The sequence below is a fragment of the Coprococcus sp. AF16-22 genome (assembly GCF_003461545.1).
In the GTDB taxonomy this organism is placed as follows: Bacteria; Bacillota; Clostridia; order Lachnospirales; family Lachnospiraceae; genus Coprococcus; species Coprococcus aceti.
The window spans coordinates 115344-230686 of sequence record NZ_QTXH01000001.1 but is presented as its reverse complement, the minus strand read 5'-3'; the positions used below and the strand labels follow the sequence as shown (position 1 = coordinate 230686).

89 protein-coding genes, 2 tRNA genes and 1 other RNA gene (2 of these 92 cut by a window edge) are annotated in these 115343 nt (G+C 42.8%); 8 read left to right on the top strand and 84 right to left on the bottom strand.

Annotated features, from left to right (window positions below):
• The 30 genes from DWW60_RS00970 to DWW60_RS00825 form a co-directional block, all read right to left on the bottom strand.
• Positions 1-602 carry the 5' portion of a dipicolinate synthase subunit DpsA gene (locus DWW60_RS00970; protein ID WP_055144393.1) on the bottom strand. Its footprint begins 316 nt before the window's first position, so only the first 602 of its 918 coding nucleotides appear in the window; the start codon lies at positions 600-602; the stop codon falls past the left edge of the window.
• Positions 603-662: 60 nt separating this feature from the next.
• A complete protein-coding gene (locus tag DWW60_RS00965; RefSeq protein WP_055144391.1) occupies positions 663-1850 on the bottom strand; it encodes a D-alanyl-D-alanine carboxypeptidase family protein in 1188 nt (395 codons plus the stop codon).
• Between the two features lie 101 nt (positions 1851-1951).
• Positions 1952-2626 (bottom strand): SMC-Scp complex subunit ScpB, encoded by a 675-nt coding sequence (gene scpB, locus DWW60_RS00960; protein ID WP_015534975.1) that lies wholly within the window; start codon positions 2624-2626, stop codon positions 1952-1954.
• Between the two features lie 13 nt (positions 2627-2639).
• Complete coding sequence (locus DWW60_RS00955) at positions 2640-3398, bottom strand: segregation and condensation protein A (protein WP_022216424.1); 759 nt, start codon at positions 3396-3398, stop codon at positions 2640-2642.
• A 122-nt stretch (positions 3399-3520) separates the two neighbouring features.
• The gene (gene spoIVA, locus DWW60_RS00950; RefSeq protein WP_117874207.1) at positions 3521-4987 is read right to left on the bottom strand and encodes a stage IV sporulation protein A; all 1467 of its coding nucleotides are present in this window, start codon (positions 4985-4987) and stop codon (positions 3521-3523) included.
• 174 nt (positions 4988-5161) lie between these two features.
• Entirely contained in the window at positions 5162-15817 is a 10656-nt protein-coding gene (locus tag DWW60_RS13810; protein ID WP_117874206.1) for a Cna B-type domain-containing protein, read from the bottom strand.
• Positions 15818-16034: 217 nt separating this feature from the next.
• Positions 16035-17024: an NAD(P)H-dependent glycerol-3-phosphate dehydrogenase gene (locus DWW60_RS00940; protein ID WP_022216421.1), complete on the bottom strand. Its 990-nt coding sequence runs from the start codon at positions 17022-17024 to the stop codon at positions 16035-16037.
• A 376-nt stretch (positions 17025-17400) separates the two neighbouring features.
• Complete coding sequence (plsY, locus tag DWW60_RS00935) at positions 17401-18060, bottom strand: glycerol-3-phosphate 1-O-acyltransferase PlsY (protein ID WP_015534979.1); 660 nt, start codon at positions 18058-18060, stop codon at positions 17401-17403.
• Between the two features lie 2 nt (positions 18061-18062).
• Entirely contained in the window at positions 18063-19385 is a 1323-nt protein-coding gene (gene der, locus DWW60_RS00930; RefSeq protein ID WP_117874205.1) for a ribosome biogenesis GTPase Der, read from the bottom strand.
• Between the two features lie 25 nt (positions 19386-19410).
• Complete coding sequence (locus DWW60_RS00925; protein ID WP_015534981.1) at positions 19411-20721, bottom strand: DUF512 domain-containing protein; 1311 nt, start codon at positions 20719-20721, stop codon at positions 19411-19413.
• Between the two features lie 62 nt (positions 20722-20783).
• Complete coding sequence (gene pgeF, locus DWW60_RS00920) at positions 20784-21629, bottom strand: peptidoglycan editing factor PgeF (RefSeq protein WP_243002889.1); 846 nt, start codon at positions 21627-21629, stop codon at positions 20784-20786.
• Positions 21630-21642: 13 nt separating this feature from the next.
• Complete coding sequence (locus tag DWW60_RS00915; RefSeq protein ID WP_015534983.1) at positions 21643-22002, bottom strand: YraN family protein; 360 nt, start codon at positions 22000-22002, stop codon at positions 21643-21645.
• Between the two features lie 40 nt (positions 22003-22042).
• Positions 22043-22798 (bottom strand): ribonuclease HII, encoded by a 756-nt coding sequence (locus DWW60_RS00910; RefSeq protein WP_117874203.1) that lies wholly within the window; start codon positions 22796-22798, stop codon positions 22043-22045.
• Positions 22799-22862: 64 nt separating this feature from the next.
• Positions 22863-23888 (bottom strand): signal peptidase I, encoded by a 1026-nt coding sequence (gene lepB / locus DWW60_RS13840; RefSeq protein WP_117874202.1) that lies wholly within the window; start codon positions 23886-23888, stop codon positions 22863-22865.
• On the bottom strand, positions 23889-24737 hold the full coding sequence (gene ylqF, locus DWW60_RS00900) for a ribosome biogenesis GTPase YlqF (protein WP_015534986.1): 849 nt from the start codon (positions 24735-24737) through the stop codon (positions 23889-23891).
• A 10-nt stretch (positions 24738-24747) separates the two neighbouring features.
• A complete protein-coding gene (gene lepB / locus DWW60_RS00895; protein WP_015534987.1) occupies positions 24748-25320 on the bottom strand; it encodes a signal peptidase I in 573 nt (190 codons plus the stop codon).
• A gap of 110 nt (positions 25321-25430) precedes the next feature.
• Positions 25431-25778, bottom strand: a complete 348-nt coding sequence (rplS, locus tag DWW60_RS00890; RefSeq protein ID WP_022216416.1) for a 50S ribosomal protein L19 — start codon at positions 25776-25778, stop codon at positions 25431-25433.
• A 319-nt stretch (positions 25779-26097) separates the two neighbouring features.
• Positions 26098-26439, bottom strand: a transfer-messenger RNA (tmRNA) gene (gene ssrA, locus DWW60_RS00885).
• A gap of 94 nt (positions 26440-26533) precedes the next feature.
• On the bottom strand, positions 26534-26881 hold the full coding sequence (locus tag DWW60_RS00880) for a hypothetical protein (RefSeq protein ID WP_015534988.1): 348 nt from the start codon (positions 26879-26881) through the stop codon (positions 26534-26536).
• Positions 26882-27035: 154 nt separating this feature from the next.
• Positions 27036-27509 (bottom strand): SsrA-binding protein SmpB, encoded by a 474-nt coding sequence (smpB, locus tag DWW60_RS00875; RefSeq protein WP_022216414.1) that lies wholly within the window; start codon positions 27507-27509, stop codon positions 27036-27038.
• Positions 27472-29655 (bottom strand): ribonuclease R, encoded by a 2184-nt coding sequence (gene rnr / locus DWW60_RS00870; protein WP_055144369.1) that lies wholly within the window; start codon positions 29653-29655, stop codon positions 27472-27474. Before rnr ends, smpB begins: the two co-directional genes overlap by 38 nt.
• Before the next feature lie 116 nt (positions 29656-29771).
• The gene (secG, locus tag DWW60_RS00865; RefSeq protein ID WP_015534991.1) at positions 29772-30023 is read right to left on the bottom strand and encodes a preprotein translocase subunit SecG; all 252 of its coding nucleotides are present in this window, start codon (positions 30021-30023) and stop codon (positions 29772-29774) included.
• Positions 30024-30114: 91 nt separating this feature from the next.
• Positions 30115-32775: a YfhO family protein gene (locus DWW60_RS00860; protein ID WP_117874201.1), complete on the bottom strand. Its 2661-nt coding sequence runs from the start codon at positions 32773-32775 to the stop codon at positions 30115-30117.
• A gap of 110 nt (positions 32776-32885) precedes the next feature.
• On the bottom strand, positions 32886-34367 hold the full coding sequence (gene thiD / locus DWW60_RS13835) for a bifunctional hydroxymethylpyrimidine kinase/phosphomethylpyrimidine kinase (protein ID WP_117874200.1): 1482 nt from the start codon (positions 34365-34367) through the stop codon (positions 32886-32888).
• Between the two features lie 25 nt (positions 34368-34392).
• Complete coding sequence (gene thiE / locus DWW60_RS00850; RefSeq protein WP_330417728.1) at positions 34393-35037, bottom strand: thiamine phosphate synthase; 645 nt, start codon at positions 35035-35037, stop codon at positions 34393-34395.
• A gap of 71 nt (positions 35038-35108) precedes the next feature.
• The gene (gene thiM, locus DWW60_RS00845; protein ID WP_117874199.1) at positions 35109-35930 is read right to left on the bottom strand and encodes a hydroxyethylthiazole kinase; all 822 of its coding nucleotides are present in this window, start codon (positions 35928-35930) and stop codon (positions 35109-35111) included.
• Positions 35931-36070: 140 nt separating this feature from the next.
• Complete coding sequence (mscL, locus tag DWW60_RS00840) at positions 36071-36490, bottom strand: large conductance mechanosensitive channel protein MscL (RefSeq protein WP_015534993.1); 420 nt, start codon at positions 36488-36490, stop codon at positions 36071-36073.
• Between the two features lie 144 nt (positions 36491-36634).
• Positions 36635-38179, bottom strand: a complete 1545-nt coding sequence (gene gpmI / locus DWW60_RS00835; protein ID WP_015534994.1) for a 2,3-bisphosphoglycerate-independent phosphoglycerate mutase — start codon at positions 38177-38179, stop codon at positions 36635-36637.
• 109 nt (positions 38180-38288) lie between these two features.
• Positions 38289-39047, bottom strand: coding sequence for an exodeoxyribonuclease III (locus DWW60_RS00830; RefSeq protein WP_055144946.1), 759 nt, complete (start codon positions 39045-39047; stop codon positions 38289-38291).
• 269 nt (positions 39048-39316) lie between these two features.
• Complete coding sequence (locus DWW60_RS00825) at positions 39317-42952, bottom strand: carbohydrate binding domain-containing protein (protein ID WP_158565866.1); 3636 nt, start codon at positions 42950-42952, stop codon at positions 39317-39319.
• 224 nt (positions 42953-43176) lie between these two features.
• Between DWW60_RS00825 and DWW60_RS00820 the strand changes: the two genes are divergently transcribed.
• Positions 43177-43935 (top strand): helix-turn-helix domain-containing protein, encoded by a 759-nt coding sequence (locus tag DWW60_RS00820; protein WP_022216405.1) that lies wholly within the window; start codon positions 43177-43179, stop codon positions 43933-43935.
• Between the two features lie 133 nt (positions 43936-44068).
• On the opposite strand, the gene tpiA is transcribed toward DWW60_RS00820, so the two are convergent.
• The 3 genes from tpiA to gap form a co-directional block, all read right to left on the bottom strand.
• Positions 44069-44821 (bottom strand): triose-phosphate isomerase, encoded by a 753-nt coding sequence (tpiA, locus tag DWW60_RS00815; protein ID WP_004852916.1) that lies wholly within the window; start codon positions 44819-44821, stop codon positions 44069-44071.
• 92 nt (positions 44822-44913) lie between these two features.
• Positions 44914-46128, bottom strand: coding sequence for a phosphoglycerate kinase (locus tag DWW60_RS00810; protein ID WP_022216404.1), 1215 nt, complete (start codon positions 46126-46128; stop codon positions 44914-44916).
• Between the two features lie 214 nt (positions 46129-46342).
• Positions 46343-47380, bottom strand: coding sequence for a type I glyceraldehyde-3-phosphate dehydrogenase (gene gap / locus DWW60_RS00805; RefSeq protein ID WP_004852921.1), 1038 nt, complete (start codon positions 47378-47380; stop codon positions 46343-46345).
• A 334-nt stretch (positions 47381-47714) separates the two neighbouring features.
• On the opposite strand from gap, the gene DWW60_RS00800 reads away from it, so the two are divergent.
• Positions 47715-48536: a histidinol-phosphatase HisJ family protein gene (locus tag DWW60_RS00800; RefSeq protein WP_243002888.1), complete on the top strand. Its 822-nt coding sequence runs from the start codon at positions 47715-47717 to the stop codon at positions 48534-48536.
• Between the two features lie 149 nt (positions 48537-48685).
• Here DWW60_RS00800 and DWW60_RS00795 read toward each other — a convergent pair whose 3' ends face one another.
• The 18 genes from DWW60_RS00795 to thyA all read right to left on the bottom strand — a co-directional run bounded on the left by DWW60_RS00795 (position 48686) and on the right by thyA (position 72895).
• Positions 48686-49141 (bottom strand): hypothetical protein, encoded by a 456-nt coding sequence (locus DWW60_RS00795; RefSeq protein WP_147341840.1) that lies wholly within the window; start codon positions 49139-49141, stop codon positions 48686-48688.
• 251 nt (positions 49142-49392) lie between these two features.
• Positions 49393-50499 carry a tRNA 2-thiouridine(34) synthase MnmA gene (mnmA, locus tag DWW60_RS00790; protein WP_055144347.1) on the bottom strand — a complete coding sequence of 369 codons (1107 nt, stop codon included), beginning with the start codon at positions 50497-50499 and terminating at the stop codon, positions 49393-49395.
• Positions 50500-50517: 18 nt separating this feature from the next.
• Complete coding sequence (gene nifS, locus DWW60_RS00785; protein WP_117874196.1) at positions 50518-51699, bottom strand: cysteine desulfurase NifS; 1182 nt, start codon at positions 51697-51699, stop codon at positions 50518-50520.
• Positions 51700-51872: 173 nt separating this feature from the next.
• On the bottom strand, positions 51873-53351 hold the full coding sequence (locus DWW60_RS00780) for an MATE family efflux transporter (RefSeq protein WP_117874195.1): 1479 nt from the start codon (positions 53349-53351) through the stop codon (positions 51873-51875).
• A 600-nt stretch (positions 53352-53951) separates the two neighbouring features.
• On the bottom strand, positions 53952-55013 hold the full coding sequence (locus tag DWW60_RS00775) for an electron transfer flavoprotein subunit alpha/FixB family protein (protein ID WP_015535002.1): 1062 nt from the start codon (positions 55011-55013) through the stop codon (positions 53952-53954).
• Positions 55014-55040: 27 nt separating this feature from the next.
• Positions 55041-55826, bottom strand: a complete 786-nt coding sequence (locus tag DWW60_RS00770) for an electron transfer flavoprotein subunit beta/FixA family protein (protein WP_022058361.1) — start codon at positions 55824-55826, stop codon at positions 55041-55043.
• Positions 55827-55843: 17 nt separating this feature from the next.
• On the bottom strand, positions 55844-57010 hold the full coding sequence (locus DWW60_RS00765) for an acyl-CoA dehydrogenase (RefSeq protein ID WP_004852934.1): 1167 nt from the start codon (positions 57008-57010) through the stop codon (positions 55844-55846).
• 42 nt (positions 57011-57052) lie between these two features.
• Positions 57053-57925, bottom strand: a complete 873-nt coding sequence (locus DWW60_RS00760) for a 3-hydroxyacyl-CoA dehydrogenase family protein (RefSeq protein WP_117874194.1) — start codon at positions 57923-57925, stop codon at positions 57053-57055.
• A 154-nt stretch (positions 57926-58079) separates the two neighbouring features.
• Positions 58080-58871, bottom strand: coding sequence for an enoyl-CoA hydratase-related protein (locus DWW60_RS00755; protein WP_004852940.1), 792 nt, complete (start codon positions 58869-58871; stop codon positions 58080-58082).
• 25 nt (positions 58872-58896) lie between these two features.
• Entirely contained in the window at positions 58897-60081 is a 1185-nt protein-coding gene (locus DWW60_RS00750) for an acetyl-CoA C-acetyltransferase (RefSeq protein ID WP_022058363.1), read from the bottom strand.
• A gap of 140 nt (positions 60082-60221) precedes the next feature.
• Complete coding sequence (locus DWW60_RS00745) at positions 60222-62201, bottom strand: YgiQ family radical SAM protein (protein WP_117874193.1); 1980 nt, start codon at positions 62199-62201, stop codon at positions 60222-60224.
• A 4-nt stretch (positions 62202-62205) separates the two neighbouring features.
• A complete protein-coding gene (locus DWW60_RS00740; RefSeq protein WP_015535004.1) occupies positions 62206-63198 on the bottom strand; it encodes a rod shape-determining protein in 993 nt (330 codons plus the stop codon).
• 112 nt (positions 63199-63310) lie between these two features.
• Entirely contained in the window at positions 63311-66820 is a 3510-nt protein-coding gene (locus DWW60_RS00735; RefSeq protein WP_243002887.1) for a hypothetical protein, read from the bottom strand.
• Positions 66821-66899: 79 nt separating this feature from the next.
• Positions 66900-69236 (bottom strand): tetratricopeptide repeat protein, encoded by a 2337-nt coding sequence (locus DWW60_RS00730; RefSeq protein ID WP_117874191.1) that lies wholly within the window; start codon positions 69234-69236, stop codon positions 66900-66902.
• A gap of 37 nt (positions 69237-69273) precedes the next feature.
• Positions 69274-70263 (bottom strand): rhomboid family intramembrane serine protease, encoded by a 990-nt coding sequence (locus tag DWW60_RS00725; RefSeq protein WP_243002886.1) that lies wholly within the window; start codon positions 70261-70263, stop codon positions 69274-69276.
• Positions 70264-70290: 27 nt separating this feature from the next.
• Complete coding sequence (locus DWW60_RS00720) at positions 70291-71400, bottom strand: heavy metal-binding domain-containing protein (RefSeq protein WP_022216390.1); 1110 nt, start codon at positions 71398-71400, stop codon at positions 70291-70293.
• Between the two features lie 121 nt (positions 71401-71521).
• Positions 71522-72022, bottom strand: a complete 501-nt coding sequence (locus DWW60_RS00715) for a dihydrofolate reductase (protein WP_015535005.1) — start codon at positions 72020-72022, stop codon at positions 71522-71524.
• Between the two features lie 42 nt (positions 72023-72064).
• On the bottom strand, positions 72065-72895 hold the full coding sequence (gene thyA / locus DWW60_RS00710; RefSeq protein ID WP_022216389.1) for a thymidylate synthase: 831 nt from the start codon (positions 72893-72895) through the stop codon (positions 72065-72067).
• A gap of 156 nt (positions 72896-73051) precedes the next feature.
• Between thyA and DWW60_RS00705 the strand changes: the two genes are divergently transcribed.
• The gene (locus DWW60_RS00705; protein ID WP_117874189.1) at positions 73052-73453 is read left to right on the top strand and encodes a helix-turn-helix domain-containing protein; all 402 of its coding nucleotides are present in this window, start codon (positions 73052-73054) and stop codon (positions 73451-73453) included.
• 60 nt (positions 73454-73513) lie between these two features.
• Positions 73514-73957, top strand: coding sequence for a helix-turn-helix domain-containing protein (locus DWW60_RS00700; protein ID WP_117874188.1), 444 nt, complete (start codon positions 73514-73516; stop codon positions 73955-73957).
• A gap of 5 nt (positions 73958-73962) precedes the next feature.
• Here the strand turns inward: DWW60_RS00700 and DWW60_RS00695 are convergent, their stop codons facing one another.
• The 5 genes from DWW60_RS00695 to DWW60_RS00675 form a co-directional block, all read right to left on the bottom strand.
• The gene (locus tag DWW60_RS00695) at positions 73963-74841 is read right to left on the bottom strand and encodes a TIGR01212 family radical SAM protein (protein WP_117874187.1); all 879 of its coding nucleotides are present in this window, start codon (positions 74839-74841) and stop codon (positions 73963-73965) included.
• Between the two features lie 27 nt (positions 74842-74868).
• Complete coding sequence (locus tag DWW60_RS00690; protein WP_015535010.1) at positions 74869-76515, bottom strand: putative manganese-dependent inorganic diphosphatase; 1647 nt, start codon at positions 76513-76515, stop codon at positions 74869-74871.
• Between the two features lie 170 nt (positions 76516-76685).
• The gene (gene carB, locus DWW60_RS00685; RefSeq protein ID WP_055144327.1) at positions 76686-79892 is read right to left on the bottom strand and encodes a carbamoyl-phosphate synthase large subunit; all 3207 of its coding nucleotides are present in this window, start codon (positions 79890-79892) and stop codon (positions 76686-76688) included.
• Positions 79892-80965, bottom strand: a complete 1074-nt coding sequence (locus DWW60_RS00680; RefSeq protein WP_022216387.1) for a carbamoyl phosphate synthase small subunit — start codon at positions 80963-80965, stop codon at positions 79892-79894. The genes carB and DWW60_RS00680 overlap by 1 nt, the downstream gene beginning before the upstream one ends.
• 192 nt (positions 80966-81157) lie before the next feature.
• The gene (locus tag DWW60_RS00675; RefSeq protein WP_082418038.1) at positions 81158-81817 is read right to left on the bottom strand and encodes an epoxyqueuosine reductase QueH; all 660 of its coding nucleotides are present in this window, start codon (positions 81815-81817) and stop codon (positions 81158-81160) included.
• 163 nt (positions 81818-81980) lie between these two features.
• On the opposite strand from DWW60_RS00675, the gene DWW60_RS00670 reads away from it, so the two are divergent.
• Complete coding sequence (locus DWW60_RS00670; RefSeq protein ID WP_022216385.1) at positions 81981-82211, top strand: hypothetical protein; 231 nt, start codon at positions 81981-81983, stop codon at positions 82209-82211.
• A 98-nt stretch (positions 82212-82309) separates the two neighbouring features.
• Here DWW60_RS00670 and DWW60_RS00665 read toward each other — a convergent pair whose 3' ends face one another.
• The 7 genes from DWW60_RS00665 to DWW60_RS00635 all read right to left on the bottom strand — a co-directional run bounded on the left by DWW60_RS00665 (position 82310) and on the right by DWW60_RS00635 (position 85874).
• On the bottom strand, positions 82310-82726 hold the full coding sequence (locus tag DWW60_RS00665) for a putative ABC transporter permease (protein WP_243002885.1): 417 nt from the start codon (positions 82724-82726) through the stop codon (positions 82310-82312).
• 55 nt (positions 82727-82781) lie between these two features.
• Positions 82782-83303, bottom strand: coding sequence for a DUF6106 family protein (locus DWW60_RS00660; RefSeq protein WP_117874186.1), 522 nt, complete (start codon positions 83301-83303; stop codon positions 82782-82784).
• A 70-nt stretch (positions 83304-83373) separates the two neighbouring features.
• Positions 83374-83925, bottom strand: coding sequence for a 2-C-methyl-D-erythritol 2,4-cyclodiphosphate synthase (gene ispF / locus DWW60_RS00655; RefSeq protein ID WP_117874185.1), 552 nt, complete (start codon positions 83923-83925; stop codon positions 83374-83376).
• 59 nt (positions 83926-83984) lie between these two features.
• A tRNA-Met gene (locus DWW60_RS00650) sits at positions 83985-84058 on the bottom strand.
• Positions 84059-84070: 12 nt separating this feature from the next.
• Positions 84071-84143: transfer RNA gene (locus DWW60_RS00645), tRNA-Val, on the bottom strand.
• 92 nt (positions 84144-84235) lie between these two features.
• Positions 84236-84769: a DUF1700 domain-containing protein gene (locus DWW60_RS00640; RefSeq protein WP_117874184.1), complete on the bottom strand. Its 534-nt coding sequence runs from the start codon at positions 84767-84769 to the stop codon at positions 84236-84238.
• A gap of 37 nt (positions 84770-84806) precedes the next feature.
• Complete coding sequence (locus DWW60_RS00635) at positions 84807-85874, bottom strand: transglutaminase domain-containing protein (protein WP_238050299.1); 1068 nt, start codon at positions 85872-85874, stop codon at positions 84807-84809.
• 233 nt (positions 85875-86107) lie between these two features.
• On the opposite strand from DWW60_RS00635, the gene argH reads away from it, so the two are divergent.
• Positions 86108-87517, top strand: a complete 1410-nt coding sequence (gene argH / locus DWW60_RS00630) for an argininosuccinate lyase (RefSeq protein WP_117874183.1) — start codon at positions 86108-86110, stop codon at positions 87515-87517.
• A 5-nt stretch (positions 87518-87522) separates the two neighbouring features.
• Positions 87523-87720 carry a hypothetical protein gene (locus tag DWW60_RS00625; RefSeq protein WP_015535016.1) on the top strand — a complete coding sequence of 66 codons (198 nt, stop codon included), beginning with the start codon at positions 87523-87525 and terminating at the stop codon, positions 87718-87720.
• Between the two features lie 86 nt (positions 87721-87806).
• Here DWW60_RS00625 and sigG read toward each other — a convergent pair whose 3' ends face one another.
• The 21 genes from sigG to DWW60_RS00515 form a co-directional block, all read right to left on the bottom strand.
• Entirely contained in the window at positions 87807-88589 is a 783-nt protein-coding gene (sigG, locus tag DWW60_RS00620; RefSeq protein ID WP_022216377.1) for an RNA polymerase sporulation sigma factor SigG, read from the bottom strand.
• Between the two features lie 168 nt (positions 88590-88757).
• Positions 88758-90353, bottom strand: a complete 1596-nt coding sequence (locus DWW60_RS00615; RefSeq protein WP_015535017.1) for a peptide chain release factor 3 — start codon at positions 90351-90353, stop codon at positions 88758-88760.
• 21 nt (positions 90354-90374) lie between these two features.
• On the bottom strand, positions 90375-90875 hold the full coding sequence (locus tag DWW60_RS00610) for a helix-turn-helix transcriptional regulator (RefSeq protein WP_015535018.1): 501 nt from the start codon (positions 90873-90875) through the stop codon (positions 90375-90377).
• Positions 90876-90912: 37 nt separating this feature from the next.
• Positions 90913-91659 (bottom strand): 4'-phosphopantetheinyl transferase family protein, encoded by a 747-nt coding sequence (locus DWW60_RS00605; protein ID WP_158547572.1) that lies wholly within the window; start codon positions 91657-91659, stop codon positions 90913-90915.
• 93 nt (positions 91660-91752) lie between these two features.
• Positions 91753-94323: a tubulin-like doman-containing protein gene (locus tag DWW60_RS00600; protein ID WP_117874182.1), complete on the bottom strand. Its 2571-nt coding sequence runs from the start codon at positions 94321-94323 to the stop codon at positions 91753-91755.
• A gap of 171 nt (positions 94324-94494) precedes the next feature.
• Positions 94495-95457 carry an NYN domain-containing protein gene (locus DWW60_RS00595; RefSeq protein ID WP_022216373.1) on the bottom strand — a complete coding sequence of 321 codons (963 nt, stop codon included), beginning with the start codon at positions 95455-95457 and terminating at the stop codon, positions 94495-94497.
• A gap of 20 nt (positions 95458-95477) precedes the next feature.
• Positions 95478-96908: an alanine/glycine:cation symporter family protein gene (locus DWW60_RS00590; RefSeq protein WP_117874181.1), complete on the bottom strand. Its 1431-nt coding sequence runs from the start codon at positions 96906-96908 to the stop codon at positions 95478-95480.
• 235 nt (positions 96909-97143) lie between these two features.
• On the bottom strand, positions 97144-99867 hold the full coding sequence (locus DWW60_RS00585) for an FtsX-like permease family protein (RefSeq protein ID WP_117874180.1): 2724 nt from the start codon (positions 99865-99867) through the stop codon (positions 97144-97146).
• A 1-nt stretch (position 99868) separates the two neighbouring features.
• Entirely contained in the window at positions 99869-100570 is a 702-nt protein-coding gene (locus DWW60_RS00580; protein ID WP_117874179.1) for an ABC transporter ATP-binding protein, read from the bottom strand.
• 245 nt (positions 100571-100815) lie between these two features.
• Positions 100816-101457 (bottom strand): TetR/AcrR family transcriptional regulator, encoded by a 642-nt coding sequence (locus tag DWW60_RS00575; RefSeq protein ID WP_158565864.1) that lies wholly within the window; start codon positions 101455-101457, stop codon positions 100816-100818.
• A 97-nt stretch (positions 101458-101554) separates the two neighbouring features.
• Positions 101555-102826, bottom strand: a complete 1272-nt coding sequence (locus DWW60_RS00570; RefSeq protein WP_117874177.1) for an ABC transporter substrate-binding protein — start codon at positions 102824-102826, stop codon at positions 101555-101557.
• A 15-nt stretch (positions 102827-102841) separates the two neighbouring features.
• Positions 102842-104335: a GGDEF domain-containing protein gene (locus tag DWW60_RS00565; protein WP_022216363.1), complete on the bottom strand. Its 1494-nt coding sequence runs from the start codon at positions 104333-104335 to the stop codon at positions 102842-102844.
• Positions 104336-104395: 60 nt separating this feature from the next.
• Positions 104396-106867: a 6-pyruvoyl-tetrahydropterin synthase-related protein gene (locus DWW60_RS00560; protein ID WP_022216362.1), complete on the bottom strand. Its 2472-nt coding sequence runs from the start codon at positions 106865-106867 to the stop codon at positions 104396-104398.
• Positions 106864-107313 (bottom strand): 6-carboxytetrahydropterin synthase, encoded by a 450-nt coding sequence (locus DWW60_RS00550; RefSeq protein ID WP_015535025.1) that lies wholly within the window; start codon positions 107311-107313, stop codon positions 106864-106866. Before DWW60_RS00550 ends, DWW60_RS00560 begins: the two co-directional genes overlap by 4 nt.
• Before the next feature lie 64 nt (positions 107314-107377).
• Entirely contained in the window at positions 107378-108484 is a 1107-nt protein-coding gene (locus DWW60_RS00545; RefSeq protein WP_055222731.1) for a hypothetical protein, read from the bottom strand.
• Positions 108484-109890 carry a TIGR03111 family XrtG-associated glycosyltransferase gene (locus DWW60_RS00540; protein ID WP_022216359.1) on the bottom strand — a complete coding sequence of 469 codons (1407 nt, stop codon included), beginning with the start codon at positions 109888-109890 and terminating at the stop codon, positions 108484-108486. Before DWW60_RS00540 ends, DWW60_RS00545 begins: the two co-directional genes overlap by 1 nt.
• Positions 109862-110467, bottom strand: a complete 606-nt coding sequence (gene xrtG / locus DWW60_RS00535) for an exosortase family protein XrtG (protein ID WP_015535028.1) — start codon at positions 110465-110467, stop codon at positions 109862-109864. The genes DWW60_RS00540 and xrtG overlap by 29 nt, the downstream gene beginning before the upstream one ends.
• A 47-nt stretch (positions 110468-110514) precedes the next feature.
• Entirely contained in the window at positions 110515-111288 is a 774-nt protein-coding gene (locus DWW60_RS00530) for a Firmicu-CTERM sorting domain-containing protein (protein ID WP_158565862.1), read from the bottom strand.
• 69 nt (positions 111289-111357) lie between these two features.
• Entirely contained in the window at positions 111358-111810 is a 453-nt protein-coding gene (locus tag DWW60_RS00525; protein WP_055272840.1) for a 6-carboxytetrahydropterin synthase, read from the bottom strand.
• Positions 111811-112154: 344 nt separating this feature from the next.
• Entirely contained in the window at positions 112155-113438 is a 1284-nt protein-coding gene (locus DWW60_RS00520) for an aminotransferase class I/II-fold pyridoxal phosphate-dependent enzyme (RefSeq protein ID WP_055272838.1), read from the bottom strand.
• A gap of 311 nt (positions 113439-113749) precedes the next feature.
• The gene (locus DWW60_RS00515) at positions 113750-114427 is read right to left on the bottom strand and encodes a TIGR00266 family protein (RefSeq protein ID WP_022216357.1); all 678 of its coding nucleotides are present in this window, start codon (positions 114425-114427) and stop codon (positions 113750-113752) included.
• Positions 114428-114673: 246 nt separating this feature from the next.
• On the opposite strand from DWW60_RS00515, the gene DWW60_RS00510 reads away from it, so the two are divergent.
• Positions 114674-115343, top strand: the 5' portion of a protein-coding gene (locus DWW60_RS00510) for a transporter substrate-binding domain-containing protein (RefSeq protein WP_055144298.1). The gene runs 218 nt beyond the window's last position; only the first 670 of its 888 coding nucleotides appear in the window; it begins with the start codon at positions 114674-114676; its stop codon lies off the right edge, out of view.

Sequence of the window (115343 nt, the reverse complement as noted above, 5' to 3'; positions counted from 1 at the left end):
CTCCTCTGCTTTGGACGTCTTGCCATAACTATTACATCTGCTCCCCAGGATGCAAGCCTTTCGGCAAGAACCCTGGCACATTTGCCAAATCCCGTCACCAGACATACGCTTCCGTCTATATTAATATCAGACAGCTCCTCCGCATCGCAGACTGCCCCCTCCGCGGTTGCAACTGCATTTCTCTCGGCCACAACATCATCTGCAAGAAAATCAAATACATAAGGACTATTTTCGTTTGTATCAGACATATATTTGCCTATCCCGCCTCCAAACACAATGTCAAATTCCTTGCTGCATTCCAGAATGCTGTTCACGGTGAGAAGGGTTCTGCCGTTGACAAATTCACCATCCCTCGTAACAGGCACAGGAAGAATGATAGCTTTCAGCATTTCTACAGATGGAGACGCACATTCGCCCTCTATCAGTCTGCGAAAGCCCACTCCTGAAGCCCCCGAAATAATGGTGACCGGCGAATGTCTCAGCAGATCGGCATCATATGGATCGAAATGAAACACATTACTGCCTTTCTCCGCCAGACTGAGAGACATATAGCAGCTTCTCCTGTCACCGCCTACCACGTAGTATACACAATCCATATCCATACCTCAGTGCACCGCCCTTATATTATTGATAATTTAGGATATGCCTGTGCCAGGCAAATGTTACATTGCAGCACGATATAAAACTTTTATTATCTCATCCTTAAATGTCACATCTGCTATCTCCTCGGACACAATAACATTCTCAACATCTATAAGTTCATCGTCCAGGTACACTTCAAGCGAACCGGCCACAGCGCCTTTATGCACAGGTGCCTTTAATGTATCCGCAACTTTGTATACATACTGTATACTACCTTCAGATGCTGTCACAGTCCTGTTCAGCCTGCATTTTGTCGCTGTGCTTCCATCTGCCGACGAGCCCGATGAATATGTTATCCTGATGTCAGGCGAAGCAGGCGCCTTAAGCTCCGTGTATATGGTGTGTTCCTGTGCAAATGCCACAAGTGCCCTGGAATCTTTCCATTTATAAGTCTTATTATTCGGCCATCCGCAGCCAAGGAGAGCCCATATATATGTATGTCCCTCAACCTCCGCAGCTCCTATATAGCAATATCCAGCATCGCAGGTAAAGCCGGTCTTTCCTGACAATGCGCATGGCATCATATCGAGAAATGCATTGTGATTAATGCATGCAAATGTTCTATTTCCGGTATTATCAGTGAATGTGTATGATTTTGTTCGGGTAATCTTCAGAAATTCATCCTTTTGGGGTGAAATAAGAATACAATACCTCATGATCCTGACAAGATCCTCCGCAGAGGTGCCATGGACGCCATTTTCGTCCTGGGCATCCAGACCATTTGGCGTGATAAAATATGTAGAATGGCAGCCTATCTCCTCAGCCTTTGCGTTCATCATCTCCGCAAAGTGCTGTACACTGCCACCGATATGTTCCGCTATGACTACAGCGGCGTCGTTGTAGCTCTCGAGCATCATGGCGTACAACATGTCTTCAAGTGTGTACTTCTCGCCGTCACGAACCCCAAGTCTGACCTCAGGCATCTTGGATGCATAGGATGAAGCTGTCACATCATCCGCCAGATTCCCGCACTCGATTGCAAGTATACATGTAAGTATCTTGGTCGTGCTGGCGTTGGGTCTGTGCTCATCACTACATTTGTCATATAGTATATCTCCAGTCTCCCCATCCAGCAGAATCGCATTTCTGGCAAATAGCTGTACATCCGCTGTATTGTCTTCCTCAGCATACGCTTTTATAAATATATTGTTACCAACGAGAAACTGTATTACCAGACTTGCTGCAGTCCAGGCTGCAACAAGCAACATAAACCGCCTTATGCGTGATCTTTTTCCTGTAGAAAACATATGCATATACCGTCATATCCTCATAATATTGGTCATGATATTATATTACAGGAACATGTCTGTTATTCTTCGGATGTCGTATCTACACTGAGCGTGAAATCTGCTTCCTCCAGCGCTTCTTTCTTGAAGTCCTCTATCTTATCAGGGCTTATCATCGGAAGATCATTTGTCGATGACACTCCAAAGCATCTGAGGAATTCCTCTGTTGTTCCAAACATGATAGGTCGTCCAGGAGCATCAAGTCTTCCAACCTCCTGCACGAGATTGTACTCTATGAGCTTGTTTATGGCATGTACACATGAAACTCCTCTTATAGCCTCGATCTCGGGCCTTGTTATCGGCTGTTTGTATGCAATTATAGACAAAGTCTCAAGAACAACATCCGTGAGGGAAAGCTTCTTCGGTGTATTGACAACCTTGGCGAGAATTCCATAGTATTCGTTGCGCGTACAGAGCTGAAGCGAACCGTCAAGATCTATGATCCTGATACCCCTGTCGCTGTTGTTGTAATTATATATGATACCCTCAAGCTGCTTTGTAAGCTTCCTCTTGTCCATCTCAAGAGCTGATGCAAGTCTGTCGATCGATACAGACTCACCCACTGAGAAAAGTATAGCCTCGATGGCGGATGTGAGATAATCGTCACTGTACTCCTTGTCCGTCCTGGCCTCCTCATTCTCTTCTGAAGGGGTATTTACTTCATCTATTTCCTCATTCTGTAAATCTTCGTTATTCATCGTTACCTCATCTCTATATAGTATCCAGAGAATCAATGATTATCTCTCCGAATATATCTTCCTGTCTGATCGCTATTGCGCCTATCTTCATAAGCTCAAGTATGGCAAGGAATGTGACTATGATATTCATCTTTGATGCCTGCATCTCAAGCAGTGTCCTGAAGTTTATGCCCTCCAGTCCTCTGACTTCTTCTCTTACCTCCGCCATCTTCTCCTCAAGGGAAATCTCCTCCCTCTCGATCTCTTTGAATTTGCTTCGTATCGGATCTACCTTGTCGACCTGCTTACGCATAACCGATTTGAATATCTCATTGAGCTTCTGGAGATCCACATCAGCCTTGGAGATCAACTCATAAGGATCGACCTCCTGCTTGACATTCTTCACCTCAGCCGGTATGGTCGCCTTCTTGAAAAATGCCTTGTTTCCCTCAATCTCCAGATCCTTCAGTTCACCGGCAGCATACTTGTACATCTTGTACTCAAGCAGTCGTCTGACGAGCTCTTCTCTAGGATCCTCTTCATCCTCAGGATCCTCCTCATCCTTCGGCAGGAGCATCTTGGACTTGATCTTGATCAGAGTCGCCGCCATGACCAGAAATTCGCTCATGACGTCAAGATCTTCTTCCTCCATATTGTTCACATATTCCAGATACTGCTCTGTGATAGTGACGATCGGAATATCGTATATATTGACTTTGTTTTTCTCTATCAAATGCAAAAGAAGATCCAGTGGGCCCTCAAATACATTAAGCTTTACATCTATCGCAGACATATGTACGTCTCCATCCTGAATTGATAACCACCATAATGTTCCATGCCCGGACAATCAAATGTCTAAGGCATCCACCAGAACACCTTAGACATTTTAACATAGCCTGCCATAAATATGCAATCTTATATTATTATGCACACCATTCCGCCATTTCCGTCATTTACGATCTTCTCCATGGTATTCTGAAGCTTCTGCTGACTCTCCGCACCTATCTTGCTGACTTTGTTGTTAAGTCCATCGTCAACGAGTTGTTCTATGGTCTTGCCAAATATATTAACTCCCCACATATCTCCATCATCGCTGTTGTCAGATATGTATGTGACAAGATCATCCGCCTGCTCCTTGCTTCCCACAAGAGGCATGATCTCGGTGGTGATATTCGCCTTGATCATATGTACCGATGGCGCGCTTGCCGATATCTTCACTCCAAATTTTCCTCCGGTCTTTATAACCTCAGGACTTCCGAGCTGGACATTCGACTTATCCGGCATAACGAGGCCATAACCTCCATTGTTCACCTGCTCAAGCGCTCCCATGACACTCACACAATACTTACGATTATCTGCCATGGATTTGAGCTCAGTGATAAAATCGTACTCGTTTGTTATATCTGCGCCCATCATATCTGACAGCATTGCGTAATAATAATTATCGTAGATATCGACGTCTATATTCACACATCCATCCGCCATATTTATGCTGGAACACTTATATCTCTTGACATATTCATTCTCAGGGTAGTCCATATGATCGATATCCCTCAGGCTGTCTGCAGCCGCCATTATCTGGGCTGCATCACATATAACGCTGCTCTTGATCTCATTGTCATCATCGACAACCTCAAGCCATTTCGGTATCTCAAAATATATAGATGTGACAGGGAAGCTCATAAGAAGTTCTGTAAAAATATATGTAATATCCGATTCTCTGAGCTGCTCCACGTTTACCGGAATAACACTTGCACCATATGTATCGCTCATTTCTGCCGAGAGCGCGGCCGTCTGACTGCTGGATGGTTTGTCGGTGTTGAGAAGAATGACAAATGGCTTCCCAATGGTCTTCAACTCATCAACAGTCTTCTGCTCAGCTTCAAGATAGCTCTCCCTCGGAAGCTCACCAAAGCTGCCATCCGTGGTCACAACAATCCCAACAGTTGAATGGTTATTTATAACCTTGTTTGTGCCTATCTCCGCCGCCTTGGAAAACGGAATGTCATAGTCAAACCACGGCGTTCTCACCATTCTCTCCTTGCCATCCTCAAACTGACCCTCGGCATCCTTGACGACATATCCCACGCAATCGATCATCTTTACCTTCATATCCAGATTGTCAGCAACATTGATTGATACAGCTTCCTTTGGTATAAATTTCGGCTCAGTCGTCATTATGGTCTTTCCTGATGCCGACTGCGGCAGTTCATCCTGTGCAAGCTGCCTGTCATTTTCCCCTGAAATGTTAGGAATAACCATCTGGTTCATAAATCTTTTTATAAATGTGGATTTTCCTGTTCTCACCGGTCCAACTACGCCGATGTATATTTCTCCGTTTGTTCTCGCCTTGATATCCTGATATACCTGATACTCCTCCATACATCCTCCTGACATGCTATTTATTTACATAATTATATTACTGTAAACACAATAGATCTACGGTCATTTTCTATATATAGCATATGAATGTAACTGCTGTTTTATGAACAAAAAAATCCCCCAGAATACCACCATATAAGGTGATATTCCCGGGGGACATGTCACAGCTTTGTATTACTTGCTGCTCTGATTATCTTTTCTCTTTTTAGATGCCACAATAACACCGCATCCGGCAAGACTTATTAAGAGCACAACTGCTATTGGTACAACAGGAGCTCTGTCACCAGTATCCGGCTTGTTCTTGTCCTCTGTTGTTATTTCAGTAGTCTCAGTTGTCTGTGTTGTCTCGGTTGTCTCTGTGGTTTCCGTAGTCTCGGTCGTTGTTGTCTTCTTATCAACCATTGTGATAGTAACAACAATATCCTCGCCAGCTGCAACCTTATCATCAGAAACTGTGAACAGTATATCATCAGCCTTGTCATAGCCCGAAGGAGCCTTAACCTCTATGAGTGCATAGATCTTGCCAATTACAAGTACATTGTTGACTTCATGCGCACTACCATCTGTTACCCACTCATCAATGAGTTTTCCATCAGCATCCTCGAGTCGAAGTGTTGCGCCCTTTACAGGAACACCATCCTCATCTACTTTCTCAAAGCTGTATTTTACTGAAGGTTCAAGCCATGTAATGTTTCCATTCTCATCAACTCTGGCTGTGACTTTACCTGTGTCAGTATTAAAACCACCGTCAAATGATTCAACTGTAATCTTTCCGTTCTCATCTTTCTTGAACTTGATTGATATTGGCTGTTCAGATACATAGTATCCATCCGGCGCCTGTATCTCTCTGATCGTATACTCTGTGCCGATCAAAATACCGTCAAACTTGAGAACTCCGTTGCTGTCTGTTGTAGCCTTAGCGACAAGCTCTTCCTCACCATTCTCGTTCTCCTTGTAGAGTCCGTATACTGAATTTGGAAGCTTTATGCCATTGTTCTCCTCTGCAACCTTCTCTATCTTGAGATCTGTTCTAGGAAGATCATTTATCAGTGTGTTATCCTGAACACCATTTAACACTGCATAAGTGTCAATGTTTGCCTCTGTTACCTCTGCTGTGTAGACTGTGTTATCGATAATATAATCTCCGATAGTCTTACTCTCTTTTACAAGATACGTACCAATCTTAAGATCCTTGAATGTCACAACACCATTTACACTTGTTGCTGTCATTACAGGATTCTCACACTCTGTATCTGTACCCTCATAGAGCGCAAACTCTACACCATCAAGCATTTTTACATCATCAGGGTCTTCAGCACATGACTCCTTATAAAGTCCAGCCTTAGTGAACTTGACAGTGCCAAGCTTGTAGGTATCAACGAACTCTACATCGGCTGTATTTCCACCAATAAGTGTTATTCCGGATGCCTCTGTTCCTTCACCGTCTATTCCATCCACAGTATAGCTGACTGTTACCGCTGCTCCATCATATGCATATGATGTTTCCTCAACTGTATATGTACCATCCGGCACATTTACAAGAGTTATCTCATACTTGCCATTTCCAAGCTTTGCCACCTCAGAGTCTGTAAGCTTTATGATCTTACTGTAGCCTGCATTGTTTGTAACATTGAACGTTACATTTGCCGCTGCATCATCTGCTGTAATATCTCCATTTATGGTCTTGGTAAGTTTTATAACATTTGGCTTGTATGTGTTTGTTATGTCATATCCAGTAACAGATGCCTTGTATCCCGAAACAGCATTCTCTGATACAGAATACTTGATCAGGGTTCCATTATCTTTGTACTTTGGTAAATCTGTAAAGCTGTAATTCCAATCAGTATCTGCTGTAACCACGAGGCTCTTTATAACAGTACCATCTGCAAGAAGCTTAACTGTTATTGAATCTGGTCTCTGACCATCGTGATCATCGTCATCAACCCACGTCTTAGTGCCTGATACATTGATCGTCTCAGGTGTGTGCTGATTGTCAACCACATATCCATCAGCTGCATTTCCTGTTATGACTGTTGTGTAACCATCTATAGTTGTAGTCTCCTCAACTGTGTAGTCGATGGTCTGTCCATTTTTCTTCTCGTCAAGAGCATTCCATGTATGTGTCCAGTTATTTGCCTTGCTGAGTGTTACCCCAGAGCCAGCTACAACCTGTCCATCAGCCAGAAGACGAACCATTACGCTAGGTGTTCTCTTGCCGTCCTGGTTATCATTATCACTCCACTTCTTTGTAACTGATACACTTGTCTTTCCCGGTGTGTAACTGTTCGTGATATTATAACCTATAACCTCACCTGTATATTCTGGTACATCAACCTCAGATACAGAATACTTGATCTGAATTCCACCATCTCTATACTTTGGAAGATTTGTAAAACTATACTCCCAGTTTTCTGCCTCGGTTACCGTCTTTGTAGCATATACGCTGCCATCTGCAAGAAGGTTTACCTTGATATTTCCAGGTCTCTTGCCATCCTGATCGTCCGCATCATCCCATGTCTTGCTGCCGCTCACTGATGTCGTCTCTGGTGTATAGCTGTTCTTTATTGTGAATCCTGTCTCAGCATCGCCTGTGACTGTGGTTGTATATCCATCAATTGCGGTTATCTCTCTTACACTGTAGACGATATTCACACCGCTCTTCTTGACATCAAGTCCTGCCCATGTATATGTCCAGTTGTTGTCAGCACTGAGAGTTGTTTCTGATCCAGCGACAGGAGTTCCATCAGCAAGAAGTTCAACCTTTACTGAACTCTCTCTCTTGCCGTCCTGATTGTCGGCATCATCCCAAGCCTTTGTAACTGATACACTTGTCTTTCCTGGTGTGTAACTGTTCGTGATATCATATCCATTTACAAGTGTCTGATAATCCTCAACAGCATTTTCTGTGATACCGTATGTGATCTCGTTGCCACCTGCGTACTTTGGAAGATCTGTAAAGCTGTACTTCCAGCCGTTCGCAGCTGTAACTTCCTTATCAGCCACCTTCACTCCGTTTGCAAGAAGATTTACTGTGATCTTTCCTGGTCTCTTACCATCCTGATCATTTGCATCATTCCATATCTTCTTACCACTTATTGAAGTTGTCTCTGGTGTGTAACTGTTCTTGATGATATAACCGGTCTTCGCAGATCCTGTGATAACTGTTGCATATCCTTCAACCGATGTAATCTCTTCAACAGTATATTCAATAGGTGATCCATTCTTGTTGATATCAAGATCACTCCATGTATGACTCCAGTTGTTGGCATCACTGAGATCCACCTCAGAATCTGCAACTACGTTTCCGTCGGCAAGAAGTCTTACTTTTATATTTCTAGCTCTCTTGCCATCCTGGTTATCAGCATCATCCCAGGTCTTTGTAACTGATACACTTGTCTTTCCTGGCGTATAACTGTTCGTGATATCATATCCGTTGACAAGTGTCTGATAGTCCTCAACAGTATCCTCTGTGATGGTGTACGTGATTTTATTGCCATTTTTGTACTTTGGAAGATCCGTGAAATTGTACTTCCAACCATCTGCCTCAGTTACTTCCTTCGTAGCATATATGTCTCCATCTGCAAGAAGATTTACCGTAATCTTTCCTGGTCTCTTGCCATCCTGATCGTTTGCATCGTTCCAGGTCTTTGTTCCTTCTATATTGATCGTTTCAGGCGTGTGACTATTGGTAAATGTATATCCGTTTTCTGCGTCTCCTGTCACAGCTGTAGTGTATTCGGAAACAGCATCCTCAGTTACTTCGTATGTTATCTCTGATCCATCTGCATATTTAGGAAGGTCTGTAAAACTAAACTTCCAGTCATTTGCTGCTGTGACTTCAAGACTCTTGATCTTTGTTCCGTTTGCAATCAGGTTGACTGTGATACTTGGAGGTCTGATACCATCCTGATTCTCACCGTCGTCCCAGATCTTAACGCCCTTTACTGATGTCGTCTCTGGTGTGTAGCTGTTCGTAACTGTGTATCCTGTTGTCATATCTCCGGTTATCACTGGAGTATATCCTTCAGTAATATCTGTTTCTTCTACAGTGTAAGCTATCGCAGCTCCATCCTTGTTCACGTCAAGATCTGTCCATGTATGTGTCCAGTTGTTATCTGCTTTTAATATAGTCTCTGAGCCATCTACTGCTATTCCGTTCGCAAGCAGCTGAACCTTTACACTCGTAGGTCTCTTTCTGTCCTGATTGTTTGCATCATCCCAGCTCTTTGTGACTGACACACTTGTCTTTGCCGGTGTATATGTGTTTGTAATGTTATATCCGTCTATTACAGTAGCATAATCACCGACCGCATCCTCTGTAATGGTATAAACTATCTTGTTGCCACTGCTATACTTTGGAAGATCTTTGAAACTATACTTCCAGTCTTCCTCAGCTGTAACAGTCTTTGTCTTGTATAACTGACCATCCGCAAGAAGATTTACAGTTATGCTCTCAGGTCTCTTTCTATCCTGATTGTTTGCATCATCCCATGTCTTTGTACCAGCTATATTGATGGTCTCTGGTGTGTAACTGTTTGTTATGACAAATCCTGTCTTGGCATCACCCGTGACCTTCTTCGTATATCCGGTTACTGTGGTGGACTCATCTACTGTATAAGCTATAGCCGTACCGTTCTTATAAACTGCAAGATCTTTCCATGTATACGTCCAGTTGTTATCTGCTTTAAGAGTTACCTCTGAGCCAGCGACCTCCGAACCATCAGCATACAGTTTAACCTTGATTTCTGTTGCTCTCTTACCATCCTGATTTCCGGCATCGTTCCAGATCTTTGTAACCTTAACATCTGTAACCTCCGGAACATGTGTGTTTGTAATATCATAACCATTTGGAGCTGCTGTATATCCCTCCACACTGTCCTCTGTGATGGTATACTTTATCTCCTGACCATTGCTGTACTTTGGAAGATCTGTAAAACTGTACTTCCAACCTTCTGCCTTTGTAACAGACTTTGTCTTGTAAGTCTGACCATTTGCAAGGAGATTTACTGTGATGCTCTTAGGTCTCTTACCATCCTGATCATTTGCATCATTCCAGGTCTTTATTCCATCGATATCTATCGTCTCAGGTGTATGACTATTGGTAACAGTGAAACCTGTCTTGACATCTCCTGTAACTTCAGCCTTATATCCTGGCACATTGCTTGTCTCTTCAACAGTATATGTTATATCCTTACCGCCGGACTTAAGTGGAATATCGTTCCATGTGTTTGTCCAGTTGTTATCGGCATTCAGTGTTACTTCTGAATCTGCAACATCTGATCCATCAGCAAGGAGCTTGACCTTAACACTGGTTTCTCTCTTGCCATCCTGATTATTGTTATCATCCCAAACCTTTGTCACTGAAATGCTTGTCTTACCAGGTGTGTAGCTGTTGGTGATGTTATATCCATCTATCAAAGTTGTATAATCTTTAACAGCATCCTCTGTTATTGTATACACGATCTCTGATCCGTTGTCATACTTAGGAAGCTCTGTGAAACTGTACTTCCAGTTATCATTCTTTGAAACCTTCTTTGAAGCAACCTCATTGCCATTTGCAAGAAGTCTTACTGTAATCTCAGGAGCTCTCTTTCCGTCCTGGTTATCTGCATCATTCCATGTCTTTGTTCCGCTGATATCAATTGTCTCAGGTGTATGACTGTTGGTGATGACAAATCCAGTCTTTACGTCGCCGGTTATCTTGGTATCATAACCCGCAACCGCATCCTCTTTAACGGTATAAGCTATCTCATTGCCGTTATCATCGTACTTTGGAAGATCAGCAAAGCTGAAATCCCAGTTACCTGACGCATCAGGGGTAACCGTCTTACTTGCGACCTCAGTCGTTCCATTCATAAGACGGACTTTAATATCCTCAGCTCTCTTGCCATCCTGATTATTATTGTCATCCCAAACCTTGGTTCCACTTACCGTGATAAATGCCTTGTATTCATTCGCCACAGTCACAAGTGATGATGACGATGATGAAATAACAACATCCGCAGCCGTATTGCCTGTTGATGAACCTACAGTATATGTAACTTTATGTGTATATCCATCAAACGCTGCACCTGTCTCTGTTACAGTGTATTTTCCATATGGAGCATTATTGATAACGTAGCTTCCTAAGTAAAACTGATCATATGTTACGATTGTAGGTCCCTTGTATCCCTCAGGGCCTGATATTGTAAATGTGATCTGCTTCTTCTGTGCATCTGTGAGCTTTGTATCATCGAGGTCTCCGCTGAAGAACTTCGTGATAACAAGGCTTCCAACATTCAGCTTGTTTGTGATCGTTGCAGCGGTAACTACATCGTTCTCATCCTTTGTGAGCTGAACATCGCTTGTATATCCTTCTACGTCATCCTCATCTACAGTGTAGTTGATAAGATTGCCATCGGCATCCTTCTTATCAAGATCTGTAAATGTTCCACTCCAGTTATTTGAATCATTGAGTGTAAGTGTCTTGTCATCGATCTTTGTTATATTGCCCGCCGCATCCTCTGTGGCAAGTGTAACTTTGATGTTCTTTGGTCTTGCTGACAGAATGTTGTCGCTGTCATCCCACTTCTTGGTTACAGGAATATCGATCGTCTCATTTGTCACCTTTATGTTGGTGTTCGTGATAGTGATCGTTCCGGTTGCTGTTCCATTATTACTTATTGTGACCTGGTAATCAGCATTATCGAAATCCTCTTCTGCAAAGTAGTAGAGGTAGTTGCCATTTGCATCAGCTACTTTAAGCTCTATCTCATCGCTTGTCCACTTATTTGCACTATTTAAGGTAATTGTCTTTACAACAGGATCTGTGTTCTTGTCGTAACTTGATGGATTAGTTGATGCATAGATCTTAACTGTTATACTATCAACCGGAATATCCTTCAGTGTTCCACCTGCGGCATCCTTCCATACCTTTTTAACAGTTATCTTTCTGTTCTCAGGAGTGTTATCTACTGGCAGTGTATAATCCTGTGAACCTTTGCTGTCAAGGACTATGTCTGAGATAGAATCAGTTGTCACCTCAGCAGGTTTCGGTCCTGTCAGGCTGGATGAGATATTGTTCTCATATATGTATATAGGATCTGTGAGCTTCTCATAACCCTCAGGTGCTTCCACCTCTATAAGCTTGTAATAGTAATTATAATACAAACTTGATAATGTAAGTCTTCCCTGTTCGTTAGTTACTCTTTCCTCATCGCTTTCAGGTACCATGAGATTCCAGTTAGTGTCTGCACTGTTGTTTGGATCACCATATCTGTAAAGCTCAAACTTCGCACCAGCAAGCTTGATTCCTGTCATTATAGAGTCAGTTTTTATTATCGAAAGATTAAACTGCTCTGTATCAGTTCCCATTGATGAATCCTGATCATTGATGTTCGTGTCCGTCGATGACGAATCTGCCGAACTTGTAGATCCAAGAATACCAACGCTGTTCTTAACATCCGCTGTAAGCTTACCTGTATATACAAGAGTATATGTATACTTCAGGATAAACTTTGTCTCATCCGGCATGGTGAGTGTCAGTGTAGACATCTTAGCTGTCGTATCATCTGCATATGTATAGCTGTATTTGTCCGCCGGAACTTCAGCGCCTGTATCTGCGTACAGAAGCTTAAACGAACCATCCTTGATAAATACTCTCTTTACTGCAGCCGCATTGCTGTAGTCATACTTGTCAACTACAGTTATGGATCCTGTATTGCCTAGAGCCTCACCCTTCTCATTGATATACACAGTATATTCAATACTGTTGGTGTCATTATCATAGTTTCCTGCAGTTTTGGTAATATTCGGTCCAGTCACAGTAACTTTTGCGCTGTCATCCTTGGTCTTAGTTGAACCGTCGGTTCTGACAACTGTTGCCGAACAATTGTTGGTGAATTCCACGTCACTGCCACCGACAACGGATGATATATCCTTTGTGACCTTGACTGCATAGTAGACAACAACCTTGACATTTTTGCCATAAAACTGAAGTGACTTTATGTCAAAACTGATACTGTTGCTTGCCACATTAAAGTTTTCTACAAAACTAGATGCGCCTGTCTGAGGTCTAGTCTTATTGTCTGAGTAATAAGACACAAAATATATTCCGTCCTGACCAACAGTCTCTCCAACCCCCTCTGGGAGCATATCTTTCTTGAGGTATGTGGTATCAAGCTCAGTTCCTGCAGGAAGTGTATCTGTAAAGGAAAGTCTGTCTCCATCTCCATACGCAAAGTCACCGTTGAGAACTACCTTATATACGAACACATTGTTAGCCTTGTCATATACTACAATGCTTTCTTTCTCATCAGTACCATTAGTGTAGCTGTACTTCTCTACAACAGACCCCTTCGTTATTCCAGATACAGGATGTGAATCCTGTGATGTCTTGGATGAACCATCAATAGTAAGAGTACCCTTGTTGACTGCCGTATACTTGCTGTCAGACTTTACTGTCGTATTATATGTGATAACATAATCTATCGGGGTCTCCTCCGTGCCTGTTATATCTCTGAGGAATTCTATTGTATATCCTATTATGTAGTTATCAGATGATGCCGGAACATCTGCAACGCTGTCAATAGTTGAAAGCGTTGGTGCCCATACATTTGAGAAGTCAGCGTATGTTACCTTTACCTTGTAGTCAACTCCCTCTGTGAGGCCAGCTATTGTAAGTCCGTTTATCTGATCTGCCGTAAAGTAATGCTTTGGAAGTGCTCCATTATCATATGTTACAGAGTCAGTATATGTATCATTCGCATTGAGCTTGTCAACGCCAGATATTGTAGACTTCCATGCAAGGGTATATGTATCATCGTTCTCCGTCTCTGATACGAATTCCTTCTTTACTGAATCACCGGCCACCTCTACAGTCGCCTCGGCGCTGTCCGTAACTCCGTTCTTCTCTATTGTCGCTACATTCTTATAAACATCAGTCAGCTTATCAAGCTTGGATGAATCTGTTGTGTAGGTGAACACGATCTTGGATTTGTTCTCTGTCACATCAACCCTTGAAGTTCCATCCGTCAAATAAAGTTTACCATTCTCTTCCACAAAGCTTGCAGGAAGATTGATAGTGGTTGAAACATCTGTGTCATTTATGGATACGCTGCACGTCTTTTCGTCTGTGAGCTCTGTCCCATTCTTTGTGAGTATATCCGATACTGACATTCCTGTCAGATTCTTCTTCTTATCCGCATTCACGGTTACTGTCCATGTTATGGTTGACTTGTCACCTGACAGTGAACCGGTCTTACTTATGGATGCTGTAGACTTGCCGGCATTGTACCATGTACTGCTGTCGTTATCAGTATGCTCGTCATGTGAATCATCTGACACGTCTACACAATTCTTATTGTGTACATTTATGCTTCCGATGTCATCGGCAATATCTGAGACAATAACCTCGTATGTGATCTCATACTGTGAATTAGCGTCAAGCTTCGGAAGCTTTCCATTTATAACTGTTTCACCATTTCCTATGGTTCCTGTTGCAGGAGTCACATATCCATTTGCTGTGACATCCGTGTACTGTCCGTTGCTGTCCTTGAGCTTGCATGTAACATTCTGTACTGTTCTCTTGGCATCAGATCCAAGTTTTGAGTCAAGTTCATTTGCAAGAATATCATCAAGTGTAATATCACCATCGCTTCCATACTCAGAACTTACTATAACCTTGTATTTGTAAACTATCTTGTGATCGTCAGGATCAATGCTCACACCATCTGAGGATTTTGTAACCTTGAGATCTGTGGCACCATCCTTCACATATTTGTAGCCCTTGTTGGTCTGATCCTTATCATCAACCTTTGAATTCTTAGCCTCTGCAATATTGCTCTGGTTCAGATTGATCACGTCCTGAGAAAGATCATCGACTTTACTCTTTACTGTATAGGTTATCTTATATGACTCCTTTGCTCCGAGTGCAGGAAGAGTTCCTTCTATACTAGAGGTACTACTGTTATATGTGAGTGATGAGCTGCAGTCTGTGTTGTCAGACTTGATCACCTTTATATCTGTAACTTCAGGTATGACACCTGCTATGTCGTTGGCTATAACATCACTAAAGTTCAGATCCTCACTGGCACTTCCATGATTGGATGAAACTTCTACGGTATAGTCAAAGTATACATATCCATCCTTAGGATCTGTAACTCTACCCTCGGATGCGGTCTTCTTCACATCCACATCAGGCTTGAAATCCACATCCACAGTCACAATCACAGTGCTTGTGAATTTGTTCTCGACCTGGTTTTTCTCATTGTACTTTGTGAGATCCATATCGATCCACGCCTTGAAGAAAGCCTTGAGCTGGGCTCCCCCCTCGAGTGCTGTATGATCGATCGTCGCAGTAAGGACTCCGTTCACAACTGAATACGAACCGATCCTGTTACCACTTCCATCAGTTATATTCTCATTCAGAATATCGGAATTAAACTTTATGGTATCCGGCATCGTATAAGTAAATGTTGCATCTTCACCAGACTCCACTATGCTATTAACAACATTTTCCGGAAACACTATATCCATAGACATCTGGATATCTACACCGGCTTTTGTAGGATCATTTGGATCTACAGGAAGCGGCGTTGTGGACGGTCTGGAACTGCTACCATATATATTACCTGCTTTATCAGCAATCGTAGCTCCAGTAATATAATCTTCAAGATTTCCGGTTACTGCTGCACTCGACAGCATTGCTATCGAATCAGTAGCCGTGGCGTATGCGTCTCCCCCTCTCGTCTCGGCCGCATTGGACCAACTATAATTAGAAGGCGAAATCAACGTAGTTATCATAACTACCGCCAGCAGCAGTGCTATAAGCTTTTTCGTAGTTTTTGCCATTGTAATACCTCTTTTCTAATTATTTTTCGACTTACACACTTGCTTTAAATTTATCATAACACATGGTAATTGTAAACAGTTTGTGAACAAAAAGAACAGTTTTCTGTTGCTTTTTTGTTCACATTTACTTTATCGTTTAATTATTAGTTGATTTTGTACTACTATTCTTCGGCAGCATAATCTATCGAAATATATCAAACATATAAAATATAATCGATTACAATTCACTCTTTCTGTCTCTGTTGAGAAGCTCTGTGAGAGCCTCTTTTGCCGTCATGCCATTAAATAATACGTTATTGACTGCTTCAACGATAGGCATCTCAACCCCATGCTCCCTGGCAAGTGCCAGTGTTGCCTTGGCAGAATAAACACCCTCAACAACCATCTTGACCTCCGCCATAGCTTCCTCATAGGTCTTACCCTGACCGATGAGATATCCGGCATTCCTGTTACGGCTGTGCTTGGATGTACATGTAACTATAAGATCTCCCATTCCTGAAAGTCCTGACAGCGTCTTGACATCTGCGCCCATGGCAAGTCCAAGTCTCATGATCTCCGCCATTCCTCTGGTCATAAGAGCAGCCTTCGTGTTGTCGCCAAGTCCAAGTCCATCTGATATTCCGGCTGCCAGAGCTATTACATTCTTCACTGAACCACCCAGCTCAATACCAGTCACATCAGTGCTTGTATATACCCTGAAATAATCGTTCATAAATGCGTTCTGGATCGTCTTTGCAATCTCTATATCACGGGCACCGGCAACTACCGTTGTAGGTATTCCGCGGCCTACTTCCTCTGCATGTGACGGACCCGAAAGGACAGCCACCTTAGCCTGTGGGATTTCTTCCTCAATGATCTCCACGAGAGCCTTGAGTGTGGACTCTTCTATTCCCTTACTGACATTCACGATAAGCTGTCCGTTGCTCACCTTGTCAGCGATGTTCTTTGCTGTGCTTCTGACAAACGGAGAAGGCACTGCGCACACTATCATCTTCTGACCAATAACAGCCTTTGACGCATCTGTTGTATATTCAATACTGCTGTTAAGTATAACGCCCGGAAGTCTGTCTCTCTGCTCATGAAATTCCTTGAGCATGGCAACCTCTCTCTCATCTATAGACCACACTATAACCTCGTGTCCATTTCCTGCCAGCAGATTAGCAAGTGCAGAACCCCATCCACCTGCTCCGAGAACACCTATTTTCATCGTAAAATACCTCCAAAATATTTATATTTCTTTTTTCAATCCTTGAATCATTTTTTTCTATTTTAACTTTTTTTCATCATTTAATCCAGTCTATAGTGACAATACATGGATGTTTTTGCAAATTTTTACTGTATTTTTAGATTTTGGGCTAGTTATGTAAACTCACATTATTCTAATCAACAGTTTTTAATACACATTTCACTGCGTATAAATATCACATAACCATAATCTCGGTTTTATGTATACTCATTATGTTATCTGATTTTGTTTTATCCAGACATCTATAAAACGTTGCTCACTACAAAAAAATCCCCTCCTTCCTGTTTTATCCAGTAAGGAGGAGATTCAATAACTCTCTATTCGCTTCCGCTTTCCATCAAGCCTTCTTAGAACCAAACGACAACTTATTCTCCGTTCCCGCTATCAGTCTCTTGATATTCTGCCAATGTCTTATCACGGCCATTCCGGCTATGATTCCCGCCATGATTATTCCTTCGATCATTTTTGCATTCGATGTGAAATTATAATCTCCATGAATTGCAAATACTGTGTATAATATGAAGAATCCGATCATGATCGTAAGTGATCCAACCGATACATATCTTGTTATCACAACACTTATAACGAACGCTGCAAGGAGTATCACTACCAATCTCCAGTCCCACAGACCTACTATCATTCCGCCGCTGGCAGCAATTCCCTTGCCACCCTTGAACTGCATATAGAATGGGAAGTTATGACCAAGCACAACTCCAAGCCCTGTATACAGTACGAACATGTATGCATTACCTATACCTAGCTGGCCAAGTATGATATGTGTCAGTGAGCAGGCGATTATTCCTTTGAGGAAATCCCCCAGGAAAACTATCAGTCCAGCTTTCTTTCCAAGAACTCTCAGTGCATTTGTCGTTCCCGCATTTCCACTTCCATACTTTCTTATATCAACACCTTTTATCCTGCCGTAAATATACGCTGTCTGAATGAGTCCTACTCCATAGCCCCCAACCAGACATATAGCCCTAATCAACATCTCCATGACTACTTCTCTTTCCTCTCCCTGATTATGAATTTTAGAGGTGTACCTCTGAATCCAAAGGATTCTCTTATCTTGTTCTCTATATAACGTGTATATGAGAAATGCATAAGCTCCTTGTCATTTACAAATATGACAAATGTAGGAGGTTTAACTGACACCTGGGTAATATAATAGAGCTTAAGTCTCTTACCCTTATCTGATGGTGGCTGCTGCATAGCAACCGCCTCACTCATAATCTCATTCAGAACACCAGTAGCTATGCGGAGTGAATGATTCTCTATAACAGCATCTATGGTCTCGAACAGCTTTGGAAGTCTCTGTCCGGTCTGGGCTGATATGAAGAGCAGCTCCGCATACGGCATGTATGAAAGCTTGTTTCTGATCTCCTCTGTAAACTTATATATGGTCTTGTCATTCTTCTCGATGGCATCCCATTTGTTCACAGCTATTATCATTCCCTTGCCACGATCATGTGCGATTCCCGCGATCTTGGCATCCTGATCGGTTATTCCCTCCGTTGCGTCTATTACGAGGACTGCAACATTACATCTCTCAACCGCTGATACTGTTCTTATGATACTGTATCTCTCTATATCCTCTTTAATCTTGCTCTTTCGTCTGAGTCCCGCTGTGTCTATGAATACATATTCTCTGCCATTTCTGACGATCTCTGTATCCACGGCATCTCTTGTGGTTCCGGCTATATCTGATACAATAACCCTGTCCTCACCGAGAAGCTTATTAATTATAGAAGATTTTCCTACGTTTGGCTTTCCTATGATGGCGATTCTAGGTCTCTCATCCTCCGTGTCATCCTTTGCAGACTCATTGAAGTGTGATACCACCTCATCGAGCATATCTCCTATTCCAAGTCTGGATGAACCTGATATAGGATGTGGATCTCCAAGTCCAAGATTATAGAACTCATACACATCCGGCATGAACTTTTCAAAGCTGTCTACCTTGTTGACAACGAGAACTATAGGTTTCTTGGATCTTCTGAGCATATCGGCAACCTTGGCATCATCATCAACCATTCCCTGTCTGACATCCGTCATGAACAGGATGACGTCCGCTGTCTCTATGGCTATCTCTGCCTGTTCTCTCATGCTCTTAAGTATAATATTGTCTGACTCCGGCTCAATTCCTCCTGTGTCTATCAGAGTGAAATTGTAATCCAGCCAGTTGATATCAGCATAAATTCTGTCTCGCGTAACTCCCGGTGTATCCTGAACTATGGATATCTTTTCTCCGGCAAGCACATTGAACAGAGTTGATTTACCTACATTGGGTCTGCCCACTATGGCAACTATAGGTTTACTCATTCTATCTTCCTCCATATATAATTAATTACATATCATCGCCAATTACTGCATGAATAAAATCAGCACCACTTGATTCTACAATACAAACATCGACTTGTAAAGCATCTGTGAGCTCTGCAAGCGTCACATCATCAAGGAATTTTGGCTCATCCGCCATAAGAGTATTGGAAGGCAGTATAAGCCGCTGCCCAAGAGGCTTTCCTGTGAGCTGCTTTCTTATATCTCCACCCGTAAGCAATCCTGTCACGGTTATTCTATGTCCAAAAAAATCATTAATGATCTTATACAGATGCACCTTCACATTAGGGAACTTCTCAGGGATCCTGTTAGCAAGGAGCTTTATGGAATCATATACGAGCACTCCAGTAACCATGGACACCTCATACTCTCTGTCATCGCCCTCTACGCAGCTCCACTCTTCATCAAACTCATCTATGAGCAGTCTCACCATGCCCACACCATTTTCAAGCTGGATAAAGCCATCATACCTATCAGCCTCAGGGAAATCCCTGCCAGCATTTATATACCATTCATCACTTGCCTGGACAAAATGTGTGCCATGCTTTTCAAATGCCTTTTTCTGAAAATGTTCTATTATATCAATAACCTCGCAGGCGTCCTCTCTGTTGAACGGTTCAAGATGGAACAAGCCATCTCTGTAATCTGACAAACCGACAGGGACCACGGATAAGCTCTCCATAACAGGAACAAACTCCATAAGATCAGAGATCGTACGCCACAATTCCTCCCCATCATTTATCCCCTTGCACAGAACTATCTGTCCATTCATAGGAATACCAGCTTCATAAAATTTCCTTATATAGTCAAGTATGGCACCGGCAAATCTGTTGTTCAGCATACTGCAGCGCAGCTTGGGATTGGTAGTGTGCACCGATATATTTATCGGAGCAAGGTGATAATTGATTATTCTGTCAATATCCTTTTCCTTCATATTAGTAAGGGTAATATAATTTCCCTGAAGAAATGACAGTCTGGAATCATCGTCCTTGAAATATATAGTGTCTCTCATACCTTTCGGGTTCTGATCAATAAAGCAGAATATGCACTTGTTATAGCAAGACTTGTAATTATCCATCAAGGAATTTTCAAAAACAATCCCTAGATCCTCGTCATAATCCTTATCTATCTCCAGAAGCCACTCCTCGCCGTCAGACTTCCTCACGAGAAGTTCTATATATTCGTCATTTATGAGATACTGATAGTCAAATATATCCTCTATAGGATGGTCATTGACCGCCAGAATATTATCTCCCGGTTCGATCTCCATCTCCTGGGCTATACTTCCCTCAAGTATTTCCTTTACAATATGTTCCATAATTTCCTCTTTTATATTAATTGTCTACGGATCAAAAGCTGCAGCAAATGAATAACGCCCTATCATTCAGGGAGCATGATCACCGCCGCAAGATTACCCCGCAGGCCTTTGCTCGCCCTGTGTGAAAAAAGCCATTCGCTGTTACAGCATGTACATATATTTGTCACGTCAATATTCTCAGGTTTTACACCTGAATCAACAAGATTGTAATAGTTGGCCTTGTGGAGATCAAGCAGATATTTGCCATTACCCTTGCTAAATACGATCTGAGCCGCCTCTGCTTCCGTATATGCCGCCATAAAGCGTTCAGCTACATCTTCACTCACCTCATAGCAATTCTTGCATATAGAAGGTCCTATGGCGCAAATGAGATTCTCTGGAGATGTTCCATATTCAGACTTCAATCTGTTTATCATATGTCCGCTTATCTTGCTGACGGTTCCCTTCCACCCGGAGTGATTCGCCGCAACAACCTTTTTCACCGGATCATAGAACAATACAGGGACACAGTCCGCATAAAATGTCATAAGTGGTATCCCCGGAACATCCGTCATAAGTCCATCGATCTCCAGAATATCCGACTCTCTGATTATTCCCTTTCCGGCATCCTTCTCTGTAACTTTATATATGTCTGTCTTATGCACCTGATCTGAGAACACAAGCTTTTCGTGATCATACCCCACTGCAGCGGCAAATCTGCGGTGATTCTCCATTACCAGATCCGCATCATCGCCTCTGTGGAAGCTCAGGTTCATGGAACCCAGATATCCCTCACTCACTCCGCCGATCCTGGTGGAGAATGCATTTACAACTCCGGCTCTGTCCAATTTGTCAAATGATATATAATCCACGCCATCCACCGTGTGGACATGTGTTGAATTGTCTTTCCTAATATACTTTATATCCATATCCGCCATCCTATCAATATCCCGAATACTCAAATGCATTTTCTATATGATGTATATCCTCACCAAGTATGGTTATCACATCAAATCTAACCGGGGTGTCCATTCCATATCCATATTTGTTCAGGAAGAATAATGCAGTCCTACATATCTGTCTCTGCTTGCGCACATCGACAGCCTCCTCCGGCAAGCCCTTATGTACTCCGGACCTATACTTCACCTCGATAAACACTATATATCCATCGTGTTTTGCCACTATATCTATCTCACCGCTGGCCACCCTGAAATTCCTGCACAGGATCTCATAGCCCCTGCCAGCCAGATGATCAGCAGCTAAAGCTTCCTTTTCATTACCGGTTGCTCTGCTGTTATACATCATTTCACCTTTCCATGAATATATGTGTGATGAACAATTGTTATACAAAGTTCTTGATAAACGTCCTTCTGTGTATTGCGCACGGACCGATCTTCTTGAGCGCATCAATGTGCTCTGCCGTACCATATCCCATGTTTTTTGCAAATCCATAACCCGGATACAGACTGTCATACTCAACCATAAGCCTGTCCCTTGTAACCTTTGCAATTATACTTGCTGCCGCAATCGACGCAGACAGCGTATCACCTTTTATTATGCCTACCTGCTCGATATCAACACCCGGAATATTAACCGCATCGTTTAACAGGATCTGTGGTTTAACCTGAAGCTTCGATATAGCCTGCTTCATCGCCTCGTAATCTGCATTGAGAACATTTATCTCGTCAATTACTTTCTCGTTTGCCATACCCACGCCTACAGCTACAGCCTTCGCCATGATCTCATCGTATAGAGCCTCCCTCTTCTTCGGTGTGAGCTGCTTGGAGTCGTTGAGGTATAAAATATCACAGTCCTTTGGAAGAATGACTGCAGCAGCCACTACAGGGCCTGCAAGCGGGCCTCTTCCGACCTCATCTATACCGCATATATATCCCTTATCAGCGTATTTTCTCTCAAATTCAAACATTTTATAGCTGCGGGCTTTTTCCTTTTCAAGAGCATTGATCTTTTTCTGAGCGGACGCTATGATCTTCTTTACCCCATCTCTCTCATCGTCGCCATACTTCTCGATAAGCCCCGAATATTCACTTATATCAGCATTAGCAAATACTTTTTTTATCTCCGCTATACTTTCCATATGTCCTCCACCTAAAAACAAGGACCATTGCCACTTTTTAGGCAACAGCCCCTGATATCTTATCCTATTCTATCTTGCCAAAACCGCCTGTAAATCTGAATACAGCCCTGCCAATGATATCTTTCTTGTGTATATTGCCAACATCCTCCACACGGCTGTCACGGCTGTTGTTTCTGTTATCTCCCAGAACAAAGTACTCGTCATCACCCAGTGTGATCTCCTCGGCTGCAACTCCGCGCTTGTCGCTGGCTATAGCCTCTCTGCCATACACATCGCCCTCCAGAGGCTCGTCATTTATATAGATAACACCATCTTCGTCTATATACACTGTCTCACCCGGAAGTCCGATTATACGCTTGATGAAGAAGGTCTCATCATCGTCTCCATACGGGAATACAACCACATCAAATCTCTTCGGCGAGCCAAATTCATACTCAAGCTTGTCAATCCATAATGTATCTCCGCTGTGAAGAGTATTGCTCATGGACTCTCCACTGACCTCTGTTCGCTGTCCGACAAATGTGAGCACAGCCCAGCATATGCCAATTACTATTATTATATAAATACACAGGAATATGAGATCCTTGACAATATTGACTTCCTTTTCGGCCTTTTCTTTCTTTTTTGCCTCTTTCTTCTTTTTCCTGAGCTGCTTCTTTAAAGCCTTCTCGTCGAGTTCTCCATCCTCATTGTACACTTCTTCAGAAGAGTCTGTATTAACCGCTTCTGCAGTTTTATCTAAGCTCTCAGATTTAGCTGCTCCTGCAGCTTCTTCCGATGTCTCCTTCTGAGATGCTTCTTCCGATTTATCTGCTGTCTCCGCCTTTGCATCAGCCGAACTCTCAGCGACTGCTTTGTCCCATGACCAGGAGGACTTCTCCTTATTTTCCTGCTCATCGTCGGCAGTTTTCTTTTCAGCTTCCTTTGCTTCCTTCGCAGCCTTTTTTGCAACCTTCTTCTGTTCTTTATCTATCGCTTTCTGACGCTTCTTCTCATATTTGGCGATCTCTTTGTCCCTTTCCTTCTTCGCAGGGTCATCCTCAAATATATCGTTTAACGCATCAGCAACATTCTTGTTTTCTTCACTCATCTAGTCTTCCTTCGGGGTCTCCAATGTAATACGCCCCAGCTTTCCCGATCTGAAATCATCGATCAGCAGAGCCGCAGCCTTGTCATAATCGAGCTCCCCGCCCTTCTTAATGCATTGTCTCTTCTCTGCGATACCTGTCAGCATCTGTACAGGATCATCAACACTTTCAATATTATACCTTTGAACAAGGGTATTACAATAGTTTGCCTGTAAAAATTTAATTAATTCAACCGCTATATCCGTTATGCTGAGTATCTCATCATTGATCGAACCTATGAACGCAAGTCTGAGACCAACGGCCTCATCATCGAATTTCGGCCATAAAATACCGGGAGTGTCCAAAAGCTCAATATTCTTTCCAAGTCTTATCCACTGCTTGCCTTTTGTGACACCAGGCTTATTTCCAACCTTGGTGCAGGCCTTTCTCGCATAGGAATTGATAAACGTGGATTTGCCGACATTCGGGATGCCGACTATCATCGCCCTTATCGGACGGTTTATGATTCCCCTTTTTCTATCCCTCTCTATCTTCTCTTTGCAGGCCTCCTGCACGATATTGTTGATACTCTTCATCCCCATACCGTCACGGGCATTTATCTTTGCAACGGCAAAGTCTTTATTCTTATAATAGTTTTCCCACTTTGTTGTGACTGCATCATCCGCAAGATCTGATTTGTTGAGGAGTATGAGTCTGTATTTGTTCTTTGCAAGCTCGTCTATATCAGGATTCTTACTACTGAATGGGATTCTTGAATCCACCAGCTCTATGACGATATCTATAAGTTTTATATCCTCCTGCATCATTCGTCTTGCTTTTGTCATATGTCCGGGATACCACTGTATATTCATATCTCTACCTCTATTTTATCTTTACTCTGCCCAGCATCTCGCTCTTTTGCACATTGCCAGCCGCCTGAAATCTTGAATCCTGGCTGTTGTCCGGATTGTCTCCGAGCAGGAAGTATTCATTCTCTCCAAGTGTGATCGCAGATTCCGCTATTCCGGCTGTTTTTATCTCACAGTCGACGGGATAATCTGCAAGCGGATTGCCATTTATATATACCTGACCATTCTGGATAAGCACAGTCTCACCCGGCAGGCCTACCACTCTCTTGATGGAATAGTATTCGTCCTGATTCTCAACTATACGATACGCTACCACATCGTATCTTTCCGGGGATGTCACCAGATAAACAGCCTTATTGACCAGATACGATTCTCCATCCGTCAGTGTTGGCTCCATGGATGGTCCTACCATATATACCGTCTGGAATCCAAATGCAACAAAACCATAACCAAGTATAGCCGCTGTCAGTATCGATATGAACCAGCCAAGTGCGCTCTTCATAGTCTTTTTCAATGATCTCTGTTGTCTTCTCTGACGCCTTTTTTCTCTCCTTATCCTTCGGAGTCTGTCATATCTCTCACTCATGAATTCTATCCTTCAATCATCAATATATTTGTTCAGTTCATTTCATCCATTCTAAAAATGGCTGGAGTAGAAATACTCCAGCCACTTTTACTTTCATGTTACAAGCTTTATTATTTAACAAGCTCCTTAACCTTTGCTGCCTTACCAACTCTTGAACGTAAGTAGTAAATCTTAGCTCTTCTAACTTTACCTTTTCTTACAACTTCAATCTTCTCAACGAAAGGTGAGTGTACAGGCCATGTCTTCTCAACACCGCATCCGCTAGAGATCTTTCTAACTGTGAATGTCTCTCTGTTGCTTCCGCCCTGTCTCTTTACTACAGTACCCTCGAAGATCTGGATTCTCTCCTTGTTACCCTCTTTGATTCTGTTGTGTACCTTAACAGTGTCTCCTACGTTGAACTCATCAACGCTCTCCTTCATCTGTGAAGCTTCAAGATTCTTAATGTAATCGTTCATTGTGTTCCTCCTTAATATTCTGATGTTCTTACTACCATATCCACCGGATATATGGGCACAGAGGACCATCACTCTTTTCACAACTCATTTAATATAACATACTGAAATTGTAGATGCAAGAAGAATTTTCGGATTTTATCCGTTTTTTAGCAAACAGGGCATATAGATTGATTTCTATATGCCCTGTTGCATTAAATATCTTGTTCGACTTAATTCAGTCAAGTGAAGCAGACGCATTAGAAGGCGAGCTTCGTTCGCAGGCGTCTGCGTGCTTCACAAGGATTCCTCCCACCTACGGCGGGCCCCTCCTTATGAAAAATAGTGGAGCTGGCGGGAGTCGAACCCGCGTCCAAAAGCTCATTCACTACAGTTTCTTCCATCACAGTCAGTGCTTTAACATTCCCTCAGCCTATCGCCCACTAACATGCTATAGACCTTAGTAGCTTCATGGATTTTCCTACATCGCAAAGCTTAGATGCAGGAGTTTGCCGAAAATCGACGCCATTCCTAAAGGCTCGGCGTTCCTAAAGGATGACGACTGCCCTTAGGCAGCGTATGCTAAATTATCGTTAGCGTTTATTTTTTTTCCAGCTTTTAGCGTGGCTCTGGTCCACGGATGGCTTCCATAGCTTCAAAACCCCTGTCGAAACCAGTCAACCCCTGATCATAGATCAGTGATAACCAATCATTTATAATATATGCAGCAAATATCAAAATAATACCTGCGCCTATATATCTTAATTTATCAGATGCTCTTACTCAGCGTCAGCAGTTGTATCTTCCTCTGCATCTGTCGCCTCTGCTGTATCTTCTGCATTTTCAGTTGTGTCTGCTGTGTCCTCAGCATCGGAAGCTGTAGCAGAAAACAGAGTGTCATAACCGCTGTCCTTCCAAGTCTTGTCTACATATTCTGACAAGCCTGAAGCATCAACATACTTAGGTATCGCCTTATATATCTTCACACCCGCAACGCTTCCAACTATAGCAGCGATAACAACAATCGTAACTGTTATAGCAATAATCTTCTTGATCTTCTGCTTCCTAAGTATCTCCTTGCGGTGCTTTTTCTCATATTTCTTCTTATCTACTTTACTCTGACTCATAACGCCCTTCTCCAGACTATCGTTTATTTGATTCCGATACACACATTATATCTGAACCAGCTTATCTTATTCAACACCTTGCTAGTATAACACAAGCTGCATTATAATTCCAATAATAAGTTTGATTTCACAGAAATTCCACAAACGCTCACGATCAGAAGTCCTTGCTCCTGCTCTTAAGATCTCTCTCCATCTCGCGCTTCATATCCTTCTTGGCGATATCCTCACGTTTGTCGTAGAGCTTCTTACCTCTTGCCAGACCTATCTCCATCTTGACAAGTCCATCTCTGATATATACCTTGAGCGGCATAATGGTATAACCCTTCACCTTCTGCTGTCCGATGAGCTTGTTGATCTCGTACCTGTGGAGCAGCAACTTTCTCGTCCTGAGCGGATCTTTATTGAATATATTCCCCCTCTCATATGGGTTGATATTCATTCTGTACACATACACCTCGCCGTGGTCTATTCCGACAAATGCTTCCTTGATACTGCAGTGTCCCTGTCTTATGGACTTTACCTCGGTTCCCACAAGCTCTATTCCGGCCTCAAACTTCTCTTCTATAAAATACTCGTGATATGCCTTTTTGTTATTTGCGATGAGAGTGTTTCCTCTTTCCTTTGACAAATGTATCCTCTCCTTTATATACAATACTGAAATCTATCGACTTCGTCATCTTGTCTGTATTCTTCACCTTTATCTGTATAGGATCACCGATGGCATATTGTTTGCCCGTGTCCTCACCTATCATAGCATAATCTTCCTGAGAAAAATAGTAATAATCGTCGCGCATATCTGCCACGTTCACAAAGCCTTCCACCGTATTCGGCAGTTCCACGAACATTCCCCGGTTTGTAACTCCCGAGACAAATCCGTCATAGACCTCGCCAATGTGAGCTGACATATATTCCACCTTCTTGAGCTTCTCCACATCACGCTCAGCTTCCTCAGCTCTTCTCTCCTTGCGCGAATTGTCATCAGCCACCCTGTCAAGTATCATGCTGTAATGTTCTATTCTCCTCGAGTCAAGTCTGCCATGTATGTTCTCCTTTATTATACGATGGATCTGCAGATCTGGATATCTCCTTATAGGAGAAGTAAAATGACAGTAATACTTACACGAAAGTCCAAAATGTCCTGTGCACTCCGTTGAATACTTCGCCTGTTTCATGGTCCTCAGCGCCATCCTGCTCACAAGATTCTCATAAGGCTCACCCTTTATCCTGTCAAGCAGCTTCTGGAATTCTTTCGGATGTATATTCTCCTTTGATGCCTTAAAGTACATTCCAAAATTACTTATAAGGAGCGCCAGCTGCTCAACCCTGTCTGCATCAGGTGTCTCATGGACTCTGTACTCAAATGGTATATCCTGCCAGAAATAATCCTCAGCAATCGTCTCATTTGCAGCAAGCATAAAATCTTCAATGATCTCATTGGATCTGCGTCTCTCATATACACCTATTGATACAACTTTGCCGTCGGAGTCTATCTTGATCTTCGATTCGTCAAAATCAAAATCTATTGAGCCTCGCTTTCTTCTGTTAGCTCTGAGAAGATCCGACACATGAAGCATCATCTCGAACATAGGCACAAGCTCCTCATATTTTCTGGTCTCCCCTGGATCGTGATCCTCGACAATTGCAGACACACTTGTATATGACATTCTACGGTCCACATTGATTACAGTCTCACATATCTTATGTCCTACTATGTGGCCCTTCTGATCTATGTCCATAAGGCAGCTCAGCGCCAATCTGTCCTGCCCTTCATTCAGCGAACAGATACCATTTGACAGCTTGTGCGGAAGCATAGGTATTACCCTGTCCACGAGATAACAGCTTGTACCTCTGTTAAGTGCCTCTTTATCCAGAGGGGAATTCTCCTTTACATAGTGGGTCACGTCAGCTATGTGCACACCAAGCTTGTACATTCCGTCCGCCTCATAGAGTGTTATGGCATCGTCCAGGTCTTTTGCATCCTCGCCATCTATCGTCACTGTCTGAAGATGTCGGAGATCCGTTCTGCCTGCCATCTCCGATGCGCTGACAAAATCAGGGATCTGTGAGAGGCTGTCCATGACCTCGTCAGGAAAATCGACTGGAATGTCCAGAGCTCTGACCACAGACAGCACGTCACTCTCCGGATCATTTATATGTCCAAGTATCTCTATAATCTTTCCCTCCGGAGACTTCACTTTGTCTCCATAACTGATGATCTCCGCCACAACCTTATGTCCAGCCATGGCGCCCATGGAATTTGCCTTGGATATAAATATGTCTCCATCTATTTTCAGATTGTCAGGTATGACAAATCCAAAGTTCTTATTCTTCTGATAGACTCCGACAACCTTCTTTAGTCCACGCTCAAGTACCTTTATAACCGATGCTTCCTGCTTCATTCCCTTCGGTCTGTCCTCCGCACGTATGAGGACTGTATCACCGTGGAACGCTCCCATGGTATTCTTCTCAGGGACAAAGAAATCCTCCTTCATGCCCTCAACGCGGACAAATCCAAAACCTCTCTGATTGCCGATAAATGTTCCCTTGTATGTCCCTTCTCCGACCTTCTGATATCGTCCTTTTGCCGATCTGATGATCAGTCCCTCCTCTGTGAGGTCATTCAGTATATCGAGAAATGTCTGTCTCTCATCTCCCGGAACCTGAAGGAATGTACACATCTCCTTGAACTTCATAGGCGGATAATCATCATCGCATATAAATTCATATACCGTCTGTTTTCTTCTGTTGTATAACTCCAAATCCTTATTATCCATAACAAACCCTTTCTATATACATTATGCCCGCATCCCTACCGCACAAATACATTGCATAATGAGCAAAAAAATGCTTACATATATCAGTTAATATATGTAAGCATCAGAAATCATTATTAGTTGAAAAGCTTTGAGTCAAGCAGTAATGCAAGTACAAAGAAGAGAACTGTGAGAACTGCTGTTATCTTCTTAAGTATCTCCTGCTTTGAGCTTCCCTTATTCTTGCTCCAGTAGGAATTGTCAAATCCGCCGCCTGCTCCTGATATGGAACTTGTAAGGCTCGCATCCTTTCCTTCCTGTGAAAGAACCACTATTGCTAATACTATACATACTATAACATAAATTACCATTAATATTGTCTTCAGCATCTTAACACCTCCGTTTCCGAAAAAATGGTGTGTGTATAATTTTAACACCAACTTGAAACATAATAACACAACAAAATAATATATTCAATAACTATTTTCTTCGTTTTCTGTAAAACTCCGCAAATACCAGCATTGCGATACCTATTATCGAACAGGCAATACCTGCGCCTGCATATTTCACATGGAATTTCATCTCAACAACATTCTCACCCTCAACAAGACTTATAGAATACAGGCTGTCTACCACCTTATCCGGCTGTACCTTCTGGCCGTTAACTTTGACTGTCCAACCATCACAGTAAGGAATAGATGTGAATAAACTCTGTCCTTCCTTGGCATTTACAACAAATTCTGCGCTGCCATTTTCTATATCCATCACATCAGGGGTATATTTCTCAAGCTCCTCTGCTATGCTTTTCAGCAAATCCAGATCAAGAACATAAAACTGCTCTGCTCCATCATCCAGATCTAGCTTCATCTTTGAGTGAAGCACAACCTTGTAGTAATCACGATCCTCATTTACAGGAATATTGAACACTGACGGCGAAAGCCATCTGGCATATCTGATCCTGTATATTCCATTGACATTCAGCTTTGCGTTAAACAGACTGTTCCATGGGATATTGCCATAAGCGATGTAATTGCCTTCCAGGATCTCCATCTTGTATACACGCTTCTTCGCTTTACTTACAACCGTCTCGTACTTTAAAGGCTTATAGATCTCAACCTTTCTGCCGAGCAGCTCGCTGTAGAGCTCATTTTGATATTCAAACGGATTGCCGTTATATTTTGCCGCTGTATATTTGCCTGAATCATATACAAATGCCATAGGCAGGCTGTATGGGTTCTCGTATACACCGGCTCCATTTGCATTGTCTGCAATATCCTCTACTTTATTCATGCCCTCCAGAGCATAATCAGATACGATGTATCTGACTCCCAGCAGTGAATCAGTTCCAAGCACCGGCATGTTGACAACACTTAGGTTATCGCCTTCGCTCCTGTATCCCGTGTCCACAAGGAAGTTCAGCACTGTGCTGTCAGCGGTTGACACATACGATCCTATCGCCCAATACCCATAACCAAACGACTCGTCATAATTTGCTCTGACATTGTTCTTATATTTAAAATTATCATCCGTATCTTTGCCATTATTGTTTTTCTTTTTTTCGAGTGATCTTGTCGCCCTTGATCTGGTCTGGCTGATCCTGTATGTATCGGAATCATATTCTTTCAGATCATTTATAAGGCCTTCCATAGCCGTCTCATACTCAACAAAACTCTCACCGTTGTCGATATGGATATTGTCCATTTGCAACATCACGCTGTATCCTGTCTCAACAGTCAGCACTGCACACAGAATGACCGTAAATATAATTCCGAACACTCTTCCGGCTCCTACGTTTTTCGAAAGCCTGCTTACGAGTGCTATCAAAACGGCTACCCCTACAATAAGCGCATCGGTCAGCCATACAAGTTTGTTATCCTGGACTCCATGCAGATAGTTTACACCAAGCATAGACGCACTGAATATCGCACTTGCAATGATAACCCGCCATTTCACAGCATTCAGATCCTCCGAGAGGAAAAATTCAGCGGCAAAGAATAATATGCAGAATATTCCAACATGTGAATATCTGTACCAATATGATCCAACCTCTTTGAACAGAGAAAATGCCATGCACAATGGATTCCAGTAAAACATGAGCAGCATTACCACAAGCGTGACAAATGCTAATATCTTCTGCTTTACATTGTGTTTCTTACCGATGAAGATTCCAATAAATCCTATCAGCGCCAGACATCCGCAGTACAGAGACACGCTTCCCTTCTGACTCTGTGCGCCAAGCGAATATCCGTCTATCACAGATGAAACATCACCGATAAATGACATGTCGAGCAGAGAGCCGAAATCAAGACTTCCTCTTACACTGTAACGCATCGCACCTATCGTCGGAAGGAACAACACCCCACTGATCAGAACTCCCGCCAGCATTGAATATATAAACCGTCCAAGTTTTCCGGCAAAATCCTTTATGACAGTCTTCTCAGCCTTAGTATCCCCACTGTACAATCTTGAATATGCAAATTCAAACAAAAACCAGAAACAGGCAAATACACAGTTGATTCCGCCCATATACCAGTTGAACAGAACTGCCAATGCAACTGATACGGAAAGCATAACAGGCCTGCCACCGTTAACCACTCTGTACACGCCCAGCATTATGAGCGGTAACATATAGAAGCCGTCAAGCCACATTATATTACATGCCTGGGCGATTCCATACTGACTCACTGCATAGCTCACCGCCAGAAAAATGATAAGTGCCTGCTTTTTCACAGAACCATCATTCCACTCTTCAAATCTCCTGTTGAGATAAAATGTAAATGTCGCCGCCGCACAGGCAAGCTTTAACGTTATGATCACATGTACGAACAATACAAGCTGGGATTTGTCGAATAACAACAGCAATAAATTGAACGGGCTGGAAAGATAATAACTGAATACTCCTATGCAGGCCCCTCCTATAGATTTGCTGAAAGAATAATCTATATTATTTTTGCCGTCAAATACATCCTTCAGATATGCCAGAAAATCAAGATACTGAAAATCAGCATCCTTGGATGCGAGTGAGTGTACTCCGAACGGCACATACTTTTTTATATAAAACAGAAGCCACAGCAGGCAGAATGTGATAATGCCCGCTGTAAGCATCTGAATAACGAGCTGTTTTCTCTGTTCTTTCTCCATCGTATTCTTCTCCAGATTATTTAGTTTTAATATAATACTACACAATCTGTGAAAATACTATATAGATTAAAAATTTTTAATGAAAGAATTTCTAACTTTTACATACTGATTTATAACATATACCTACTTCGTATATCGAAACCATGATTCAGCGGTCCACTGCCCGATCCCAGATCCAGCATGGCCGCCAGGGCACCGGATATATATTGTTTGGCCATTCTGACTGAATCACTTACATCATATTCCTTTGCGAGATTTGAAGCGATCGCACTTGAAAGCGTACATCCTGTGCCATGTGTATTCGGATTATCAATACGCTCACCCGAAAACCAGGTGATGTTCTCTCCGTCAAAAAGCATATCATTTGCATCATTTATGCTGTGTCCACCCTTTACAAGGACAGCGCAGCCATACTTTCCGTATATACATCTGGCGGCATTCTCCATATCAGCTACGCTCTTCACCGATATACCAGTGAGCGCCTCAGTCTCAGGTATGTTTGGCGTTATGAGCTTTGCAAGTGGGAACAGTTTACCGGTCATGACCTCCACCGCATCATCGCTTATAAGCTTAGCACCACTGGTCGCCACCATCACAGGGTCAAGCACGACATTCTCCGCATTGTATCTGGCAAGTCTGTCAGCTATCACATCAATAAGTTCAGGAACAGATACCATTCCTATCTTGACCGCTTTCGGCCGTATATCGGTAAACACCGCATCTATCTGGGCGCCAAGTACATCAGGGATAACGTTCATGATAGCAGTCACTCCTGTGGTATTCTGAGCCGTGAGGGCTGTGATCGCACTCATACCAAATACGCCATTTGCCTGCATGGTCTTGAGATCCGCCTGCACACCTGCGCCACCTGAAGAATCACTTCCGGCTATGGTGAGGACAGGCACAAGACGGCTTCTGTCAGAATTTATACTGCACAGCATGTCATCCATACTCTTAAAATAATGATCACAATGTGCTATAAGATCTCCCTGTCTGTCCCTGCTGGATTCGTCATAGAGACCGACCACAACAAATCCTCCGTTCTGTGCTGTCTCCGCCGCATGATATGCGTCCTCGAATACAAATGTATCCGAAGCCGGAGTTCCCATAAACTCAGCCGCCATCTCATATATCTTAGGTGAGGCTGCCTTGCCCACGCCCACCTCAGAACATGTAAATATCCTGTCAACATACTTCATAAGTCCCGTCCGCACAAGTGCTGCCTCAACATGGCATCTGTCTGTGGATGTTGCAACAGTGACCGGGATATCATATCTCTTTAAGAACCTCAGCAGTTCAGGCACACCTGACTTCGGCTCAACTTTATTTGCATAGAAATCGCGCACAGTCTCATTGATACCGTCTATAATCTCCTTCGCGCTGAGTTCAAGTCCATAGTGTTTCTGCATATATTCTGCGCCCTTCATCATGGTCATGGTGAAAAGCACCTTCTCAAGATCAGGTTCTGCCTGTATCCCCTGTCCCGCCAGATACATCTCTCCGGCATGATCCCACATAGGCATAGAGTCAAGCAGAACCCCATCCATATCAAATATCGCACCTTTTATATCACTGATAACTATTTTTTTCATGTACACCTCTATATCATATATTTAGTCAGGCATCAAGCATATTCTCTACAGAAACCTTGAGCTCCTCTGTGGCCTTCTGTATGTCCTTTTGTCCGAATATGGCACTTATAACTGCCACACCGCATATTCCGGAGCCCGCAAGCTCGGCCACATTATCCTTTGTTATGCCGCCTATGGCAATGACCGGTATGGACACCGCCTCACAAATGGCCTTGAGAGTTTCATGGCTCACATCGTCTGCGTCATCCTTTGAACCTGTTGTAAACACTGCTCCTACACCAAGATAATCTGCGCCGTGCTTTTCCGCTATAATCGCCTGTTCGACAGTCTGTGCAGACACTCCAAGTATCTTGTCAGGGCCGAGTATCTTTCTGACGTCCATGGCCTCCATATCACTCTGTCCCACGTGTACACCGTCAGCATCTATATCTTTTGCTATGCTGACCTCGTCATTGATGACAAATGGAACTCCATATTTCTTACAAAGCTTCTGTATCTCCTTCGCCTCAACGAGGAAGTCTTCTCTGTCGAGCTTCTTCTCCCTGAGCTGTACAAATGTTGCACCGCCGTCAAGTGCCTTCTTTACCTGGTCATACAGAGCCTCTTCCCCAAGCCAGTGTCTGTCAGTTACTGCGTAGAGCAAGAGCTCTTTCTCACTGCAATTTATCATACTATCCGTCCTTCCTATATGTTTCGATCCCGATCTGATGCAGATCCAGGCAATTATTAGACTTCCGTCAATTATCTTATTTCGAATTTTGCGCCCTGTTCAAGTGTCTCACCATCCATATTGTATATTGCGTCGATTATCCTGTTCCTGTATGTTGAGTTACCCTCAAACTCATGCAGGTGGGAATATCCTATTTCTCCTGCAAGTCCCATGACCATGACAGCCGCGGCAGCAGCCTCAAGCTTGTTGTCCTGATTTGCCACAACATATGCTGTCATCATTCCTGAGAGCTGGCAGCCTGTTCCAGTGATCTTACCCATCTCAGAACGGCCGTTTCTGATTACATAACATTTCTCGCCGTCCGCAACAAGGTCTATTGCGCCTGTTACAGCTATGATAGATCCCGTTTCAGCAGATAGCTTCTTGACAAATGTCACTGCATTATCAAGCGTATCCTCCGTAACCGCATCTGCCACATCGGCATCAACACCCTTTGTGCTGCCGGAACCATATGCCAGAGTTTTGATCTCAGAGATATTTCCTCTTATAACATCAAATCTAATCTCCTTCATAAGTCCAACAGCCGTATCAGTTCTGAGCTTACTTGCTCCTGCTCCAACAGGATCGAGAAGTACAACATGTCCAAGTTCATTTGCCTTCTTCCCTGCCAGGTACATTGATGGAATAGTGTTCTTGTTAAGTGTTCCTATGTTGATATTCAGACCACCACATATGCTTGTGATATCCTCCACGTCACCCTCATCATCCGACATGATAGGACTTCCACCGCACGCCAGAATGACATTTGCCACATCATTTACAGTTACATAGTTTGTTATATTGTGTACCAGAGGTACATTCTTTCTCACATTTTCAAGGCACTCTTTTATCATGTTTTTCTGTCTCCTTTATATATACTCTGTTGTTTATCTGCTAATCTTTTTTGACGAAAAGCGGCCATACCATAAGGCACAGCCGCTTTTCTTATGCTGTATGTATCCCTACGCCGGCGCTGATCCAGGTCAGACCTGATCTACTCCTGGGCAGGAGGTACATCAGATGTACAATGCATACACTTTGTTGCTTTGATATCTATCTCACCCATACAGTATGGGCACTTTCTTGTGAGAGGCGCTGCCTCCTCTTTCTTCTTACCAAGATCCATGATCGCATTGATCCCCTTCATGATGACAAATATAACAAATGCCATGATTATGAAGTTGATAACTGCTGAAATAAACGCTCCATACTCGATATACTGTCCTGTATGGAATATCTGAAAATGTCCACCAATCTCTGCTCCACCGATGCTGTTGATTATTGGTGTGATGAAACAGTCTGTAAAAGATGTAACCAATGACTGGAACGCTCCACCAATGATAACACCGATTGCAAGACTCATCACATTTCCCTTAAGGGCAAACTCCTTAAACTCTTCCAAAAACTTCTTCATATGTATCCTTCCAACTGAATACAGCACCGATCATAACAATCTTATATTATAATTCGGTGCCGTATCTTTTATTTGTTGTTTCTCGCGCGATTGATATGACATATATCTACATTTGCTGTCATCGCTCATCGCACATCATCTTTTTTACTTTCTTACAATAAGTGACTTGCCTGTCATCTCCTTAGGCTGAGGAAGTCCCATAACCTCAAGAAGTGTAGGTGCGATATCTGCAAGACATCCGCCCTCACGAAGCTCTACATCTTCACCATAGTTGTAAAGGATAAATGGTACAGGGTTAGTTGTATGAGCTGTATGTGGAGCACCGGTCTCATAGTTGATCATCTGCTCTGCGTTACCATGATCAGCACAGATAAAGAGAACACCATCAACCTTATCAATTGCCTCTACAGCAGCGCCAACGCACTTGTCAACTGTCTCTACAGCCTGGATAGCTGCTGGGATAATACCTGTATGACCAACCATATCAGGGTTTGCAAAGTTGATGATGATCACATCATACTCGCCACCAAGGATAGCTGCATTGAGCTTCTCGCTTACCTCTGGAGCACTCATCTCAGGCTGAAGATCATATGTTGCTACAGCAGGTGACTTTACAAGGATTCTGTCCTCATTCTTGTTAGGCTCCTCAACACCGCCGTTAAAGAAGAAGGTTACATGAGCATACTTCTCTGTCTCAGCAAGTCTGAGCTGCTTGAGACCCTTAGCTGCAAGGTACTCACCGAATGTGTTGTCAATCTCTTCCTTCTTGAATGCTACAAGCTTGTTAGGTATTGACTCGTCGTAGTCCTTGAAACATACATATGTGAGTGGCATGCGGCCATTTGCTCTCTCAAATCCATCAAAATCATCACAGCAGAATGCTCTGGTGATCTCGCGGGCTCTGTCTGGTCTGAAGTTAAAGAATATAACTGAATCATTTGGCTTAACAAGTGATACAGGCTTACCATTCTCTGTGATTACTGTAGGAAGAACGAACTCATCATATACTTCCTTGTCATATGACTCCTGCATAGCTGCAACCGGGTCCTCAGCCTGAACGCCCTCACCTGTCACAAGTGACTTGTATGCAAGCTCTACTCTGTCCCATCTGTTATCTCTGTCCATTGCGTAGTAACGGCCTGACATAGATGCAACCTTACCTACACCAATCTCCTTCATCTTTGCGATAAGCTCCTCAAGGTATCCCTTACCTGATGCAGGCGGTGTATCTCTTCCATCGAAGAATGGATGAACGTATACGTTCTCAAAGTTCTGCTTCTTGCAGAGCTCAAGGATCGCATAAAGGTGTGTATTGTGGCTGTGAACACCACCATCTGAGAGAAGTCCCCAGAGATGAAGATCTGAATTGTTCTTCTTGCAGTTTTCTATTGCAGCAAGCATCTCCTCGTTCTCAAAAAAATCTCCATCAGCGATTGCCTTTGTGATTCTTGTAAGCTCCTGATATATGATACGGCCTGCGCCGATATTCATATGACCTACCTCTGAATTGCCCATCTGACCGTCTGGAAGTCCTACAGGAAGTCCTGAAGCTGCGCCCTGCACAAATGGTGCTGTAGCCATAAGTTTGTCCATAACAGGTGTCTTTGCAAGTGCTACTGCATTACCCTCTGTCTTGTCACTGAGACCATATCCGTCGAGGACCATTAAAACTACTGGTTTCTTACTCATAATTTTTCTCCTTTTTATTTATTCCGGCTAAATGCCTCTTAATCATAATTCACTCATTTGAGATTATACTTATATAATGCCTATTTTTCAAGTTCAAATCCAACTCAAGTCACAGGTCAATATCCAGTTCAACCGGGCAGTGATCAGATCCCATGATATCAGTGTGTATCTTGGCATCGACAAGCTTGTCCTTCAAACTCTCAGATGTGAGAAAATAGTCGATACGCCAACCTGCATTCTTCTCCCTTGCCTTAAATCTGTACGACCACCATGAATATATATTTTCCTGATCCGGATAGAAATATCTGAATGTGTCGATGAAGCCATCATCTAGAAGCACCGTCATCTTCTCTCTTTCCTCATCAGTAAATCCCGCATTCTTCCTGTTTGTCTTTGGATTTTTCAGATCTATCTCATTGTGAGCCACGTTCATATCGCCGCACACTATAACAGGCTTATTCTCCTCAAGCTTTTTCAGATATGCTCTGAAATCATCCTCCCACTTCATCCGGTAATCAAGCCTTGCAAGCTCGTTCTGTGAATTTGGTGTATATACAGTCACCATGTAGAAGTTCTCATATTCAAGTGTTATGACACGACCCTCATGGTCGTGTTCATCTATGCCTATACCTTTTGTTTCACTCAAAGGTTTCTCTTTTGTGAAAATAGCCGTACCTGAATATCCCTTCTTATCCGCATAGTTCCAATACTGATAATATCCTGGCATATCAAGTGTGAGCTGTCCCTCCTGCATCTTGGACTCCTGTATACAGAATATGTCTGCATCTATGCTGTTAAAAAAGTCCATGAAGCCTTTACCGGCGCATGCCCTTATTCCATTTACGTTCCATGAGATAAGTTTTTTCATAAATTTATATACCATTTTATCCTTTCATTATTATTTGGGGAAAATCATGTTTTATTTTAACATGTCGCCTACTGGCTCCATGCAGGCATTCGCATTATGACGGCTTGCGCAAGCGCATCCGTCGCAATGCTCATTATATCATACAAACACCCATTCTAACTGTCAAATCATTAAAAAAATTCACCAAAATCCTGCTATGGCCACAACGAAAAAAGGCAGCGACGATTCGCCGCTGCCTAAGGGTATATATTATTTTTTAGGGGTCAAATTTAATTTTTTACAAATGATACATTTGATATAGAAACTGTATGTGCTCCAAGTGTGTATCCTTCAACATATCCCATTGAGAAGAATAATCCGGCACCTGTATCAACAGTGATACCATCTGTGAAAACTTCTTCCTTAGGTGTAATTGTGAGTGTTATATCTTTAGCCTCACCAGCTGTAAGAACTACATCTTCACCGCCATGCCATGCATATCCGGCTGAAGGAGTCATAACAGCAACCTTCACAACTCTATCAACATCAGAAACCAATGTACATTTAAGAGTATATGACTCGCCCTGCTCAAGAGATAATCCCATCTGCTTAAGCTGGATGTTCCAGTCTGCCTCACCCACGTTTTCAACACTGTATGTGATCTTTCCATCTCCAGCCTCAAATGTGGCATCTCCAGGAGCAGTTACTGCATTTTCCCAACCGGCAAGGCTACCATCCTCACTCATCTCAAATTCTGAATTTGTGATAAGATTCTTGCCTACAGGCACATCTATCTCTGGAGCTGAAGTCTTTTCAAGAACAATATTGTCAATACAGATTCTATGCTGATCAGTAATTGCCGAACCATTTTCTCCGCCTGCGCCAAGTGCAATATTGAAAATACTCTCTTCGTCTGTGTCACAGGCCATCTGGAATGTGTTTGAAACAGTCATATATTTCTGATCAGCCTGATCGTATGCATCAAGCTTTACTGTTTCCTGAACATATGGTGTCCAGTCCTCTGCACCTGTACTATCCTTATGTGTACTTCCATCCCTCTGTATCGCATACTGAACAGTTCTCGACACAGAACTCTTTATATCAAATGAAAGCTTGTACCACTGACCTTTCTCAAGCTTGATATTATTCTGCTTGAGCTGTATCTTCCAGTTTTGGTCACCTGAATTCTTTATTGTGAAGTCAGCAGCATTGTCCTCCTTCTGGCTGTCCACAACAGACTCTGCATCCGCACTGCTGTCTATATACACATCATATCCAGCAAAATCTGCTGAAAAGTTCCCATTGAGAAGAAGTGAATCCTGCATTATCTTCACATTGTCTAACAGAACTTCTCCACTGTTACCAAAATCAATGCTGATTGAACTGTCAGTCACTTCTTCTCCGGTCTCAAACTTGTAAACATAATTCTTAATTCCTTTATCCAGAGTTACAGCAAACTTTGAATCTCCTGTAGTGATAATTATATTCTTTCCCTCAGTTGCAGTCTCAGCATCAAATTTAAGTACATACTTTGTATTTGGGGCATACGCAAGCTCATCCTGTGATAATACGAAGTTGCCATCTATACTCTCATCCAATGACTTGTATGAAAATCTTCTTCCGTCAGACAGACCTGTCACCTTATACTCAGCACCGCAATTGTTGCTGACTGTCCAATATCCAAGTCTTCCTGTTCCTTCCTGAAATTCTCCATTGTAAACTAGGTTTCCATCAGCGAGGATCGTCTTCTTGTCAACTATCTCAGTCTGATTTGTCTTTACCAGCTTTACATTTGCAATATGTACACCAGCCACGCTTCCCTGATTGCCGAAGTTGAATTCTATTCTTCCCTTGTCATCAGATGAATCAGTCATCGTATACTCATACTCAAATGTCTGTTTCTCTGTTGTCATATCAAATTTTGTATCCTTAAGATATCTTCCCCATGATCTGGTTGGCGCTGAGACATCAATTATGCCTGTTCTCGCCTCATCCGCCCACGCATCAAATGAAAGCTTGTATGTGGCACCTTTTTCTACAGGAATATCAGGCTGTACCAACTGTATGCTGTAATCAACCGTTCCTGCATCAATTGTATTTATGTTGATTGTATTGTTCTCGATGACCGCTGTTCCTTCGCCGCCATTCTGCGCCATAAAAATCCAGTTTTCTGCATCTCCCAGATCCTCGGTCTCACTAAAATCACCATTTATTACATAATTGCCATTTTCATCCGGATCACGAATTATAACTTCACGCTCTGGCTTTGTCACATTTTCGTCATAAGACTCCTTCTGGTATACTCTCACATAATCAACATATAAGCTCTCACTGTTAATATAATCTGCATCTGCATCCGGATTTCCTGGCCAATTGCCGCCAACTGCAAGATTGAGTATTACATAGAATGGCTGATCAAACGGTGCCGGATAAGTAACTGTACCTTTTCCGGCAGTTGTAGAATACCAGTCATTTTCCTCATGCATCTTAACTCCATCTACATACCACGTAATTTTTCCAGGCTCCCAGTCGCATGTAAATACATGATAGCTGTCCGCAAATGACTTTCCATTTGAAAGTGTATATTTTCCCTGTGACTCTGAATGCGGATTGCCATAGTGAATCGTTCCATAGGTTGTATATGTATTGTCTCCAAGAACCTCCATCACATCTATCTCACCACATCTAGGCCACTGTCCATACAGACTCTCATTTGTAGGCATCATCCATGCTGCAGGAAGATAGCCCTTACCTGTAGGTACCTTTGCTCTGAACTGTACTCTGCCATACTTGAAATCCTGCTTATTCTGTGTGTTTACTCTTCCCGATGTATATGATATAGAACCATCCTCATTCACTTTTTTCTTTGAGCTTATAATAAGTGTGCCACTCTTGACTTTTATATTATCTTCAGAATCAACATATGACTGAAGCTCATTATTGACCCAGCCAGGCTCATGGAGTTCAACATTCCAAATATCACGGTTGAGCTCTGTTCCGTCAAATTCATCATGCCATAAAAGTTTATACCCCTGCGACTCGTATTTATTTTCTACAGTCACCTTCTTATTTACAGTCACTTTACATGTTGCTTTCTTTCCTGAACCGTCAGCAGCTTTTGCTGTGATTGTAGCTGTACCTGGTGCTATAGCCTTCACAACGCCTTTTGCTGAAACCGTTGCAATCTTTTTATTGCTCGATGTCCAACTTAACGTCTTGTTGGTTGCCGATGCAGGAGCAACAGTAGCTGTAAGAGTTTTACTGCTTCCCTCTGTGATAGTGAGTGTTGCCGCTGAAAGCTTGATAGAAGTAACTGGCTGTTTTACTGTAATCTTACATCTTGCATATTTGCCACTTCCATCCATAGCCTTCGCAGTTATATATACTCTTCCAACCTTAACTGCTTTTACAACACCTTTCGAGGAAACTGTTGCTATTCTTTTATCTGATGATGACCACTGAATTCTCTTATATGTGGCATTCTTTGGAGCAATTGAAGCTTTTAACGTCCTGCTGGTTCCTTTAAACATGTTCACAGCCTTTGCAGACAATTTAACAGTCTTCGTAGGAACCCCAACATAAACATTAAACCTATACATTACCTTTGGGTTTGCAGCACTCTTCACTGCTACAACCGCTTTTCCTGATTTTACCGCTTTGACAACACCCTTGTTATCTACTGTAACTATCTTCTTATTTGATGATACATATGTTACCTTTTTGCTGATCTTACCTGTAACTACAACTCTAGGTTTCACCCGAAACTTTGTACCCTTTTTTAGTACAAGTTTATTTGTGACAAGATTTGTCACAGTTACAGACTTTACCGCAGCTTTTGATGTTCTAGCACTAACGTCTGATGGACACAGAGTGATCAACATACAAACTACAAGTATCATAGCCACAAGCTGTTTTAACCTTCTCATAAAATACTCCTCTCCAAAAATAAAATAATAATATTTACGACGTCGCATCTTTATAAAGTATTTTGATAATAACATCTTATACATTTGCCATATATCGTTTTATTGCTTTTTATATAGTTTACATGATATATTATAGAGGAGTTGTAAAGTAAGACTTTTATAAACTTTTGATAACATATAAATTTTTACCCTGACACAATTTACTGGAAAGGATTTATACACATATGAAATACTCAAAGGAAATATTCTACCAGGAATTTATAAGACGCGAAGATTCAACCAATAGAGCGCCCTATAACCCTGAACTTGAATTTTACTCAATAATACAAAATGGAGATATAGAACAGGTTAAAGAATTGTGTAAAGCCTCACCACTTAAGGATAAAAAAGGACTCGGCTTACTATCTGAAAAGCCGGTCAACAACATAAGATATCATTTTGTCATAACAACAGCCCTTGTTGCAAGATACTGTATTGAAGGTGGTCTCGATGTGGCAACTGCTTACAATCTCAGTGATTTTTATATAAAAAAGTCAGATACAATGAAGTCTGTGGAGGATATATCTGAATTACATGCGTTCATGTGCATCGACTATGCAAAAAAAATGCGAAACCTTAAGAAAAATTCCATATGCTCCAAACCGGTCGCAGAGTGCATAGACTACATATACGATCATCTGCATACTAGGATCACTGTTGAACTTCTGGCAAAACGTGTCAATCTCACCCCGTCATACCTGTCAAGGCTGTTCAAAAAAGAGACCGGAGATAATATCGGACATTATATAAAAATGCTAAAACTTGATACTGCAAGGAACATGCTCATATACTCTGATTATAGCCCTGCCCAGATAGCACAGACTCTCGCATTTCCAAGTCAGAGTTATTTTACCGAACAGTTCAGATTACATACTGGTCTAACACCTGCGAACTATAGAAATATAAATTTAAGGCAAACCCCATTTCATAAAAACAATACTTAGTTCCTGAAATATACCTCCTTGTTTTTCTAAGCGTAAACAAAAGGGATTACCTTGTGATAAAGCACTTGATAATCCCTTTCAATATTCTATATCAGATTTAATCTAAAACTAATATATTTTGGCCTGTTTAAAATTACTTTCCGGCATTTACAACCTGACCGAAATCAGCCTTGAGTGAAGCACCGCCGATAAGACCACCGTCGATGTCTGGCTTTGCAAGGAGCTCAGCAGCGTTGCCAGCGTTCATAGAACCGCCGTACTGAATTCTTACCGCCTCAGCTGTATCTGTATCGTAGATCTCAGCGATGAGATCACGGATTCCCTTACATACTTCCTGTGCCTGATCTGATGTAGCTGTCTTACCTGTTCCGATAGCCCAGATTGGCTCGTAAGCGATAACCATTGACTTAACCTGATCTGCTGTTACGCCAGCGAGATCTGACTTGATCTGAAGACGGATCCAGTCCATAGTAACACCGAGCTCTCTCTGCTCAAGTGACTCACCACAGCAAAGAATAGGTGTGATACCAGCCTCAAATGCCTTCTTAACCTTCTTGTTGAGAAGAACATCATCCTCCTTAAAGTAATCACGACGCTCTGAATGTCCGATGATAACGTACTTAACACCAGCATCAACAAGCATTGCTGCTGAGATCTCGCCTGTGTAAGCTCCGCTCTCCTCGAAGTACATGTTCTCTGCACCTACAGCTACGTTTGTTCCCTTTGTTGCCTCAACAACTGGTACGATATCGATAGCTGGTACACAGTATACTACATCTACGTCATCATTCTTTACTAAGTCCTTTAACAGGTTAACAAGCTCAACAGCCTCGCTAGGAGTCTTGTTCATCTTCCAGTTACCTGCAATAATCTTCTTTCTTGCCATTGTAATCTACCTCTTATATTTGTATTTTTTGATGAGTACCGGCCTGAACCGGCACCCACCAGTATAATCTTTATATCTCAGCGATATACAAATTACTTGTCGTTAGCTGCTGCTACGCCCGGAAGCTCCTTACCCTCAAGGAACTCAAGTGAAGCTCCACCACCTGTTGAGATGTGGCTCATCTTTGAACCGTAACCAAGCTGGTTAACTGCTGCTGCTGAATCTCCACCACCGATGATTGTTGTAGCATCTGTATCAGCAAGTGCTGCTGCAACTGCCTTTGTACCGGCTGCAAGTACAGGGTTCTCGAATACACCCATAGGTCCATTCCAAACAACTGTCTTAGCTGTCTTAACTGCGTCTGAGTAAAGCTCGATAGTCTTAGGTCCGATATCGCAGCCTTCCTTGTCTGCAGGCATCTTGTCAGCGTCAAATACCTCTGTCTTGATGCTTGGATCGTCGATAGGGTTAGGGAAATCCTCGATCATAACTGTATCAACTGGAAGAAGAAGCTTCTTGCCAAGGCTCTCTGCCTTTGCCATCATCTCCTTGCAGTAATCGATCTTAGAATCGTCTACAAGTGACTTACCGATCTCATATCCCTTAGCCTTAAGGAATGTGTAAGCCATACCACCACCGATGATAAGTGTATCGCACTTCTCAAGAAGGTTTGAAATAACGTTCAGCTTGTCAGCAACCTTAGCACCACCGAGGATAGCTACAAATGGTCTAACTGGGTTCTCTACTGCATTGCCAAGGAAGTCGATCTCCTTCTGCATTAAGTAACCAACTACTGCTGTGTCAACAAGTCCAGCAACACCAACGTTTGAGCAGTGAGCTCTGTGAGCTGTTCCGAATGCATCATTTACAAATACATCACAGATGCTTGCAAGATCCTTAGAGAAAGCCTCTCCGTTCTTTGTCTCTTCAGCTCTGAAACGTGTATTCTCAAGAAGGATTACATCTCCGTCCTTCATAGCGTCAACTGCAGCCTTAACTGTGTCGTCAACAACCTCAAGGCTTGGTACAAACTTAACCTCCTGTCCAAGGAGCTCTGTAAGTCTCTTAGCAACTGGTGCAAGGGTCTTAGTCTGCTTGTCTTCCTCAGTCTTAACCTTTCCAAGGTGTGAGCAAAGAATAACCTTTCCACCATCAGCAATAAGCTTCTTGATTGTTGGAAGAGCTGCAACAAGTCTGTTCTCGTCTGTAATCTCTCCGTTCTTTAATGGTACATTGAAGTCGCATCTGCAAAGCACGCGCTTGCCCTTAACATTGATATCATCTACTGATTTCTTGTTTAATGACATTTCTAATTCCTCCTAAATAATGTTATAGAACAGAAAACTATAAGTTGTCCTCTGCCCAGCTACCTACCCGCTCTTATGCGGGAACATAGAAACGCATAATTGCTTCCTACGAAGAAAAAAGGGCCCGGTCCTTGGAGACCGGACCCTCTATTAGGTCTAATAAATACTTTTAAATGAGCTTACATTATAAAAGCTAATTATAGCTTGAAATAACTTATGCTAACTCTGCGAAGTACTTGATTGTTCTAACCATCTGGCTTGTGTATGAGTTCTCATTGTCATACCATGAAACAACCTGAACCTCATATAAATCATCAGCGATCTTTGATACCATTGTCTGAGTTGAATCAAATAATGAACCATATCTCATACCGATAACATCTGATGAAACGATTGGATCTGTGTTGTAACCGAATGACTCTGAAGCAGCAGCCTTCATTGCAGCGTTGATTCCATCAACTGTTACATCAGCACCCTTAACAACTGCTGTAAGGATTGTTGTTGAACCTGTTGGAACTGGAACTCTCTGAGCTGATCCGATAAGCTTGCCATTTAACTCTGGGATAACAAGACCGATAGCCTTAGCAGCACCTGTTGAGTTAGGAACGATATTAGCAGCACCTGCTCTAGCTCTTCTTAAATCGCCCTTTCTGTGTGGTCCGTCAAGTATCATCTGATCGCCTGTGTAAGCGTGGATTGTTGACATGATACCAGACTGGATTGGAGCATAGTCATTAAGAGCCTTAGCCATTGGTGCAAGACAGTTAGTTGTACATGAAGCTGCTGAGATGATCTGATCATCAGCTGTTAATGTATCCTGGTTAACTGAGAATACGATAGTCTTAAGATCATTACCAGCTGGAGCTGAGATAACAACCTTCTTAGCACCTGCGTTGATATGAGCCATTGACTTCTCCTTTGAGCAGTAGAAACCAGTACACTCAAGAACTACATCAACACCGATCTTACCCCAAGGAAGGTTGTTTGCATCTGCCTCCTTGTAGATTGTAAGAGTCTTACCATCAACTGTGATTGTGTTAGCCTCATCATCAGCTGAAACTGTGTGAAGGTTCTCACCGATCTTGCCACAGTATCCACCCTGTGCTGTATCGTACTTGAGAAGATCTGCAAGCATTGAAGGCTTTGTTAAATCGTTGATTGCAACAACTTCATAACCCTCTGCACCGAACATCTGTCTGAATGCAAGACGACCAATACGTCCAAAACCGTTAATTGCTACTTTTACTGCCATTTTTTATTCCTCCTAGGTTTTTGAAATATAATAAAAGTATTTATCAATCTGCTACGCGGGAACGTAGCAAATAAATCGTGTTAAATACACAAGCTAATCATACATTCTTTAGGTATAAATTTCAAGCCTTAATCTCATTTTTTTAGTTATCATCTATCCAAAATAGACAAATTTGTTTTAACAAATTATACTAATGGGCTGAGACTATAGAAAAAATGTTTCTTCTACAATTTGATAATAATAAGATTACTCAACAGCTTTACTTTATATATTTTTTTCAGTGTTTTATGTTATAATATGAAACGCAATGATTATAAACGGAGGTATACAGAAAATGATCATCTGTGATTCGCATATACATTCGGAGTTCTCAAGCGACTCTTCCGCTCCACTGGACAGTATAATCCAGAAGGCAATACAACTTGGAATTCCAAAGATCTGTCTGACAGATCACCACGATATAGACTTTCCTATCAATCCGGAGGACGGTTTTGACTTCCAACTTGATTTCGATTCGTACTTTGCTGCGATAGACGAAATACGACACAGATACGGAGATCGGATTGACGTGAGAAGCGGCGTGGAACTCGGTCTCATGAATACGGTTGCCGGCAAGGCAAGGGACATTGCTGATAAATACAAAAATGAACTGGACTTTATCATAGGATCATCACACCTTGTCAGGGGCCTCGACCCATACTATCCAGCTTACTATGAGGGACGTACAGAGATAGAAGGTATACGTGATTACTTTGAGTCCATTCTTGAGAATGTGACTCTGATAGATGACTTTGACGTATATGGTCATCTTGACTACGTAGTAAGATACTGCCCATCAGGCGAGAAGATCTTTAGGATGGCAGATTATAATGATGTGCTTGAACAGATTTTCAAAATAATCATCTCAAAGGGAAAAGGTATAGAGATCAATACCGGAAGCCTGTACAAGAATATGAGTTACGCACATCCTCACATGGATATCCTGAAACTCTACAAGGATATGGGTGGCGAGATCATCACAGTGGGATCTGATGCACACAAGCCCGAATATCTGTGCTATGATTTTGAGACATATGCAAGGGATGCCCTCACATCACTCGGCTACAGATACTACTGTACATTCAAGAACAGAAAGCCAGAATTCAATCCGCTGTAAAAAAAAATTGCAAAATATCAATTTATATACTTATAAATATAAAAAGATGGAACACATACGCCAGTTCAATGGCTTATATGTTCCATCTTTTTTATACCGTAAATTCAATTCCGGCAGTCACCTGACTGCTCTATTTGTTTCATATCTCATTATGTATTGTTTCCTGTATAGTACGGACTATGTGGTATATCATGAATGTCTGTTTTTCTCATTTTTTCAAGATAATCGCCTCCGGCGCCATCCAGATCACCATATATCGCATTTGGGCAATAACTGAGGAGCATGTCAAGGACTTTCTTTTTTCTCTTTCCGGTCACAAGTCCTCTTAAATTAATATATACATTATTTTCATGATTTCCAGTATACATACAGTAATATTCCAATTTGCCTCTTCGCATACTCGTATATACATATGTTATAAGATACACATCCCATCTGTACGCAAGGTTGTATCTCATTGTCTTTGATGCGATAACCTCATGTGAAGCCATAATGTATTTATTCTCATAGATAATATCACCATACAATTTGTCTGCCATTTCAAACACACTGCCACCATGATTTTTATTCTCTCGGTTGAGCAACTTCTCCGGAGTCCGTATCATCCTAATGCCATCCCATATGCATATAACCGAAATTACAGTCAGAAAAATCAATGGCCCTGTGAAACTATTCAATTCAAACTCTCCATTATGTATCATGGAGCATATAGTGATTATCATAAAAACAAAAATCACTGAAAAGATACCAAACAATATCCATCCACGCACTTTGACGTCTTTGCGCAAAACTTCTCTGCCTGTATCACCCATACGAAATCTCCTTATGTCAGACCATCACCCTTTGTAAAACCCTGTCAACAGATGCTTCCTCCGCCAAGCACATGATCATCTTCATAGAACACTACAGCCTGTCCCTTTGTCACAGCTCTTACCGGCTCGTCAAATACTGCTTCTACCAGATCTTCATCTATCTTTCTGATGGTACACATACTTCCCTTATGATTGTATCTGATCTTCGCCTTGACATGCATTGGCTCCGTGAGATCCTCTATGGACATAAAGTTCAGTCTGTTGCATATCAGCCTTTCTGAAAATACATCTCCGTTCTCTCCTATAACAACCTGATTTGTCTCAGGTATGATGTCCACCACAAATACCGGATGCCCCATCGCAAGTCCAAGTCCTTTTCTCTGTCCTATGGTGTAGTGTATGATTCCCTTATGTCTTCCGATCGCATTGCCATGTATGTCTACAAAATCTCCCGGAACCGCCTTAAGTCCTGCTTCATTCTCAAGATAACCGGCGTAATCTCCATCTGGCACAAAGCATATATCCTGGCTATCCGGCTTGTGAGCCACCATAAGTCTGTGGTCCTCTGCAATTTTTCTGATCTCAGGCTTGCTGTACTCTCCAACCGGCATGAGTGTCCTGGCGAGCTGCTCCTGGGTGAGATTGTAGAGAGCATATGTCTGATCCTTCTCTATTCCCCTGGCCTCCTGGAGAGTATATCTGCCATTTGGAAGCTGTATGATCCTTGCATAGTGTCCCGTAGCAATATAATCGCCCCCGATGGCCATGCATCTCGTAAGCAGAGACTCCCATTTTACATATCTGTTGCATGCAATACATGGATTCGGAGTTCTTCCGCATTTGTATTCGTCCACAAAATAGTCTATTACGTACTTCTTGAATTCTTCCTTGAAATTCATAACGTAATACGGAATATCGAGCTGCGATGCCACACGCCTGGCATCATCCACAGCAGAAAGTCCGCAGCATCCGGCATGGGCACTCACCACGTCCCTGTCCTCATCCTGCCATATCTGCATGGTAACTCCTATTACATTGTAGCCCTGCTCCTTGAGCAAAAGTGCGGCAACCGACGAGTCGACTCCGCCTGACATACCAACACACACTGTCTTCTTATCTGTATCGACCAAATTTTTTCCCTCTTTATACATAGTTATATCTTGTGTAATTTACATGTTTCTCCTGGCAAAATCCTGATACGCAGGTGACATTTTTCTGAGATTTTCCACGATTCTCTTGAGATTATCTACCACCGCATCCGCCTCATCCATGGTGTTCTCATATCCCAGAGTCAGTCTGACCGCACCATGGGATATCTCCTTCGGAAGCCCTATAGCTGTCAGCACATGGGAGGGATCAACAGAACCCGATGTACATGCGGAACCGGCAGAAGCACATATGCCCGCCATATCGAGCATGATGAGGATCGTCTCGCCCTCAACGAACTGGAAGCTGACATTTACATTGTTCGGAAGTCTGTCTTTGTCATGTCCGTTCAGTCTGGAATAAGGAATCTCCGATAAAATTCTGTGTATCATATGATCTCTGATATCTGTCTCCTGCTTCATCCGATCTTCCATTGAGAGCATCGCAAGCTCCGCAGCTTTGCCCATTCCTACAATCCCCGGTACATTCTCTGTTCCGGCACGTCTTCCTCGCTCCTGCTGGCCTCCGTGGATAAAGCTTCCAAGCTTTATTCCGCTCCGTATATACAGAAACCCGATTCCCTTCGGGCCATTAAGCTTATGTCCGCTGCTGCTGAGCATATCTATGTTCATGGCATTTACATCCAGTGGTATCTGTCCATACGCCTGAACCGCATCCGTGTGGAATAGAATGCCATGTTCATGCGCAATAGCTCCTATCCTGCTTATCGGCTCTATGGTTCCTATCTCATTGTTTGCAGCCATAACCGAGATGAGGATCGTATCCGGTCTTATCGCCGACTCCAGCCTGTCAGGATCAACCATCCCCTTCTCATCCACATCCAGATATGTCACGTCAAAGCCCCTCTTCTCCAGATACTGACATGTGTGAAGAATGGCATGGTGCTCTATCCTGGTCGTAATTATATGTTTTCCCTTATCCTGAAAGGCTTCCGCTGCAGCCTTTAAAGCCCAGTTATCCGATTCCGAACCACCGCCCGTGAAATAGATCTCCTCAGGCTTTGCGCCAAGCGAATCAGCAATTATATCCCTCGCCACATTTATCACATCCTTATTTCTCGATGCAAATGTATATACGCCTGAAGGGTTTCCAAACTTTTCTGTAAAATAAGGCAACATGGCGTCGAGCACTTCAGGTCTCACCGCCGTCGTCGCTGCATGATCCATATATATTAACTTTCCCATTTTCGCTCTCTTTCCATTACCTTTTCTGTCACTTGTCAATGACAAATGCAACACTGCATTCATCACACGAAACTATATTACTATATAGTATTCTACCACAATACAAATGCCACGTGCTATGTATATATTATTATGCTCTCATCATATCTCATTATCTTCGTCTCTTAATCTCTTTAGACGCTTTCCATAGGCTTTACTATTTTCTTATAGACCCTGAGAAGAAAGATCGTCGATATGATCACGCTGAAAACCTCTGCAATAGGGAACGCTGCCCACACACCATTCACACTGTTCATTGCTTTCGACAGGAAATATGCCACAGGAAGTATGACAAAAAGCTGTCTCGCCATAGACACTATCATACTGTACACGCCCTTTCCTACAGCCTGAAACATTCCCGAACATGTGACAGAAAATCCCGCAAATATAAACGCTGTACTCATGATCCTGACCGCTGGTATACCCATCAACAGCATCTCATCTGTGGCATCAAATATTTTAAGTATCTGTCCCGGAAATACCTGCATGATAGCAAGACAGAATACCATAATGGAACAACCGACCATCACACCCAGCTTCATGGTGCGTTTCATTCTGTCAGGTTTCTGCGCTCCGTAGTTGTATGAAATTATCGGTATCATTCCGTTGTTCAATCCGAATACAGGCATAAATGCCATACTCTGCACCTTGAAATACGCTCCGAACACTGCAACGGCCAATTTCGAGAATGAGTACAGTATCAGATTCAGGAAATAATTCATCACAGAACCTATTGCAACCATGATAACCGACGGCACACCTACGCTGAGAATCTTACCAATTATCTCGCCATGTGGCCTGAATCTTCTAAGTGTTATATGGAGATCCGGATTCTTCTTGATATTGAATATCATAGCAAGAGTTCCGGCTATACACTGTCCACATACAGTTGCAATGGCAGCACCCTTTACTCCCATTCGTGGACATCCGAGAAGACCAAATATCATTATAGGATCAAGTATAAGATTGATGACAGCACCGAGTATCTGGGTTATCATACTGTACATTGTACGTCCCGTGGACTGCAGCAATCTCTCAAATGTCATCTGGAAAGCTATACCGAAAGCACAACAGCAGCACACCTCGAGATACTCTGTTCCATATTGGATTACCCGTGCATCCCCCGTCTGACTTTCCATGAATGTCCTTGCAAAGAATAAACCTATTATCAGGAATATCACATATCCTATCGCCTCAAGGAATATTCCCTGTCTGGCAACTTCATTTGCCCTGTCAAATTTCTTCTCTCCAAGTGCCTTGGATATAAACGCATTAAAGCCAACTCCCAGTCCCGAGAAAACTCCTATCATCAGATTCTGTATCGGAAATGCCGTGGACACAGCCGTAAGTCCGTCCATGCTGAATCTTGACACAAACACACTGTCCACAACATTGTACATAGCCTGGAACAGCATGGAAATTATCATAGGAAGTGACATTGACATCAGAAGCTTTCCCTCAGACATCACTCCCATCTTATTTTCTCTGCTCTCACCTGCGAACGCTTTTCCATTAGCAGATATTGTTTTATTATCAGATATTATTTTCTCACCAGATTTTTTCCTGTTATCAGGTGATTTTTCATTATTTTCGACGCTGTCTTTCTCTTTCATATGTACCTCTCCTCTGCATGCTCCTGCTGTGCATAATGTACTGTACCTGCCATTTGTGCTTATCCTCACACACACTTATCTTCACTTGCACTTATCCGCACATGCATACTCTCTTTATCTACTATACTCAAACTAATTAATACTACATTATTTTTGTATTATTTACAATACACTTGTATTTTGATTTTCGATCTCTATTTTCTGATTTCTAATTTTCGATTTATCGATTTCTCATCGACTCAATTCACCGACTCGTATATTGGACCCATATATTCACATTTACAATCATCAATTCATTTATAGCTCACTAATAATGCTATTCACTCATCATCGAGCAGAGTATCCCTAGTAATGAAAACGGACACTCAATAAAAAACAGCACATAATTTTTCGCAAGTATATCCTCAACACAACCCTCACGTAGCCGCACACAAATCATTCCGTACCTGAATTCATCCTGCAACAGCCCTATGCAATTCAAACGATTCTACAATTCAGACCACCATACAGCTCAAAAAATCCCCCTCTTGAACATCAAATCCAAGAGGGGGACTTATAATTGATAATCTAAAATTATCTATATGACAAACAAGCTGTTAATTACTTATTAGCAAGCTCTGCCTTGATAGCCTCTGTAAGAGCTGGAACGATCTTGTTGAGATCTCCAACTACACCATAGTCAGCTACATCAAAGATAGGAGCATCCTCATCCTTGTTGATAGCAACGATGATGTCTGACTCTTCCATACCAGCTACGTGCTGGATAGCACCTGAAATACCGATTGCGAAGTATACCTGTGGACGAACTGTCTTACCAGTCTGACCAACCTGAAGCTCCTTTGGCTTCCAGCCTGAATCTACAACTGCACGTGAGCATGATACCTGTCCACCAAGTACCTCTGCAAGATCATCAAGGAGCTTGAAGTTCTCTGCTGAACCAACTCCACGACCACCTGAAACAAGGATTTTAGCATCCATGATATCCTTGATATCTGAGATAGCCTTTGAGATCTCAAGAATCTCAACATACTTGTTGTTAGGTACGAATCCTGGATTGTACTCGATAACCTCTGCCTTCTTACCAGCTACCTTGTCAAGCTTCTGCATAACACCTGGACGAACTGTAGCCATCTGTGGACGGTTGTCAGGACATGCGATTGTAGCGATTGTGTTACCACCGAATGCAGGACGTGTCATAAGAAGCTGATTGTGCTTCTGCTCCTGATTTGGAAGTGCAACAAGAGGGAAATCACCGATCTCAAGTAATGTACAGTCTGCTGTAAGACCTGTAGCAACTCTTGCTGAAACTGTTGGACCAAGATCTCTACCGATTGCTGTGGCACCAACTAAAACGATCTCTGGCTTGTACTCATTGATAACTGATGCAAGTGCGTGTGCATATGGCTCAGTTCTGTACTCCTTGAGCTCTGGATCGTCAACAACGATAACTCTATCTGCGCCGTACTCTGCAAGCTCATCTACAAGACCCTTAACGTCTGAACCGATAAGGACTGCAGTTACCTGCTCATCAAGCTTCTCTGCCAGTCTCTTTCCTTCGCCGATAAGCTCGAAAGAAATACCACTTAACTTATTATCTACCTGCTGTGCAAAGACAAATACGCCTTTGTAGTTCTTCATTTCTTCTGCGTTCATTGCGCCCATTTTATTCACCACTTTTCCTTTACTATATTAGATTACATGCTTATCCTTTAACTTGCCAACAATATAGCTAACTGCCTCATCTGGAGAATCAGGAACAACCTTCTCGCCTGCACCCTTTCTTACCTTATCTGAAGCCTTAGCGATCTTTGTAGGTGAGCCCTTAAGACCGATGTTAGAATCATCAACATCAACGAGGTCTGCTCTGCCAAGTGTTGTGATCTCTGCATTAACTGCATCGAAGATTCCACCTGGAGTCATGTATCTTGGCTCATTTAACTCAGAAAGTGCTGTTACAAGGCAAGGCATCTTAGCCTTTAACATATGATATCCGTCATCATACTGACGCTTAACGATAACTGCGTCTCCGTCAACCTTGATCTCCTGTGCATATGAAATTACAGGAATTCCAAGATGCTCAGCGATCTGTGGTCCAACCTGAGCTGTATCTCCATCGATAGCCTGACGACCTGTTATGATCAGATCATAATCAAGCTTTCTGAGAGCTCCAGCGATTGTTGTTGATGTAGCCCATGTATCAGCTCCACCAAGAACACGGTCTGTTACAAGAACACCCTTGTCAGCTCCCATAGCGATTGCTTCCTGAAGAACGTCAGCAGCCTTTGGAAGACCCATTGTAAGAACTGTTACCTCTGCACCATACTGATCCTTTAATCTAAGCGCAGCCTCAAGTCCTGCCTTATCATCAGGGTTCATGATTGTAAGCATTGCTGCTCTGTTTAATGTACCGTCTGGGTTGAACTGTACTCCACCCTTTGTATCAGGTACCTGCTTTATACAAACTATAACCTTCACGTTAAGTACCTCCTATATTACTTTAATAAGTTTGCAGAAATAACCATACGCTGAACCTCTGAAGTTCCCTCGTAGATCTCTGTAATCTTAGCATCACGCATCATACGCTCAACATCGTACTCCTTGATGTAACCGTAACCACCGTGTAACTGAACACACTTTGTAGTAACTTCCATAGCAACCTCGGCTGCGTAAAGCTTAGCCATAGCTGCCTCTACTGAGTAAGAAACCTTAGCACCGCTCTGGTACTCATCCTTCTTTCTTGCTGCCTTGTATACGAGAAGCTTAGCTGCCTCGATCTTTGTTGCAAGGTCTGCAAGAACGAACTGTGTATTCTGGAACTGAGCGATTGATCTGCCGAACTGCTTTCTCTCTTTAACATAGTTTACTGTTGTCTCGAGAGCGCCCTCTGCAATACCAAGAGCCTGAGCAGCGATACCGATACGTCCACCGTCAAGTGTGTGCATAGCGATATTGAATCCCTTACCCTTCTGTCCAAGAAGAGCGTCCTTTGGAATACGGCAGTCTGTGAAGATAAGCTCGTATGTTGAAGAACCACAGATACCCATCTTGTTCTCCTTTGTACCGAATGTAAATCCAGGTGTACCCTTCTCTACGATGAATGCTGAGATCTCCTTCATCTTTCTGCCACGCTTCTCAACGATACCAGTAACTGCGATAACGATATATACGTCAGCCTCTTTACCGTTTGTGATGAAGCACTTTGATCCGTTAAGTACCCACTCGTCTCCGTCAAGTACAGCCTTTGTCTGCTGTCCCTGAGCATCTGTACCAGCACCTGGCTCAGTAAGACCGAAAGCACCAAGCTTTCTGCCTGAAGCAAGATCAGGAACATACTTCTCCTTCTGAGCTGGTGTACCAAATGTTACGATAGGATCAACACAGAGTGATGTGTGTGCTGATACGATAACACCTGTAGTACCACAAACTTTTGAAAGTTCCTCAACGCACATAGCATATGTGAGAATATCACAGCCCTGTCCGCCTAACTCCTTAGAAACAGGGATTCCTAAGAAACCATACTTTGCCATCTTCTCTACAGTCTCTCTAGGAAATCTGTGCTGTTCGTCAATTTCCTGAGCAAGAGGCTTTACTTCATTCTGCGCGAACTCTCTGAATAAATTCTGCGCCATTTCATACTTCTTGTCTAAAGCGAAATCCATTCTAATTATTCCTCCATGAATATATTATATTACTTAGCACTATTACTGAGCATCAACTGGTGTCTTTGTACGATCAGCATTGTATACATAGAATCCTCTGCCGCTCTTAACACCAAGGTTGCCGCCACGTACCATCTTACGAAGTAATGGACATGCACGATACTTGCTGTCACCTGTCTCATTGTACAGAACGTCCATGATTGCAAGACAGATATCAAGGCCTACGAAATCACCTAACTCAAGTGGTCCCATTGGATGGTTAGCACCAAGCTTCATAGCAGCGTCAATACCAGCTATGTCTGATACACCTTCCATCTTGATGAATGCAGCTTCGTTGATCATTGGGATGAGGATTCTGTTTACTACGAATCCAGCAGCCTCGTTAACCTGTACTGGAGTCTTACCGATCTCCTCTGAGATCTTAACGATCTTCTCTACAGTCTCAACTGGTGTGTTAACACCTGCAATAACCTCGATGAGCTTCATTCTGTCAGCTGGATTGAAGAAATGCATACCGATCATAGGACGTGTAAGACCATTTCCAATCTCTGTGATAGAAAGTGATGATGTGTTTGAAGCGAATACACACTCTGGCTTGCAGATCTTGTCAAGCTCAGCAAATGTTGTCTTCTTTACTTCCATGTTCTCGAAAGCAGCCTCAACTATAAGGTCGCAGTCTGCACATAAGTCTTCCTTAAGACCTGGAGTGATGCTGGCAAGAATACCATCAACCTTCTCCTGTGTCATCTTTCCTTTTTCTACGAGTCTTGCATAACCCTTAGCGATCTTGTCCTTACCGCCTTCAGCCCACTCCTGCTTGATATCACAGAGTGCAACCTCGTATCCGTCAACCTGAGCAAATGCCTTAGCAATGCCCTGACCCATGGTTCCTGCACCAATTACGCCAACCTTCATTTTTATGTCCTCCTAAATCTTTTTTTCCGGTAAACATGAGAAATTCATATACGTTTCGTTTAACATGCTACCATAATACTTATATCACACATTTAGGATGGTTTACCTTTATCAGATTCCCCACCCTAAATGTTAATATCAGAACTGTTAATTATTACTTATTCTGGAAAGGAACAACCTTAAGTTTCTTCTCCTTGTCTTTCTCAAGGAAATTGCCCATTCCTGCCTTCTGATCCTCTGTCTCGAAACAGTCACCAAAAAGCTTCTCTTCAATAACAATTGCCTGATCCATATCTACCTGTAAGCCATCGTTGATAGCCTTCTTGCAGTTTCTTACTGCAATAGGAGCGTTTGCTGCGATTCCGGCTGCCATCTTCTTAGCTGCTGGAAGGAGCTCCTCAAGTGGATAAACAGCGTTCACAAGACCGATTCTGTAAGCCTCATCTGCCTTGATGTTTCTTGCTGTGTAGATAAGCTGCTTAGCCATGCCTGCACCTACAAGACGTGCAAGTCTCTGTGTTCCGCCAAAACCAGGTGTGATTCCAAGACCAGCCTCTGGCTGACCGAATATTGCATTCTCTGAGCAGATTCTGATATCACAGCTCATTGAAATCTCGCATCCGCCGCCAAGAGCGAATCCATTCACTGCTGCGATGACTGGGATAGGGAATGTCTCAATGGCTCTGAACACATCGTTACCCTTCTTACCGAAGGCCTCTCCCTCTGCCTTTGTGAGTGTTGACATCTCACCTATATCAGCTCCGGCAACAAATGACTTCTCACCGGCACCTGTAAGAATAAGACATCTTGTTGTATCAAGATCAACTGCCTTGAATGTTGCATCAAGCTCTTCAAGAACTGCACTGTTGAGTGCGTTCAGAGCCTTTGGACGGTTGATTGTGATAATTCCTACATATCCATCCTGTTCGTATGTAACAAACTCCATTATGTATCTCCTTTATTATCTAAAATTAGTCCTCGATCTTAACGACTGTTGAGCAGCCCATTCCACCACCGATACAGAGAGTAGCAAGACCTGTCTTAGCACCCTTTGCCTGCATCTCATGAAGAAGTGTAACAAGGATACGACATCCTGAAGCTCCAACTGGATGTCCAAGAGCGATAGCACCACCGTTAGGGTTAACCTGCTTGTCAACATCAAATCCAAGTTCCTTAGCAACTGCTACTGACTGTGCAGCAAATGCCTCGTTTGCCTCGATAACATCGAAGTCCTCAATCTTGAGACCAGTCTTAGCCATAACCTTCTTGGTTGAAGCTACAGGTCCGATACCCATGATTGAAGGATCAACTCCGCCAAGTGCTCCAGCTACCCATGTAGCCATAGGCTTAACGCCAAGCTCCTTAGCCTTCTCCTCGCTCATAACAACGATAGCTGCAGCACCATCATTGATACCTGAAGCGTTACCAGCTGTAACAAATCCGTTAGGATTGATTGTTCTGAGTCTTGAAAGTGTCTCAACTGTTGTACCAGGTCTTGGTCCCTCATCCTTCTTGAACTCAACCATCTCTTTCTTCTTCTTTACCATAACTGGAACGATCTCAGCATCAAATGCACCTGACTCCTGAGCTGCAACAGCCTTCTGCTGGCTCTTTGCTGCAAACTCATCAATCTCCTCACGTGTAAGACCCCACTGCTCACAGATATTGTCAGCTGTCTTGATCATGTGATAATCATTGAATGCATCCCAGAGAGCATCGTTTACCATTGTATCTACGAGTACACCATTGTTCATTCTGTAACCGAAACGACCCTTCATCATAGCGTAAGGAGCCATAGACATATTCTCCATACCACCTGCAACTACGATATCAGCATCTCCTGCCTCGATCATCTGTGCAGCCATGTTGACACAGTTAAGACCTGAACCACAGACAACGTTAACTGTAACAGCAGTTGTCTCGATTGGAAGTCCAGCCTTTATTGAAGCCTGACGTGCTACATTCTGTCCCTGACCAGCCTGGATAACACATCCCATGTATACGTGGTCTACCTGATCTGCAGGAACTCCTGCTCTATTGAGAGCCTCCTTGATAACGATTGAACCAAGCTCTGTAGCTGGTGTTGTGCTGAGTGATCCACCCATTGTTCCGATAGCTGTACGACATGCGCCTGCTAAAACAATCTTCTTTGCCATTTTCAAATCCTCCATTTAAAAAAATATTAGTGTGACATAAGACTACATATAAAAAAACCTTAAAGGTTCACACAATCTGCCATAATTCTAGCACAAAAGCATGTGCCACGCAACCAAAAATGAACGACTCCGCGAAGGAGCTATTTCCTTTTATTCCTGTTTTTGCCATTTTTAGCATTCTTCTGCCCGGATGATTTTGTGTTTTTCTGTGGAACAACTTTATTATTTTTGCTGTTTTTACCATTTTTGATTGAATTGTTCTTACTTTTATCATTTTTGCCATACGAACGTTGTCCCTGGTGTTCACCTTTCCTGTCCATCTTTCTCGGCGCTATCAGACATTTTTTATCAAAACCGATAAGATCCTGTCTGCCGGCCTTTATGAGCGCCTCTTTGACCAGATCATAATTCTCCGGTTTTCTATACATCATAAGAGCCTTCTGCATTGCCTTTTCATGTGGATTATGAGGTACATATACCGGTTTCATGGTTCTAGGATCGACTCCGGTATAGTACATACATGTGGATATCGTGGACGGCGTAGGATAGAAATCCTGCACCTGTTCAGGCATATAGCCTATATCCCTTACATATTCGGCAAGCTCCACCGCCTCCTTCAGCGTGGATCCGGGATGTGATGACATCAGGTACGGAACAACATACTGCTGCTTTCCAGTCTTTGCATTTACCCTTTTGTATCTATCAATGAATTTCTCATATACACTGTTCTGTGGCTTGCCCATCATCCTGAGAACATTATCCGATACATGCTCCGGCGCAACTCTGAGCTGTCCGCTTATGTGCTTCTCGCAAAGCTCTTTCAGGAATTCATCGTTGCTGTCCGCCATCACATAATCGAATCGTATTCCCGATCTGATAAATACTTTTTTCACACCTGGAACCGCTTCCAGCTTCCGCAGAAGCTCAACATAATCCTTGTGGTCAACCTTCAAATTCCTGCACGGTTCCGGGAACAGACACTGCTTGTTGGTGCATACACCATATTTATCCTGCTTTGCGCATGATTTATGCCTGAAATTCGCAGTCGGCCCTCCGACATCATGTATATAGCCTTTGAAATCAGGATCATGCGTCATGCGCTCCGCTTCCTTTATCAGTGACTCGTGGCTTCTTGTCTGTATGATCCTGCCCTGGTGAAATGTCAGTGCGCAGAAGCTGCATCCTCCGAAGCAGCCCCGGTTGCTCGTCAGGCTGAATTTTATCTCTGATATAGCCGGGATACCGCCCGCCTCCTCATATATCGGATGGTAGTTATTCATATATGGCAGATCATACACATCGTCCATCTCCATCTGGGTGAGCGGATAAGCCGGAGGATTCTGAACAACATATCCTCTGTTTCCGTATCCCTCAACCAGCGTTTTAGCCGAGTATGGATCTGTATTTATATACTGTGTATAAAAGCTTCTTGCATATTCCAGTCTATCCTTTGAAAGACTGTCATAATCCGGCAGTATAATGGAATCCTCGGGCACACCGGATATATCCTTTGTCCTGTAGCATGTACCCCTGACAAATGTGATATCTTTCACATCTATTCCGCTGTCGAGCGCCTCCGCTATCTCTATCATGCTGTGCTCGCCCATGCCATACGAAAGTATATCGGCGGATGAATCCACCAGAATGGAATGTTTCAATTTATCAGACCAATAATCATAGTGTGCCATACGTCTGAGGCTGGCCTCTATACCTCCGATTATGATCGGAACATCCTTGTACGTTCTCCTTATCAGATTACAGTATACCGTGGTGGCATAATCAGGCCGAAGTCCCATCTGTCCACCTGGAGAGTACGCATCCTTCTGTCTTCTCTTCTTGGACACAGAATAATGGTTCACCATGGAATCCATATTGCCTCCGCACACCAAAAAGCCCAGTCTTGGTCTGCCAAAAACATCAATGCTCTTGTCATTCTTCCAATCAGGCTGGGCAATCATACACACCTTATATCCATATCTCTCAAGCAATCTGCTTATGATTGCAGGGCCAAATGAGGGATGGTCAACATAGGCATCACCTATGACAAACACAAAGTCCGCCTGTGTCCACCCTCTCTTCTTCATGTCCTCCATGCGGATCGGCAAATAATCTCTTTCCATACATTTAATCTTCTTTCTTATCGCTGAGGTTGACAGACATTCCAGCGCCGAGAGCCACTGCCTCAAGTGCTTTTTCCGATACATATGCCTCTATCCCTGTGCGCTCTTTGATTATTCTGTCCATTCCGTATATAAGACTTCCTCCTCCGGTAAGCACAATGCCCGATACCGCAATGTCAGCCACCAGCTCCGGCGGTGCAGTCTCAAGAACATTGTGTATTGCTCCAAGAATATGCTCTGTAGTCTCCTCAAATGCATCCACTGTTTCATTCGCAGTTATTGTTACAGCCTTTGGAAGTCCCTTGATAAGATCACGGCCCTTGATCACATACTCAATATCTTCATCACGCTTTACGACTGAGCCAACAGCAATCTTCGCATTCTCCGCTGTCTGATAACCTATAAGCAGGTTGTATTTTCTTCTGGCATACTTGATGAGTGCATTATTATAGTCATCTCCGGCGTATTTTATGGAGCTGCTCTCCACTGCACCACCAAGGGATACGACCGCAATATCCGTGGTTCCACCGCCTATGTCGACCACCATATTACCCTTTGCCTCATAGATATCTACATTTGCTCCTACAGCAGCAGCCAAAGGTTCCTCCATGACATACACAGTCTTGGCACCGGTCTTGTACACTGCTTCCTCAACAGCTCTTCTCTGCACCTCGGTAACACCGCTTGGAACACACACGCATATCCTTGGTCTTCCAACTCCCGAACGTTTCTCCATTGCGCTTCTGATAAATGCCTTGAGCATTATCTCCGCTATTGTATAATCAGATATAACTCCCTTATTGAGAGGTCTGACGACCTCTATATTCTCCGGAGTCTTTCCTATCATTTTCTTGGCTTTTGTTCCTATTGCTATTACTTTTTTTGTAGATACTTCATATGCGACAACAGACGGCTGGTTTACAACAATTCCCTTACCTCTTACGCTGATCAATACATTTGACGTTCCTAAATCTACTCCAATATCAGTTGAAAGCATATAAATTCTCCTTTATCACAACAAAATAATACCAGTGCTATAACACAGATATTATAAGCACTGGTATTGTTTTTTTCAACAAAATTCTACAACGGTATATCCGTCACAAAACTTATTTTATCTCTTTTTTAAGAATCTTCTTGTCGATAGGATCTCTGGTCTCAGCAGCCTTCATGGCATCATCCATAGCACCGAGAAGTCTGTCGATATTTCCTGACTCCATCGCCATCAAAGCATTCCTTATAGCTGTATCTGCTCCGCTCTCAAGCTTGAAGCCCTTCTCATCAGCGTAGCACTCTGCCACATTGATCATTCCACTCTCATTGATCTGGTCAAAGTATACTCTGTTGTTGAACGATCTTGCCTGAGTCATATTTGCTGCAAGCATATTGCTGAGAGCTGTCTTCTCTCCTGTGAGGATGATCTTAACATCATTCTTCTCAGGTGAACACATATCAACCATCTCTTTGAATCTCTCAGGTGTTATAAGTCCTGCACTCTCAATGATAAGACATCCGCCCTTGAGCTTGCCAACTGCTCCTGCAAGCTTACCGCTGTTTATAACCTTTGCCTTAACCTTTGCCTTTGCCTCAGACTTGCAGATTCCCATATCATAATAGAACTTTGCAAAATCCTCACCGACCATGGTAAGTCCAAATCCGTGCTGTCCAAGAATAACAACATTCTTAGATCTCTTAGGATCTACCTTGAGAGTCTGGAGAACGTTAACGATCTGTGCACCAGCAGGCTCGACTCCGAGATACTTGTAGAGGTACTTTGCCTCCTTAGGCAGTGATTTACGTCTCGCAGCAACAGCCTCACTTACTGAAGCAGCCATAGTTGCTTCTTCATCCTGTGTGATAACCTGTGCAGCTTCCTCAACCTTGCCTTCCTTCAGAAGCTCTTCCTGCTTCTTGTACTCTTCCTCACGCTTTATAGCCTTTTCAAGTACCTTTGCAGCAGCAGTAGCCTTGCTTCTTATATCCTCGAGCTGTTTCTTGACATCAGCCTCGGCCTTGTCTATTGCTGAGAGATCTTTCTTCTTCTTCTCCTCAGCCTCGGTCTTGGCCTGATCAGCAGCCTCTTTTCTTGCAACAACGCGCTCAGCCTGTTTTGTCTTGAGCTCAGCGATCTTGTTCTTTAACTCTTCTTCTTTCTTCTTTGCATCATCGAGAAGCTTCTTAGCATCAGCTTCAGCCTTTGTCTTCATATCTGAGGCTTCCTTCTCAGCCTTCATAGCTGCAGTCTGAACCTTCTCGAGCTCACTTGCCTCTGCCGTAGCATACTTCTCTTCCTCAGCAGCAAGGAACACCTCATGCTTGGTCTCTCTATCTTTTCCTTCTGCCGTAAGCTTATCTGTCTTTTCCTTGGCAGCAGCTTCCGCATTCTGGATCTCAACCTCTTCTGCGATCTTAGCCTCTTCGACTACCTGCTCCGCTTCCTCGGCAGCAGCCTCTGCCTTTGCCAGAAGATCCTCAGCCTCAACAAGAGACTTCTTAGCTGAGTCGAGAGCTTCCTGAGCCTCTGCCTTCGCAGCCTTGAATGAGTCATTCTCCTTCTTTGCAGCGGCAACATCCTCACTGATCTTCTTGTTGTCGTTCTCAGCAGTTGTAATCTGATCAGCAACCTTCTTTATGAACTCTTCGCTGTCTGAAATCTTCTTCTGAACCTCTTCCTTGGCTTTCTTTGCTGCCTCAAGAGCCTTTGCAGCCTCCTCCTCAACCTTCTCTGCCTTCTTCAGTTCTTCCTTCTGTATTGCAAGCTTTGTGTTTGCATCATTTCTGCTGTTCTTTGCATTCTTAACAGCCTTCTCTGACTCCTCAAGCTTCTTCTGGAGCTCATCAAGAGTCTTCTGTGACTGACTCTCCATCTCAGTGGTATTCTTAAGATTAGCATCAGCCTCTTCCTCAGCCTTCTTAGACTCGCTGAATATTGCACCAGCCTTTGTCTTGTCTGCCTCGGCAGTCTTCATGATCTTGGCTGCTCTTGCTTCCTCATCTGTGCGCTTCTTCTTGGCCGTCTCTATAGACTTCTTCTTATCCGCATCTATGTCTGCCAATTTCTTCTTATCAGCATCAACAGCCTTGTTGTACTCAGCAACACCCTTATCCACATTAGTCTTCTTGGTGTCTGCAAGTGCCTTTATAGCCTTGTCGGCAGCAGCCTGAGCCTCATTGATCATATTGTTCTTATATGTATCAGGATCACTCTCCTTGAGGATTCTGTCTGACTCTTTCTTAGCAGATTCATTTGTATCTGATATCTCTTTCTTGAGCTTTGCAATATTGGCATCAAGCTCTTTCTCCTCTCGCTCAAGCAGTTCAGCATCATTCTTCTTCTTTGCCTCAGCCTCCTGTGCCATCTTTGCATCATAGTTCTGCTTCTTGGCAGCAAATTCTTCAAGCTGCTTTTCGAGATCCTTCTCTGTCTTCTCGCATTCCTCGATGGTCTTCTTCGAGGTCTCAGCATGTTTCTTTGCCTCTTCAGCATTCTTTCTGGCATCGTCGATCGCCTGCTGCTTCTTTGCCTCAGCCTCAGCCTTAGCCTTTTCAGCGGCAGCCTTCTTTCTTGCCTCTTCTGCCTCTTTGCGCTTCTTCTCCTCTTCAGCCTTACGCTTAGCCTCTTCCTCGGCCTTCTTCTTAGCTTCTTCCTCAGCCTTCTTCTTGGCTTCCTCCTCAGCTTTCTTCCTAGCCTCCTCTTCAGCCTTCTTCTTGGCTATCTCCTCAGGACTCTCCTCGTCTATATTGGACAGGTTCTTTATTCCTGCACCAAGGAAATCGTCATCATCGTCATCATCATCATCAAAATCATACAATGACTCTCCAGCCGCAGCCTGCTTGTTTCTATCTGGGAGAATGCTGAACAGATCTCCGTTCGCATCACTGCCTCCCTTAGGTGACTTAACTTTATTCACCTTTGCATTCTTATCAGTTACCCATTCAAGTGTCTCTTCATCCTCAGCATTTTCATCATCATCAGTGAGAACAATATTGCTTCCACCTGTTGACTTAACTGTACCTTCAGTTCCGGCGCCGAACTTAAATCCGCCACCAAGACCGCCTTCTGTTTTAGGTGTTTTTCCAAGACCGCCGCCAAGGCCGCCTGATCCAAGGCCTCCCTCTGTCTTAGGTGTACTTCCGAGTCCTCCGCCAAGGCCGCCTCCGAGTCCTCCAAGACCGCCTTCACCTAATCCGCCGCCAAGGCCTCCTCCGAGACCACCGCCCGACATATCATCAGCGATGCCTCCAAGGTTAAGACTGAGCTTAGGTGCAGCTCCCTCTGGTTTTTTATCTTCTTTTTTATCTTCAGGCTTCAGTCCCTCTCCCTCTTTTGGAACATCGTCCTGCTTTTCATCCTCAGTTGAAGTTTCCGGTTCATCCTCATGAACAATTCCAAGAGCCTCTTCTCTCTTACGGCGTTTCTTAGCCTCGATTCGTTCTAACTCCTCCTTGGACAAAGTTTTGTGTTGGCTTTTAGCAGTCTCAGCATCTTTCTTCTTGCTGCCGCTCTTGAGAAGTTCTTCCTCTTCTTCCCTCTTTTTCTTGGCAGCTTCTGCAGCTCTTTCCTTTTCAAGCTGTGCCTTGATCGCCGCAATCATTGCTTCTGTCTGATCTACAGCCAATTCCCTCGCCTCCTTCCGTTTGTTCAAATAAAAAGCAATACACTATATGTATGATCATGCTACTTTATTTCTTCTTTGATCAGCCCTTCAGTCTGAACGGCTTTTTCTTCGGTTGCTCTGGTTCAGCGTCAACCGTTTCCTGTTGTGAGGATTCCTGCTCATCTGTCTTCTCCTCGTCGGGAGCTGCCACATCATCCTCTTTATCTTCATCATCAAAATTCAATATAGAATTGAATTCCGTGTTGAATTTAATTCCAAGTCTTGCAAGGAGTCTGTCTGTTTCACCGATAAGATCCTCCTCTTTCTTAAGACTTTCCGATATCTTGGCTTCATCAGCCTCTATCTCTGCATTTATATCTTTCTCTGCCGACAGATCATACAGTGCTGCATTCTCTGTGTTGTAGTCAGGGAACAGACTGCTCTTAAACACCGGGAAGCCATTATTCTTTGGCTTTTCCGGTTCTGTCTCCACCGCAATTTTCTCTTCTGACTTATCCTCTGCTTCCATTGTGAATTCCTCTTCGACCTCTGATTCAGCTTCAGCCTCAGTTTCTTCGATCTCCAGTTCAGCCTCAGCTTCAAATTCTTCCACCTCTGGTTCGACTTCCACTGGAACTTCTTCCATCTCAGATTCCTTAGATTCCGCATCGATTGTAAATTCTTCTAACTCTGGCTCAGCTTCAGTCTCAAATTCATCTTCAATCTCCGCTTCGGCATCGATTGTGAATTCTTCCTCAACCTCCGGCTCTGCCTCGACTGTGAATTCTTCCTCAGCCTCTGGCTCTGCCTCGATCGTGAATTCTGCGCCAACCTCAAGTTCTTTTTCGAATTCAGGCTCAGAATCTGCATCTACCTCGAATTCTTCTTCGATCTCCGGTTCGATCTCAACTGAAACTTCATCAACTTCCGGTTCATTCTGCTCTACACCCGGCTCAACAGCAGTTTCTTCCACATCATTCTGAGACTCCGCATCTTCCATCAGATCCTCGAGATTCTCATCGTCAACCTCGAACTCCTCAAGAGATTCAAAGGCTTTATCAAAATCAAACGTTTCTGATTCAACCGGTTCATCAGGCAAAGTCTCCGGCTCTGCATCCGCCTCAAATCCATCCTCAAAGTCTCCCTCGAACTCAGGATCAAAGGTCTCCACAACAGTATCGTCTTCAGAATCGCGATCTGACGCACTGTCAGATACGTCATCAGAATCGTCACCATCAACTTCAACCATGACTACTTCCTCCGGCTCTTCTTCGATAACATAGTTATCTTCCTCCACCGGTTCGGAATCCTCATACTCATTGTCGTTATCTTTGTTATACACCGCTGCATCCTCAGGAGTCAGCTCCCCGCTTATCTCAGTCATATCCTGTGACTTTCCCTCAGGAGCTTTCTCACTGTCACTGCTCATCGCCTTGAGCTCAGGCTTTGCCGTATTCCCGGCATCATCAGCAGTATCGGAAATAACTTCCTCGAGCAGTTGTTCCTTGTCAAGATTCTCGTTCTTCAGAGATTCCATCTCCTGCTCGACAAGCTCTTCCTCTTTCCTTGACATCAATCCAAATAAACCTCTGGATTTCTTCTTCGGCTCAGAATTCTCTTCTTCCTGACGAGCTTCCTTTTTCTGCTCTTTTTTATCCTTCGATCTAATCCACATCTGCTTGAATTTCATGGAACTCGTCACAGGTGCGTCATCCTCGACCATGATCATGATCTTAGCATCCTTTGGATGCATTCTCAGATCGTCTTCTTCCAATATCTTATTTTCATTTGCTCTTGTATCTGCCTGCTCAGGATCATCATCCGACATCTCCGTGTCAGGATAACAATAGATCATGGATTCAAGATCCACATCGCCGCCCATGAGCTTGTCCAGCATATACAAATGTGAAGAGTTCTTGTAATGCGCTCTGAATTCAACACAGGCGCTGTCAAACTTCTCCCTGTTTCTTATGTACGCATGAAGCAGAAGCATCTCAAAATCCCACTCTTCATCCGTCTCAACATCATTCGCCGACACCAGTATGCTGTAAAGTTCATTCACGGGCTTCCTGTGTGCCTTGGCTATCATATATTCAAGTCTGTATGTACCTGCATCCTTATTGGCCTGATTAAATGTATATATCTCAAAATAACGCTCTGCAAGCTGTGTAAATCCCATGGATAAATACAGTTTTACCAAAGAATATATTATCTTGTTACCAGCCGGAGCCATGGCATGTGCCTTGACAAGCGCCGCTCTGGCCTCAGGATATCTTTTGTTCTCGTAATACACCTCGCCGCATATTCTAATAAACTGTGGACTAAGTGACTTCGACAGATCCTGATGTTCAAGTATATCGAGAGCGAGACTGTAATCGCCATTGTCTGCAAGTTCCTTTATTTTGTTTACACTTGACATACTGATTCCAGTACTCATAACCCAGCCTCCCACTTTTTATCATCGTATTATTTTATCATAAACGGCTATTCTTTACAACCTTTTGATTGGTCAGCAAAAGGACTATCCCGGCCACTAACCCGGCCGCAAATCCCGCCACATGGGCAACATTATCAATACCTTCTGACATCTTTCCGTTAACCAATGTCAGAATAAATAATATAAGCATATTAATAAGTGACAGATCCTTCACCCGGCCCTTATTATAAAATGCTATGACAACCAGCACTCCCAGAAGACCAAATATTGCTCCGGATGCACCAGCCGAGTAAGCATATGTATTATTATAAAAACAATCTATGTATGATGCAAATGACGCAGTAAGACCCGTGGCAATATAAACTATGATATAATTGAATCTGCCTATTATATTCTCAACCCTCGCACCGAGTGCGATCAAAATTACCATATTCCCAACCAGATGTGCTATTCCAAAATGTGTAAACATTGATGTCAGGAATCTGTAATATTGTCCTTTTTCTGATATCGCAAGCACTTCCACAGCCAGTTCCGTAGGTTGATAGACAAAGATACATGCAACGTACACCAGAATATTTATCAACAGTAATATCGGTGTTACAACACCGAACATTCTTATCAGATTGTGCTGGGATCTGCGGTTATCCACCACCGTTTTTTTATCGATCACATCATAGAGTGAGTCAAAGTCAGTGGGCTGATTCTCAAATATATACAGTTTTCCGTAATCCTCCGCGAACAGCCAGACATTGTCCAGTTCTTCAACTATCTTTTTTGTCATATCATCAAACATTCCGTTTGGAGTGATGAGTATATTGAGAAGATTGACTTTTCTATGCGAATCCGAAGAAACATCAAGCAATATTTTATTATTGAACTTTTTCAGAGTCTCAGAATCAAGATTATGATTACTGCCTATAACAACAATATATACGGCATCGCTGTCTGCTCTGCCGTATACATTGTTACTTTCCGGATTGAGTTGTCTGTAACCCTTCTCCTTAAGATTTTTTATTATCTGTACCATGTACTGTTGCATATCGTCTTATAATCCCTATAATCCAAGGAAGAGATTCTCAACTTTCTCAATAACAGAGTCCTTCATGGATCCTCTGCTCTTCTCGTAATTAAGACCGGACTCCATGATCTCAAGAAGCTGCATTCTCATTCCTGTATCAATGTCCTTGATGTACTTCATGAGTACATCCTTGATCTCTATTACATACTCTTTTGTCTTCATCTCTTCAAGCATAGGCTCGTAGTTGAATGTGATAGAGTTCTTCATCTCATCCTGCTTTCTTCCACAGATCACACATTCCTCTGCGCCGCCTTCGTTTACGTGTCCACAGTTACATGTCCACACAAGTCCGTCTGACTTGTAGTTTGCAACTGCATCAATTCCCTTTTTGAGCTTGAGTGCCTTAAACTTAACGTCAGACATCTCAATTCCGATAGAATCCGCATCTATCTCGTATACTCCGCTGGCCTTGACATACTTCTTGATGTATACCTTGACGGAGGATATCATCTTTATATACTTGTCCGGAAGCTTACACTCCACATAATCCGACTTGAGGAGCTTGAGGTTGGTCTTATCAAATGTAAAATCAACATCCGGCAGTGTTATATTGTCACCATAGATATTGGTGAACTGAAGCTCTGCCTTAAGTGCCTTTATATCGTCGTTATTGTAGTTGTTGAACCACACGGAAATCTTTGTTCCCTTACCCTCTGATGCAAGCACCACCTTTGATGCTCTTGGCACGAGCAGGTCGTAATAGTTTCTTACATATATCTCGTTTCTGATGAAGCTGCTCTTGTCAAATTCCGACTTGTACTGCTCCTTTATGTTTACCAGAGTTCCACTGGCAACAACAGCAGTTACGTTGTTGGTGTATTCCTCAACACCTGTTCTGAATCCAACTACAGCATTGTACTTCGTCTCACGGACCATATCTGTGAAATTATTGATTGTTTCATTGAGGATCTCATCGATCTTCTCCTGATAGATATCTCTTCTATCCGTGGCAATATCCGCAATAGATGTTCCGAAATCCTTCAAAAAGTTGGAATTAAGTATCGTCTGTGTGAACTTGTATGTTCCATAGCCAACGATATCATATCCCTCAAAGCTTGTTCCCGATGTAATTAATACTTCCTTCATTAGCGCACCTCCCAAATATAAAAAAATTGTATCACAATAATCTTCATTTAACAAATGTTTTTTGTGAATTTTTAATCAAAAAAAGGTGCTTTTTTGTGAATATTATAAAAATAATTATAATTTATTTCTTCAGGTCACTATTTTTATATGTGACAAATGTGAAATTCACCTCTGACACATCCTCACCCGGTCTCTCATCCGTCACATCCCAGTTGTCCAGTTTGTCGAGATTCGAAATGAAGGCATCGGCCTCAAATTCCCTGTCTATTTTGGTGATTACTGCCTCATCACAATATGGTATGAGCTCATCGTAGATAGTCTGTCCGCCTATGACAAAAATGTCATCCGTGTCATATTTTGCCAGTTCTGTAAACAGTTCGTTCATTGAGTGGACAACCACCGCATCCTCAACTGCATATTCAGGATTCCTGCTGAGAATTATATTTGCCCTTCCCTTGAGCGGTCTTCCGCCCGGAAACTCCTCCAGAGTCTTCCTTCCGAGAACAACAACATGCCCCATCGTGGTCTGTCTGAAATTTCTCTGATCCTCCGATATCCTTATCAGTAATCTGCCTTTATTTCCAATGGCCCAATTCTTATCTACCGCTGCAATAAACTTCATATGTCCTCCATCTGTATAATTCCCGTCCCATGCTTCATAGTCTTATATCGCAATAGGAATATTCTTAATCTGTGGTCCTGTCTCATAGTCTTCTATCCTGAAATCATCCAGAGTAAAGTCATAGAAATCTTTGACATCCGGATTCATATAGAACTTTGGAGCAGGATGTGTAGGTCTTGTTATCAGCTCCTTGACTATCGGTATATGTCTGTCATATATGTGTGCATCCGCGATCACATGTACCAGTTCTCCCGGCTTAAAGCCCGTGACCTGGGCAAGCATATGTACCAGTACCGCATACTGGACAACATTCCAGTTGTTGGCCGCAAGCACATCCTGGGATCTCTGATTCAGTATAGCGTTGAGCCTGTCCCCTGTTACATTGAATGTCATGCTGTACGCGCACGGATACAGATTCATCTCACTCAAGTCCTGATGAACATATATGTTAGTGAGCATTCTTCTGCTGTATGGGTTATTCTTAAGGTCATATATCAGTCTGTCCACCTGATCCATCATGCCCTCTTTATATTTATGCTTTACACCAAGCTGATATCCATATGCTTTTCCTATGGAACCGTTCTCATCTGCCCAACTGTCCCATATATGGCTCTTGAGATCATGAACATTATTTGACTTTTTCTGCCAGATCCAGAGCAGCTCATCAATAGCCGACTTCACATACGTCTTTCTAAGTGTTATCGCAGGGAATTCCTTTGACAGATCATACCTGTTGACAACACCAAAGCGCTTTATGGTGTAGGCATATGTTCCATCTTCCCACTTTGGTCTGACCTTCTCCCCCTCCGTACTATATCCATTATCGATTATATCTTTACACATGTTTATAAAGAGATCATCTGCAAGACTCATTTTGGTAACCTCCGATTGTTTTTCCAGATAATTATATCATACTCTCCATCCCGCATGTGATTAATTATTACATCAAATAACACTTTTTATTACATTTTGATTTACAACGGACTATTTTTGTGTACAATGCAGAAAAACATTCAAAGGAGGTGAAACATGAAACCACATTCATCCAATCCACTACCTGCCCTTCTCAGATACTTCAGACAGAAGTCAGGACTCACACAGCAGGATGTCGCAGCCGCGCTCTCTATTTCCAGATCCGGATATGCCAACTACGAGGAAGGGAGAAACATCCCTAATATAGAACAGGCCATAAAGCTGTCAGAGCTTCTCGACCACGATTTTCTATACGCATACACCCTGTCATCAAGATACATGCAGGGGCATCCAAAGCCACTACAGATCGTCATGGAGGACAATTCATACATGACCGCCATAGAATCTAACCAGAGCACAGCAGACATGCTGGGCAATTACAGATCTCTCAGCGACAGCGACCGTCAACTTATAGACACATTTGTGGCAAATCTAGCATCTAAAAATTCCAGACTGTAGATCCAGTATTATACCCACCAATTACAGTAAATATTATTTTCAAGGAGAAAACAGGAAAATATGAAAAAAAGAAAAGAACGCAACATTGATACGTCGGTGTATGAAGACGATTCATCCGATCATGATTTTAACTGTGCAGTGATAGGCGGCGCACTGAAGTCTCTGAGGCGCAGCCACGGCAAAAGGCAGCAGGAAATAGCCGCCATCTTGAAGGTGTCCGTCTCCGCCTACTCGCACTATGAATGTGGAGAGCGAATCCCGGATCTCATAAATCTTATCAGAATATCCAATTTATACAGTATTAATATGAGTCATCTGGTGCTGCTCACCTGCATCGATATAGCAAAGAAAAATAAGATGGACATCAGCGAAGTGTTCCTCGCCTACAGCCACGGCAGGACTCTTCCACCGGAAGCGACAGGAATAATGTCCGACTGTGATCAGCTTGACGACAACGGCAGGGAAAATCTCAGGCTGTTTTTAAAGTCTGCACTGAGCTGCTAGCAGACTCACAATTTCGAAATAATACGGTTCAGATCGTTTATAACTCTCTTCTTATCAGCACTCCACAGAGGCGCAACAAGAATATTCTTAGGCCCATCCCCGGTGAACCTGTGAACAACCATATCAGGAGGAAGCTCTTTAAGACAATCACACAAAATATCTGCGTATTCATCAAATGTCAGTGCACGGAACACTCCTTCCTCATACATTTTTTCAAGAACAGTTCCCCTGAGAACATGAAGCAGTTGGAGCTTTATACCATTTGCGCCGCTTCGCACTATGTACCTTACCGTATCAATCATATCCTCCTTCGTCTCACCGGGCAGGCCTATTATCATATGAACTATAATGTGAACTCCCAGTTCTCTGAGTCTGTTCATCGTCTCATCATACACACTTATGTCATAACACCTGTTGATGAGCTGTGCTGTCCTGTCATTTGCTGTCTGGAGGCCAAGTTCTATCCACACAGGTTTAACAGCTATTATATCTTTTATCATATCTATGACCTCCGGGCCAAAGCAGTCCGGTCTGGAGGCTATCGATACAGCCGCAATGTCATCCCTTCTTGCAGCCGCCAGAAACTTTTCGCGCAAAGCATCGACATCACCGTATGTATTTGTATATGACTGGAAATACGCTATATATCTGTCACATTTGCATTTGCCTGATATCCTCTTTTTTGCCAGTTCTATCTGTTCATCTATGCTAATGACTGCATCCTCAGAGAAATCTCCCGAGCCGCTGGCACTGCAAAAAATACAGCCACCTGTCCCGGCTTTACCATCACGGTTGGGACAGGTGGTTCCTGCATTCAATGATATCTTATATAATTTCTCTCCAAATGTATCTCTTATATACGCATTTGTTGTATATATATCCATACTGTTACCTTCTATATACGATCCTGTCTATATCTGATGTGTCGCCTTTACAAGAGCAGGAACTATCTGTTTCTTTCTTGATACAACACCGGGAAGATATGCATAGCTATCCTCAAGCTGCACACCAAATGCTTTGCTGCACAGTTCCTGTGCATTCTCTCCCACGCATATGATACCTGAGCCCTCCTGAAGAATATTGGTCATTGCAAACATGACCACATCACAGCCAGGCTCCATATATCCACCGAGGAATTCACGCATACCGTTTCTTATTCTGTCTATCTCTTTCTCATTGACGGAATTGATCTGTCCAACAGCAACAACCATATCTCCAATGTCGAATTTCTTGAAATCCTGATGAAGTATCTCATCCATGGTCTTGTCCTTGAGGTTGCTTCCCGCGTCGAACATCTCCATGGCAAATTCATATATGTCTATCTCTGCAAGCCTTGCAAGCTCCTTTGCAGCAGCCTCGTCTATGAATGTACACGTCGGAGACTTGAATGCCAGTGTATCGGAAAGTATCGCTGCGCAGAGAAGTCCAGCTATCGGCTTATCTATCTTGACATTCTGCTCTTTGTACATCTGATAGATGATCGTAGCAGTACATCCAAGTGGCTGATTTCTGAAATACACAGGATTCATGGTCTCTATATTCGCAATCCGGTGGTGGTCGATTATCTCGAGTATCTCGGCATTCTCCACGCCGTCAACAGACTGGGTTCTCTCATTGTGATCAACAAGTATGAGCTGTTTCTTTCTCGCATTGATGTAGTTACGCCTTGATACAAGTCCCTTGTAGTTGCCATAGCCGTCCGTAACCGGAAAGTATCTCACTCTGGTCTTTGCCATGGTCGTCTTAAGCGTATCTATATCGTCATCCTCATAGAATGTCATGATGCGGTCTCTTATCATAAAGAATCCTATAGGCATGCTCTGTCCGATAAGTCTGGCAACAGCATAGGTGTCCGTCGGTGTAACAACAACCGCACAGCCCTTGTTCTTTGCAAATTCCAGAACCACGTCAGATATACTGTTCACAAGACATACTATAAGCATGCTCGCACCGCAGTTTATGGCCGCAAGCTGAGCCTCAACCCTGTCACTCACTATGACTATGTCATTTTCCTTGACATGTCTCTCAAGGATGTCAACCTGGGCAGCTCCCACGATCACTCTTCCATCCTTAACATATTCGTCGGCGTCACCGTACACAAGCTCGCCATTTATAGTATCTATTATGTGTGAGAACTTTGTACCAGCTATGAACAGGGAATTATCATCCTTCTCAAGCATATATGCCTCGGCTATATCTCCGACCGTTATTATTCCCTTTATCTTGCCATTATTGACAACCGGAAGTGTCGTGGCGTCGTTATCCTGCATTATCTCAAATGCTCTCTTCATGGTGATATCTCCCGACACACCATCAACTATTCTGTATGCTATATCCTTCACCTGTACATTTACATTGCTCACAAGTGCCGGCGCCTGCACACCAAAATAATCAAGGACAAACTGTGTCTCTTTATTTATATTTCCAGCTCTCTTTGGAATGTATTTGTTCTCATGCTGATTTTTCAGATGGGCGTACGCAATCGCTGAACATATAGAATCCGTATCCGGATTCTTATGTCCTATGACAAACACCTCATCTGTAGGAACATTATGCATATTTCACCTCTTATTTCTATCAATTATAATGTATTCATTTCTATGCCACGCAGAGAAGATGCCTTGTGACATCCCACATGCTAACAAGCATAAATTGAATGAGGCAAAATGACAACCCCTTTTAACGTTGTTTATCATTTTGCCCCATTTTTTATCTGTTTAATCAGAACTTATATCTCGCTTATATCCACGAGTGAAAGCTTTGTGGTATCAGCGGTCTCAAGGCTTGTGAGCAGCGCATCGGCTGTATCAAGGCTTGTAAGACATGTAACACCTGTCTCAACTGCGTGACGTCTGATAATAAATCCATCCTTGCTTCTATCAACACCCTGTGATGGAGTGTCGATTATCAGATCGATCTCATGGCTCAGTATCAGGTCAAGCAGATTTGGTGATGGCTCCTCAACCTTGTTGATGAGCTTTGCAGGAACACCATTCTCATTGAGAACTCTGCATGTGCTTCTTGTTGAATATATCTCATATCCAAGAGCAGCAAATCTCTTACCGATATTTATAGCATCCATCTTATCTGAGTCCTTGACTGTGAGGATCATCTTCTTGGTTTTTGGAAGATTGATTCCGGCTCCAAGGAATGCCTTGTACAGAGCCTCATTGTAGTTCTTGGATATACCAAGGCACTCTCCTGTTGACTTCATCTCAGGTCCAAGGCTTATCTCAGCGCCTCTGATCTTCTCAAATGAGAATACAGGCTTCTTGATTGCGAAATACTCTGACTCCGGCTGAAGACCAGGTGTGTAACCCATATCCTTGATCTTCTCACCTGTGATAACACGTGTTGCAAGATCTACGATAGGTATTCCTGTTACCTTGCTTATATATGGAACTGTACGGCTTGAACGAGGATTTACCTCTATTACATATACCTCATCATTGTATGCAATAAACTGTATATTTATAAGTCCGATTACGTGCAGGCTGTTTGCAAGCTTCTTGGTGTAATCAGCGATGACTCTCTTTGTCTTTGGTGAGAGTGTCTGTGCAGGATATACCGAGATACTGTCTCCTGAATGTATTCCGGCTCTCTCAACATGCTCCATGATACCAGGGATAAGTATGTCATCTCCATCACATACAGCATCGACTTCGACCTCTTTACCCATGATGTACTTATCTACAAGTATTGGGTGCTCCTGGGTATGTCTGTTGATGATATCCATGAACTCTATGATATCCTTATCAGAGATCGCGATCTGCATTCCCTGTCCACCGAGAACGTATGAAGGTCTTACAAGTACCGGATAACCCAGCTCATTTGCAGCCTCAAGCGCCTGCTCTCTTGTAAATACCGTCTTACCAGCAGGTCTTGGTATACAACACTTCTCAAGGATCTCATCGAAGAGCTCTCTGTCCTCTGCTGCATCTACATTCTCTGCACTTGTTCCAAGGATTGGTACCCCCATCTCCATGAGTGCCTCTGTGAGCTTGATAGCGGTCTGTCCACCGAACTGTACAACAGCTCCATCCGGATGCTCCAGATTTACTATAGCCTCAACATCCTCCGCTGTAAGAGGTTCAAAGTAAAGCTTGTTTGCTATATCAAAGTCTGTACTGACTGTCTCAGGGTTGTTGTTGACGATGATTGTCTCGTAACCCTTTCTCTCAAATGCCCATGTGCTGTGAACTGAACAGTAATCGAACTCTATACCCTGTCCGATTCTGATCGGGCCTGAACCAAGTACCATTACTTTCTTCTTTGAATTGTCCTCAGCGACCTCGTTCTCCAGAGAATCAAAGCATGAATAGTAATATGGAGTCATGGCATCAAACTCTGCTGCACATGTATCAACCATCTTGAAGTGTGCTGTTACACCGTAGTCGTAACGCATCTGTCTGATCTCTTTCTCTGTCTTGCCTGTGAGTCTCGCGATAACCTTGTCAGGGAACTCAACTCTCTTGATCTCCTTCATTAGCTCCTTGGAGATATCTCCCTTGGACTCGATTATCTTTCTCTCAGCCTTAACAAGGTTGTGGATCTTGTCTATGAACCATCTGTCGATCTTGGTAATGTCATAGATCTGATCGTATGATATTCCACGTCTGATAGCCTCAGCTATGACATAGATACGTCTGTCATCAACATGTCCGAGAAGCTTTATAACCTCTTCGTCTGTCATATCCTTGTATCTGCTTGACCAGAGACTGTCTACATGCTGCTCCAGTGAACGGAGAGCCTTCATAAGTGCACCCTCAAAGTTTGTACAGATACTCATAACCTCACCGGTTGCCTTCATCTGTGTTGTCAGATCATGGTCAGCGGCGATGAATTTATCAAATGGAAGTCTAGGAATCTTGACAACCACGTAATCAAGTGCCGGCTCAAAGCTGGCATATGTCTTCTTTGTAATAGCGTTCTTGATCTCATCCAGGTTGTATCCAAGGGCTATCTTGGCAGATACCTTTGCAATAGGATATCCGGTTGCCTTTGATGCAAGTGCTGATGATCTTGAAACTCTTGGGTTTACCTCGATAACACAATACTCAAATGAATTAGGATTCAGAGCAAACTGAACGTTACATCCACCCTTGATGTTGAGCTCTGAGATAATGTTCAGTGCTGAGCTTCTGAGCATCTGGTACTCCTTGTCACCAAGTGTCTGTGATGGAGCCACGACTATAGAGTCTCCAGTGTGTACTCCGACAGGATCAAGGTTCTCCATGTTACATACGGTTATACATGTACCATTTGCATCACGCATAACCTCGTACTCGATCTCCTTCCATCCTGCGATACATCTCTCGACAAGAACCTGTCCTACACGTGAAAGTCTCAGACCGTTCATGAGGATCTCCTTGAACTCTTCCTCATTCTCAGCGATACCACCACCTGAACCTCCAAGTGTATATGCAGGACGGAGAACTACAGGGTATCCAATCTTCTTGACAAAATTAAGACCGCCCTGAACTGTTGTAACGACCTCTGAAGGTGCTACAGGCTCATGGATCTTCTCCATAGTCTTCTTGAACTCAAGTCTGTCCTCGGCCTTCTTGATGGTCGTTGATGATGTTCCTATGAGAAGCACGTCATGCTCTCTGAGGAAACCTGACTCATCAAGCTCCATGGCGATGTTGAGGGCTGCCTGACCGCCGAGTGTCGGCAGAAGGCTGTCCGGCTTCTCCTTCTCAATGATAGCCTTTACAACATCAACCGTAAGAGGCTCAATATATACCTTATCTGCTATATCCTTGTCCGTCATGATGGTTGCAGGGTTTGAGTTGATGAGGACAACGCACAGTCCCTCTTCCTTAAGAGAACGGCACGCCTGTGTTCCGGCGTAATCAAACTCAGCAGCCTGACCGATGACTATAGGACCTGATCCGATAACTACAACCTTTTTTATATTAGGATTCTTTGGCATTACTTTGACACCTCCATCATATTCATAAATGTATCAAACAGCGAATCTGTATCCAGCGGACCTGCACATGCCTCCGGATGGAACTGAACTGTCTGTGCATTCTTTCCAAGATAGTGAACTCCCTCTACTGTTCCGTCATTTACATTGACGAAGCTGACCTCTGCGATCTTTCTGTCAAGGCTGTCTTCCTTGACCATATATCCGTGATTCTGTGTTGAAATATATACCTTGCCGGTCTTCATATCTCTTACAGGATGGTTTGCACCTCTGTGTCCGTACTTCATCTTCTCTGTATCACCGCCGTTGGCAAGCGCCATGAGCTGATGTCCAAGACATATAGCAAAAATTGGAATATCTGTATCGAAAAGCTTCTTTACCTGAGCTATTGTGACCTTACACTCCTTTGGATCTCCAGGACCATTTGTAAGCATGATTCCGTCCGGAGCGTCTGCGATGATCTCCTCAGCAGGTGTCTCTGCAGGATATACAGTAACCTGACAACCTCTTGCAAGGAGGGACTTGACGATGTTCTTTTTAACACCGAGATCGATGACTGCAACCTTGAATCCGTCACCAGGATAGAATATTTTCTCCTTACATGTAACATCGAGAACAACATGTCCCATCTTCCATGCCTTAATACGCTTCATGCACTCATCAAAATCATAATTCTCATCAGTTGTGATCATACCTCTCATGGTACCATCTTTCCTGAGGATCTTGGTAAGTGTTCTGGTATCTATTCCTTCTATACCAGTTATATTATTCTCAACAAGAAATTCGTTTATGGTCATCTCGCTTCTGAAATTACTAGGAGTCTTGCAGAGCTCTCTAACAATGAATCCTGACTGCCAAGGTCTGCCAGCCTCCATATCCTCTCTGCATACACCGTAGTTGCCTATAAGCGGATATGTCATACATACTGACTGCCCTGCATATGATGGATCTGTAAGAATTTCCAGATAGCCGGTCATCGAAGTATTGAATACTATCTCACTGATTATCTCGTCAGTAGAGCCAATACTTTTACCTTCAAACACGTGTCCGTCTTCAAGTATCAAAAAAGCTTTCATAATCGTATTCCTTTCGTTTTTTCTATTTTTGCTCAAAAAAAAAGAGTGAAAACGGGGAAACGCTTGAGATAACCCACATTTATTGGCCTCTTTTTTTCTTAATTTAATAAATACTACCACATTTGACAAGGCGGTACAATATTTTTTTCGATATATTTTTTATTTTTGTGTTCACGACAAAAATCTTGTTTTTTATTCAATATTTTTATTAATTTTTTCATCTCTGAGCTCAGCAGCCCGTCTGCTGAATTCACATCCACAGAAATTCTGTCTGTATAATCCATATTCCTTTGACAGCTCTATCGAGTGCTTATATCCATTTTTCTTCTTGAAATCACTGAACAGATAATCTATGTCGTATTTCCTGCTCATCTCTGCACCTATCTCGTTCAGCCAGTCCGCATTCTTGTGGGGGCTTATCGACAATGTGGTCGTAAATACGTCATATTCATTTTTCTTCGCATGGATCGCGCTCTTCTCAAGTCTCAGCTTATAGCAGTCATAGCACCTGAGTCCTCTCTCAGGAAGATCCTCCCTGCCCTTAGCCATATCCAGAAACACCTGCGGCTCATGCTCCGCCAGTTCGACATCCACTCCTTCCACATATACTTCATGTACAAATCTGTCAAGCTCACGGAATCTTTTTATGTACTCATCGTAATCCGTTATATTTGGATTGTAAAAATAAGCTGTTATGTCAAAATGCTCCGCAAGGACCGACAGACAATGGCTGGAACATGGCGCACAACAGCAGTGCAGCAACAGTTTTTTTCTGCCGCATTGTGTATTTTCACTATCAAATTCAGCTATCTGTCTCTCCATCATTTGATAATAATTTGCATTTTGCATCATTGTTTTCTCCTTTTTTGTTGATATTTCACACCACATTTTACAACATTCGATGATCTTTTGCACATTTGTGCATGTTTACTAGTTGACTTTGTTATATCTTTACAATATACTGTAGATAGTTACTAAAGCACGTTATGATCATTTATCAATGGAGGTGTAGATTATGACAGTTCAGCAGGCAATTAAAAAGTACAAGTTAGAGCCGCTCAGCGTCAGCGTTGCCAAGGTCAAAGCCAAGGAGCTCAACGTTGATGAAGTTCTTTACATGAATGTACAGAAGAACAAATATGCGTATATCGTACGCGATTCACGTGGTATAATGTTGTACTCTGATGAGCGCAATCTTTATACTAAGCTTTATAAGGGTTTAAAGATTACTCCCCTTGAATCATAATATTTTCACACGGAATTTATTAAATATGCACACACATGGAATATGGGAAAAAGCTGTTACTCCACTCCCCTATGGAATCAAGAGCTTTTTCCCATATTTTATATTAATCTGTACTCAGGCCTTTCTTCATTATACATATGACACCGTATCTCATCATCCACATATATTATGATCAGCGACAGGAACATCCATAGGATAGAATAAGGCACACATATCTGCCCCGCAAAATTTAACGGCATATCAGAGTAATCCCACACGTTAAGTCCTAGTCTTATATTCACAACATACCCGGTCAGGAACTCCAGCTCAGATATTATCACAGAGGAAACCAACATCTGCGCAAGTATCCCCATCTTCGGAAACATCTGGTTCAGTCCGCCGCACAAAAGCGTAGCAAGGCCTCCACAAATTATCATGGAATAATGGGAATAATGCCTGGCCGATATCTCCAGGAAATAATATATCATCCCACCCGTCATAAATATAGTAAAGCACTTACACACAAAGACCCTCACAGCGACACCTCCTGTATATATACAGTTTAGTATCAACCGTGAGGGTCAATATTATTTATTCTTTATACTTTCCTCTGAAAAAGTTATTTACATGATCAATAGTTCTGTCTGAGAGCTCAAGCTTCACGAATTCAGCCTTGCCGTTCTTATTGAGGACGAACACATACACACCATCCTGATTCTGCTTATTGCCGGATGTGAAATCCCTGGTCTTTATTGAGCTGTCCTGCTGAAGTTCATTGTCGAGGTAAATGCATCCCTCTTTCGCAATGAACTTTACATCGGCGTTGCTGAAGCTCATGATCTTTTTTCTGCTCTTCTTTGCAATGATCCTTGCGATGTCTATATCCTCATTCACCATTATATATTCATACTCCGTCTCTCTTCTGGAAACAAAAATACCAAATACAACAGCACCTGCAATCGCAACTAAGAATCCAATACTGCCAAAGCCCTGAACGAACATCGCTGCGCCAAGTCCGGCGATCATCAGCACGATTCCGGCAGCCATACCGCAAGTAACACCCGCAGGTGTCTTCGCCTTAACTATATGTTCTGCATAACCATCATTTAACATACCTGTTTTCTCCTTAAGTTCTTTAAAATTCTAAGCCCTTATATTCTAGCATACATGGGCTGTTTTGTCATCATATTCCCGCTGGACATCCACCGCATCCGCCACAGCCTGCCGTTCTGACAGCTCCGGCATCATCTCCGGCATAATTAAATGCCGACTCTATGAGGCACACCGCCTGGGAGCTTATTCCAAGTCCCCCTCCGGTAAACCCAAGCTTCTCCTCCGTTGTCGCCTTGATATTGACCTGATCCTTGTCTATACACAGGCAATTACAGATATTCTCCCTCATCTGATCAATGTACGGCGCCATCTTAGGGCTCTGGGCAATTACGGTCGCATCTATGTTCTCGATGATGTAGAGCTTCTCCTCGAGAAGTCTCTTCACTTCTGACAGGAGCTTCATGCTGTCCGCTCCCTTATACCTCTCATCAGTATCAGGGAAATGCTTTCCAATATCCCCCAACGCCGCAGCACCGAGAAGCGCATCCATTATCGCATGAAGAAGTACATCCGCATCGCTGTGTCCAAGGAGTCCTTTCTCATATGGAATCTCAACTCCTCCGATTATAAGTTTTCGTCCCTCAACTAGCCTGTGGACATCGTATCCCATTCCAACTCTCATGTGATATCCTCCTTATATGAATAAAAAAAAGACGGAATGTCTTCCGTCTCATCAAATAGTAGCGAGAGGGGGATTCGAACCCTCGACACTGCGGGTATGAACCGCATGCTCTAGCCAACTGAGCTATCTCGCCATGTCTTGTAAATGGGACCTATAGGGCTCGAACCTATGACCCTCTGCTTGTAAGGCAGATGCTCTCCCAGCTGAGCTAAGATCCCATATTACTTCGTGTCATCGCTGACACCTTTGTTAGTATACTCAAGTGACCATGTTTTGTCAACAACTTTTTTCACTTTTTTTATTTTATTTTTTATCGGCCTCCACCAAACAAGTAAATAATGAGATTCACTATGAACAGAATGATGACAACAGGTATCACGATATACCACACTATCTTAAATCCCAGCCAGATAACTCCAAGCACTATACCTATAACAAGTGCAGCCACAAGAATGAGTATTATCGCTGTCAGCACCTTGCCTATCGGTGAACTGAAATCAAGCTTGCCATAAGCAAAGCTTGTATTGCCCTCGTCGTCCACATTTACATGCCAGCCCTTCTGACTGCTTCCGCTGGCTTTGCGGGTGTTGTAGCTGTCATCATACGAAGAGGATTCTGTATCATAATATCTTCCGCTTGCGCCCTGTCCCTCTGTGTCAATGATCGTCTTGGCGATCAGTCTTGCAGATCCCAGAGATGAACATATCTCCTCCTCTGACTTGCCTGCTTCTTTCTGCTTCTTAAAATAATCCTCATAATAATTCATCGTGTCATAATATGTCTGCGTTGAGACATTTCCATCAAGAGCTTTCTTCAACTCATCCATAAACTCTCTTTTTCGCATATCGCACCTCCGCGCCATTATGTCAATTCTATTTTTATCACTTCATATTAAGATATACGACGACAACTTTGTAGCCGCCCATATCTTCCACCACATAATTTATAGACCTTATATTGCCATAATTGTACAGAAATGACAAGTCAAATGTTTCGTCATCTGTATATATAGCAGCTTCCAGCACATTACTGCCGCCCATCTGTATCCTTATGCCTTTTTTATACTCATCGAACGAGTCATAGGTATAAAACCTCTTTTTATAGAAATTATACGCTGTGTCGGCACACTCTCTGTAGAATTGCTTTTCCCATGAGTGAGTCAGTTCCAGTGTGCTGTCATCGACATTCACATAGGTGTGCTTCAGATAGCTGCCCATATCCGGCAGCGAGTCATCCCATGTCAGATCCACATTATACCATTCTCCGCCGAGCTCTATCTGATTCCATGCATGAAGTCCTTCCTCCGTGCTTCCGACTACTATGTCACATTTGACGCCCAGACAGGACATGATTATGAAGAACGCCTCAGCGTAGCCGTCGCACACGCTCTGGTGAAGCACCAGCGCTCCATATGCCGTATATGCATCATCATTATTGTCGGGATATCCATAGACACAGTTTTCCACTATATAATCGTGCACGGCGATCTCCTTGTCAAGGTCGCTCATGCCATCTGAAATGTTGTCATTTATAAAACTGTCGATCACCTCATATATCTGCTTCGCCCTTATGTTGTCCTCCGGGATATCCGTTCCTTCTATATATTTTCTGACAGCATAATAATTATCCGACAGTTCATAGTTGAGCTGTATTGCCAGATATCTTCCCGTCTCAATTATTATCCTGTACGTATCCACTGAGCCGTATGCCGAATCTATATATTTGTTGATGTTGTGCACATCACTTTTCGCCACATTACTTACATAATACATGCCCGACTCGTTTCCGTCCTCCATATCCTGGACAACGGCCGCCCGGAACTCCACCAGGCCATCAAGCATCTGGCTGCTCTTGATCACATTGAAGAACAACCACCGCACTCCCACCATCATCAGCGAGAGAACAACTACAATACTTATAACTCCAAGAATCTTCTTTTTTGTACCCAAACTTCCTGTCAATCCTCCATCCCTGCTTTGCTGCGGTGATCCGCCTGTATATTTTATCATCTGTACTTTTGCGCCGCAAGCACCAACCACGCATTTCCTGTGGTTATAAATAAACCTTATTTGTGTTGATATGCGAACTTTTATGTTGTAAAATGTACGTTGTTTGAAAACTACCTTATAATTTACTCAGTTTTCAACCTAAAACAAAAAAATAACAGAAAAGAGGATTTAATATGGCTCAGCTCTGGGGCGGACGCTTCACAAAAGAAACAGACAAATTAGTATATAACTTTAACGCATCTATTTCATTTGATCAGAAATTCTACAGACAGGATATCCGCGGAAGTATCGCGCATGTAACCATGCTCGCTTCATCCGGTATTCTCACTGACGAGGAAAGAGATCAGATCATAGCGGGACTTAAGGGCATACTGAACGATGTGGAGAACGGTTCTCTGCAGATCACTTCAGAATACGAAGATATACACAGCTTTGTCGAGGCAAATCTCATAGACAGGATCGGCGATGTGGGCAAAAAGCTTCACACCGGACGAAGCAGGAACGACCAGGTTGCATTGGACATGAAGCTCTATGTAAGAGACGAGATCATCGAGCTCAAGGAGCTTATTTACAAGCTTCTGACTACTCTTCACAGACTTATGAATGAGCACATCGACACATACATGCCTGGATTTACTCACCTCCAGAAGGCACAGCCAATAACTCTGGCACATCACTTTGGAGCATACATGGAGATGTTCAAGCGTGACTACGACAGAATGAACGATATATATGACAGAATGAACTACTGTCCTCTCGGATCAGGTGCCCTCGCAGGAACCACATATCCGCTCGACAGAGAGCTCACCGCTTCTCTGCTGGACTTCTACGGTCCGACTCTCAACAGCATGGATTCAGTTGCCGACAGGGATTACTGCATAGAGCTTTTATCCGCCATGTCTACCATCATGATGCATCTCTCACGTTTCTCCGAGGAGATCATCATCTGGAACTCAAATGAATATCAGTTTGTTGAGCTCGATGATTCATACAGCACAGGAAGCTCTATCATGCCACAGAAGAAGAACCCGGATATAGCCGAGCTCGTAAGAGGTAAGACAGGCAGGGTTTACGGTGCTCTCACCTCCCTTCTCACAACCATGAAGGGAATCCCTCTCGCATACAACAAGGACATGCAGGAGGATAAGGAGCTCACATTTGACGCGATAGACACTGTAAAGGGATGTCTCACACTGTTCACAGGCATGATAGCCACCATGACAGTCAACAAGCCTAGAATGGAAGCATCAGCCAAGAACGGATTCACCAACGCAACAGATGCCGCAGATTACCTTGTAAATCACGGTGTACCTTTCCGTGATGCACACGGCATCGTCGGCCAGCTCGTTCTGAAGTGCATAGAGGAGAACATCTCCCTCGACCAGCTTAGTCTCGACGAGTACAAGGCCATCTGTCCTGTATTTGAAGATGACATATATACAGCCATCAGCATGGAAGAATGTGTTCAGAAGCGTAACACAATCGGTGCTCCGGGACACGCTGCAATGCAGAAGGTGATCGATGCAAACGACAAGTTCTTAGCATGGGCTGAGCAGGATTTAACCAAGCACACCAAGGAGTGATTTTTATGAACAATACAACAAAAGCCAAATACGATATGGCAGAAAAGATGCTCAAGGTCGATATCTCTCTTGAGGAGGTTGCTCTCATGACTGAGCTTCCAATGGAAACCCTGAAAAAAATACAGCATGACATCCAGAAAGACGGACTCGTCACAAGACACGACGTGAAGGATGTCGATCTCGATTCAGGCTACCTTATCTAAGCTTAATCCACATACCGTATAATAAATATCCCCGCTGTTCTCACTATGGCCCAGCGGGGATATTTATATGTGTACAACATTCCGGTTTATTTGTCCTCAAGATACCTTCTAAGACTTTTTATCGCATTCTTCTCGAGGCGGCTGACCTGCGCCTGGGATATGCATATCTCCTCTGCCACCTCCGTCTGGGTCTTTCCCTCAAAAAATCTCAGCCTCACTATATTCTTCTCCCTGTCGCACAGCCTGTCCATAGCCTCTCTGAGATCAAGGTTTTCAACCCACATCTCCTCCTTATTCTTTCTGTCTCTTATCTGATCCATGATGTACAAGGTGTCTCCACCCTCCTGATACACCGGCTCATACAGGGACAGCGGTGCCGATATGGCATCAAGCGACATGACTATATCTTCCTTCGGTATACTTATCTCCTCCGCTATCTCCTCTATCGTCGGCTCCTTATCCTTTGTCTTCTGGAGATTTTCCTTGGCATATATCGCCTTGTAGGCTATATCACGCAATGACCTTGATACTCTTATAGCATTGTTATCTCTGAGATACCTTCTGCACTCACCTATGATCATAGGCACAGCGTACGTACTGAATTTGACATTGAGACTTCTGTCAAAATTATCCAACGCCTTGATAAGCCCTATACAGCCAACCTGGAACAGATCATCCGGATTCTCATTTGAACTGCCAAATCTCTGGATCACGCTGAGCACAAGGCGGAGATTCCCCTCTATAAACTCCTCCCGGGCAGAGCTGTCTCCCTGCTCCATCCTGTCAAACAGCATGTTCTTCTCATCCTCTGTAAGATATGGTAATTTCGATGTATTTACACCACATATAACCACTCTGTTCAGCGCCATATCATGTCCCTCCACGTGTTATCTGTCTAACACTAGGATTGTCAGATACATGCTAATTTATTCATATTTGCACCACTTTTACTGATATATATGCACGCAAAAAGACCATGAAAACCAATTTGTGTCCTAAGTCACTCATCATCTTCATGGTCTCTTATCTTCGTATATCTAGTTCTTTCTGAACTCCTCAAGTTCAAGTCCCTCATTGTGCTGGAGAACCTGATCGATGACCCACTCATTTGCAAACAGGAGAAGCGGATTACCCTTCATGTCCTTAACCTTCTTGACATCGCTCACACGCTTGAGCTTTGTCACGTCTATGGTAGGATCCTTCACCCATCTGATATAGTTATATGGTATCGGCTCAAGTCTTATCTCACAGCCGTACTCGTTCTCAAGTCTGTACTTAAGTACATCAAACTGAAGCACACCTACAACTCCGACTATGATCTCCGAAAGTCCCGCAGTGTACTCCTGAAATATCTGTATAGCACCCTCCTGGGCAATCTGGGTAACACCCTTGACAAACTGCTTACGCTTCATGCTGTTGAGCTGAACAACCCTGCAGAAGTGCTCCGGTGCAAATGTAGGGATACCCTCATACTCAAACTTCTTTCCGCCTGTTGTGAGCGTATCTCCGATGGAGAACAGATCAGGATCAAATACTCCTATAACGTCACCGGCATAAGCCTCATCGACGATCTTTCTGTCCTGAGCCATAAGCTGCTGAGGCTGGGAAAGCTTGATCTTTCTCTTGCTGGCAGCATGATATACCTCCATGCCTGCCTCAAACTTACCAGAGCAGATTCTCATAAATGCGATTCTGTCTCTGTGAGCCTTGTTCATATTTGCCTGGATCTTGAACACAAAAGCTGAGAACGGCTCTGTTACAGGATCTATGATTCCCTCTGATGAATTACGTCCGAGAGGAGGTGTCGTCATCTTAAGGAAATAGTTCAGGAACTGCTCGATACCAAATGTATTCAGCGCAGAACCGAAAAATACAGGGGAGAGCTCTCCGGCTCTGACCTTCTCTATATCCATCTCCTCTGTGGCACCATCTATAAGCTCTATCTCCTCATTGAACTGGTCAAAGAGGTATGGGCCGACAAGCTCCTTGAGAGCCTCATCGTCTATATGATAATCTGTTTCCTCCGCCTTCTTGGCTCCACCTGTCGATATAGCCTGGAACGTGGACACTATCTTGGTCTTTCTGTCATATACACCCTTGAACTCTTTTCCTGAACCTATAGGCCAGTTGACAGGGCATGTCTTGATACCGAGAACAGTCTCTATATCATCGAGAAGCTCAAATGTATCCCTTGCATCTCTGTCCATCTTATTTATAAATGTGAATATAGGTATATGTCTCATGACACATACCTTGAAGAGCTTTATGGTCTGAGCCTCAACACCCTTGGATGCATCGATCACCATGACCGCAGAATCCGCAGCCATAAGTGTACGGTAGGTATCCTCCGAGAAATCCTGATGTCCAGGTGTGTCAAGTATGTTTATGCAATATCCGTCATAATTGAACTGCAGAACAGACGAGGTTACCGAGATACCTCTCTCCTTCTCTATATCCATCCAGTCCGACACTGCATATTTGGAATTTGCCTTTCCCTTTACAGATCCCGCTGTGTTTATTGCGCCGCCAAAGAGCAGAAACTTCTCTGTGAGTGTAGTCTTACCTGCATCAGGATGTGAAATTATGGCAAATGTCCTTCTTCTGTTGATCTCTTCTCTTAACTTGTCATCCATTATCTTTTCCTCATATACAATTTATTGATTCTTATTCTTCAAAATGTCCCTGTTCTTCTGAGCCCAGAGCATAAGCGACTGTATATTCACAGACATCTTCTCCAGCTCCTCAAGGACAGCATCAAAAGCTGCAACCTCGGTCTCATCGACTATTCCATCAGCGGTGATCTCTATAAGCTGCTCAGATATATCTTCCATCTTCTTGGAGGATCCGAGGAACTGAAGTATGAGCCTGTCAAGGCTGTCCGCATTTATCGGCTTCACCGTCTCTTTTCCTATAGGGCAGTCGCCTGAACAATAGCTGTTACAGAGCTCGGGTATGTCATACGCCTTTGACATGGAAAGTACCTCCTCAGGGTACGGAACTACTGTGCCAAGCTCTATTCTTGAAAGCCTTGTCCTGTCTATATTGAGCACCTCTGCACTCTTCTCCCTGCTTGTAAGGTTATCGTTCACCTTAGACGCATTATATCTTGCGACATAATATTTATTGTTAAGCGCCTTTGTAGCTTTTTTACTCATTTTTTTCTCCTTATGTAGTTCTTCCTAATACACCTAATTAAACATAATAACACACAATATCAGCCGAATCAATCATCTTAATATCCGGTGAAAAAGTTCCATCAGAAGCTGCGCAAAATGCAGCTATAAAGTCTATATTCATATCTCCCTCTGCATGCGCAGGATCCGCTATTTCATCCATATGCATACGGCCGTCACACTCAGCCCTGCATACTGCATAATTGCCCAGCCAGATATTCTTCTTCTCCATATGCGCATTGTCCATGACCATTTGCTGTTCCTCATCCTTCATAAGTATGCCTGTTCCGGTCATCTTGCTGTACGCCTCGCGCCTTGTCCACACACATGTGCTGTATATTTCCGGGTGTGCACACGACATCACACATTTTTTATCCTCATCCGAATACAGGCGGTTAACTATGCTGTCCGGTATCCTTCTGACTCTCTCAACGTCTATACCACAAGGCTCACTGCCTATCGCAGCCGCCACACAACCCTCGGTATGGCTTATCGAAAACTGAATGTCCTTTATAAACGGCTTTCCCGCCTTATTCTTCTCATACGTGACCAGCCGTTCATCAATTCCGGCACATTCCCTGAGAGCATGTGCAAGCAGGATTCCCGCTGCAAGACTGGCATTCCTGTCATCCCGCCTCCTGAGACGTTCCACCTTACACCTTCTGTATTCCGATACTGCATCCAGACATCTGCCATATATCCCATCGTCAGCAAATGCCCCCGTATCCATTATATATGCTCTGTATCCGTTAAAAGATTTATTCAAATCCAATTCCATCTCTTTCTACCAAATACGCCATGGTCATAACAACAATACAGCCCCTTAATACTCGCATATTAAAGGGCTGTATAAACTAACCTATATTGTGACAAAATCAGGGAAGCTCTTCATATCCTTGTTCACCTCATCAATATGAAGTCCCTTGTAATCATATACTGCATTGTAAGCCATCTGCATCTCCATCGCACACTGCATCATGGATACCGGAACACCGACAAATATATCATCGATCGAGATCTCTATCTCACCCGGATTGAGCGTTATTGAATCCTCCTTCTCATTGTAAGGTGGAGCCATCAGTATCGCTTTGACTGCCTTGCTGAAATACGGCATCACATTTGGAACCGATATATATTTCTTTGCAAGAAGCTTCTCCTTATATCCGTCAGCAAGAACACACAGAGGCTGTTCCTCTGATATATCATCCACAAACGCCCTGGCAGCCTCCTCCATGATGGATGTTCTCCTGTCGTTGATTGGAGATCCGTACATAACGTTGAGATCCTGCTCCGTGAGCTTCTTATCAGCAAATGCCACTGTGAACATCTTCTCAGGACCATATGCTCCGACACCGGAAAACAGCTCTCTGTATATCTTCTCCATCTCATCCTTGACAGGAACAACTCTTCCACCGTCTATATTGGACTCGTTGTCCAGCATGAGCTTGATGATCCCTGTCTCCATCTCTTTTATCCTTCTGGATGTGACATAATCAGTCGGAAGAAATTCATGTCTCTTGGCTTTCTTGAGTATATTGCCAACAGCCTTATCACCGTTATTCGCAAGATCCTCGATGGAATTCTTCAGATCCTCTCCAAACTGTGAATATATCTCGTCAAGTCTCTCTGCCCTCTGCTGAAGCCATCTAAGTGTATCTCCAAACAGATCCTGTGCATCGAGTTCATCTATAAGCTTTGTTCTCTCCGCAGCAAGTGCTTCCTTGATGCATGCATCGAAATAACCATTCTCAGTCTCCCTCTTCGCTGAAGGGAAAGTGAAGAATCTCTTCGCAACAATGGTCTTGATGGAATCAATGATTCTGGTATATTCACCCGACGGTGTATAATCCTTCATCATCTTCTCAAGCTTTCTGACTTCAGCCATCATACCCTTTGTAGAATCTGTTACACCGGCACTCGGTGCACCTATGACATCTATTGCGCCATATGGGCCAAACTCATTCATATATTTGGATATCACATCATCAAGTGAACTCCAAAGCTTGTTCTTCATCGACTTTATGATAACCGGAAGTTCCTTCTCAAAGTTCTCCATCTTCTTGGCAAAGCCCTCTCGAAGACCGTCCGTATTCTTCTTTATCATCTTATATGTAGGCTTGGTGATCTGACCATACTGTATGAGACCGTTCACGGCAAGTTTGATATCCTCACCCTGCTCCTCCTGCAAGAATACAGTGAGCTCTGTGAGTACATTCTTGATATCCTCCTCGGCATTGCCCTCCTTGAACGGAGATCTGAACAATCCCTTATATGCCTGGGAAAACAGATCATTCTCACACATATTCTCTATCTCTTTGATAGGAATATGGTAGTCAGCCTCGCTTACTACCTTGTAATAGCAGTTTGACTTCTTGATATTCTCGTCACTGTGCTCCATCTTCCAGTTCGTGATGGAATATCCCTCATTCTCAAAAAATACATCCCTGAGAAGCTTCCTGTCGTTCTCCACGTCATTGTTGCCAATGAACTTGTTGCTGGCTAGCCTGTAGAGGAAGCTTGCTGTATCCCTTGTGATGTATCCCTCAGGTATGTAGCCCTGTTCGTCCTTTCTACCTGATACAAGCATGCAGGCATCAAAGAGATTCTCCCTGATGACCATCTTGTTTGACTTACTGATAAATGTATAGTTGTCATCCTTCTCGGAGAGCTTCATATAATAATCAACTTCCTTGAGGGTCGCACATCCATTTGCATTGAGTCTCGCCACAAGCTCTGTATCTTCATATACAGCCTTATGACCGAACAGTACATCCGGTGTGAGCAGGCAACCGCCAATCCTCAGATTGTTCCACTTCTTCGCCTTACCATACGCACGTATGTTATATGCGACATCTGAGAGGATTCCACTTCCGGTTCCCCCGGCGATTCCGGATACGATCAGAACATCGACTGTTCCCTCCGTCGTCTTGTCGTATACATCCTGAAGCTTATCAAAAAGGAGCATTCTGACATCCGTATATGCATTCGAGAACATCAGACGTCCAATCTGTCTGTTCCCCTTTGCTCCGTCTCTTCCTATCGTGATAGCCGGGAATTCAGGATCCATCCAGTTTGCAAGATTCTCATGGATCGGATTCTTCTGGATTCCATTCTCCAGAACATTCTCAATGTCCGGTCTGTATATACTGATAACCTCAAGGGCATTGAAACCTACACCCTCCTTGCTATCATCTATGGTAGCCTCCATCTCTGCTATATCTGAATCTATCATGAGGAAATTAATGTTATCCTCGGGTGTGATGTTATCCATCAGCATACCCTTAAGCGCGCAAACGGTCCTGCCTCCAAGTCCCCCAAGACCTATTACGAGCAGATTCTTGTTGAATCTGTTCTCATGACTTATACGTCCAAAAACACGTATGTCTTTTAATTTGCTAAACTCCTCTTTTTGAGTATCAATAAGTATCATAGATTATGCCTCTCCTTAATATGCACGTACACTTCTTCCCCCATAGTGAATTTTCTGTACCTGAAAACCCACATTTTCAATTTATCACTATTCTTATTGATTTTCAACAAAAAGCGTTAATTTATTTGGCATTTTTTCTAAATTTTGACATATTTAAGCATTAAACACTTTCTACTTATCTGTCAATTTTACCCTGTCTCCCACGATCTCAAAACAACCGAAGCTTTTGAGAAAGCTTGAAAACTTACTGTATCCATATTTCTTTATGCTGAAGCCGGGTATAATATTCTTAAGTTCTGTATTCAGCAGTCCCATATTGTACATAGTGTCAGAATTCTCCGTGAGAAGTCTCACTATGCGCAGCTTGACAGCACTCTTAGGATCGATATGGTTCTTGATGGACACAAATTTCTGCCTGCCGCTGTCTATATCCAGATCGTCAAACTCCTCACTGAGGAATGTTGACAGCTTGGAATACCCATAATTTCTCACGTCAAAGTCAGGATATTTGTTCACAAGGCGGCTTCCGATCTCACCCATATGAGTCTTCTTATCCTTGTCATCGTTCTCATCTATTATATTGTAGACCGTCTTCTTTATGTCCCTTATGCTTGTGATATATGACTCGTCCACAGCCGCAGCCTCAAGCATGGCATTCTTCGATGCCGGCTTGTTGAGATCCTCTGTCACCAGTGAATCAAGGATCTTGAAGCTTGTACACGCACTCACGAACGCTTTCGGAGTCTTGCGTTCTCCCATTCCGATGACCTGCTTGCCAGCCTCCCTGAGTCTTGATGCAAGCCTAGTGAAATCGCTGTCGCTTGTCACCAGACAGAATCCATCTATATTGCTCGTATAGAGAAGATCCATCGCATCTATTATCATGGCCGAATCCGTTGAATTCTTTCCCGCCGTGTATGAAAACTGCTGTACAGGCTGTATAGAATATGACAGCAGACAATCCTTGTCCCAGCCATTGTTATTCTTTGACCAATCCCCATATATCTTCCGCACCGTTATTGAGCCGAGCCTTGACAGCTCATCAAATATACTCTCAATATATTTTGCCGATACATTCTCTGAATCGATAAGTATCGCATACTTGTTAGAAATCTCACTTGATATTTCTTCCATATAAAAGTCCCTTTCATTTATCAGTTCTCTTTGCCGGTCTCAACCCCAAACTTGCCCGGTCCATCCTGAAAATACTCACGGGTAAGCTTCACAACTGTACCTGACAGCATGAATACTGCGATCAGGTTAGGTATGATCATAAGTCCGTTGAAGGTGTCCGCTATATCCCAGAGAAGTCCGAGATCCATGGTCGCACCGATGATTGCTACAAATGCATACACAACCATGAACGGCTTGATAAGCTTACTTCCAAACAGGAATCCGACACATCTTGAACCGTAAAGTCCCCATCCGAGTATGGTTGAGAACGCGAAACAGCACAAAGCCACCGCTGTGAATATCGATATCCAATTGCCGTAGGTTGCAACAAAGCCGTTGATCGTGAGATCGGCTCCTGCAGCCTGTCCGTAGGCTACCTCAGTTCCACTGCACAGTATTACAAGTGCCGTAAGCGTACATATAACTATAGTATCGATAAATACCTCGAATATTCCCCAGAGTCCCTGCTGCACCGGATGCTTTACATCAGAACATGCATGGGCTATGGATCCTGTACCAAGACCTGCCTCATTGGAGAAAATACCTCTCGATACACCCTTTCTCATGCTGAGGAACAGACTTCCAACTATTCCACCGGTCACGGACTTCGGATTGAATGCACCTTCAAATATAGAAGCGAACACTCCCGGCACACTCTTGATATTGATTATTACAAGAATTATAGCCATGATGATATACATAGCAGCCATGAATGGCACCAGCTTCTCTGTCACGCTTCCTATTCTCTTGATTCCTCCTATAAGTATGAGACCAACAAGAATAGCTATCATGATTCCTATCACAAGATTGATTGTAAATGTATTGCTCTTGTCAGCCAGATTATAATTAAAAAGTGCTGAATCTATAGCTGTTGTGATGGTATTGACCTGTGTTGCATTTCCTGTTCCGAACACTGTGAGTATACCGAGGACTGAATATGCTATAGCCAGGATGTAAGCATTCTTGCCTAGGCCATTCTTGATGTAATACATTGGTCCGCCGACCCAGTCACCATTCACATCCTTCTCACGATAGAACACTGCAAGTACGACCTCTGCAAACTTTGTTCCCATTCCAAGAAGTGCTGAGATCCACATCCAGAATACCGCACCAGGACCGCCTATGGCGATGGCTCCAGCAACACCGGCTATATTTCCCGTTCCAACCGTTCCCGCCAACGCCGTACACATGGCCTGAAAAGGACTGATGGCACCATCTGAAGTCTCCTTCTTGTTGAATATCCTTCCAAACGTATGCTTGAACGCGTATCCAAACTTTGTAAACTGAACCCCCCTGTTTCTTATGAGGAGCCACAGTCCCACGCCCACGATACATATCATGGATGGCACTCCCCATATAAAATTGTTCACCGATGAATTCACATCGGCAATGATCTTAAGTAATTTCTCCATATCTGTACTTCTCTTTTCCTATTACTTTTTTGCATATCATATATGATTTTACAATATAAACTGCACATTGTGCAAGAAAAAACGCGTATATATCCCGTATAGTCCCACCAACAATCACAATACCTATCCGCTTTTCAGACAAATTTTGCACACAAAATAACGGAGACGATTATTTATACCGCCTCCGCAATCATATATTATTTTAAGGTACTTTTATATCATACTGCCACTATCTTTACTCTCTGTTCTTCAGCACCTCAGCCGGCACGATCTTGTTCAGCCTGCCAACAAGAACTCTGTTGATTATGAAATACAGGACAAGTATTCCGCCGTAAAGCACAGCCCAGAGCCATGGGGCAAATGTCAGCTTGACGCCGCAGTTTACATTTGACACCAGAGAAGGATACACTGCACTCATTATAAGCTTTGCAAGTGGCAGGCATATGGCTGCTCCGATTGCGATTATGAAAAAATTGCCATCCAGATATAGCTTTCTGATCTCCTTCGTCTTGAAACCAAACACCTTTATCAATGAAATCGAGAATGCTGATCTGTCAATCATAACCTTCATCATCAAATACATTACCACTACGAATATAAGTGTCGAGATAATAACTATCATAATAACCATACTTCTCATCTGATCTGCAAATATTCCAGCAGCCGACTCTATATCGGCCTTTGTTGTGGTTGCGTAAAGTCTTGCAGGATCAACCTCCAGATCCTTGTCTGAAAATACTACATTGTACTCATCACTTCCAGCTCCGAACAGCTCCCTTGCATCATCTATAGTCATGAAAACATAAAATGCCGGAGTATACTGTGTCACACTGTCCACTGTAAAACCATAATCTATATCATTCTCCTCGTCGTGGAGCACGATTTCGTCACCCACACCATAACCATATTTCTCAGCAAATGATGATGATATGGCAACTCTGTTCTTGCCATCCTTAAGGTCAACATCAAAATACTTAGTATTCTTTGAAAGTCCAAGAACTGTCACATCCCAGTTGTAACCATATACCTCTTTCTTCAAAGTCTTAGCATACGCTGCCTCACCGCCCTCAGGGGGATTCTCTGTAGGATACTTGTATGTATACATATATTCATAGTGGGTATCCTCCACATTCTGCTTCTTGACCTTTGAACAGAAAGTTGCAGTGTTAAGACTTAACATCAGGCATATGAGGGCTATAAACATTCCGATCACAATGGTCAACCCTGTTCTCATCTCTCTGAGCATCTGTCTGACTCTGAATCTTCCGACAAATCCCATGTCTCCGAGATCGACATTGCTGCCCTTTGGCTGCTTGACCTCATTCTTTATAAGTGAAAGAGCTGTCTGTGAGAGCTTCTTTCTGATAACGAAGTAGTTCACAACTATCGCTGCCAGTGGCGTCATCACAATACCGTACACTATAAGAATCGGCGGGATCTTCACATCCATAGCAGGGATGGAATAATACGCATATGCATCTGCCATCTGCACAGGAATTCCCACATTGCTTATTCCTATAAGAAAACCGATTATACCAGCAACTGTTGTGACTATGACCGGAAGTGTCAGATAGTGCATCATGAGATCTCTTCTCTTGACACCCAGGGCATAGAGCGCACCTATGACGCTGCTCTCCTTCTCTATTCCATGTACAACGAATACCGATATGACATATGTGAACAGAAGCATGAGCAGCACACCGAAGAAATATCCCGCCTGTACATTGATCTGCTGGTCATCAGCGGCTCCGCCTGTTCTCGGATTATCATCACTTGTCACAAATGATGTAATATTTGCAAGATCTGTGTCGTAATCCTTGAGGAATGAATCCGTCTCCTTCTTGAGTTCTGCCACTCCATCCGCAAGCTCATCCGAGCCATCCTTTGCCTCTGCAGCTCCGTCGGTATACTCCTTAATGCCGTCCTTGAATACCTTTATGCTGTCAATATCGCTCATGGCACTCTTGACACTCATAGCCACGATTCCACCCTGACTGTCGGCAATCTTAGTCATCTCGTCATTGTAATTATCCTCTGTGAGCTCTGTATCCAAACCATACGCTGAGAGAGATGATGACGCCTGTTCAAGGTATGCGTCAAACAGCTCCTGTGCCGCATTGTTGAGCTTCCTGTTGTTATCAGTGAGTTCTCCAAGTCCATCTGCAAGCTCATTTGCACCTGACTTAAGATCCTTTATGCCATCCTTGAAATCGTTTATGGCTGCGCCAGTTCTATCCCAATACTCCTGAAAATACTCATCATCTATGCTGTCTGTGTCGACCTTGATGTCTTCAAGTGCATCCTTCACGTCATCACAGGTGGTCTTGCCCTCGAGTCTGAACGCATACAGATATGTCTCAGTCTTGACACTCTCGCCTGTTGCATTGAGCTTATCATACGCCCCCTCTGTAACGAATACCGTTCCAAACACCTTACTGTCAACTACAGTATCTGACATCTCCTTGAAAAGAGCATTATAATCAGGTGATGTCCCTATTCCTGTCACCTTGAATTCATTTCCTGCTATCTGTATTATATCTCCGACAGAAATATCATTTACCTGACTGAATCTCTTCTCAACAACTATCTCATCATCAGCCTCCGCAAGATTTCCCTCATCACATTCCACAAGATCTATGTTCTCCCTGTTGGCAAATACCCTCAATGTCTTGCCATCCATGACCTCGTAGTCCTCGTAGAACATCCCCTCAACCTCTGCGCCAGCATCCTCAAGCTGGGAGATCTCATCATCGCTCAGTGGAACGAATACGGAAAACTGACCATCCTCTATCTTATTTGCCTCGTCATGTGTCTCGCCATTGTCAATGATCGTATATCCGGCTCCTATCAGCGAGACAATGACATACATACCCATGATGATAAGAAATGCAAGTGCTATGTATCTGAACAGATTATTCTTCAGATCCCTCAGAACCCTTTTTCTCAAAACCTTCTGCATATTACAAATCCTCCAATTCTGACGCTGGAACTCTCACTTCGTTCTCATACTCCTTGCTTATAAGGCCATCCTTTATGAAGATAACCTTGTGAACCATATTCTTGATGGAATTGTTATGTGTTACTATCAGCATGGTCGTTCCATACTTCGCATTTATCTCCTCGAGAAGAACAAGAATATCTCTGGATGTCTTGGAGTCAAGAGCTCCTGTCGGTTCATCACAGAGGAGGAGTTTTGGATTTTTAACCAGAGCTCTCGCTATAGCACATCTCTGCTGCTGTCCACCTGAGAGCTGTGAAGGAAACTTGTTCTGATGCTCCGTAAGTCCCAGTGTCTCGATCAGGTCATCCATAGGAAGCGGATCATCAGTCAGATACTCACATACCTGTATGTTCTCTCTCACTGTGAGGTTTGGAACCAGATTGTAGAACTGAAATATGAATCCCAGATTATCACGTCTGTAGTCCGAAAGCTGGTCGCTGGTCATGCCAAATATCTCTGTGCCGTCAACCTTTATTGAACCCGAATCCATATTGTCAAGACCACCTATACAGTTCAGAAGTGTTGACTTACCTGAACCTGATGTTCCCTGTATAACACACATCTGTCCTTTTTCAACACCTGTGTTTATACCTTTAAGCACCTGCACATAGCTTCCACCCTCTCCATAGCTCTTCTTTACTCCTGACACTTCCAAATACATAATTTTTCCTCCTTTATGATATCCTCGTTGTTCTAATTTTCATTTACTTTATTTTTTATAGCAATTCATTACACTTTAGTAGCTATTCAAATGTTCATCTGCATACATAACGCTGTTATGGTTTAAGCCTTTTTTTAGGTCTTCCCTGTAATTCGGAAGACCTGTAATAAGACATAATGGAAATTTGATTCCCCTGTACCACATTTTTCATTTTACTGTTTTCAATTTTCTATTCCGGTCAAATCTTATTCTGGATCCTGCCACGGCTTAACCAGGCCATACCAGCCTGAGATCAGATATTTCATACCTGTCTCAACGAACTTCAAGGCATCCTTCTCATTGTCAATATGTGTCACCATGAATATAAACATATCAATCTGTGAATGAGACATCCAATGTACCACATTCCTGTCAACCATCGGTGTTCCATAAGCCCTGCACATCGCCTCACATATAAATGCATTGTGTGCATCCATCTGATCCACTATATTGTCTGGCATGCTCTCCATGCTGGATCCCTGTGACTTCGTAAGAACAAGAAGCACTTCTTCTCTATGCATATAAATCTCATGCACTATGTTCCTGGCCGACTCAAAATCACTGTCCTCATTGTGGTCTGATGCCATGCCATTGTTCATCTCGTCCATCTCAACGGAAAAATGCTCGGTTAACACAGCATTGAGTCTGTCCATCATGTGTCCCACAACATTGCAGAACAGATCGTCCTTATCCTTAAAAAAGAAATATAAAGCTCCGGTTGTCACTCCTGCCTTCTGACATATATTTCTAAGTGACGCACCCATAAATCCCTTATCCATGAACTCTTCCTTGGCACACTTTAGAAGTTCTTTCCTCGTCTCGCTGTCATGTTGTATTTTCTTTGCCATAATCCTCACCCATTTAATTATAATATAAAATAACATAACAGTGTTACGCTTGATAACACCGTTATGTTAAAACATATCGATCATTTTGTCAACTATTTTATTTCTTATACATATCGCTATAAATTCTGTCTATAGTCTCATCACGACTCAACTTATCGTACAGATAATAGTCAGAATCTGATTTAAATGATCCATACACATCCTCAGATTCCAATATCGGTGCCATAATCGACAATTTGTCGCTGTTTTCTTTTCTCATAGCATCTGCCTGTACCTCAAATCCAGTCAGCATATCATGCTCATCAAGAACAGCAAGTGCCGAACTGCTGATCGGAACACCCTTTTCTGTTCCCTGTCTTAAAGTCATTTCCTCACCGTTCAACAGATAATTCAACAGCTTTGCGGCCGCTTCTGGGTGTTCAGTATTATTACTTATCGCATACATTGTTGCAGGTTTAACAAACCAGCCTAAAGATTTTGCCCCCGGCTCACATATGTATTCTCCTATTTTTACATCATATCCATTTTCCTTCAAAGGATCACAATATCCTCCTGCATCACTTACCCACGCAAGAGTGCCGCCAACCTCACCGCTGGCAAAAGCATTCCTGTTAAATGAATCTACAGACATTAAGACTTTTTTATCAAGTAGTTCCTTATAAAAATCCAACATGTCACCTATCTGTTCCTTATTCAGATTCAATGTGCCATCAGATTTGACCGGATCATTTCCGGTTGTCTGTATATAATGTGAAAGCAGCATAAAAAATAATGATTTTTTTGTCATGCCCAGAGGATATACCCCATCTTTGCTCATGATTCTGGCTGCATCAAACAAGTCATCCCATGTTCTGGGAATACTAAGTCCATATGAGTTCCAAAGAGTCTCATTATAATAAAAAGTCTCCGTATTGAACGCGATAGGAACAGCATTTAATCTTCCATTTTTTGTTCCAAAGGCAAGCTCTTCTTCAGTATAGTTTTCAAAATCAATATAATCCGAAAGCGTATTAAGATCATAAAAGCCAGATCCGTCAGAAGAATATGTATCAAGCCAGCCATAATTTATGAGCATAACATCCGGAGTCTCCTGTGATTTCATATATATATGCTGTCTTTTCTCGTATCCATTCCACACACCATATTTGCATTTGACGTTTATTTCTGGATTTTCTTTTTCAAATATATCAACAGCATCCAGTGTGTACTGGTTTCTACTATCATCGCCCCACCAGGAATATTCTATAGTTATCGTATCCCCGACAGCCATATCTGTTTTTTGCTCTCCGCAACCACTAATTACAAAAAGCAAAAAAAGCATCATCAAAACCGATAATCCTCTTTTGTGATTTTTAATTATATGTTTCATCTGTTTCACCTCTGATCAATCCTGATTTTCAACGAACCAGCTATACTGACTTTTTCCGTTTCTCTTTGATTTATACAAAGCGGTATCAGCCTTCTTCATCATGCTTTCATAATCAGATGAGTTCTCTCCATCTACTATGTAAACACCTGCTGATAACGAAAGATTACATTCAGTATATTGTTTCGAAATCGTTCTGGTAAAATCTTCAGCCAACAGTCTCAGCTCAAATTCCATTTTCTTTCTAACACTTTCCAAAGTCCATCCAGTAAACTTCCTGTACACTGCAAACTCATCACCACCTACCCGTCCGATCACGGAATCTGCTCCAAGCATTTTTGTGAAGAGTTCAGCAGTTTTAGACAGAACCACATCCCCTTCTCCATGACCCAAAGTATCATTTACCTTTTTAAAATTGTCCATATCTATCATTATAAACACATGTGTGACTGTTTCTGACTTTTCCTCAAGACAGGATCCAACAACTTCTCCAAACGAAGCTTTATTCATAAGTCCTGTAAGCTGGTCATATTCAGCCTTTTGCTTTAATTCCTCAATAGCTCCGGAAACAGGTGTATATATTCTTTTCAATACAATGCTTCCTGTCACAACAACCAATAAAGCCAGCACAAGAGTTGCTACAAATGAATACAATTTCAATCTCCCTACTTCTTTGAATATCTCAGATTCACCTATGTAAGACACTACTCTCCAGCCATTTGAACATTGTGCTACGGATATAACATATCCATCCGAATTTGTCTGATATTCGAAGTCGTCATTTTCCTTTGGAAGGTTCACTTCAATTTTTTCTCCAACGCATTTTGCATTATTTGAATACGCAACTTCCTCGGAATCATTTACAAGACACACCCTCATATCCTTGAGTTCATGACTTAAATTCACCACTGAACTTAGTTCCCTGCTATAGAAAGAAGTTACGATCACAGCATTTTCATTAAGTTTCTTGACGTAGAAAAGCCTGTCTGGACTGTTTAAATAATCAAAAAACCAACCGGACATTGTCTTCTCGTCATTTATATGTCCAGTAAAATATGTATATATTCCTCCATCCGGAAAAGCCTGAAGTGTTGTGTTGGAAATCCATCCCACGCTCTTGTCATTGGAATATACGACACCAAAATCTGTAAAGTTGTCAAACACACCAAGGTCACTTATCCTATTCTGAATCGCCGCTTCCTGCTGTATTCTGGTAAATTCATCCAGACTATCATCTGTGGCATCATACTCACACAGCTGATCATCGGAGAAAAAAAGAGCCACTGTATCTTCTATACCGACAAGATAATTGTCGACGTTGTATCCAAGCTGTTGGTTGTTAGACGATATAAGATTCACTATCTTGCTTCTCATATTATCAACTGCCTGTTTTGTTATGATAAAAGATATCATACCTGCTGTGGCAACAACAGCAGCCAGGAAGATGATAGCGAATCTCCTCCTGGCTTTGCTTATCTCATATTCAGTTCTGTTCCTGCTGTTTGCTGACATATCTTTCTTCCCCCGTGTTATATACATAGCTATTATATAACAACTATTATTTGTAAATTGTCAATCTTTTTTCTTTCCGTAATCTTTACACGCTAGTATCCATATTGCACTCATTCCACAAAATCCTACTATACTCACCAACACTCCTGGCCAAAATAATGGATATTTAAACTTTATGTTTGTCACTCCTGTTCCAACACACAGCATATTATTTTCATCCATTATCTCCGAATCAGATACGAAAATATCCTGATATGCAAGAGTAGTATTTATCACGGCTCCATCAGCAATATCTGCCGGAGCATCATTTACTGTTATCACCATTCCACCGTCCGTTATCTCACTACTTATAGGAATCAGCGTTCTCTCAGGAAGATCCTCCGGGCTCACGCCAAGAATATCCTCAACTATCTTCTCTGCACCGCTGTCCCCTGTCACACTATAATAGTACAAAAGATTCAGTCCCACATATTTGATATTCTGACTGTTCTCGTCCGTGGCTGCAAATGCAAGCTGTTCCATCTCATAAGCGAATGTACCTGTCACGTTCATGGCTCCGGTTATATATCCGGTATTCCACTCTGACATATCATCAGGAAATCCTGTAGTAGATATCTGCTCACCGTCATAGCTAAAAATCGGATAGCTGGACTTTAATGATACAGACATATCCGTAACTCCAAGAAATACATGCTGCCTCGTTGCGCTGTCCGCTGGGACATGTGTCATGTCTATGACAACATTTACACCAGAATCCGCAAGAGATCTCACCATCTCCTCAGCCTTCTGTCTGGTGTCATATGAGAATCCGGTCAAAATTACAGTATGGTAGCTTTTCAGTTCGTCCGTAGAATAATCCTCTATATTTGAGGACATTCCTGCCTTAAAAGAAGGAAATGCAAGGGTTATCCCATCCGCATAGTCACCTATGACAATGCCATCATACTGCGTGACAACACCGAACTCCTCCGGACCATCAAGCTTAAACAGGCACACCTTATCCGACTCATATGTCAACGTGTAGCCACTCTTCTTTGCGCTTGCAGTGACATCATCGAGAGTCTTTCCCTTTGCACCTATATACTTTCTGTCAATTGCAACTGTATCGTCTCCAAGCTCGACCGATCTGTCAAACAGATAATCATACTGTTCATTCTCAAGTGCCTGGTTGAGCAGCATTATGTTGTCAGCGGTCGCAGCCCCCTGCCATGCCCATCCAAATGTATATGACGCCCCCCCATCTGTACACACTCCGTACGATGGATAGGAACCGAGACTTGAAAGATCCATGAGCGATGCCCTCTGACTTGTGTTATCCCTCAAAAGGCCCGCCACAGCCACACCGTCATCATTTGCCGGAACGCTGTACCTCTCAAATGTGAATGACGGTATCGCATCCACCACAAGTATGATCACCGAGGCAATCACAAATGGCTTTCTGAGCCGCTCCCACTCTATGAGCGACAGGAAGAAAAATCCATATGCTATAACTGTAAATCGCGTCATCCAGAGTGCCTGACTCATCGGCATCTTTCGAAGTATCGGCAGAACATCCGGTGTCGTGAGCACAAGGATTACAAGAGCCAGGATAAATCCTGATTTTTTCTTGTTATCTGCAAGCAAAATTCCCGCTATGGAGAGCAGGACAACGGATATTCCAAAATAAAATGCGCCGATATCTCCATTTATACGGTTTAACGGATTGAGCGATGAAGAAAGATCAGACATCCACATCGTCATTACATCTGATGCTGCCTCGGAATCCATGGATGATATTCCGCCCGAAAGTGATGGCACAAGCCACACTCCCATGATGAGTATGCCACATATCATCGTGAGCAGGATGATCACCTGACGTCTTATACCCATTTTCCTGTGATGATCGAACAACAAAAACAAGAAAGTTCCTATTCCGATCATAGCTATCATCATGATATGGGTAACGGTTATGAGCATTGTAAATATGAGAATCCCGGCAAGTGCCCATCTCTTCTCTTCCCTGAGATACACCCAGATAAAATATATGAGATATGGGAGAAGGAAGGACACGACCATTCTCGGCATATTGCCCTCATCAATGTACATTCTCGCATTTTCAGGCATGAAGAACCACAGCACAGCAAGTGCTGTTCCAAATACAGGCCTTCCGATTCTTCTGCCGATGAGCAGAAATGCCAGTCCGCCGAAGAATATATACACGCCGAACAAGAGGTAATATGCATTTATCACATTTCCCCCTGTGAAACACATGAGAAGTGCTGTTATATAATATGAAAGAGGCGGCCAGTACCTGTATAACTGGATTCCGTTATACCATGTCTCGTCATACAGAGGATATATCTGTCCACGTTTCAGTGCCTTATAGAGATACTCCGACTTGTACATATGCCCCCATACATCATTTCCCGATGGTTCAGTCACTACGTTCTTAAAGTGTATGACTCCAACCGCTGCCAGTGCGGCAAGGACAACCACACCAAGAGCGAAATAAATATTAAGTTTTCTCCTGCTGAGTTTATCCTTTTCTGTCATTTGGTCTCGTCATTTTCCTTTATATCTTTGAGTATCCTGTCAGTTATGGAGTTTATCGTCTGCATCTCCTCCGTGTAACTATCGTCGATAAGACTTACCACATACGACATCGATGGGGACTCGCTGATCTCCATCATGAGAAATATCCAACCGTTTCTGTTCAATATCTTCGTTAGTTCTTCCTTGAAATACTCACATATATTCTCAAGTGTCGGATTGATCATATCAAACGGCGGAACATCGTTTAACGTCTTGTCCTGGTATGCACTTAAAAACTCCTCAACCCTGTGTTCAAGATGGTGAAACTTGACAGTCTCATCACGTCCCTTGACAACATTTATCACAATCTCCCATGTGTGGGGATGTATTTCTCCCATGACTCCATTTTTGTATATGCCATGTCTGGCATTCAGATAGAATTTGAATTTATACTGTCTGAACCTCATATAATTCACCTCTCAAAACATTTGAACTCAACATCATTTGAATTTGTTCTCATCTGCAGCCGCCTTACCAGTTCGCAAGGTCCAGCAATCTGTCCTTCTCATGGTAAAATGTATTTCTTGGATTTTCCGTGGATACAACTTCTCTGAGTACAGTCTCCAGCTCCGCTCCTTTAGAAAACGCCTCCCATTTGGACAGCATTTCCTCTCTCGTCTTTTCAGCTGCTGCAAGATCCGTCTTGTACATGATCACCACGAAATATCCCTTTGAAAGTTCCGCTGTAACATGATTTTTTCCCATGGAACCCTTTATAAAGTCCATGATCCTGAAAATGGCATCCCGTGAGAAATACCTGTCTCCCATCCTGACGCGAATGAACATAAAAGTGATCGGAAAAAGTTCAGTATCCGAAGATTTCGACAACAGCGTGTCAACTATCTCCAAATCATAGTAACCTTCCCTCTTTATCTCCGTCTTATCGAAATCCCTGTTTCTGAGTTCTTCCTCGTACTGGTCTGTCAGTCTTTCATACTCATCAAACTTTTCATTCCGCTCTGTAAGATCGGACTGCAGCGCAATAACTTTTCTTCCCTCATGTCCAATCCTCCCTGCAAATTCAATTAATATACATCCAAACACCAGTATCGTAGCTATAACGGCTGTCACAATGTAGAATTCCATATTTGAGGTTCCATACTCCTCAAGAACATAATCTTTGTCTGTAAATACACCACACACATACTCTGTTCCAGACACAGACGCCTCACTGACTATTCCGCCCAAATCTTCCATATAGAGTTCAAATTCCGCCTTAGATGATATATTCTCCAGATTCTTTGTTGTATCATCATCCTTCATATACAGCACTCTGCCATCTTTGAGAATGAATCCCCACGTAGTTCCGGATACCGGCACAGAATGTCTTATGAAATGTATCATCGCATCCTCCGATTTCCCAGCCAGCCCATCTGCAATAATCTGCGCTGTGCTGTCCTGTTCATTCTTAAACGAATGTACAACATTGTCCCTGTTGTCCATGATATGGTATCCATAATATATGATCTCAAGCAAAGTGGTGACCAAAACAACTACAAATGCTGCCACCAGTCTTCCCCTGTACGTTTTTTTATTTTCTTTTCTCTTCTCTGTATTTTTATCTGTAGATCTGTCCATCATCTGGTCTCCTCATGTGCACCTGCCAGCTCATCCTCAGGATAGTTGACAAATCTGCGTACCTTATCTAGTCCGTGTGTAAACCGCAGAAAATCGCTCCTTACTACGCCCACTGCCGTATCCCTTTCATCTGAAAAAGTCTGCATCTTCCAGCTGCCCTTTGACTTCATGGAATTTATTATTCCGGCAAACCTGAACCAGAATACAACAAAATTGTAAAGTGGCAGCAGAAATATCAGATAAATTTTTCGCACATAGTATCTTCTAAGCTTTTTAAAGGGCTTTAAAAACAGGCTTATACATATATAAAGAAGTGCTGTGGTAAAAACATACAGCATGTACATAATGATGACCGACTGTATGATAAGACTAAATGGGTAATTCACAAATCCCAGACATATTAGTGCGAAGTACCATATCATTCGCGGAAATGCAAATGTATGATCAAACATGACAAGTCTAACTATGAAATCCGAGAAAAATCCCCTGACCACATTCATTCTGTTCTTCATGAACATATGGACAACCTCTATCTCCCCACGCTGCCATCTCTGCCTCTGGATATACAATCTGTTCACGTCTTCTATCGGATCAACGTAAAATATCGCCTCACTGCAGAGAACCACACTTTCACCAAGCACATCTCTTATCTGAAATGTTACGTGTGTGTCCTCGCACACTGTATCCGTATTGTACATATTGGTTCTCATGATGGTGGAACGTCTGAACGCTGAAAAAGCACCGGAAAGTGTAAATATGTTGTTGAATTCTGACTGAAAGTTTCTTCCGGCAAGAAAAGCCTGGGCATACTCAAAAAACTCAAGTTTTCTGAGCAGGCGAAGTCCGAATCCCTTTGTCTCGTCTATCATCTCAGGATTTGTCATGATTGTACCCGTCATACAGTCAATATCAGCGTTTCTCTCAAACTTTACGACCATATTTCTTATGGCATCCCTCTGCAGAACACCGTCACTGTCTATATGGATCACATATTTGCCAAAGCTGTTGAAAAGCCCAAGGTTCAGTGCCTTAGACTTGCCCTGCTTTGAATTTACCCAGTTCATGGTAAGTTCCGGAAACTCCTCCTGACACTCGCAGAACACTTCAAAGCTTCTGTCTGTACTCATGTTGTTGACGACAAGTATATATATCTTATCATTTGGGTAACTTGAATCATTAATTGACTTGATACACCGTCTAAGACTGTGCTCTTGATTGTACACCGGTATTATCATGGTTATCTCAGGTGAAAAGTTTACTGCCTTCTCCTTATGTGACACTATCTTTTTCTTTATCAGTATCACAAAGTTGCCTATGGTCGGAATGATCTCCATAACTATAGGTATGATGACCCAGGCTGCCCAGAATATAATAGAACTATGAAATATCTGCATTATGTGCGTCAAACTTAAAACCTCCAACCTTCTGTCTTATTATCTGCGACTTTGTAAATACAAAGAAATATAGTGCAACCGTGCATGCATAGAACACAAGACGCCCTATTATCGTATGGGCAATGAAGTATGAACTTTCTCCAAACATATATATTATGAGGCAGATCACAAATATCCTGAGTACATTTGACACAAATATCGCAAATCCTCCCACTACGCTGAGCACGCTTTTCTCATATGTGTGATACAAAGGAAAAAACCACAGGAGCGCCAAAAATGCCAGTATCTCTATGATGCCTGAGCACTCATAGTCTATATACATTGAAAGGTTTGTATCCCCTGTGGATATAAATATTACATTTTTGTTGAAATAAGACTCGTATATTCCAGTCATATCCCCAAACATCCCTGCCACTGCGGATACTGCTTTTTGCAGTGGGGCAAGAATGACCGGCTCAACCAGTATAAGCATGTATATAAAGAGACCCACACTGCCTGCAATGAAATACCAGAATTCGAGTTTGCCACGTTTTAGAACCGTAAGCACATATATCCATATAATAAACGTTACGATCAACAGTATGTTCATCCTGTGTTCTGTCTCCTTTTCACATAGTAATTTTATTATACGAGGGTTTACCTCTTCTTTCTTCTGCACACAAACACTCCGCCTGTTGCAAGTGCCATCGCCATAGCTGCCCCTGCCCACGGACCTGTCGGAGTTCCGGTTATAGTTACGCCCTGCGCGCCGATATTAGGGTTGGACACTGTGATAGTCGCCCCCTGATCAATGTTTATACCCAGATAATCAGCCAGTTTCTTCATTGATATTGAAAACTCTATCTCATCACCCTTTCCCGTCTCAGTGTGTGCTGCATCATAAACCGTAAATGCCACATCGCCATCTATATCTGTATAGTAACCTGCGAACACACCAAAATTCCTGTATATTCCCTCATCTAGATTATACATCTGTCCCGACCAGTTGATCGAACCATCTGAATTCACAGGTAATACATTGAGCACACACTGTTTACCATCTACTGTAATGTTCCAGAACTGGAACTGCATCTGTGATGTGTACAGGTCATTCATGGAAAAATGCACATACAGCCTGTCGCCATCTATCGCAATCTGTCCCTTGTGAACCGAATAGCCATTGTTGCTGTTATATGTTATATCAGCAGATGGATACTGACTCCATTCACCGTAATATCCATCTATGGCAAGCCCTGTTGTGACAGGTCCACTTGAATTGCTCTTTGCCGCATCTGTCTGGGTTGCAACTGCATCATCCGCAAATGCCTGTATTCTGCCGCCCATAATAGAAAAAACTATAAAAATAACAGCGAAAGAAACAGCCATAACGCCTCTGTTCAAATGTTTCTTATACGATTCTCTTTTCTTCATACTCATCACGCCTCATCTCTGTAGTATATTTTCATTGCTCAATTTATATATGTATATATTTCATCTATATCAGCTAAGTCCTGTCATACTCTCAAGTTTCAATATATCATCAAATATCTTCTGATAATTTCTGTTGCTTGTATCCATGTTCATGGTCGGCAGCAGCATCCTGTCAGATACCTGATACACACATAGCGGATTCTCAGATATATCAAGCTGGTATAACTCCATACCACTTTTCATAAACTGTTTTCGCAATTTCTCGTAGAAGTAGTCGCCTATTGTCTCAAGGGTATTACCACATCCCTCAAACTCAGGAAGTTCATTAAGATACCGTCCCCTATACTGATCTATAAATGACGAGATGATTGCTTCCAACTTAAAAAAGGGAATATCCTCTTTACTATCCTTCATACCTATATAAGTGACAACTGTAAATGAGTGTCCATGTATCTTCGTTATGTCGCCATTAAAACTATGTTTTGCATTAAAGTAGGTTCTGTATATATAGTAGTTAAACAACCATACCCCTCCCGACCATAAACTTCTATTTCAACTTAATAAGACTCATTCTTATCATCTCTAAATTATAAGTACATCATTGTGATATATCAATGATGAAAAATCGCCAAAATTATGGCTATTTTATGAACATATTGTGACTTTATGTATAACAAGGACATTTCAACCGATTGCGCTATTCATATTTTATTATCTATTTGATCGTTATTGATTGTATAATCACAAAATCCGTCAAATAGTCATAATGTGAATGGCCGCACAAAAAAAAGATCCCATCCATATGAATGAGATCTTTTTACATTTGTCTATAAATCCTATCTACATTATAGCTCTGACATTGTCATTTATGCCGCAAGCAGTTTCTCAACACTTACAAGCTTTACACAGAGAACAAATATCTCTGTTGCCTGCTGCATCTCCTCCGGTGTAGGGAATGAAGGTGCGATTCTGATGTTGCTGTCCTTTGGATCGTTGTGGTATGGGAATGTTGCTCCTGCGCCTGTGAGGATAACTCCTGCCTCCTTGCACTTTGCAACTATAGCCTTTGCACAGCCTTCCATAGCGTCAAATGATATGAAATATCCGCCGAGAGGCTTGATCCATGAACCAATTCCAAGTCCATCAAGCTCCTCCTCAAGAACTTTGAGAGTTGTTTCAAACTTTGGTCTCATGAAATCAGCATGCTTCTTCATATGCTCCTTGAGTCCGTCAAGGTTCTTGAAGTATCTTGCATGTCTGAGCTGATTTACCTTATCGTTTCCTATGGTCTGTATTGTGTAATGCTTCTTGGCATCCTCAAGATTTGCATGTGATGTAGCCATAGCTGAAACTCCTGAACCAGGGAAGCTTACCTTTGATGTTGAAGCAAACTCAAATACCATATCCGGATTGCCGGCCTTTTCACACTCTCCGATGATATCAAGTATCTCTACCTGATTGTCCTCATACAGATGATGGATGACATATGCATTGTCCCAGAAGATTCTGAAGTCCTTAGCTGCTGGTCTTAGATTTGCAAATCTTCTTACTGTCTCATCGCTGTAACAGATTCCCTGTGGGTTTGAGTACTTTGGCACGCACCATATGCCCTTTACTGTTGGATCTGAATTTACAAGTTCTTCAACCATATCCATGTCTGGACCTGTCTCTGACATAGGTATGTTGATCATCTCTATTCCAAAATGCTCTGTGATGGCAAAATGTCTGTCATATCCTGGAACAGGACAGAGGAACTTCACCTTATCTAGCTTGCACCAAGGTGTCTCTCCCATTATTCCATGTGTATATGCTCTTGATACAGTGTCAAACATAAGAGTGAGACTTGCGTTACCACCGATGAAGATATGATCCTCAGTGGTTCCCATCATCTCAGCCATAAGTCTCTTGACCTCTGGAATTCCATCAAGGCACCCATAGTTTCTGCAGTCTATGCCACACTCTGACTTCATATCAGAATCACTGTTGATAACATCCATAAGACCAACAGATACTCCAAGCTGGGTTGGTGATGGCTTACCTCTTGACATATCAAGGTTCAGGCCAAGAGCCTTCTTCTCTTCATATGCCGCAAGCAGCTGCTCTCTAAGTTCCATTAACTCTTCTCTTGATAATTCACTGTACGCTTTCATAAAAGTCTCCCTTGCTACCTAACAATGTTATAGTTATATGTCCAGGTTGCACGTCAAAATATTCTACATCAAATAGACTATCCTAACGTTCAACCCTTGTATCATATAATTTATTTCTCCGGTTGTCTAGACCTTAATCGCATAAGTTTGCAGTATTTTGCAAATTTTGGTTGAAAAATCTAAGTTTAATCACTGTATTCGACTATATTTTCGTCAAAATTTCATATTTAACTTTTTATTTTCAAGTTAGCCGACATTGAAAGATGCTGCAGTGTTCTTTTGGGGTCGGCTTAAATATATGGCTCTATTGGTTATTTAGATGGTATCATGGATGCTATCTCAGCGGCAAGCTGCGACTTCGGCATGGTCTGAAGTGTTATCTTGCCAGGACCAGTTACCACTGTATTGAAGAATCCCTCTCCTCCAAAGAACATATTCATGGCACCACCCTTTACTGTCTCTGCGTTTAAGGAACATGTTGCATCCATCATTGCAAGATAACCTGTGTCAATGACCATCTGCTGTCCCGGTGCAAGCATGTAATCCACAACAGAACCATCGATTTCAAGGAACACTATTCCCTGACCTGTAATCCTCTGCATAATAAATCCCTCACCTCCGAAGAACCCACCGGCTATCTTCTTTTGAAAAGCTATCTCCAGATTGATTCCCGGTGTCGATGCAAGGTATGCTGACTTCTGACAAATGATCTCCTTGCCAGGTCCTATCTCAACCGCCATAATATTTCCCACAAAGCTTGAACCGAATGCTATCAGTCCAGGTCCCCCCTGAGCCGTATATGTATTTCGGAACATCGATTCACCGGATATGGCTCTGGTGAACATCTTGCCTACTCCGCCACCTGATGTCTGCATCTGCATATTCGGAGACATCCATACCATTGCACCTTTTTCGCAGTTTATAGATTCCCCTGCCTCCAGAATGATTTCTACCACAGGCATCATGCCGCCTTTGATCTCGTATCTCATATAATCTGACCTCCCTGTATTCTCCATATTTAATATGAGTTTCATTTTTTTAATTGGTACAAATGTATTATATAGTAAATACTATTCATATAACAATGTTTATTTATAAATCATGAATAAAAGCCTGTTTTTATTAGGCATATCACTTTTTCCCACTTTTGGAACGAGTTTTTTCATATATTAATTGCTTTTTTTGAAACACAATGGTATATTTATTCAGATAAAATATGAAAGGAAGATGTAAAAATGAAACTCAAAAAATTATTAGCAATTTCAATGTCAGCAGTTCTGGCTATGACAGCTCTTACTGCATGTGGAAGCAAGGATGATTCTTCGGAGGCAGGTTCAGGGAGTGCTTCATCAAAGAAGACTGCAAAGGTCATCGAGATTGACCTTACAGACGAGCAGTATGCTTTCGGTGTTGACAAGGAACAGCCTGAGCTCTTAACACAGGTTAACGATTTCATCAAGTCAATGAACGAAGACGGAACATTTGAAGAGATCTGCAATCACTACTTCGGCGATGGCGAGCCTGTTGCAGTTGAGTCAGCAACACTCGATGCAAACAAGGATCAGCTTGTAGTTGCAACCAATGCTGCATTCGAGCCATTTGAGTATACAAAGGGAGAGAACTACTATGGTGTCGATATGGAGATAGCTAAGGCTCTCGCAGACAAGCTTGGCAAGGAGCTCGTTATCCAGAACATGGATTTCGATGCTGTATGTCTCTCAGTTGGTCAGCACAAGTGTGATATCGCTATGGCAGGTCTTACTATAAAGCCAGATCGTGAGGAGTATGTAAGCTTCTCAGATTCATACTACAAGGCTTCTCAGAAGCTTATCGTTACATCAGACAATACAGAGTTTGATGATTGCAAGACAGCTGATGATGTCAACAAGATCCTTCAGGCTAAAG

Bases quoted from the DNA above. Each gene is read 5' to 3' on its own strand.
- DWW60_RS00965 (WP_055144391.1), bottom strand. From the start codon at position 1,850: ATGTTGCTTGTTGCAGCCTGGACTGCAGCAAGTCTGGTAATACAGTTT.
- scpB (WP_015534975.1), bottom strand. From the start codon at position 2,626: ATGAATAACGAAGATTTACAGAATGAGGAAATAGATGAAGTAAATACC.
- DWW60_RS00955 (WP_022216424.1), bottom strand. From the start codon at position 3,398: ATGTCTGCGATAGATGTAAAGCTTAATGTATTTGAGGGCCCACTGGAT.
- spoIVA (WP_117874207.1), bottom strand. From the start codon at position 4,987: ATGGAGGAGTATCAGGTATATCAGGATATCAAGGCGAGAACAAACGGA.
- DWW60_RS13810 (WP_117874206.1), bottom strand. From the start codon at position 15,817: ATGGCAAAAACTACGAAAAAGCTTATAGCACTGCTGCTGGCGGTAGTT.
- DWW60_RS00940 (WP_022216421.1), bottom strand. From the start codon at position 17,024: ATGAAAATAGGTGTTCTCGGAGCAGGTGGATGGGGTTCTGCACTTGCT.
- plsY (WP_015534979.1), bottom strand. From the start codon at position 18,060: ATGGAGATGTTGATTAGGGCTATATGTCTGGTTGGGGGCTATGGAGTA.
- der (WP_117874205.1), bottom strand. From the start codon at position 19,385: ATGAGTAAACCTATAGTTGCCATAGTGGGCAGACCCAATGTAGGTAAA.
- DWW60_RS00925 (WP_015534981.1), bottom strand. From the start codon at position 20,721: ATGGAACATATTGTAAAGGAAATACTTGAGGGAAGTATAGCCCAGGAG.
- pgeF (WP_243002889.1), bottom strand. From the start codon at position 21,629: ATGGATATAAAGTATATTAGGAAAGACAATTCAACACATGTCCACACG.
- DWW60_RS00915 (WP_015534983.1), bottom strand. From the start codon at position 22,002: ATGTATAACAGCAGAGCAACCGGTAATGAAAAGGAAGCTTTAGCTGCT.
- DWW60_RS00910 (WP_117874203.1), bottom strand. From the start codon at position 22,798: ATGGAAAGTATAGCGGAGATAAAAAAAGTATTTGCTAATGCTGATATA.
- lepB (WP_117874202.1), bottom strand. From the start codon at position 23,888: ATGAGTGAAGAAAACAAGAATGTTGCTGATGCGTTAAACGATATATTT.
- ylqF (WP_015534986.1), bottom strand. From the start codon at position 24,737: ATGAATATACAGTGGTATCCCGGACATATGACAAAAGCAAGACGAATG.
- lepB (WP_015534987.1), bottom strand. From the start codon at position 25,320: ATGAGTGAGAGATATGACAGACTCCGAAGGATAAGGAGAGAAAAAAGG.
- rplS (WP_022216416.1), bottom strand. From the start codon at position 25,778: ATGAACGATTACATTAAGAATCTTGAAGCTTCACAGATGAAGGAGAGC.
- DWW60_RS00880 (WP_015534988.1), bottom strand. From the start codon at position 26,881: ATGAGTCAGAGTAAAGTAGATAAGAAGAAATATGAGAAAAAGCACCGC.
- rnr (WP_055144369.1), bottom strand. From the start codon at position 29,655: ATGGATAATAAGGATTTGGAGTTATACAACAGAAGAAAACAGACGGTA.
- secG (WP_015534991.1), bottom strand. From the start codon at position 30,023: ATGCTGAAGACAATATTAATGGTAATTTATGTTATAGTATGTATAGTA.
- DWW60_RS00860 (WP_117874201.1), bottom strand. From the start codon at position 32,775: ATGGAGAAAGAACAGAGAAAACAGCTCGTTATTCAGATGCTTACAGCG.
- thiD (WP_117874200.1), bottom strand. From the start codon at position 34,367: ATGAAAAAAATAGTTATCAGTGATATAAAAGGTGCGATATTTGATATG.
- thiE (WP_330417728.1), bottom strand. From the start codon at position 35,037: ATGATAAATTGCAGTGAGAAAGAGCTCTTGCTCTACGCAGTAACTGAC.
- thiM (WP_117874199.1), bottom strand. From the start codon at position 35,930: ATGATAAAAGAGTGCCTTGAAAATGTGAGAAAGAATGTACCTCTGGTA.
- mscL (WP_015534993.1), bottom strand. From the start codon at position 36,490: ATGAAGAAGTTTTTGGAAGAGTTTAAGGAGTTTGCCCTTAAGGGAAAT.
- gpmI (WP_015534994.1), bottom strand. From the start codon at position 38,179: ATGAGTAAGAAACCAGTAGTTTTAATGGTCCTCGACGGATATGGTCTC.
- DWW60_RS00830 (WP_055144946.1), bottom strand. From the start codon at position 39,047: ATGAAAAAACTTATCTCATGGAACGTAAATGGAATAAGGGCATGCGCC.
- DWW60_RS00825 (WP_158565866.1), bottom strand. From the start codon at position 42,952: ATGAGAAGGTTAAAACAGCTTGTGGCTATGATACTTGTAGTTTGTATG.
- DWW60_RS00820 (WP_022216405.1), top strand. From the start codon at position 43,177: ATGAAATACTCAAAGGAAATATTCTACCAGGAATTTATAAGACGCGAA.
- tpiA (WP_004852916.1), bottom strand. From the start codon at position 44,821: ATGGCAAGAAAGAAGATTATTGCAGGTAACTGGAAGATGAACAAGACT.
- DWW60_RS00810 (WP_022216404.1), bottom strand. From the start codon at position 46,128: ATGTCATTAAACAAGAAATCAGTAGATGATATCAATGTTAAGGGCAAG.
- gap (WP_004852921.1), bottom strand. From the start codon at position 47,380: ATGGCAGTAAAAGTAGCAATTAACGGTTTTGGACGTATTGGTCGTCTT.
- DWW60_RS00800 (WP_243002888.1), top strand. From the start codon at position 47,715: ATGATCATCTGTGATTCGCATATACATTCGGAGTTCTCAAGCGACTCT.
- DWW60_RS00795 (WP_147341840.1), bottom strand. From the start codon at position 49,141: ATGATACGGACTCCGGAGAAGTTGCTCAACCGAGAGAATAAAAATCAT.
- mnmA (WP_055144347.1), bottom strand. From the start codon at position 50,499: ATGTATAAAGAGGGAAAAAATTTGGTCGATACAGATAAGAAGACAGTG.
- nifS (WP_117874196.1), bottom strand. From the start codon at position 51,699: ATGGGAAAGTTAATATATATGGATCATGCAGCGACGACGGCGGTGAGA.
- DWW60_RS00780 (WP_117874195.1), bottom strand. From the start codon at position 53,351: ATGAAAGAGAAAGACAGCGTCGAAAATAATGAAAAATCACCTGATAAC.
- DWW60_RS00775 (WP_015535002.1), bottom strand. From the start codon at position 55,013: ATGGGCGCAATGAACGCAGAAGAAATGAAGAACTACAAAGGCGTATTT.
- DWW60_RS00765 (WP_004852934.1), bottom strand. From the start codon at position 57,010: ATGGATTTCGCTTTAGACAAGAAGTATGAAATGGCGCAGAATTTATTC.
- DWW60_RS00760 (WP_117874194.1), bottom strand. From the start codon at position 57,925: ATGAAGGTTGGCGTAATTGGTGCAGGAACCATGGGTCAGGGCATTGCT.
- DWW60_RS00755 (WP_004852940.1), bottom strand. From the start codon at position 58,871: ATGGAGTTTGTTACATACGAACAGGATGGATATGTAGGAATTATCACA.
- DWW60_RS00750 (WP_022058363.1), bottom strand. From the start codon at position 60,081: ATGGCAAAGAAGATTGTTTTAGCAGGCGCATGTCGTACAGCTATCGGA.
- DWW60_RS00745 (WP_117874193.1), bottom strand. From the start codon at position 62,201: ATGGAAAGAGATTATTTGCCGATCCGCATGGAGGACATGAAGAAGAGA.
- DWW60_RS00740 (WP_015535004.1), bottom strand. From the start codon at position 63,198: ATGCTTTCAACTGATATTGGAGTAGATTTAGGAACGTCAAATGTATTG.
- DWW60_RS00730 (WP_117874191.1), bottom strand. From the start codon at position 69,236: ATGAGTACTGGAATCAGTATGTCAAGTGTAAACAAAATAAAGGAACTT.
- DWW60_RS00725 (WP_243002886.1), bottom strand. From the start codon at position 70,263: ATGGTACAGATAATAAAAAATCTTAAGGAGAAGGGTTACAGACAACTC.
- DWW60_RS00720 (WP_022216390.1), bottom strand. From the start codon at position 71,400: ATGAAGGAAGTATTAATTACATCGGGAACAAGCTTTGAGGGATATGAT.
- DWW60_RS00715 (WP_015535005.1), bottom strand. From the start codon at position 72,022: ATGAAGTTTATTGCAGCGGTAGATAAGAATTGGGCCATTGGAAATAAA.
- thyA (WP_022216389.1), bottom strand. From the start codon at position 72,895: ATGAGTCTTGCAGATGATCTCTTTATAAACATGTGTAAAGATATAATC.
- DWW60_RS00705 (WP_117874189.1), top strand. From the start codon at position 73,052: ATGAAACCACATTCATCCAATCCACTACCTGCCCTTCTCAGATACTTC.
- DWW60_RS00700 (WP_117874188.1), top strand. From the start codon at position 73,514: ATGAAAAAAAGAAAAGAACGCAACATTGATACGTCGGTGTATGAAGAC.
- DWW60_RS00695 (WP_117874187.1), bottom strand. From the start codon at position 74,841: ATGGATATATATACAACAAATGCGTATATAAGAGATACATTTGGAGAG.
- DWW60_RS00690 (WP_015535010.1), bottom strand. From the start codon at position 76,515: ATGCATAATGTTCCTACAGATGAGGTGTTTGTCATAGGACATAAGAAT.
- carB (WP_055144327.1), bottom strand. From the start codon at position 79,892: ATGCCAAAGAATCCTAATATAAAAAAGGTTGTAGTTATCGGATCAGGT.
- DWW60_RS00680 (WP_022216387.1), bottom strand. From the start codon at position 80,965: ATGAAAGCTTTTTTGATACTTGAAGACGGACACGTGTTTGAAGGTAAA.
- DWW60_RS00675 (WP_082418038.1), bottom strand. From the start codon at position 81,817: ATGATGCAAAATGCAAATTATTATCAAATGATGGAGAGACAGATAGCT.
- DWW60_RS00670 (WP_022216385.1), top strand. From the start codon at position 81,981: ATGACAGTTCAGCAGGCAATTAAAAAGTACAAGTTAGAGCCGCTCAGC.
- DWW60_RS00660 (WP_117874186.1), bottom strand. From the start codon at position 83,303: ATGTTAAATGATGGTTATGCAGAACATATAGTTAAGGCGAAGACACCT.
- ispF (WP_117874185.1), bottom strand. From the start codon at position 83,925: ATGAGAGTTGGAATGGGATACGATGTCCACAGGCTAGTTGAGGGACGA.
- DWW60_RS00640 (WP_117874184.1), bottom strand. From the start codon at position 84,769: ATGCGAAAAAGAGAGTTTATGGATGAGTTGAAGAAAGCTCTTGATGGA.
- argH (WP_117874183.1), top strand. From the start codon at position 86,108: ATGGCTCAGCTCTGGGGCGGACGCTTCACAAAAGAAACAGACAAATTA.
- DWW60_RS00625 (WP_015535016.1), top strand. From the start codon at position 87,523: ATGAACAATACAACAAAAGCCAAATACGATATGGCAGAAAAGATGCTC.
- sigG (WP_022216377.1), bottom strand. From the start codon at position 88,589: ATGGCGCTGAACAGAGTGGTTATATGTGGTGTAAATACATCGAAATTA.
- DWW60_RS00615 (WP_015535017.1), bottom strand. From the start codon at position 90,353: ATGGATGACAAGTTAAGAGAAGAGATCAACAGAAGAAGGACATTTGCC.
- DWW60_RS00610 (WP_015535018.1), bottom strand. From the start codon at position 90,875: ATGAGTAAAAAAGCTACAAAGGCGCTTAACAATAAATATTATGTCGCA.
- DWW60_RS00600 (WP_117874182.1), bottom strand. From the start codon at position 94,323: ATGATACTTATTGATACTCAAAAAGAGGAGTTTAGCAAATTAAAAGAC.
- DWW60_RS00595 (WP_022216373.1), bottom strand. From the start codon at position 95,457: ATGGAAGAAATATCAAGTGAGATTTCTAACAAGTATGCGATACTTATC.
- DWW60_RS00590 (WP_117874181.1), bottom strand. From the start codon at position 96,908: ATGGAGAAATTACTTAAGATCATTGCCGATGTGAATTCATCGGTGAAC.
- DWW60_RS00585 (WP_117874180.1), bottom strand. From the start codon at position 99,867: ATGCAGAAGGTTTTGAGAAAAAGGGTTCTGAGGGATCTGAAGAATAAT.
- DWW60_RS00580 (WP_117874179.1), bottom strand. From the start codon at position 100,570: ATGTATTTGGAAGTGTCAGGAGTAAAGAAGAGCTATGGAGAGGGTGGA.
- DWW60_RS00575 (WP_158565864.1), bottom strand. From the start codon at position 101,457: ATGGCAAAGAAAATACAACATGACAGCGAGACGAGGAAAGAACTTCTA.
- DWW60_RS00570 (WP_117874177.1), bottom strand. From the start codon at position 102,826: ATGAAACATATAATTAAAAATCACAAAAGAGGATTATCGGTTTTGATG.
- DWW60_RS00565 (WP_022216363.1), bottom strand. From the start codon at position 104,335: ATGTCAGCAAACAGCAGGAACAGAACTGAATATGAGATAAGCAAAGCC.
- DWW60_RS00560 (WP_022216362.1), bottom strand. From the start codon at position 106,867: ATGACAGAAAAGGATAAACTCAGCAGGAGAAAACTTAATATTTATTTC.
- DWW60_RS00550 (WP_015535025.1), bottom strand. From the start codon at position 107,313: ATGAGGTTCAGACAGTATAAATTCAAATTCTATCTGAATGCCAGACAT.
- DWW60_RS00545 (WP_055222731.1), bottom strand. From the start codon at position 108,484: ATGGACAGATCTACAGATAAAAATACAGAGAAGAGAAAAGAAAATAAA.
- xrtG (WP_015535028.1), bottom strand. From the start codon at position 110,467: ATGAACATACTGTTGATCGTAACGTTTATTATATGGATATATGTGCTT.
- DWW60_RS00530 (WP_158565862.1), bottom strand. From the start codon at position 111,288: ATGAAGAAAAGAGAATCGTATAAGAAACATTTGAACAGAGGCGTTATG.
- DWW60_RS00520 (WP_055272838.1), bottom strand. From the start codon at position 113,438: ATGAAAGCGTACAGTGAATTATCAAGAGAAGAGTTAATGGAACTTAGA.
- DWW60_RS00515 (WP_022216357.1), bottom strand. From the start codon at position 114,427: ATGAGATACGAGATCAAAGGCGGCATGATGCCTGTGGTAGAAATCATT.